At 59.3% G+C, this 115343-nt stretch carries 105 protein-coding genes and 2 tRNA genes (1 of these 107 running past the window's edge); 70 read left to right on the top strand and 37 right to left on the bottom strand.

Annotated elements, in window-relative coordinates:
• Positions 1 to 22, bottom strand: partial view of a hypothetical protein gene (locus tag KDX39_RS06010; protein ID WP_231659705.1) — the 5' portion only. It extends 248 nt beyond the left edge of the window; 22 of the gene's 270 nt are visible here — the first part of the coding sequence; its start codon is at positions 20 to 22; its stop codon lies off the left edge, out of view.
• A gap of 42 nt (positions 23 to 64) precedes the next feature.
• Here KDX39_RS06010 and KDX39_RS06005 point away from each other — a divergent pair, with 42 nt between their 5' ends.
• The gene (locus KDX39_RS06005; RefSeq protein WP_099229656.1) at positions 65 to 361 is read left to right on the top strand and encodes a DUF3509 domain-containing protein; all 297 of its coding nucleotides are present in this window, start codon (positions 65 to 67) and stop codon (positions 359 to 361) included.
• Positions 362 to 468: 107 nt separating this feature from the next.
• Here KDX39_RS06005 and KDX39_RS06000 read toward each other — a convergent pair whose 3' ends face one another.
• On the bottom strand, positions 469 to 1320 hold the full coding sequence (locus KDX39_RS06000) for a TIGR02285 family protein (protein ID WP_442964529.1): 852 nt from the start codon (positions 1318 to 1320) through the stop codon (positions 469 to 471).
• 235 nt (positions 1321 to 1555) lie between these two features.
• Between KDX39_RS06000 and KDX39_RS05995 the strand changes: the two genes are divergently transcribed.
• The 3 genes from KDX39_RS05995 to KDX39_RS05985 all read left to right on the top strand — a co-directional run bounded on the left by KDX39_RS05995 (position 1556) and on the right by KDX39_RS05985 (position 5084).
• Positions 1556 to 2098: a YaeQ family protein gene (locus KDX39_RS05995; protein ID WP_003314240.1), complete on the top strand. Its 543-nt coding sequence runs from the start codon at positions 1556 to 1558 to the stop codon at positions 2096 to 2098.
• Between the two features lie 52 nt (positions 2099 to 2150).
• Complete coding sequence (gene recJ, locus KDX39_RS05990) at positions 2151 to 3866, top strand: single-stranded-DNA-specific exonuclease RecJ (protein WP_231659703.1); 1716 nt, start codon at positions 2151 to 2153, stop codon at positions 3864 to 3866.
• Between the two features lie 111 nt (positions 3867 to 3977).
• The gene (locus tag KDX39_RS05985; RefSeq protein ID WP_231659702.1) at positions 3978 to 5084 is read left to right on the top strand and encodes an NADH:flavin oxidoreductase/NADH oxidase; all 1107 of its coding nucleotides are present in this window, start codon (positions 3978 to 3980) and stop codon (positions 5082 to 5084) included.
• Between the two features lie 180 nt (positions 5085 to 5264).
• Here the strand turns inward: KDX39_RS05985 and KDX39_RS05980 are convergent, their stop codons facing one another.
• Positions 5265 to 7361, bottom strand: coding sequence for a response regulator (locus tag KDX39_RS05980; RefSeq protein ID WP_231659701.1), 2097 nt, complete (start codon positions 7359 to 7361; stop codon positions 5265 to 5267).
• A 293-nt stretch (positions 7362 to 7654) separates the two neighbouring features.
• Here KDX39_RS05980 and KDX39_RS05975 point away from each other — a divergent pair, with 293 nt between their 5' ends.
• The 15 genes from KDX39_RS05975 to KDX39_RS05905 all read left to right on the top strand — a co-directional run bounded on the left by KDX39_RS05975 (position 7655) and on the right by KDX39_RS05905 (position 24218).
• Positions 7655 to 8410, top strand: a complete 756-nt coding sequence (locus KDX39_RS05975) for a tellurite resistance TerB family protein (RefSeq protein ID WP_231659700.1) — start codon at positions 7655 to 7657, stop codon at positions 8408 to 8410.
• A 355-nt stretch (positions 8411 to 8765) separates the two neighbouring features.
• Complete coding sequence (locus KDX39_RS05970; RefSeq protein WP_231659936.1) at positions 8766 to 10388, top strand: methyl-accepting chemotaxis protein; 1623 nt, start codon at positions 8766 to 8768, stop codon at positions 10386 to 10388.
• Positions 10389 to 10397: 9 nt separating this feature from the next.
• The gene (locus tag KDX39_RS05965; RefSeq protein ID WP_231659699.1) at positions 10398 to 10934 is read left to right on the top strand and encodes a chemotaxis protein CheW; all 537 of its coding nucleotides are present in this window, start codon (positions 10398 to 10400) and stop codon (positions 10932 to 10934) included.
• Positions 10931 to 12211, top strand: coding sequence for a CheR family methyltransferase (locus tag KDX39_RS05960; protein ID WP_231659698.1), 1281 nt, complete (start codon positions 10931 to 10933; stop codon positions 12209 to 12211). Before KDX39_RS05965 ends, KDX39_RS05960 begins: the two co-directional genes overlap by 4 nt.
• Positions 12211 to 12900: a chemotaxis protein CheW gene (locus KDX39_RS05955; protein WP_231659697.1), complete on the top strand. Its 690-nt coding sequence runs from the start codon at positions 12211 to 12213 to the stop codon at positions 12898 to 12900. Before KDX39_RS05960 ends, KDX39_RS05955 begins: the two co-directional genes overlap by 1 nt.
• Positions 12897 to 15260, top strand: coding sequence for a hybrid sensor histidine kinase/response regulator (locus tag KDX39_RS05950; protein ID WP_231659696.1), 2364 nt, complete (start codon positions 12897 to 12899; stop codon positions 15258 to 15260). The genes KDX39_RS05955 and KDX39_RS05950 overlap by 4 nt, the downstream gene beginning before the upstream one ends.
• Positions 15257 to 16267 carry a chemotaxis response regulator protein-glutamate methylesterase gene (locus KDX39_RS05945; RefSeq protein WP_231659695.1) on the top strand — a complete coding sequence of 337 codons (1011 nt, stop codon included), beginning with the start codon at positions 15257 to 15259 and terminating at the stop codon, positions 16265 to 16267. Before KDX39_RS05950 ends, KDX39_RS05945 begins: the two co-directional genes overlap by 4 nt.
• A 45-nt stretch (positions 16268 to 16312) precedes the next feature.
• Complete coding sequence (locus KDX39_RS05940; RefSeq protein WP_231659694.1) at positions 16313 to 17317, top strand: response regulator; 1005 nt, start codon at positions 16313 to 16315, stop codon at positions 17315 to 17317.
• Positions 17318 to 17479: 162 nt separating this feature from the next.
• Positions 17480 to 18575 (top strand): peptide chain release factor 2 gene (prfB, locus tag KDX39_RS05935; RefSeq protein WP_099229667.1). Its coding sequence is split into 2 segments (ribosomal slippage): positions 17480 to 17551 and positions 17553 to 18575, totalling 1095 coding nucleotides; the frame shifts between segments, so codons are not numbered across the junction.
• Between the two features lie 123 nt (positions 18576 to 18698).
• The gene (gene lysS / locus KDX39_RS05930; RefSeq protein WP_025992984.1) at positions 18699 to 20201 is read left to right on the top strand and encodes a lysine--tRNA ligase; all 1503 of its coding nucleotides are present in this window, start codon (positions 18699 to 18701) and stop codon (positions 20199 to 20201) included.
• A 77-nt stretch (positions 20202 to 20278) separates the two neighbouring features.
• Positions 20279 to 21004, top strand: a complete 726-nt coding sequence (locus KDX39_RS05925; RefSeq protein ID WP_231659693.1) for a TetR/AcrR family transcriptional regulator — start codon at positions 20279 to 20281, stop codon at positions 21002 to 21004.
• A gap of 25 nt (positions 21005 to 21029) precedes the next feature.
• Positions 21030 to 21575, top strand: a complete 546-nt coding sequence (locus KDX39_RS05920) for a hypothetical protein (RefSeq protein ID WP_099229669.1) — start codon at positions 21030 to 21032, stop codon at positions 21573 to 21575.
• A gap of 33 nt (positions 21576 to 21608) precedes the next feature.
• Complete coding sequence (locus KDX39_RS05915) at positions 21609 to 22886, top strand: flavohemoglobin expression-modulating QEGLA motif protein (protein ID WP_029241803.1); 1278 nt, start codon at positions 21609 to 21611, stop codon at positions 22884 to 22886.
• Between the two features lie 106 nt (positions 22887 to 22992).
• Positions 22993 to 23895: an alpha/beta hydrolase gene (locus KDX39_RS05910; protein ID WP_231659692.1), complete on the top strand. Its 903-nt coding sequence runs from the start codon at positions 22993 to 22995 to the stop codon at positions 23893 to 23895.
• Complete coding sequence (locus KDX39_RS05905) at positions 23892 to 24218, top strand: hypothetical protein (protein WP_231659691.1); 327 nt, start codon at positions 23892 to 23894, stop codon at positions 24216 to 24218. The genes KDX39_RS05910 and KDX39_RS05905 overlap by 4 nt, the downstream gene beginning before the upstream one ends.
• A 63-nt stretch (positions 24219 to 24281) precedes the next feature.
• Here KDX39_RS05905 and KDX39_RS05900 read toward each other — a convergent pair whose 3' ends face one another.
• The 3 genes from KDX39_RS05900 to KDX39_RS05890 form a co-directional block, all read right to left on the bottom strand.
• Positions 24282 to 25064, bottom strand: a complete 783-nt coding sequence (locus KDX39_RS05900) for an OmpA family protein (RefSeq protein WP_099229673.1) — start codon at positions 25062 to 25064, stop codon at positions 24282 to 24284.
• A gap of 60 nt (positions 25065 to 25124) precedes the next feature.
• Positions 25125 to 25538, bottom strand: coding sequence for a DUF4398 domain-containing protein (locus KDX39_RS05895; RefSeq protein WP_099229674.1), 414 nt, complete (start codon positions 25536 to 25538; stop codon positions 25125 to 25127).
• A gap of 253 nt (positions 25539 to 25791) precedes the next feature.
• On the bottom strand, positions 25792 to 26151 hold the full coding sequence (locus tag KDX39_RS05890) for a pilin assembly protein (RefSeq protein ID WP_231659690.1): 360 nt from the start codon (positions 26149 to 26151) through the stop codon (positions 25792 to 25794).
• Between the two features lie 249 nt (positions 26152 to 26400).
• On the opposite strand from KDX39_RS05890, the gene ppc reads away from it, so the two are divergent.
• The 7 genes from ppc to KDX39_RS05855 all read left to right on the top strand — a co-directional run bounded on the left by ppc (position 26401) and on the right by KDX39_RS05855 (position 33677).
• On the top strand, positions 26401 to 29037 hold the full coding sequence (gene ppc / locus KDX39_RS05885) for a phosphoenolpyruvate carboxylase (RefSeq protein ID WP_231659689.1): 2637 nt from the start codon (positions 26401 to 26403) through the stop codon (positions 29035 to 29037).
• Between the two features lie 281 nt (positions 29038 to 29318).
• Positions 29319 to 29966, top strand: a complete 648-nt coding sequence (gene adk / locus KDX39_RS05880; RefSeq protein ID WP_057408672.1) for an adenylate kinase — start codon at positions 29319 to 29321, stop codon at positions 29964 to 29966.
• Positions 29967 to 30051: 85 nt separating this feature from the next.
• Positions 30052 to 30726: a tRNA (adenosine(37)-N6)-threonylcarbamoyltransferase complex dimerization subunit type 1 TsaB gene (gene tsaB / locus KDX39_RS05875; RefSeq protein WP_231659688.1), complete on the top strand. Its 675-nt coding sequence runs from the start codon at positions 30052 to 30054 to the stop codon at positions 30724 to 30726.
• Positions 30727 to 30925: 199 nt separating this feature from the next.
• A complete protein-coding gene (locus KDX39_RS05870; protein ID WP_231659687.1) occupies positions 30926 to 31237 on the top strand; it encodes a hypothetical protein in 312 nt (103 codons plus the stop codon).
• A 2-nt stretch (positions 31238 to 31239) separates the two neighbouring features.
• On the top strand, positions 31240 to 32103 hold the full coding sequence (locus KDX39_RS05865; protein WP_231659686.1) for a DUF72 domain-containing protein: 864 nt from the start codon (positions 31240 to 31242) through the stop codon (positions 32101 to 32103).
• Between the two features lie 48 nt (positions 32104 to 32151).
• Positions 32152 to 32985 (top strand): isocitrate lyase/PEP mutase family protein, encoded by an 834-nt coding sequence (locus tag KDX39_RS05860; protein WP_231659685.1) that lies wholly within the window; start codon positions 32152 to 32154, stop codon positions 32983 to 32985.
• 2 nt (positions 32986 to 32987) lie between these two features.
• Positions 32988 to 33677, top strand: coding sequence for an extensin-like domain-containing protein (locus tag KDX39_RS05855; protein WP_231659684.1), 690 nt, complete (start codon positions 32988 to 32990; stop codon positions 33675 to 33677).
• Here KDX39_RS05855 and KDX39_RS05850 read toward each other — a convergent pair whose 3' ends face one another.
• On the bottom strand, positions 33678 to 34298 hold the full coding sequence (locus KDX39_RS05850; protein WP_210040435.1) for an energy transducer TonB: 621 nt from the start codon (positions 34296 to 34298) through the stop codon (positions 33678 to 33680).
• A 96-nt stretch (positions 34299 to 34394) separates the two neighbouring features.
• On the opposite strand from KDX39_RS05850, the gene KDX39_RS05845 reads away from it, so the two are divergent.
• Positions 34395 to 35189, top strand: a complete 795-nt coding sequence (locus KDX39_RS05845) for a class I SAM-dependent methyltransferase (protein WP_231659683.1) — start codon at positions 34395 to 34397, stop codon at positions 35187 to 35189.
• An 18-nt stretch (positions 35190 to 35207) separates the two neighbouring features.
• Here KDX39_RS05845 and KDX39_RS05840 read toward each other — a convergent pair whose 3' ends face one another.
• The gene (locus KDX39_RS05840; protein ID WP_231659682.1) at positions 35208 to 35846 is read right to left on the bottom strand and encodes a TetR/AcrR family transcriptional regulator; all 639 of its coding nucleotides are present in this window, start codon (positions 35844 to 35846) and stop codon (positions 35208 to 35210) included.
• A 91-nt stretch (positions 35847 to 35937) separates the two neighbouring features.
• Between KDX39_RS05840 and KDX39_RS05835 the strand changes: the two genes are divergently transcribed.
• On the top strand, positions 35938 to 37038 hold the full coding sequence (locus KDX39_RS05835; protein WP_269439836.1) for an efflux RND transporter periplasmic adaptor subunit: 1101 nt from the start codon (positions 35938 to 35940) through the stop codon (positions 37036 to 37038).
• 5 nt (positions 37039 to 37043) lie between these two features.
• Positions 37044 to 40112: an efflux RND transporter permease subunit gene (locus KDX39_RS05830; RefSeq protein WP_231659681.1), complete on the top strand. Its 3069-nt coding sequence runs from the start codon at positions 37044 to 37046 to the stop codon at positions 40110 to 40112.
• A 74-nt stretch (positions 40113 to 40186) separates the two neighbouring features.
• Here KDX39_RS05830 and KDX39_RS05825 read toward each other — a convergent pair whose 3' ends face one another.
• From KDX39_RS05825 to dapE, 6 genes are all read right to left on the bottom strand, one after another.
• Positions 40187 to 40876, bottom strand: a complete 690-nt coding sequence (locus KDX39_RS05825; protein WP_099229688.1) for a DUF4197 domain-containing protein — start codon at positions 40874 to 40876, stop codon at positions 40187 to 40189.
• Between the two features lie 128 nt (positions 40877 to 41004).
• Complete coding sequence (locus KDX39_RS05820) at positions 41005 to 41241, bottom strand: YbaY family lipoprotein (protein WP_442964527.1); 237 nt, start codon at positions 41239 to 41241, stop codon at positions 41005 to 41007.
• Positions 41242 to 41320: 79 nt separating this feature from the next.
• On the bottom strand, positions 41321 to 43822 hold the full coding sequence (gene plsB / locus KDX39_RS05815) for a glycerol-3-phosphate 1-O-acyltransferase PlsB (RefSeq protein ID WP_231659680.1): 2502 nt from the start codon (positions 43820 to 43822) through the stop codon (positions 41321 to 41323).
• Positions 43823 to 44339: 517 nt separating this feature from the next.
• Positions 44340 to 44717, bottom strand: coding sequence for a hypothetical protein (locus tag KDX39_RS05810; RefSeq protein WP_210070117.1), 378 nt, complete (start codon positions 44715 to 44717; stop codon positions 44340 to 44342).
• A gap of 20 nt (positions 44718 to 44737) precedes the next feature.
• Positions 44738 to 45547, bottom strand: coding sequence for a putative RNA methyltransferase (locus KDX39_RS05805; RefSeq protein ID WP_231659679.1), 810 nt, complete (start codon positions 45545 to 45547; stop codon positions 44738 to 44740).
• Positions 45547 to 46698 (bottom strand): succinyl-diaminopimelate desuccinylase, encoded by a 1152-nt coding sequence (gene dapE, locus KDX39_RS05800; protein WP_231659678.1) that lies wholly within the window; start codon positions 46696 to 46698, stop codon positions 45547 to 45549. Before dapE ends, KDX39_RS05805 begins: the two co-directional genes overlap by 1 nt.
• 316 nt (positions 46699 to 47014) lie before the next feature.
• Between dapE and tcdA the strand changes: the two genes are divergently transcribed.
• Positions 47015 to 47845, top strand: a complete 831-nt coding sequence (tcdA, locus tag KDX39_RS05795; RefSeq protein ID WP_058431976.1) for a tRNA cyclic N6-threonylcarbamoyladenosine(37) synthase TcdA — start codon at positions 47015 to 47017, stop codon at positions 47843 to 47845.
• Here the strand turns inward: tcdA and KDX39_RS05790 are convergent.
• From KDX39_RS05790 to KDX39_RS05775, 4 genes are read right to left on the bottom strand one after another with little or no spacing between them, the layout of a single operon-like run.
• Positions 47836 to 48243 carry a SufE family protein gene (locus tag KDX39_RS05790; RefSeq protein WP_099229694.1) on the bottom strand — a complete coding sequence of 136 codons (408 nt, stop codon included), beginning with the start codon at positions 48241 to 48243 and terminating at the stop codon, positions 47836 to 47838. The genes tcdA and KDX39_RS05790 overlap by 10 nt on opposite strands.
• Entirely contained in the window at positions 48240 to 49445 is a 1206-nt protein-coding gene (locus KDX39_RS05785) for an aminotransferase class V-fold PLP-dependent enzyme (protein ID WP_184318942.1), read from the bottom strand. The genes KDX39_RS05790 and KDX39_RS05785 overlap by 4 nt, the downstream gene beginning before the upstream one ends.
• A gap of 59 nt (positions 49446 to 49504) precedes the next feature.
• On the bottom strand, positions 49505 to 50539 hold the full coding sequence (gene dapD / locus KDX39_RS05780; RefSeq protein ID WP_210040452.1) for a 2,3,4,5-tetrahydropyridine-2,6-dicarboxylate N-succinyltransferase: 1035 nt from the start codon (positions 50537 to 50539) through the stop codon (positions 49505 to 49507).
• Between the two features lie 46 nt (positions 50540 to 50585).
• The gene (locus KDX39_RS05775; RefSeq protein ID WP_004879002.1) at positions 50586 to 50933 is read right to left on the bottom strand and encodes an ArsC family reductase; all 348 of its coding nucleotides are present in this window, start codon (positions 50931 to 50933) and stop codon (positions 50586 to 50588) included.
• A gap of 213 nt (positions 50934 to 51146) precedes the next feature.
• Here KDX39_RS05775 and KDX39_RS05770 point away from each other — a divergent pair, with 213 nt between their 5' ends.
• A complete protein-coding gene (locus KDX39_RS05770; protein WP_004879005.1) occupies positions 51147 to 51377 on the top strand; it encodes a hypothetical protein in 231 nt (76 codons plus the stop codon).
• A gap of 74 nt (positions 51378 to 51451) precedes the next feature.
• Here KDX39_RS05770 and KDX39_RS05765 read toward each other — a convergent pair whose 3' ends face one another.
• The 4 genes from KDX39_RS05765 to map form a co-directional block, all read right to left on the bottom strand.
• A complete protein-coding gene (locus KDX39_RS05765) occupies positions 51452 to 52279 on the bottom strand; it encodes a matrixin family metalloprotease (RefSeq protein ID WP_099230067.1) in 828 nt (275 codons plus the stop codon).
• Between the two features lie 133 nt (positions 52280 to 52412).
• A complete protein-coding gene (dapC, locus tag KDX39_RS05760) occupies positions 52413 to 53606 on the bottom strand; it encodes a succinyldiaminopimelate transaminase (protein ID WP_231659677.1) in 1194 nt (397 codons plus the stop codon).
• Between the two features lie 32 nt (positions 53607 to 53638).
• Positions 53639 to 56338 carry a [protein-PII] uridylyltransferase gene (locus KDX39_RS05755; protein WP_231659676.1) on the bottom strand — a complete coding sequence of 900 codons (2700 nt, stop codon included), beginning with the start codon at positions 56336 to 56338 and terminating at the stop codon, positions 53639 to 53641.
• A gap of 47 nt (positions 56339 to 56385) precedes the next feature.
• A complete protein-coding gene (gene map, locus KDX39_RS05750) occupies positions 56386 to 57168 on the bottom strand; it encodes a type I methionyl aminopeptidase (RefSeq protein WP_099229699.1) in 783 nt (260 codons plus the stop codon).
• Between the two features lie 312 nt (positions 57169 to 57480).
• Here map and rpsB point away from each other — a divergent pair, with 312 nt between their 5' ends.
• The 23 genes from rpsB to ispD all read left to right on the top strand — a co-directional run bounded on the left by rpsB (position 57481) and on the right by ispD (position 83902).
• Positions 57481 to 58224 carry a 30S ribosomal protein S2 gene (rpsB, locus tag KDX39_RS05745; RefSeq protein WP_004879016.1) on the top strand — a complete coding sequence of 248 codons (744 nt, stop codon included), beginning with the start codon at positions 57481 to 57483 and terminating at the stop codon, positions 58222 to 58224.
• A 190-nt stretch (positions 58225 to 58414) separates the two neighbouring features.
• Entirely contained in the window at positions 58415 to 59284 is an 870-nt protein-coding gene (tsf, locus tag KDX39_RS05740) for a translation elongation factor Ts (RefSeq protein ID WP_099229700.1), read from the top strand.
• Between the two features lie 206 nt (positions 59285 to 59490).
• Positions 59491 to 60234 (top strand): UMP kinase, encoded by a 744-nt coding sequence (pyrH, locus tag KDX39_RS05735; protein WP_073164001.1) that lies wholly within the window; start codon positions 59491 to 59493, stop codon positions 60232 to 60234.
• Positions 60231 to 60788 carry a ribosome recycling factor gene (gene frr / locus KDX39_RS05730; protein ID WP_024686173.1) on the top strand — a complete coding sequence of 186 codons (558 nt, stop codon included), beginning with the start codon at positions 60231 to 60233 and terminating at the stop codon, positions 60786 to 60788. The genes pyrH and frr overlap by 4 nt, the downstream gene beginning before the upstream one ends.
• Before the next feature lie 16 nt (positions 60789 to 60804).
• On the top strand, positions 60805 to 61560 hold the full coding sequence (gene uppS / locus KDX39_RS05725) for a polyprenyl diphosphate synthase (protein ID WP_099229701.1): 756 nt from the start codon (positions 60805 to 60807) through the stop codon (positions 61558 to 61560).
• On the top strand, positions 61560 to 62375 hold the full coding sequence (locus KDX39_RS05720) for a phosphatidate cytidylyltransferase (protein ID WP_210072858.1): 816 nt from the start codon (positions 61560 to 61562) through the stop codon (positions 62373 to 62375). Before uppS ends, KDX39_RS05720 begins: the two co-directional genes overlap by 1 nt.
• Positions 62372 to 63562, top strand: coding sequence for a 1-deoxy-D-xylulose-5-phosphate reductoisomerase (gene ispC, locus KDX39_RS05715; protein ID WP_231659675.1), 1191 nt, complete (start codon positions 62372 to 62374; stop codon positions 63560 to 63562). Before KDX39_RS05720 ends, ispC begins: the two co-directional genes overlap by 4 nt.
• A gap of 106 nt (positions 63563 to 63668) precedes the next feature.
• Positions 63669 to 65021, top strand: coding sequence for a sigma E protease regulator RseP (gene rseP / locus KDX39_RS05710; protein WP_184318960.1), 1353 nt, complete (start codon positions 63669 to 63671; stop codon positions 65019 to 65021).
• A gap of 74 nt (positions 65022 to 65095) precedes the next feature.
• Positions 65096 to 67468, top strand: a complete 2373-nt coding sequence (gene bamA, locus KDX39_RS05705) for an outer membrane protein assembly factor BamA (protein ID WP_099229705.1) — start codon at positions 65096 to 65098, stop codon at positions 67466 to 67468.
• Positions 67469 to 67513: 45 nt separating this feature from the next.
• Positions 67514 to 68017 (top strand): OmpH family outer membrane protein, encoded by a 504-nt coding sequence (locus KDX39_RS05700; RefSeq protein ID WP_002554721.1) that lies wholly within the window; start codon positions 67514 to 67516, stop codon positions 68015 to 68017.
• Between the two features lies 1 nt (position 68018).
• On the top strand, positions 68019 to 69074 hold the full coding sequence (lpxD, locus tag KDX39_RS05695) for a UDP-3-O-(3-hydroxymyristoyl)glucosamine N-acyltransferase (RefSeq protein ID WP_231659674.1): 1056 nt from the start codon (positions 68019 to 68021) through the stop codon (positions 69072 to 69074).
• Between the two features lie 109 nt (positions 69075 to 69183).
• Entirely contained in the window at positions 69184 to 69624 is a 441-nt protein-coding gene (gene fabZ / locus KDX39_RS05690; protein ID WP_004879034.1) for a 3-hydroxyacyl-ACP dehydratase FabZ, read from the top strand.
• Positions 69621 to 70397 (top strand): acyl-ACP--UDP-N-acetylglucosamine O-acyltransferase, encoded by a 777-nt coding sequence (lpxA, locus tag KDX39_RS05685; protein ID WP_004879036.1) that lies wholly within the window; start codon positions 69621 to 69623, stop codon positions 70395 to 70397. The genes fabZ and lpxA overlap by 4 nt, the downstream gene beginning before the upstream one ends.
• A 2-nt stretch (positions 70398 to 70399) precedes the next feature.
• Entirely contained in the window at positions 70400 to 71542 is a 1143-nt protein-coding gene (gene lpxB, locus KDX39_RS05680) for a lipid-A-disaccharide synthase (protein ID WP_231659673.1), read from the top strand.
• An 11-nt stretch (positions 71543 to 71553) separates the two neighbouring features.
• Positions 71554 to 72204 (top strand): ribonuclease HII, encoded by a 651-nt coding sequence (gene rnhB / locus KDX39_RS05675; RefSeq protein WP_184320126.1) that lies wholly within the window; start codon positions 71554 to 71556, stop codon positions 72202 to 72204.
• 63 nt (positions 72205 to 72267) lie between these two features.
• Positions 72268 to 75789 carry a DNA polymerase III subunit alpha gene (gene dnaE / locus KDX39_RS05670; protein ID WP_184318969.1) on the top strand — a complete coding sequence of 1174 codons (3522 nt, stop codon included), beginning with the start codon at positions 72268 to 72270 and terminating at the stop codon, positions 75787 to 75789.
• A gap of 129 nt (positions 75790 to 75918) precedes the next feature.
• A complete protein-coding gene (locus KDX39_RS05665) occupies positions 75919 to 76866 on the top strand; it encodes an acetyl-CoA carboxylase carboxyltransferase subunit alpha (protein WP_099229711.1) in 948 nt (315 codons plus the stop codon).
• Positions 76867 to 77190: 324 nt separating this feature from the next.
• Positions 77191 to 78528 carry a tRNA lysidine(34) synthetase TilS gene (tilS, locus tag KDX39_RS05660; RefSeq protein ID WP_231659672.1) on the top strand — a complete coding sequence of 446 codons (1338 nt, stop codon included), beginning with the start codon at positions 77191 to 77193 and terminating at the stop codon, positions 78526 to 78528.
• Positions 78529 to 78792: 264 nt separating this feature from the next.
• Positions 78793 to 80424, top strand: a complete 1632-nt coding sequence (locus KDX39_RS05655; protein WP_184318976.1) for a CTP synthase — start codon at positions 78793 to 78795, stop codon at positions 80422 to 80424.
• Between the two features lie 15 nt (positions 80425 to 80439).
• The gene (gene kdsA / locus KDX39_RS05650; protein ID WP_231659671.1) at positions 80440 to 81285 is read left to right on the top strand and encodes a 3-deoxy-8-phosphooctulonate synthase; all 846 of its coding nucleotides are present in this window, start codon (positions 80440 to 80442) and stop codon (positions 81283 to 81285) included.
• Positions 81286 to 81423: 138 nt separating this feature from the next.
• Positions 81424 to 82710, top strand: coding sequence for a phosphopyruvate hydratase (gene eno, locus KDX39_RS05645; RefSeq protein ID WP_231659670.1), 1287 nt, complete (start codon positions 81424 to 81426; stop codon positions 82708 to 82710).
• Between the two features lie 188 nt (positions 82711 to 82898).
• On the top strand, positions 82899 to 83177 hold the full coding sequence (ftsB, locus tag KDX39_RS05640) for a cell division protein FtsB (RefSeq protein WP_004879054.1): 279 nt from the start codon (positions 82899 to 82901) through the stop codon (positions 83175 to 83177).
• A 14-nt stretch (positions 83178 to 83191) separates the two neighbouring features.
• Positions 83192 to 83902, top strand: a complete 711-nt coding sequence (ispD, locus tag KDX39_RS05635; RefSeq protein ID WP_099229717.1) for a 2-C-methyl-D-erythritol 4-phosphate cytidylyltransferase — start codon at positions 83192 to 83194, stop codon at positions 83900 to 83902.
• A 12-nt stretch (positions 83903 to 83914) separates the two neighbouring features.
• Here the strand turns inward: ispD and KDX39_RS05630 are convergent, their stop codons facing one another.
• The gene (locus tag KDX39_RS05630) at positions 83915 to 84811 is read right to left on the bottom strand and encodes a LysR family transcriptional regulator (RefSeq protein ID WP_099229719.1); all 897 of its coding nucleotides are present in this window, start codon (positions 84809 to 84811) and stop codon (positions 83915 to 83917) included.
• Positions 84812 to 84915: 104 nt separating this feature from the next.
• Here KDX39_RS05630 and KDX39_RS05625 point away from each other — a divergent pair, with 104 nt between their 5' ends.
• The 8 genes from KDX39_RS05625 (at position 84916) to rpoS (ending at position 92167) form a co-directional block, all read left to right on the top strand.
• The gene (locus KDX39_RS05625) at positions 84916 to 86028 is read left to right on the top strand and encodes an S-(hydroxymethyl)glutathione dehydrogenase/class III alcohol dehydrogenase (RefSeq protein WP_099229721.1); all 1113 of its coding nucleotides are present in this window, start codon (positions 84916 to 84918) and stop codon (positions 86026 to 86028) included.
• A 59-nt stretch (positions 86029 to 86087) separates the two neighbouring features.
• Positions 86088 to 86936 (top strand): S-formylglutathione hydrolase, encoded by an 849-nt coding sequence (fghA, locus tag KDX39_RS05620; RefSeq protein ID WP_231659669.1) that lies wholly within the window; start codon positions 86088 to 86090, stop codon positions 86934 to 86936.
• Between the two features lie 104 nt (positions 86937 to 87040).
• A complete protein-coding gene (gene ispF, locus KDX39_RS05615) occupies positions 87041 to 87514 on the top strand; it encodes a 2-C-methyl-D-erythritol 2,4-cyclodiphosphate synthase (protein ID WP_099229725.1) in 474 nt (157 codons plus the stop codon).
• Positions 87511 to 88569 carry a tRNA pseudouridine(13) synthase TruD gene (gene truD / locus KDX39_RS05610; protein WP_231659668.1) on the top strand — a complete coding sequence of 353 codons (1059 nt, stop codon included), beginning with the start codon at positions 87511 to 87513 and terminating at the stop codon, positions 88567 to 88569. Before ispF ends, truD begins: the two co-directional genes overlap by 4 nt.
• Positions 88557 to 89306: a 5'/3'-nucleotidase SurE gene (surE, locus tag KDX39_RS05605; RefSeq protein ID WP_231659667.1), complete on the top strand. Its 750-nt coding sequence runs from the start codon at positions 88557 to 88559 to the stop codon at positions 89304 to 89306. The genes truD and surE overlap by 13 nt, the downstream gene beginning before the upstream one ends.
• A 41-nt stretch (positions 89307 to 89347) precedes the next feature.
• A complete protein-coding gene (locus KDX39_RS05600; protein ID WP_004879071.1) occupies positions 89348 to 89983 on the top strand; it encodes a protein-L-isoaspartate(D-aspartate) O-methyltransferase in 636 nt (211 codons plus the stop codon).
• A gap of 204 nt (positions 89984 to 90187) precedes the next feature.
• Positions 90188 to 91054 (top strand): peptidoglycan DD-metalloendopeptidase family protein, encoded by an 867-nt coding sequence (locus KDX39_RS05595; protein ID WP_231659666.1) that lies wholly within the window; start codon positions 90188 to 90190, stop codon positions 91052 to 91054.
• A gap of 102 nt (positions 91055 to 91156) precedes the next feature.
• Positions 91157 to 92167, top strand: coding sequence for an RNA polymerase sigma factor RpoS (rpoS, locus tag KDX39_RS05590; RefSeq protein WP_099229733.1), 1011 nt, complete (start codon positions 91157 to 91159; stop codon positions 92165 to 92167).
• A gap of 534 nt (positions 92168 to 92701) precedes the next feature.
• Here rpoS and fdxA read toward each other — a convergent pair.
• Complete coding sequence (gene fdxA / locus KDX39_RS05585; RefSeq protein ID WP_043305397.1) at positions 92702 to 93025, bottom strand: ferredoxin FdxA; 324 nt, start codon at positions 93023 to 93025, stop codon at positions 92702 to 92704.
• A gap of 245 nt (positions 93026 to 93270) precedes the next feature.
• Entirely contained in the window at positions 93271 to 95838 is a 2568-nt protein-coding gene (gene mutS / locus KDX39_RS05580) for a DNA mismatch repair protein MutS (RefSeq protein WP_180274425.1), read from the bottom strand.
• A gap of 432 nt (positions 95839 to 96270) precedes the next feature.
• Here mutS and KDX39_RS05575 point away from each other — a divergent pair, with 432 nt between their 5' ends.
• From KDX39_RS05575 to recX, 3 genes are all read left to right on the top strand, one after another.
• Positions 96271 to 96819: a CinA family protein gene (locus KDX39_RS05575; RefSeq protein ID WP_184320129.1), complete on the top strand. Its 549-nt coding sequence runs from the start codon at positions 96271 to 96273 to the stop codon at positions 96817 to 96819.
• 93 nt (positions 96820 to 96912) lie between these two features.
• Positions 96913 to 97977: a recombinase RecA gene (recA, locus tag KDX39_RS05570; protein WP_043305400.1), complete on the top strand. Its 1065-nt coding sequence runs from the start codon at positions 96913 to 96915 to the stop codon at positions 97975 to 97977.
• A 5-nt stretch (positions 97978 to 97982) separates the two neighbouring features.
• Positions 97983 to 98450, top strand: coding sequence for a recombination regulator RecX (gene recX / locus KDX39_RS05565; protein ID WP_043305401.1), 468 nt, complete (start codon positions 97983 to 97985; stop codon positions 98448 to 98450).
• 2 nt (positions 98451 to 98452) lie between these two features.
• Here recX and KDX39_RS05560 read toward each other — a convergent pair whose 3' ends face one another.
• Positions 98453 to 99571, bottom strand: a complete 1119-nt coding sequence (locus KDX39_RS05560) for a TIGR00730 family Rossman fold protein (RefSeq protein WP_231659665.1) — start codon at positions 99569 to 99571, stop codon at positions 98453 to 98455.
• Positions 99572 to 99919: 348 nt separating this feature from the next.
• Positions 99920 to 100336 carry a quorum-sensing-regulated virulence factor family protein gene (locus KDX39_RS05555; protein ID WP_231659664.1) on the bottom strand — a complete coding sequence of 139 codons (417 nt, stop codon included), beginning with the start codon at positions 100334 to 100336 and terminating at the stop codon, positions 99920 to 99922.
• A 218-nt stretch (positions 100337 to 100554) separates the two neighbouring features.
• Here KDX39_RS05555 and KDX39_RS05550 point away from each other — a divergent pair, with 218 nt between their 5' ends.
• The 3 genes from KDX39_RS05550 (at position 100555) to KDX39_RS05540 (ending at position 102601) form a co-directional block, all read left to right on the top strand.
• Complete coding sequence (locus KDX39_RS05550; RefSeq protein ID WP_210040482.1) at positions 100555 to 101268, top strand: tRNA-uridine aminocarboxypropyltransferase; 714 nt, start codon at positions 100555 to 100557, stop codon at positions 101266 to 101268.
• 237 nt (positions 101269 to 101505) lie between these two features.
• A complete protein-coding gene (erdR, locus tag KDX39_RS05545) occupies positions 101506 to 102153 on the top strand; it encodes a response regulator transcription factor ErdR (RefSeq protein ID WP_004879097.1) in 648 nt (215 codons plus the stop codon).
• 82 nt (positions 102154 to 102235) lie between these two features.
• Positions 102236 to 102601: a diacylglycerol kinase gene (locus tag KDX39_RS05540; protein WP_004879098.1), complete on the top strand. Its 366-nt coding sequence runs from the start codon at positions 102236 to 102238 to the stop codon at positions 102599 to 102601.
• Positions 102602 to 102615: 14 nt separating this feature from the next.
• Here the strand turns inward: KDX39_RS05540 and KDX39_RS05535 are convergent, their stop codons facing one another.
• Entirely contained in the window at positions 102616 to 103542 is a 927-nt protein-coding gene (locus KDX39_RS05535) for a LysR family transcriptional regulator (protein ID WP_210040484.1), read from the bottom strand.
• A gap of 123 nt (positions 103543 to 103665) precedes the next feature.
• On the opposite strand from KDX39_RS05535, the gene fpr reads away from it, so the two are divergent.
• Positions 103666 to 104445 (top strand): ferredoxin-NADP reductase, encoded by a 780-nt coding sequence (gene fpr, locus KDX39_RS05530; RefSeq protein WP_002554680.1) that lies wholly within the window; start codon positions 103666 to 103668, stop codon positions 104443 to 104445.
• Between the two features lie 49 nt (positions 104446 to 104494).
• Here the strand turns inward: fpr and tsaA are convergent, their stop codons facing one another.
• From tsaA to rimO, 5 genes are all read right to left on the bottom strand, one after another.
• Positions 104495 to 105202 (bottom strand): tRNA (N6-threonylcarbamoyladenosine(37)-N6)-methyltransferase TrmO, encoded by a 708-nt coding sequence (gene tsaA / locus KDX39_RS05525; protein WP_231659663.1) that lies wholly within the window; start codon positions 105200 to 105202, stop codon positions 104495 to 104497.
• Between the two features lie 10 nt (positions 105203 to 105212).
• Entirely contained in the window at positions 105213 to 105674 is a 462-nt protein-coding gene (locus KDX39_RS05520; RefSeq protein WP_210040489.1) for a DUF1456 family protein, read from the bottom strand.
• Between the two features lie 69 nt (positions 105675 to 105743).
• A complete protein-coding gene (locus KDX39_RS05515; RefSeq protein WP_210072846.1) occupies positions 105744 to 106454 on the bottom strand; it encodes an rRNA pseudouridine synthase in 711 nt (236 codons plus the stop codon).
• A 91-nt stretch (positions 106455 to 106545) separates the two neighbouring features.
• On the bottom strand, positions 106546 to 106989 hold the full coding sequence (locus KDX39_RS05510) for a GNAT family N-acetyltransferase (RefSeq protein ID WP_231659662.1): 444 nt from the start codon (positions 106987 to 106989) through the stop codon (positions 106546 to 106548).
• Positions 106990 to 107095: 106 nt separating this feature from the next.
• On the bottom strand, positions 107096 to 108439 hold the full coding sequence (gene rimO, locus KDX39_RS05505; protein ID WP_231659661.1) for a 30S ribosomal protein S12 methylthiotransferase RimO: 1344 nt from the start codon (positions 108437 to 108439) through the stop codon (positions 107096 to 107098).
• 260 nt (positions 108440 to 108699) lie between these two features.
• Between rimO and KDX39_RS05500 the strand changes: the two genes are divergently transcribed.
• Positions 108700 to 110595, top strand: a complete 1896-nt coding sequence (locus KDX39_RS05500; RefSeq protein ID WP_231659660.1) for a potassium transporter Kup — start codon at positions 108700 to 108702, stop codon at positions 110593 to 110595.
• An 80-nt stretch (positions 110596 to 110675) separates the two neighbouring features.
• Here the strand turns inward: KDX39_RS05500 and KDX39_RS05495 are convergent, their stop codons facing one another.
• The 4 genes from KDX39_RS05495 to KDX39_RS05480 all read right to left on the bottom strand — a co-directional run bounded on the left by KDX39_RS05495 (position 110676) and on the right by KDX39_RS05480 (position 115337).
• Positions 110676 to 112007, bottom strand: coding sequence for a virulence factor family protein (locus KDX39_RS05495; RefSeq protein WP_184318997.1), 1332 nt, complete (start codon positions 112005 to 112007; stop codon positions 110676 to 110678).
• Complete coding sequence (mprF, locus tag KDX39_RS05490) at positions 112007 to 114649, bottom strand: bifunctional lysylphosphatidylglycerol flippase/synthetase MprF (protein ID WP_231659659.1); 2643 nt, start codon at positions 114647 to 114649, stop codon at positions 112007 to 112009. Before mprF ends, KDX39_RS05495 begins: the two co-directional genes overlap by 1 nt.
• Positions 114650 to 115001: 352 nt before the next feature.
• Positions 115002 to 115078, bottom strand: a tRNA-Met gene (locus KDX39_RS05485).
• Between the two features lie 182 nt (positions 115079 to 115260).
• Positions 115261 to 115337 (bottom strand) — tRNA-Met (locus tag KDX39_RS05480).
• Positions 115338 to 115343 lie beyond the last annotated feature (6 nt).

Raw genomic sequence — 115343 nt, 5'->3', positions numbered from 1 at the left:
TTCTGCCGTCGCCGACGGTCATTGATTGGCACCTTTGCATTCAAACAGTTGAGTGGTGGTTCATATGGAAAATATCAGCTTACTGCTAAGCGAAGCGCTGGCTCCCTACAAGGCCTGCATCGGCCCGGCCGGCGCACGTGGCGAGCGTCTTGTGACGCTGAGAGATGCATCGGGTGCCTGTGTGATCGAGCGTACGTTCACTGCCGATCAATTAGGTGACAAGCGTCAACTGACGGATGTGGTCGACGGTCTTCATCGTGATCTGATGGTTGCCGAAGGCAGGATCGAGCCCTGTGTGATCGCTGCCATGCGCAACGCAGCGATGAGCCGTGCATTTGTCGGTGCCCCGACATTCGCCTGATGGCAATGGAGCTCAGGGGATGCTCGCCGCTCCCTTGATCAGCGCTGACGAAGCATCTGATTACCCCGTGCAGAATCACTTTGCCCGGGGTTTGTCTTTTCCAGCGATCAGTGTTTTTCGAAGATGGCCTTCACATCACGCAGGTAGTCGCCTCGCTGTTCAGGGGCCAGCCACTGCGCGTAAAGCCCCATCAGGCTGCTTTCGCGCAACGTGCGCATCTCCCGATTGATGAGTTGCATGGCTTGTCTGCCTTCAGGCGTATTGCTGCAGCCGATGTAGGCCAGTTGGTACACGGGATTTTCGGCGATGGGCAGAAAGGTCAACTCCTGTGGACTGATGCCCTGTTGAAGCGCCTGATAGCGCGCCTCGAACCAGAAACCCAGCAAGCCTTGCAGACGTCCCGCCCGCGCCATCTGCAACAGGCTGCCGACCGCGTCGCTGCCGTAGTGCAGGCTCAGCGTCTGTTCATGGCTGTCCTGGAGCGTCTTGTCGATCACGCCACCGTAACTGCGTTCTGCAACTGCACCGAGCTTGATCGTATTGCTGGCCATCAGGGCGTCGAGGTCGACTTTGCCGTCCGAGACAAAGGGTTCGAACCTCGCCATGTCGGCCTTGAACACGACAAGTCCACTGCTGTACAGAACAAAGGCCGGAATGGAAAAGACGATGGTTCTGGCGCGCTCGGGTGTCCAGAGCATGGTCGGGTCGCAGCTCAGGGTCGTGCCGTCGTTGAGCGTTTGCATGGCCCTGGCCCTGTTGACGTGCATCACCACGTGCTTGTATTCGGGCATTCCGGCGGTCAGCAGGGGCATGAGTTGATCGATGGCGCCCTGGCCCAGCATGGTCCCTGAAAAGATCGTCGAGGGTGGCAGGTCACGCAACAACCAGGTCAGTGTTTCCCTCGCCTGGCTCGTACCGGGCATGGCAAGCCATAACAGCGTCAGCAGCAGGCGAATCATTGCGCAGTGCGAGGCACGAAGAATCATCCGTCTGTCTCATCCTCGAAAATGGAGTGTCGAGTAACAGGCTTTTGAGTCGCGCCGCGCCGCTGACGTCACATATCGCGGTGGTTGCGCGTCTATGAGGCTATCTCATTTTCCCTGTCCGGCAAGCCGATCCATGCGCCGATTCGTTTGCGGGGCCCTGCATCGGTTAGACTTGTCGTCTTTCCTCCAGACTCTAGAAGCCCCGTTCATGGCCCAGCCGTCCACGACCTACAAATTCGAACTGAACCTGACCGACCTCGATCGGGGCGTTTATGAAAGCGTCAAACAGACCATTGCCCGTCACCCCTCGGAAACCGAAGAGCGCATGACCGTGCGTCTCCTGGCCTACGCCTTCTGGTACAACGAGCAGCTTTCCTTCGGCCGCGGTCTGTCTGACGTGGACGAGCCGGCGTTGTGGGAGAAAAGCCTGGATGACCGGGTTCTGCACTGGATCGAAGTGGGCCAGCCCGATGCCGACCGTCTGACCTGGTGTTCGCGTCGTACCGAACGCACCAGTCTGCTGGCCTACGGCAGCCTGCGGGTCTGGGAAGGCAAGGTCATTCCGGCGATCAAGAACCTGAAGAACGTGAATATCGCTGCCGTGCCGCAGGAAGTCCTCGAAGTGCTGGCCAAAGACATGCCCCGTGTCATCAAGTGGGACGTGATGATCAGCGAAGGCACTGTGTTCGTTACCGATGATCGTGGTCAGCACGAAGTGCAGTTGCAGTGGCTCGCTGGCGAACGCGGCTGATACCACACCATTTACCCTGTACCGACACATCAAAGAGAATCAGCTGACCCGCATGCGCATTGAACCTCGTCTGTTGCCCGACACTCTGCCTTTTCTTGGCGATCTGCCTCCGCTGCTCACCCGCCTTTACGCGGCAAGGGGGGTGGCGTGTGAGACCGAGCTGGACAAGAGCCTGGCGCGACTGATTCCGTATCAACAGCTCAAAGGGATTGATGCTGCTGTCGATTTGCTCGTGACCGCGCTGGATGAACGTCAGCGCATTCTGATCGTCGGAGACTTCGATGCTGACGGTGCCACGGCCAGTACCGTCGGTGTGCTGGGACTGCGCCTGCTGGGTGCCGAGCATGTCGACTATCTGGTGCCGAATCGTTTCGAATACGGCTACGGCCTGACCCCGGAAATTGTCGAGGTGGCGCTGCAGCGCAAGCCGCAACTGCTGATCACCGTGGACAACGGCATCTCCAGCGTCGAGGGCGTTGCAGCGGCCAAGGCGGCCGGTTTGCAGGTGTTGGTTACTGATCACCACTTGCCGGGTCACGAACTCCCGGCAGCTGATGCCATCGTCAATCCCAATCAGCCCGGCTGTACGTTCCCCAGCAAATCGCTGGCGGGTGTTGGCGTGATCTTTTATGTGCTGATGGCGTTGCGCGCACGCCTGCGTGACAGCGGCTGGTTCGAACGCAATCAGCGCGCCCAGCCCAATCTGGGCGAACTTCTGGATCTGGTAGCGCTGGGCAGTGTGGCGGACGTCGTGCCGCTGGACGCCAACAATCGCATTCTCGTGCATCAGGGCCTCATGCGCATACGCGCCGGTCGTGCTCGTCCCGGGTTACGCGCGATTCTGGAAGTGGCACGCCGCGAGCCGTCGCGTATTACTTCCACCGACCTGGGCTTTATCCTCGGTCCTCGTCTGAACGCGGCGGGGCGTCTGGATGACATGAGCCTGGGGATCGAATGCCTGCTCTGCGATGATCCGACCCTCGCGCGTGAAATGGCCGTCCAACTGGATGAGCTGAATCAGGACCGCAAATCCATCGAGCAGGGCATGCAGCGTGAGGCGCTGGCCCAGCTCAAGGATCTGCCGGTGGAGTCCATGCCGTTTGGTCTGTGCCTGTTCGAGCCGGACTGGCATCAGGGTGTGATCGGCATCCTGGCCTCGCGCATGAAAGAGCGTTACCACCGTCCGACCATCGCTTTTGCCGGCGCCGGGGAGGGCGTGCTCAAGGGCTCGGCCCGTTCGGTGCCGGGATTTCACATACGCGACGCGCTGGACGCGGTGGCTGCGGCGCATCCGCACCTGATCAGCAAGTTCGGCGGGCACGCGATGGCAGCGGGTCTGTCCTTGCCGGAAGAGAACTTTCCGGCCTTCGCCGAGGCGTTCGATCAGGAAGTGCGTCGGCAGCTTGATGAGCAGGATCTGACTGGACGTTTGCTGTCGGACGGCTCGTTGGCCGTCGAAGAGTTTCATCTGGAACTGGCCCGCGCATTGCGCAACGCGGGTCCCTGGGGGCAGCACTTCCCCGAGCCGTTGTTTCATGGCGTGTTCCAGTTGGTGGAGCAGCGCGTGGTGGGCGAGCGGCATTTGAAAATGGTGCTCAAGACCGAGTGCGGCAGCGTGAAGCTGGACGGCATTGCGTTCGGCGTGGATCGCGATATCTGGCCCAACCCCAACATCCGCTGGGTTGAATTGGCCTATAAGCTGGATCTCAACGAGTTTCGTGGCAACGAAACCGTGCAACTGATGGTGGTGCACATCGCGCCACGCTGAGAATAAGCAGGAACCCGTCAGGCTCATGGGTTGTCGACTAGGCTCTGTCCTCTGAAAGATGCTCGCGAAACACGAGCCGGGACACTCGAATTTTCATTATGAGAGGTTTCCATGAGCCTGCTGCTTGAGCCCTATACCCTGCGCCAATTGACGTTGCGTAATCGCATTGCTGTGTCGCCCATGTGCCAGTATTCCAGTGTCGATGGCCTGGCCAATGACTGGCATCTGGTGCATCTGGGCAGTCGTGCCGTCGGTGGCGCGGGGCTGGTCATCACTGAAGCCATGGCGGTGACGCCGGACGGTCGTATTACCCCGGAAGACCTCGGCCTGTGGAACGAAGAGCAGATCGAGCCCCTGCAGCGCATCACGCGCTTCATTACTGCTCAGGGCGCCGTTGCAGGTGTCCAGTTGGCACATGCCGGACGCAAGGCGAGCACCTGGCGTCCCTGGCTGGGCAAGCATGGCAGCATCCCTGAAAGTGAAGGCGGCTGGACCCCGGTTGGCCCGTCGGCGATTGCCTTCGATCCACAGCACACCGCCCCCGTGAAACTGAGCGACATCCAGATCCAAGAGCTGATCAAGGCTTTCGTGGACGCAGCACGCCGTTCGCTGACGGCCGGTTTCAAAGTCGTTGAAATCCACGCGGCGCATGGTTACCTGCTGCATCAGTTCCTGTCACCGCTGAGCAATCAGCGTACGGACGAATACGGCGGTTCCTTCGAAAACCGCATCCGCCTTACCCTGCAGGTGACCGAGGCCGTTCGCTCGATCTGGCCGGAAGAATTGCCTCTGTTCGTGCGCGTATCGGCGACCGACTGGGTGGAGGATGGCTGGAACCCGGACGAGACCGTGGAGTTGGCACGCCGTCTCAAGGCGCTGGGCGCAGACCTCATCGACGTGTCTTCGGGCGGCACTGCTGCGAACGCCGAAATCCCGGTCGGTCCGGGCTACCAGACCCGTTTCGCCGAGCGCGTGCGCAAGGAGTCCGGTATCGCTACCGGTACCGTCGGCATGATTACCGAGCCTGCTCAGGCAGAGCACATCCTGCGTACCGGTCAGGCCGATATTATCCTGCTGGCTCGAGAGTTGTTGCGTGATCCGTATTGGCCGCTGCATGCCGACGACGACCTCGGCGGACGACTGGCTACCTGGCCCGCGCAATATCAGCGCGCAACCCATCGTGATCAGCCGATTCACGAGTCTGATCTGCGAGACTGACGGTTTGGCAATAGCCGGGTTCGAGGGCTGTCTGCTGACGAGGGCGAGCAGTTGAAGGCTCGCTGAATCTGCTTCTGCCCACAGGGCGTGGGGGCTCCCGAAGTTGATGACGGCAGCCATGGGCCGCTTGGCGGCCCTTGAGTGCGTCCTATGCCGCGCCGCGCTTATTGCGCGGCAGCGCTACAACCGCTCATTCGCGCTGTCCAGCAGCTCGGTCACGCGTCCGGTCAGGGCTGCGATGGAGAAGGGCTTGGGCAGCACGTACATGCCAGGTTCCAGCGTGTCGTGCGCAAGCGCGGCATTTTCTGCGTAGCCGGTCACGAAGAGGATTTTCAGATCGGGTCGCACCGCTCTGGCCGCGTCCGCGACCTGACGGCCATTCATGCCGCCGGGCAGGCCTACATCGGTCACCAGCAGATCGATCGCTGCCTTCGATTGCAGGATTTCCAGCGCAGCAGCGCCTCGGTCGGCCTGCAACACCAGGTAGCCCAGCTCTTCAAGCACTTCGGTGATCAACAGGCGTACCGTCGGCTCGTCATCGACAACCAGAATGGTTTCACCGCCAGCGTTCTGTGAGGGCACGGGGGCGGCGCATTCAAACTCGACGGGCTCGGCCTCACCTTCGAACATCGGCAGGAGGATGCTGAGTTGCGCGCCTTTCCCGACCTCGGAAAGAATACCGACGCCCCCGCCGGATTGCCGGGCAAACCCGTAAATCATCGACAGCCCGAGCCCCGTGCCCATGCCTATGGGTTTGGTGGTGAAAAACGGATCGAAGGCCCGCCCCATGACTTCCTTGGCCATTCCCGTACCGGTGTCGCTGACCGTCAGTTCTACATAGCGGCCCGCAGTCAGCTCGTATTTCGCCGCAGTCGGGCTGTCCAGGTATCGGTTTCCGGTCTCGATCAGCAACTGGCCACCGTCCGGCATGGCGTCCTTGGCATTGATACACAGGTTCAGCAGTGAGTTTTCCAGCTGATGCGGATCGACCATGATCGACCACAACCCCTGAGTAGCGTGCACCTGCATGTCGATGGCAGGCCCTACGGTACGCCTGATGAGTTCATCCATGCCTGCGATCAGTTGATCGACGTCGGTGGCCTTGGGGGCAAGCGTCTGGCGGCGTGAAAAGGCCAACAATCGGTGTGTCAGCGAAGCAGCCCGCCTGGAACCCTCGAGCGCCGAGCCAATGTATCGATCCAGTTCTGCGAAGCGGCCCTGTTTCACTCTCGATTGCAGCAACTCCATATTGCCGGTGACGCCCATCAGCAGGTTGTTGAAGTCATGCGCAAGGCCGCCGGTGAGCTGTCCGACCGCTTCCATCTTCTGCGACTGACGCAGTGCTTCTTCGGTAATGCGCAACGCTTCGATGCGCTGCTTTTCATGGGTCAAATGTTTGCCCAACGCGAAGATGACGCCATTGCCCGGCGCGGCCGTCCAGCCGAACCAGTGGTACGTGCCATCAATATGTTGATAACGATTTTCAAACAGCGGCAGGACGTGATGGATGGTGTGCTTCAGGGCATTTTGCGTGTTGAGAACATCGTCCGGGTGGAGCAGGTCCATGATCGAGGTGCCGACCATCTCCCGCTCGGTTCGGCCGAGAAGGGCGTTCCACGCCGGGTTGACGCTCAGGAAAATACCGTTGAAATCGAGTATCGCCAACGGATCGGGCGAGATCTTCCAGAAGGTGTCCAGCTCCTGCGTGCGTTGCTCAAGCTTGGCGGTCTGCTGTTTTTCATGTTCGATCAATTCCTCGATCAGCTCGCGGCGTCTGCTTTCGCTGGCTTGAAGTGCCTGTTGATCGAGCACATGCCGGGTGGTCTCGTTGGTAGTGCAGAACATGCCGACGGTGGTGCCGTGTTCATCGATCAAGGGTGAGAAGGAGAACGACCACCAGGTTTGCTCGATTTCACCGAAGCGGGCCATGGTCAACGGCATGTCCTGCCATCGGCCGGATTGCCCGTTCAACGCTTGCTCGACCAACGGAAGTACCTGATCCCAGACATCAGCCCACAGCTCGTGCATCAAAGCGCCGATCGCCCGATCCTTGCGCGGCCCGAGGATCGGCGCATAAGCATCGTTGTGGAAGAAGAACAGCTCCGGGCCCCACAGCAGGTACATGGATTCAGGGCAGTTGAGGATCAGATTCAGTGCATTCTTCAATGCCACAGGCCATTGGTCCACAGGACCGAGCGAGGTCTGGCTCCAGTCTTTGGTTCTGATTGTCTCGGCTGCTTCGCTGCTGCCTGCAGGGAACCCGACTCGTGATATCACTTCAGCAAGCTCCCGATGGACGGCTGGACAGTAATGGAAGAGTGATGAGCGCCGATTATGTCGACGCCCGACTCGAATGACAGACGCATTGTCCTCTTTTTTGGCACCTGTATGAGTCGACTATTTCAACTTTTAACGGTTGCGTCTTTCTGATGCAGGGTAGGCCTGGTACCGACCTTCGACCCTTCTACGAGCGACCGCAACATCTGGAAGCACACCCGTTGGCTGTGTTTTGTCACTTCTGTTTACCCTGCTGGTCAATGATTCATCTGACAAACCTGTGGAGGTTCCCTGTGAATACGCGTGGCTTACTCGATCAGTTGCTCAAGTCTGGTCAGAACATGTTGCAGGACAAGGTCAATGGCAAATCCAGGTCCGGCAAGCCGTCTTCAGGGAGCGATTCATTGATGGACGGGCTGGGCAGCCTTCTGGGCGGCAATAAAAGCGGCGGCCAGAACAGCAGTCAGGGCGGTCTGGGCGGCCTGTTGTCCGGTGCTGGCGGTGGCGCGCTGGCGGCCGGTGCCATGAGCCTGCTCAGGGGCAAGGGCTCTCGAGGCATGGGGGGCAAGGCGCTGAAATATGGTGGTCTCGCGGCGTTGGGTGTATTGGCCTACAAGGCCTATAACAACTGGCAGGCTAGCCAAGGCATGACCGGCCAGCGCGAGCCGCAGACTATTGACCGTCTTCCGGATTCGGAAGCCGAGTTGCACAGCCAGGCGATCCTGCGGGCGCTGGTGGCTGCTGCCAAGGCCGACGGCCATGTCGACGAGCGTGAGCGCCAACTGATCGAAGGCGAATTCAACAAACTGAGCATCGATCAGACCTTGCAAAGCTGGTTGCATGCGGAGCTGAACAAGCCTCTGGACCCGGCCGAGGTCGCACGGGCAGCCACCACGCCGGAAATGGCGGCAGAAATGTATATCGCCAGCGTGATGCTGGTGGATCAGGAACATTTCATGGAGCGCGCTTATCTGGACGAACTGGCCCGCGCGCTGAAACTGGACCCGGGTCTCAAGACCGAACTGGAGGGGCAGGTCAGGGACGCGTAAGTGCGTCGCCAGTGCCGGTGTTGCCGAGCCGGGTGTCAGTGAAGTCACCCGGCTTGTTCAACCAAGGCTTGTGCTGTCCTGTATGTCGGCAGGCACCACACATCAATCGCCCTCTGTTCCGACATTCGCCAGGTCGACAGACAGTTCGCAACAGTCCACATTTTCAGGCTGTCGCGCAGCGTTTCGGCCGGTGTTTCAGTCCTGAATACGGGCACATGCCTGTCGACCGTCATTTCATTTTCATATCACCCGCAAATGGCTGAAACGCTGGGCTATACTCACGCGGCTTGGACCGTCTGTCGGTCCGCTTCTTGAACACGGCCGGATGCCGTCGTTGAACTCTCGAGGGCTGACTGTGAAGAACTGGACGTTGCGCCAACGCATTTTGGCGAGTTTTGCCGTCATTATTGCAATCATGCTGTTGATGGTCGTTGTGTCTTACTCACGCCTTTTGTCGATCGAGTCCAGCGAAGAGCAAGTGCGTCTCGATGCATTGCCGGGTGTGTACTACAGCACTCTGGTGCGTAGCGCCTGGGGTGAGAGCTATATCCGCACACTTGAGTTGATCGGCGAAGGTCAGGGGCGTGCCTTGACCAAGCAGGAAAAGGATCAGTTTCAGGGCTTCGATGACGCACTGCAGACCCAGATGGACGGTTACAAGAAGTCCATTTTCGATGACGCCGACAGAGCCAGCTTCGCCGTTTTCGAGAAACGTCGCGAAACCTATTCCCGGCTGCTCGCCGAGGTGCATGCCAAGTTCGAGCGTGGCGACTATGCGGGTGCTCGTGCGGAGTTCTACGGCGAGGCCAATCCTGTCTGGACTGACGGTCGCAAACAGCTCAATGAACTGATCGTAGCCAATAAACAACTGGCGGATCGCGCCACCGACAACATCGTCAATGCCGTGCTGGGCGCCAAGGTCAGCATGGTCTTCTCCCTGTTGATCGCCGTCATGGCTGCCGCTGCGTGCGGGCTGCTGTTGATGCGCTCGATCATCGCGCCGATGCAACTCATCGTCCGGATTCTGGAAACCATGCGCACAGGCGACTTGAGTTCGCGCCTGAACCTGGCGCGCAAGGACGAGTTCAATGTCGTCGAAACCGGTTTCAACGACATGATGGCCGAATTGACTGCCCTGGTTGCCCAGGCCCAGCGCTCGTCGGTGCAGGTCACTACCTCGGTGACCGAAATTGCCGCCACGTCGCGTCAGCAACAGGCGACCGCTACGGAAACCGCTGCAACCACCACCGAAATCGGCGCGACGTCGCGTGAAATCGCCGCGACGTCCCGCGATCTTGTGCGGACCATGACCGAAGTGACTTCGGCTGCGGATCAGGCCTCGATTCTTGCCGGCTCGGGCCAGCAGGGCCTCGCACGCATGGAAGACACCATGCATCAGGTCATGGGCGCGGCCAATCTGGTCAACGCCAAGCTGGCGATCCTCAACGAGAAGGCTGGCAACATCAATCAGGTGGTGGTGACCATCGTCAAAGTTGCCGATCAGACCAACCTGTTGTCGCTCAACGCGGCCATCGAAGCCGAGAAGGCGGGCGAGTACGGCCGCGGTTTTGCCGTCGTCGCTACCGAAGTGCGTCGTCTTGCCGACCAGACTGCCGTGGCCACCTACGACATTGAGCAGATGGTGCGGGAAATCCAGTCTGCGGTCTCCGCAGGTGTCATGGGCATGGACAAGTTTTCCGAGGAAGTTCGGCGCGGCATGTACGAAGTCACACAGGTCGGGGAGCAGCTGTCGCAGATCATTCATCAGGTTCAGGCGCTGGCTCCGCGCGTGCTCATGGTCAATGAAGGCATGCAGGCACAGGCCACTGGTGCCGAGCAGATCAATCAGGCGCTGGTACAACTGGCTGACGCCAGCAGCCAGACCGTCGATTCATTGCGTCAAGCCAGTTTCGCCATCGACGAGTTGAGTCAGGTGGCGGTCGGGCTGCGCAGTGGCGTATCGCGATTCAAGGTCTGAGCATCGCTGATGATGGATCAATCGCCCAGGCGTAACGCCGCGTTGCCCGCGTCGAACAAATTGTTTCTGCTGTTCTGCATCGGAGAGGACCGCTACGCGCTGGAGGCGACTGAAATCGCCGAGATTCTGCCGCGCGTGAAGCTCAAGGCGATTGCTCGAGCGCCGCATTGGGTTGCAGGCATTTTCGCCCATCGAGGCGAAATCGTACCGGTGATCGATATCAGCGCGTTGAACTGCGGCCAGCCGGCCAAGGCGCGCACCAGCACGCGCATGGTGCTGGTGCATTATCGGCACGACGACGAGCATCCGGCGCAATTGCTCGGGCTTATTCTGGAGCAGGCCACTGAAACCCTGCGATGCCCGGTGTCGCAGTTCAAGGAGTACGGGCTGGACAATCGCCTGTCGCCTTATCTGGGTCCGGTCCGCGAGGATGAACAGGGCCTGCTGCAATGGATTGATGTTCAGGAACTGCTGAGCGAGCCGGTGCGCGAGTTACTGTATCCGGTGCCCCCGCTAGATCTGGAATCGCTTGAGGATGCGCCATGAGTGATGATTCGCGCTTTTACAGTTTCCTCAAGGAACGCATCGGACTGGACGTAACCTCCGTTGGCGAGGCCATCATCGAGCGTGCCTTGCGCCAGCGCGCAGCCTCGGCGAAATGCCCGGACAGCGATGCCTACTGGCACTTGCTGGTGACTTCACCGCAGGAACAGCAGGCGCTGATTGAGGCCGTCATCGTCCCGGAAACCTGGTTTTTCAGGTATCCGGAATCTTTCGTGACGCTGGGCAAACTGGCCCGAGAGCGCCTGACGACGCTGGACGGCGCAAGACCGTTGCGCATTCTCAGCCTGCCGTGCTCGACCGGTGAAGAGCCTTACTCGATAGCCATGGCATTGATCGATGCCGGCATTGGCGTGCGGCAGTTCAAGATCGATGCCATTGATATCAGCCCTGTTTCGATTGCACGCGCCAAGCACGGTGTTTACGGCAAGAACTCGTTTCGTGGCAGCGATCTGAGTTTTCGCGAGCGTTTTTTTACCCCTGCAGGCGAAAGTTTCGAGATTTCCGACCTGGTTCGTGGCTGCATCGATTTTCAGCCCGGCAACCTGCTCGATCCCAAACTGTCGAGTCAGGTGGCCTACGACATTGTCTTCTGCCGCAATCTGGTGATCTATTTCGACCGGCCGACGCAGCAACACGTCTTTCAGGTCCTCAAGCAACTGACCCGGGAAGACGGTGTGCTGTTCATCGGTCCTGCCGAAGGCAACCTGCTGTCAGCCATTGGCATGCGCTCGCTGGGCATTGCCCAGTCCTTCGTTTTTCGCCATGCGCCTCGGGACACGGCCGTAACGCTCACTGCGCCTGTGTCTGCTCCCGTCAGCGCCGCGACGCCGCGGCCGGTCCCCGATGCGCCTGTGTGCGCGCCAGTTGCCAGGCCTGTTTCGCGCAACTCGGCTGCATTCGCGCCGGGTATCAAACCTGCGGTGGCAGCCGGCACCGCCGAGAGTGCTGCGTTACTGGGCACGATCGCCAGTCTGGCCAACGAGGGCAAGACGGTCGAGGCACGTGCCGCCTGCGAACGTTATCTGCAACAGCATGAACCGGTGGCACAGGTGTTCTACTGGTTGGGGTTGCTCTGCGAAGTGGAAGGCCGTGCTGCCGAGGCTCAGGGTTTTTACCGCAAGGCGCTTTACCTTCAGCCACAGCATCCGGAATCATTGGCGCAGATGGCCGCGTTGCTGGCCGCCAGGGGCGACAGTGCCGGCGCTCGCAGATTGCAGGACCGCGCTGTGCGCGGTGCCAATAAACAAGGAAATCACTGATGACGGGGCCGTCTGGTTTTTCAAGCCTTACCCATGACCAGGCCCAGGACATCGACGACTGCTGGAATAGAATCGGCGTTCACGGTGACCGCTCCTGTCCGTTGCTGGAAGACCATATCCACTGCCGCAATTGTGCTGTCTATTCGGCGGCGGCCACGCGTCTGCTCGACCGCTATTCCCATGTTCAGGAACATCACGAGCAGTTTCAGGGTTCTGTCCTGCAGCGCGATATCAAGACGCGCTCGATTCTGGTCTTTCGTCTGGGCGAAGAATGGCTGGGTCTGGCATCGCGCTGCCTGTCGGAAGTTGCACCCGCGCAGACCATCCATTCCCTGCCGCATCAGCGCTCGCGCGCGTTGTTGGGTGTCGCCAACGTGCGAGGCGCGCTAGTGGCCTGTATCTCACTGGTCGAATTGTTGGGGCTGGACAGCAATCCGGTGATTGCCCAGTCCGCACGAACGGTGCCACGCATGCTGATCGTTGCAGCGGAGGGCGGTCCTGTCGTGGTGCCGGTGGATGAGGTCGAAGGTATTCATGCTATTGACGAACGTGAACTGGACGCTGCTTCGGCTTCCGGTACACACGCCAATGCGCGTTTTACCCGAGGGGTCCTGCAGTGGAAAGACCGAAGCCTGCGTTGGCTCGATGAAGATCAGTTGCTGTCGGCGGTGCACCGGAGCCTTACATGACGCCAGATCAAATGCGCGACGCCTCGCTGTTCGAACTGTTCACGCTGGAAGCCGACGCGCAGACTCAGGTCCTGAGTGCAGGCCTGCTGGCGCTGGAGCGCAACCCGACTCAGGCCGACCAGCTCGAAGCCTGTATGCGCGCCGCCCACTCGCTCAAGGGCGCAGCAAAGATTGTCGGCGTCGAGTTCGGTGTCAGCGTTGCGCATGTGATGGAAGATTGTCTGGTCAGTGCTCAGGAAGGGCGACTGCTGCTCCAGCCTGATCACATCGACGCCCTGTTGTCCGGAACCGATCTGCTGATGCGTATCGCGACGCCGGGCGGAAACAGCGTCGGCCAGCCCGATATCGACGCTTACGTCGAGAGGGTGAACACATTGCTGGCTTCAGGTGCCGGAGCGGCGCGAACAGTCAGCGTGCCCATGACGGATCCGCTGCTGAGCAGCGCTCTGCAACAGCTCGAAGCGTCGGCCACGCCGGCACCGTTGAGCGAGTCGCCGTTCGATCCACTGGCGGCCGATCTGCGTCTGGAACCGGCCAGCGCTCCGGCCTCAATGACCGAACCTGAGACGCCACCGGCTACGCCTTTCAAGGAGCGCCGGGTTGTTGAAGGCGGCGAGCGTGTGCTGCGGGTCACTGCCGAACGCCTCAACGGTCTGCTGGACATGTCGAGCAAATCCTTGGTCGAGACCCAGCGTCTCAAACCTTTGCTGGCCGGTATGCAGCGCCTCAAGCGTTTACAGAGCAGCAGCGACCGTGCGCTTGAAGTGCTGGGTGCCAGTTTCGGCGAAGGTGGTTTGAACGCCGACGCACAGAAAGCGCTTGAAGACGCCCGCAACCTGTTGTCTCAGGCACAGCAGATGCTGGCTCAGCAGACCGCTGAGCTTGACGAGTTCGGCTGGCAGTCGGGGCAGCGCGCGCAGCTGTTATATGACACCGCACTGGCCTGCCGCATGCGGCCGTTCGCCGACGTGCTGGTCGGTCAGGCGCGTATGGTGCGTGATCTGGGGCGCGAGCTGGGCAAGCAGGTCCGTTTGCAGATTGAGGGAGACAAGACTCAGGTCGATCGGGACGTGCTGGAAAAACTCGAGGCTCCGCTGACGCACCTGCTGCGCAATGCGGTCGATCATGGCATCGAGTCACCTGAAAAACGGGCCGCCCACGGCAAGGAGCCGGAAGGGCTGATTCGTCTGCAGGCTTCGCATCAGGCCGGTCTTCTGGTGGTGGAACTGAGTGATGATGGCGGCGGCGTGGACCTTGAGCGTCTGCGTCAGAACATTGTGCAGCGCAACCTGTCGCCTGCCGTTACCGCCGCCCAATTGAGCGAAGAGGAACTGCTGAGCTTTCTGTTTCTGCCCGGTTTCAGCCTGCGCGACAAGGTCACGCAAGTGTCCGGTCGAGGGGTCGGGCTCGATGCCGTACAGCACATGGTTCGACAGATGCACGGCAGTGTCGAACTGCAGCAATGGGCGGGTGAGGGCAGTCGTTTCAGAATCGAGTTGCCGCTGACCCTGTCTGTCGTGCGCAGCCTGGTGGTCGAGGTCGGCGGCGAAGCCTATGCCTTCCCACTGGCGCACATTGAACGCATGCGCGATCTGCAGCCCGATGACATCGTGCAACTCGAAGGACGCCAGCATTTCTGGGACGAAGAACGCCATGTCGGCCTGGTGTCGGCCAGCCAGTTGTTGCACCGTCCCTCCACACAGGACGCTGGCGAAGCGCTCAAGGTTGTGGTGATTCGCGAGCGCGACGCGGTCTACGGGGTTGCGGTCGAGCGCTTCATCGGTGAGCGCACGCTGGTGGTGATGCCGCTGGATGCGCGGCTGGGCAAGGTTCAGGATGTTTCGGCGGGTGCGCTGCTTGACGATGGCTCGGTGGTGCTGATCATCGACGTCGAAGACATGCTGCGCTCCGTCGAGAAGCTGCTCAATACCGGACGTCTGGAGCGTATTGACCGTCGGAACCGTCAGATCGACAGCGCGTCGCGCAAGCGTGTACTGGTGGTAGATGACTCGTTGACGGTGCGTGAGCTGGAACGCAAGCTGCTGGTCGGTCGTGGCTACGAAGTGTCGGTTGCCGTGGATGGCATGGACGGCTGGAACGCGTTGCGTGCCGAAGATTTTGACTTGCTGATTACCGACATCGACATGCCACGCATGGACGGTATCGAGCTGGTTACCCTGTTGCGTCGGGATACCCGACTGCAATCACTGCCTGTAATGGTGGTTTCCTACAAGGATCGTGAGGAAGATCGACGCCGCGGACTGGATGCGGGCGCCGATTATTATCTGGCCAAGGCCAGTTTCCATGATGATGCCTTGCTCGATGCAGTCGTCGAGCTGATAGGGGATGCGCAGGCATGAAGATCGCTATAGTCAATGACATGCCCATGGCTGTCGAAGCGCTGCGCCGGGCGCTGGCGTTCGAGCCATTGCATCAGGTGATATGGGTGGCCGGCAACGGCGCCGAAGCGGTGCGCTGCTGTGCTGAACAGACGCCTGATCTGATCCTGATGGATCTGATCATGCCGGTCATGGATGGCGTCGAAGCCACTCGCCGGATCATGGCCAGCACACCGTGCGCTATCGTCATAGTGACAGTGGATCGCGAACAGAACGTGCACCGTGTATTCGAGGCCATGGGGCATGGTGCGCTGGACGTGGTGGACACGCCAGCCATTGGCGCTGGCAACCCCAGAGGGGCGGCGGCACCGCTGTTGCGCAAGATTCTGAATATCGAATGGCTCATGGGCCAGCGCAACACCCATGAGCGGACCGTCGCCACGCCTTTGCGTGAGGCCGTTCGGCGTGACCGTCTGGTTGCCATCGGCTCTTCGGCGGGCGGGCCGGCAGCTCTGGAAATTCTGCTCAAGGCACTGCCTTCGAGCTTTCCGGCGGCAGTCGTGCTGGTGCAGCATGTGGATCAGGTCTTCGCCGCAGGCATGGCCGAGTGGCTGTCCACAGCCTCGGGGTTGCCTGTGCAACTGGCCCTCGAAGGTCAGGTACCTCAGAGCGGCAAGGTTCTGCTGGCAGGCACCAACCACCACATTCGTCTGTTGAAAGGCGGCACGCTGGCCTATACGGCAGAGCCGGTGAACGAAATCTACAGGCCCTCGATCGACGTGTTTTTCGAAAGTGTGGCTCGTTATTGGAATGGAGATGCTGTGGGCGTTTTATTGACCGGCATGGGGCGCGACGGCGCAATGGGGCTCAAGACCATGCGTGAGCGCGGATTCCTGACCATCGCTCAGGATCAGGCGAGTTCTGCGGTGTATGGCATGCCCAAGGCTGCGGCTGCCATTGATGCGGCGGTCGAGATCCGGCCGTTGACTTCCATCGCGCCGCGGCTTGTGGAGGTATTCGCCCAATGACTGCCCAGGTGAACTCACCGGTGCTTGGTGACCAGGAGAAACTTCATGCATGATGTGCAGATGGACGACATCAAAACACCGGATGAAAACTCTGCAATGGTACTGCTGGTCGACGATCAGGCAATGATCGGCGAAGCGGTCAGGCGTGGTCTGGCCAACGAAAGCTCTATCGATTTCCACTTCTGCGCCGATCCGCATCAAGCCATATCCCAGGCCGTGCAGATCAAGCCGACGGTCATTCTTCAGGACCTGGTCATGCCCGGCCTGGATGGTCTGACGCTAGTGCGTGAGTACCGCAGCAACCCGCTGACCCGCGATATTCCGATCATCGTGTTGTCCACCAAGGAAGATCCGCTGATCAAAAGCGCTGCGTTTGCCGCCGGTGCCAACGATTACCTGGTCAAGCTGCCGGACAACATCGAACTGGTCGCCCGGATTCTTTACCACTCGCGCTCCTACCTGACCCTGCTGCAACGTGACGAGGCCTATCGCGCCCTGCGCGTCAGCCAGCAGCAGTTGCTCGACACCAATCTGGTTCTGCAGCGCCTGATGAACTCCGATGGCCTGACCGGTCTGTCGAACCGGCGTCATTTCGATGAATACCTGGAACTGGAATGGCGTCGCGCGACCCGCGACCAGACTCAGCTGTCGCTGCTGATGATCGACGTCGACTTCTTCAAAGTCTACAACGACAGTTTCGGGCATTTGGAAGGCGACGAAGCCCTGCGGCAAGTGGCCAAGGCGATTCGTAACAGCTGCAGTCGGCCGTCCGATCTACCCGCCCGTTACGGCGGCGAAGAGTTTGCGATGGTGCTGCCTAACACGTCGCCGGGTGGTGCGCGGCTGATCGCGGAAAAGCTGCGCCAGAGCGTGGTGGGCATGAACATTCCTCACGTTGCACCTGCCGAAGGCTCGCATCTTACCGTCAGCATCGGCGTGGCCACAGTTTCTCCAGAGATCGGTGGGCATAGCCGCCAGTTGATTCTGGATGCCGACAAGGGCCTGTACGTGGCCAAGCACAACGGTCGCAATCAGGTCTCGGTGGGTTGAGTCGGAGGGTTTGCTGCCGGTTTCCGGCAGGTCTCCTCCCTTGAGAAACGCGCCCAATCGATAAAATTGACTGCACAAGGCCCGCTCGACGGGCTGCTTTCGTGGCATTGCCTGGGGTATACTCGTCGGCTTTGAAAATTTCGCCTGCGAGTGCTGCCCACCATGGAAATCAACCCGATCCTAAACAGCATCAAGGATTTGTCCGAGCGCTCCGAAACCATTCGGGGGTATCTTTGACTACGATCACAAACATGATCGTCTGACCGAAGTCAATCGCGAGCTCGAAGATCCAAACGTCTGGAACAACCCCGAATACGCACAGAACCTGGGCCGCGAGCGTGCCTTGCTGGCACAGATCGTCGACACGCTGGACGAAATGACGTCCGGTCTGGCCGATGCCAAGGACCTGCTGCTGATGTCGGCCGAAGAAGAAGACCAGGCTGCCGTCGATGACGTCGCGGCCGAAGTCGAGCGCCTTCGCGAGTCACTGGAGAAGCTGGAATTCCGTCGCATGTTCAGCGGCGAGATGGACCAGAACAATGCCTACCTGGACATCCAGGCCGGCTCCGGTGGCACCGAAGCGCAGGACTGGGCCAACATTCTGCTGCGCATGTACCTGCGCTGGGCTGACAAGCGCGGCTTCGACGCCACCATCATGGAACTGTCCGCTGGCGAAGTCGCCGGCATCAAGGGTGCGACCGTGCACATCAAGGGCGAATACGCCTTTGGCTGGCTGCGTACCGAGATCGGCGTGCACCGTCTGGTGCGCAAGAGCCCGTTCGACTCCGGCAACCGCCGTCACACCTCGTTCTCGGCCGTGTTCGTGTCGCCTGAAATCGATGACAACATCGAAATCGACATCAACCCGTCGGACCTGCGGATCGACACCTACCGCTCTTCCGGTGCCGGTGGTCAGCACGTAAACACCACCGACTCGGCGGTACGTATCACCCACGTTCCGACCAACACCGTGGTCAGTTGCCAGAACGAACGCTCCCAGCATGCGAACAAGGACACCGCCATGAAAATGCTGCGGGCCCGTTTGTATGAGCAGGAAGTTCAGAAGCGCAATGCCGCGTCCCAGGCGCTGGAAGACACCAAGTCCGATATCGGCTGGGGTCATCAGATTCGCTCCTACGTGCTGGATGCCTCTCGCATCAAGGACCTGCGGACCAACATCGAGCGCAGCGACTGCGACAAGGTGCTCGACGGTGATCTGGACGAGTACCTGATCGCAAGCCTCAAACAAGGGCTGTAATTCACGCTTCGCAGGATTCGCGCCGTGAGCGCGATCCTGTGCAAGCGTCCGGGACGGCTATCCGCCTCGCCCGCGAACCCGGATGAACCGGGTCAACGAACCTGTGATGGAATGACTGAAGACATGAGCGACCAACAACTCGACCCGCAAGCCCTGCAACAGGAAGAAAACACCCTGATCGCCCTGCGCAAGGAAAAGCTTGCTGCCGGCCGCGCCAAGGGTCAGGCCTTCCCGAATGACTTCCGCCGCGACAGCTACTGCAACGACCTGCAGAAACAGTATGTCGACAAGACCAAGGAAGATCTGGCTGCAGCAGCGATTCCGGTCAAGGTTGCCGGTCGCATCATGCTCAACCGTGGTTCGTTCATGGTGATCCAGGACATGACCGGTCGCATCCAGGTCTATGTCAACCGCAAGACGCTGCCTGAAGAAACCCTGGCCGAAGTCAAGACCTGGGACCTGGGCGACATCATTGCCGCCGAAGGCACTCTGGCCCGTTCCGGCAAGGGCGACCTGTACGTCGAAATGACGTCCGTGCGCCTGCTGACCAAATCGCTGCGTCCGCTGCCGGACAAGCACCATGGCCTGACCGACACCGAACAGCGCTATCGCCAGCGTTACGTTGACCTGATCGTCAACGAAGACGTGCGTGAGACCTTCCGCGTGCGCTCGCAGGTGATCGCCCACATCCGCAGCTTCCTGATGAAGCGCGACTTCCTTGAAGTCGAAACGCCGATGCTGCAGACCATTCCCGGCGGCGCGGCAGCCAAGCCGTTCGAAACCCACCACAATGCGCTGGACATGGAAATGTTCCTGCGTATCGCGCCTGAGCTGTACCTCAAGCGTCTGGTTGTCGGCGGCTTCGAGAAGGTCTTCGAGATCAACCGCAACTTCCGTAACGAAGGCGTTTCGACCCGGCACAACCCCGAGTTCACCATGCTCGAGTTCTACCAGGCCTATGCCGACTACGAAGACAACATGGACCTGACCGAGGAGCTGTTCCGCGAGCTGGCTCAACTGGTTCTGGGCACTACCGACGTACCGTATGGCGACAAGGTGTTTCACTTCGGCGAACCCTTCGTTCGCCTGTCGGTGTTCGACTCGATCCTCAAGTACAACCCTGAACTGACCGCAGCCGATCTGCAGGACATCGACAAGGCACGTGCCATCGCCAGGAAGGCCGGTGCCAAGGTGCTGGGTTTCGAAGGTCTGGGCAAGCTGCAGGTGATGATTTTCGAAGAGCTGGTCGAGCACAAGCTGGAGCAGCCGCACTTCATCACCCAGTACCCGTTTGAAGTCTCGCCGCTGGCACGTCGCAACGACGACAACCCGAGCGTCACCGACCGCTTCGAACTGTTCATCGGTGGCCGCGAAATCGCCAACGCCTACTCCGAGCTCAATGACGCCGAAGATCAGGCCGAGCGCTTCCAGGCGCAGGTGGCCGACAAGGACGCCGGTGACGACGAAGCCATGCACTACGACGCCGATTTCGTGCGCGCGCTGGAGTACGGCATGCCGCCGACAGCCGGTGAGGGGATCGGTATCGACCGCCTGGTGATGCTGCTCACCAACTCGCCGTCGATCCGGGATGTGATCCTGTTCCCGCACATGCGCCCGCAGGCGTAACGAAAAAAAAAGAAAGCCGCCTCGAATGGGCGGCTTTTTTTTGGGTCTTTTCAGGACGAATTCATAAGGACTGCAGTGTGAAGATTGCCAGAGAAGGGGCTGCCGGAGTAGCGAGTGCGGTGGCCAGAAGTGTCAAGTATCAGGGCCGCAAGGCCAGTCGAGAGGGGAGCGAGCAGCGCAGGCAGGTCATTCTCGATGCGGCCATGCGCATTGTCGTGCGTGACGGCGTGCGTGCCGTGCGCCATCGGGCCGTGGCTGCCGAGGCGGGCGTACCCTTGTCGGCGACGACGTATTACTTCAAGGACATTGACGATCTGCTGACCGATGCCTTCGCCCAATACGTGCAGCGCAGCGCGGACTATCTGGCCAGGTTGTGGCAGAACACCGAAGTCATCTTGCGCGATATGATGACCCGCAGTTCCGGCAGTCCCAGTGATCGTTTCAAGCTGGCCGATGACATTGCAAAAATGGTGATGGAACATATTCGTCACCAGTTGCTGACCCGGCGCGACTATCTGATTGCCGAACATGCGTTCTATCACGAGGCGCTGATCAACCCGCGTCTGACCCCGCTGGTCATGGCGCACCAGGAAATTCTGTTGCAGGGCAGTTGTCAGTTTTTTCAGGTGATTGGCTCTCTGCAGCCTTATCAGGACGCGCAAGTGTTGACGGGGCTCATCCGCCGGATGGAATATCAGGGTCTGCTTCATGGCCCGTTGCGTCAGGCGGACGAAGAAATCCTCTGTATGCTCACCCGCCAGATGCGTCTGGTGCTGGGAACCCCTCAACCGGTTCGAGGGTGACGCTGCCTCTGTTCAGGAGAACCCCATGAAGACCTGGCGCGTGTTGATTGCGTTGTCGTTTCTGTTGTTGAGCGGCTGTCTGGTGATCTTCAAGGACCCGATACCCGCCCATGATGCCGCGCCCTCGGGATTGCTGGGCCAGTGGACCAGCAAGAACGCGTGGGGCGAGCCGCTGGAGCTGGACGTTTCGCGCGCTGGGGTCAACCGCTACAAGGCCGTGAGCTACCGCAAGGGCGATCGTCGTCACGGCGATGAGTACTCCGTGACGGTGACGCACCACGGCAGTCGCTGGTACCTCTCGGCGAAGCTCCCGTCCAGATATGGCGGTCACTATGGCATGGGCGGTTTCGAGCTGACCCGCAGTGGCGAGCTGGTTGTCTATAGTCTGGATATGGATCGCGTCGGCCAGTGGGTCGAGCAAGGCAGTCTGGCCGGTCAGCCGGTCGAAAATGAAACCGGCAAGGGCCTCTTGATTACCAGCCCTCTGGAGCAGGTATTCGGGTACCTTGACGATCCTGCCAACTCAGATGTTTTTCAGGAAGTCGCGCGTTACAGGCGCGTTGCCAAGTAGCAGGGCAATAGCCCGCCAGCCAAGGAGTACCGGGTGGACGAGTACCAGCAGACTATTCGTGTTTTATCGGATCGGATTGTTGCCGCGCAGACACCGATTCGCGTGCTGGATGCAGTGAAGTGGGACGACACGGTGCGCCGGGATTTCCTGGCCGCCAAGGGCAAGGCCCTGCCGGCCGTGGATCGCGCGTATTACGAAAATCGCCCGCTGGGCTTCGACTCCAGCGCCCTCAAGCAGGAATTCCAGAACATCGAGCGCGACGTCACGCGCCAGCTGGGTCAGTTCAATCCGGTCGGGCAGATCATGCGCCGGATGTGCCGGGAATACCGCATGGTAATCCGCATGCTTGAAGCGCGTGGCACACCCGACTTCGGGCTGATCTCTCAGGAATTGTACGGCGCAGCCTCCGATGCGTTTCACGCGGGCGATCCCACATTGGCCGATCTGGGGCTGATGCTTTCCGACTACCTGAACAACATCGCCGGACGTGGCGATCTGAAGGACGAGCCGAAAACCCTGACGGCCAAGGATGCCGTGGCCTTGTTGCAATCGCGCCTGAACCGGGTGTTCGGCGAGGCCGAGGAAACCATTCGCGTCTTCGAGTCCGACGGCATCGTGGCCGATGCGGCGGCGGGTGCGGACTACATCAAGATCCGCAGTGATGCGATGTTCAATGAGCGCGATGTGCGGGCGCTGGAAGTCCACGAAGGCCTCGTGCATGTCGGTACTACGCTCAACGGGCAGAACCAGCCGATCTGCACCTTTCTGTCCAAAGGCCCGCCCTCGTCAACCGTGACACAGGAGGGGCTGGCGATTCTTATGGAGGTCATCGCCTTTGCATCCTATCCCAGCCGTCTGCGCAAACTGACCAACCGCACACGAGCCATTCACATGGCCGAAGAGGGCGCGGATTTTCTGCAGGTGTTCGAGTTCTATCGTGAGCAGGGCTTTGGCATGCCGGAAAGCTATGGCAACGCCAGCCGGGTCTTCCGCGGTTCGGTGCCCAACGGGCTGCCGTTCACCAAGGACTTGTCTTACCTGAAGGGTTTCATCATGGTGTACAACTACATTCAGTTGGCCGTGCGCAAAGGCAAGCTGGAACAGGTGCCTCTGTTGTTCTGCGGCAAGACCACACTGGAAGACATGCGCACCCTTCGCCAGCTGGTCGATGAAGGCCTGGTGGTCGCACCCAAATATCTGCCCGAGCAGTTCCGCGATATGAACGCCCTGTCAGCCTGGATGTGCTTCTCCAACTTCCTCAACCACCTGAGCCTGGATCGCATCGAGGCGGATTACTCGAATATCCTCTGATGGCGCTGAACGCTCCGCGTCCGCTCTCGCCTGTGACGCAGAGCGTCACGGGCTGCATGCCCACGCACAGCGATGGGCACGACTTGAATCTCAAGGAATTCCTTATTTGAAACTGATCAGCATCCTTGCCTTGCTCCTCAGTCTTGCCGGCTGCAGTTCGATGCTGTTCTACCCTGAGCCGGGTCTGCCCTTCACGCCCGACAAGGCACGTCTGGAGTACCGCGACGTCAATCTGACCGCAGCAGACGGCACGCGCCTGCACGGTTGGTGGCTTCCGGCGAAGGCGGACGTGCCGGTCAAGGGCACGGTGCTTCATCTGCACGGCAACGGCGGCAATCTGTCCTGGCATCTGGGTGGAAGCTGGTGGCTGCCCGAGCAGGGTTATCAAGTGCTGATGCTCGACTACCGCGGCTACGGCCAGTCGCAGGGCGAGCCGAGCCTGCCGGCGATCTATCAGGATGTTCAGGCCGCATTCGACTGGTTGCAAGCGGCGCCCGAGGTACAGGACAGACCGCTGGTGGTACTGGGTCAGAGCATCGGCGGTGCGCTGGCCGTGCATTACCTGTCACAGCACCCGCAGGAGAAGGCTCGCGTCAAGGCGCTGATCCTCGACGGCACGCCTGCCAGTTACCGCGATGTCACCCGTTACACGCTGAGCACTTCGTGGCTGACCTGGCCTTTGAAGACGCCCCTTTCCTGGCTGATGCCTGACGCCGACAGTGCTATCAACGGCCTGCCGAAGCTGACCGGTACGCCCATGCTGATCTTCCAGAGCATGGACGACACGCTGGTGCCGCTCGCCAACGGCATCAGCCTCTACAAGGCCGCGCCCCCGCCGCGAGTGCTGCAACTGACCCGCGGCGGACATGTGCAGACGTTCGCCGATCCGCTGTGGCGACAGGTCATGGTCCGTTATCTGGAAGATCCACAGCATTTCGATGGTTTGCGTCGCCTCGCCGAAGTGCCCAATTACCCGGCGACTTCAAAGCAACCCGAGCCGCAGCAATGAGCGGGGAGCGCAACGTCAGAGGCATGATTCTGACCGGTATCGCGAGCATCATCGGTACGGTCGGCTGCTTGTGGTACTACGGCTACCTGCATTTCGCCCGACCGGAAGACGCGCTGCTGTTGAGCGAGTTCACGCTGCTCAAGACCGTGCCCGGAGAGGACTACAGAATCGCCGCCACGCCTGCGGCCGAAGTGGCGCAGTGCATCGATGGTGTGCTGGTGCTGTTCGACACTTCACGCACCGGGCTGTCCGGGGTGCTGATCGATGATCACAGGCAGGCCGTGCGCTGCATCAATCAGCAGGCACCTGCGGCAATTCAGTGAAACGCCCATGAAAAAGCCCCGCCTGTATGCGCAGGCGGGGCTTCGGTGCAGCAGCTCGGTCGATTACTTCATCGAGGAGCGTGGAGCAACCGGCTGGTTGTCGTTGGAAATGGTCACTTCCACACGACGGTTCATGGCGCGGCCCGAGTTGCTGGTGTTGTCAGCGACCGGGTATTCCTTGCCATAACCCATGGCAACGATGCGAGTCGGGTCTACACCCATGCGGGTCAGAGCCATGCGAACCGAATTGGCGCGACGCTCGGACAGCGACTGGTTGTAGGAAGCCGAACCGGTGCTGTCGGTATAACCTTCAACGATCACTTTGCGATCAGGGTTTTCCTGAAGGAAAGCCGCCAGCTTGCCGATATCGCCTTGGGCGCCTGGCTTCAGCTCGGCCTTGTTGTAGTCGAACAGCACGTCACCGAAAGTGACCAAGGTACCGCGTTCGGTCTGCTTGGCGTTCAGGCTGTTCTTCAGCGCAGCGATCTGAGCGTCACGCGCTTCCAGACGGGCTTTGGCGCGGTCGGCAGAGGCGTTCTGCAGTGCGGCTTCGGAGTTGCGCAGGGCGATGGTCTGCTTGGCCAGTTCAACGCGCTGGTTGGTCAGGTAAGACAGTTGGTCGACTTTCTTGACGTCGGCATCATCACGGAAAGCTTGCTCAGCCTTGGCAAGCCATTCGCTCGCATCCTTGGTTTCCAGCGCGGCAACCTTGGTGGCGTCCGGGTTGGTCTGCAGGGAAGTGAAGTTGGTACGCGCCTGCTCCAGGTTAGGGTTCGGCTTGGTAGCACAGGCGGCCAGTGCAACACTCATGGCCAGCAGGGCAGGGATCATCAATTGTTTACGCATAATTAGGGTCGTCCTTTAATCGATTACGAATGCATGAAAACCAAAGGTTGATGGCGGTGCTCACTGCACCTGGCGCATGCCTTCGTCACGTAGTTCGTTGACGCCCTGACGAGCATCCTGCACGGCTTTGGCCGCTTTGGCAGCCTGAGACTTACGCTCTGCCACTCGGGCATCCCACTCAGCCTGTTCGGCCAGCTTGCGCGCTTCGTCGTACTTTTTTTCCTGCATGGCGAGGTCGGCTTCTTTGAGCTTGTCCTGAGCCGACTTCATTTCCACCGCTGCGAACTCAGTACCGCCGGCGCTGACTGCGCTGTTGACGGCAGACTGAGAGACCGCGTACTGCTCAGACGGCGGGTTGCCTGCACAGCCAGCGAGGATAAAGGTGCTACCCAGCGCCAGCGCAGCGAGTTTCAGCCCGCGCAGGCCTTTGAACTTTGTATTGGCAGTAGGGGTGTTCATGGTGATCAACTCCATTGTCTGACTCCGAACGTGGTTATCCATGACAGTTTTTATTCAGGCCGGGCATCAGGTCATGCAACCACCTGCTGCTCTTCGGGCTTTCCTGTAATGGTTAATGGCTCGGACCTGCGGGGTTTTTGAATAGTTCACATAAATATTTCGCGGACGGACGGGAACGTTTGATATGTCGTGCTCAATATGTTGCCCATGCCAGGCAAGCGTCAGGCCCGGCCCTTTGCGGGCATGGGCCCTGGCAGTCTTAGCGGTGTTACGCCTGACCGGATTCATCGACCGGCGTGTCCAGCTTCTCGGACAGTTCATGCAGGTAACGTTTGGACAGTGCCAGGAAGCGGGGCGTGGCGCCGATGTCTTCGTACAGCGGATCACCTTCTTCATCCGTGGCCACGACATGCGGCCCTTTCACATAAGGAAAGCTGGCTTCCAGTTCTTCCATGGCTGCGCCGATCAGCTCGCCCAGCAACTCTTCCGGGTGATGTTTGGGGTACATCTCGCACAAGGCGGCGAGTCGCGCCGCGGATTCGATATCCAGATGAATCGCATAGCGGGTCTTGGTCAGGCGACCCTTGGCATTGTTTTCCCAGTGGCTGGCCAGCTCGCGGATTTTCATGGTGACTTCTCCTGACTGTCTTCTTGATGTGCTCGCTTGCGGCGAGTGTGTTCCGTAATAGGTCGTCGTGTGGTTCATGCATGAGATTAGCCGGTATGGCATTCGCGGCACGGCCAGATAATTTCATGCACAAGGATTTGTCGGCGAACGCGCTTTTGATGCACTGTTGGCAAAGCGGATTTCAACACCCGTTCAGTTCGGGTAAGCGATCAAGCAAAAAGCCCCTATAAAAAACCGGGAGAGGGAACGATGGCCGATATCGATGCGCGATTGCGCGAAGACGTTCACCTGCTGGGTGAGCTGCTGGGCAACACGATTCGCGAACAGCGTGGGGCTGATTTTCTCGACAAGATCGAGCGCATTCGCAAGAGCGCCAAGGCGGGCAGGCGCGGTTCCGCTGAAGGTGCAGAAGCCCTCAGCTCCAGCGTCGATGGTCTGGAGGACGATGAACTGCTGCCAGTGGCGCGCGCGTTCAACCAGTTCCTCAATCTTGCGAACATCGCCGAGCAATACCAGCTCATGCATCGTCGCGACGATTCGCAGCCGCAACCGTTCGAATCCCGGGTGCTGCCCGAACTGCTGGAGCGCCTGAAGACCGAAGGTCATGCACCTGATGCGCTGGCCAGACAGCTGGGCAAGCTTGAGATCGAGCTGGTGCTCACCGCGCACCCGACCGAAGTGGCCCGGCGCACGCTGATTCAGAAGTACGACGCCATCGCCGCGCAACTGGCCGCGCTGGATCACCGCGACCTGAACAGCCTGGAACGTGAGCAGATCACCTCGCGTCTGCAGCGGCTGATTGCCGAAGCCTGGCACACCGAAGAAATCCGTCGCATCCGCCCGACCCCGGTCGATGAGGCCAAATGGGGCTTTGCCGTCATTGAGCATTCGCTGTGGCACGCCATCCCCAATTACCTGCGCAAGGCCGATCTGGCGCTGCAGGCGGCGACCGGCCTGCACTTGCCGCTCGAAGCGGCACCCATACGTTTTGCCTCGTGGATGGGCGGCGACCGGGACGGCAATCCGAATGTCACGGCTGCGGTCACCCGTGAAGTCTTGCTGCTGGCGCGCTGGATGGCGGCCGATCTCTATTTGCGCGATGTGGACAGCCTGGCCGCCGACCTGTCGATGCAGCAGGCCAGCGAGGCACTGCGCGCCCGTGTCGGCGACAGCGCCGAGCCTTATCGCACCGAACTCAAGCGCCTGCGCGAACGCCTGCGGGCTACCCGCAACTGGGCCAATGCTTCGCTGACCGTCACTCAGCCTGCGCCTGAAGCCGTGCTGCATGACAACCGCGAGCTGATCGAACCCTTGATGCTCTGCTTCCAGTCGCTGCACGAGTGCGGCATGGGCGTGATTGCTGACGGTCCACTGTTGGATTGCCTGCGCCGTGCCGTGACCTTCGGCCTGTTTCTGGTGCGTCTGGATGTGCGTCAGGATTCCAGCCGCCATTGTGCGGCGATGACTGAAATCACCGACTACCTGGGGCTGGGCCGTTACGAGGAATGGGACGAGCAGACCCGCATCGAGTTTCTGTTGCGCGAGCTGAACAACCGTCGTCCGCTGTTGCCGGGTTATTTCAAGCCTGCTGCGGACACGGCCGAGGTACTGGCAACCTGCCGGGAAGTGGCTGCGGCACCCGCAGCGTCGTTGGGTTCTTACGTCATCTCGATGGCGGGCGCTGCGTCGGACGTGCTCGCGGTGCAGTTGCTGCTCAAGGAAGCCGGTCTGCAACGGCCCATGCGCGTCGTGCCTCTGTTCGAGACGCTGGCGGACCTGGACAACGCCGGGCCGGTCATTGAAACCCTGCTGGGTTTGCCGGGTTATCGTTCGCGTTTGCACGGTCCTCAGGAAGTGATGATCGGTTATTCCGACTCGGCCAAGGACGCTGGCACGACAGCTGCGGCCTGGGCGCAGTACCGGGCTCAGGAAAAACTGGTGCAGATCTGTCGCGATCAGCAGGTCGAACTGCTGCTGTTCCACGGCCGTGGCGGTACGGTTGGGCGCGGTGGTGGTCCGGCGCACGCGGCCATTCTGTCGCAGCCACCCGGTTCCGTGGCCGGCCGTTTCCGCACCACCGAGCAGGGCGAAATGATCCGCTTCAAGTTCGGTCTGCCGGACATCGCCGAACAGAACCTCAATCTGTATCTGGCCGCTGTACTGGAAGCGACCCTTTTGCCGCCACCGCTGCCCGAGCCTGCCTGGCGCACGATGATGGATCAGTTGGCCAGTGATGGCGTCAGCGCCTATCGGGCAGTGGTCAGGGAAAATCCTGAGTTCGTCGAGTATTTCCGGCAGGCCACGCCCGAGCAGGAGTTGGGTCGCCTGCCGTTGGGCAGCCGACCGGCCAAACGCCGCGAGGGTGGGGTGGAGAGCCTGCGTGCCATCCCCTGGATCTTCGCCTGGACCCAGACCCGCCTGATGCTGCCCGCCTGGCTGGGCTGGGAAGCGGCACTGACCAAGGCACTGGAGCGGGGCGAGGGCGACGTGCTGGCGCAGATGCGCGAGCGCTGGCCGTTCTTCAGAACCCGTATCGACATGCTGGAAATGGTGCTTGCCAAAGCCGATGCAGACATCGCCAGGCTGTACGACGAACGTCTGGTCAGCGAAGAGCTGCAACATTTAGGCTCACATTTGCGCGACCTATTGTCGCAGGCGTGCGACGTGGTGCTGGGGCTGACCGGGCAGACGCAATTGCTGGCACACAGCCCGGAAACCCTCGAGTTCATCAGTCTGCGCAATACCTATCTGGATCCGCTGCATCTGCTCCAGGCTGAACTGCTGTCACGCTCGCGCCACCGTGAGGCGCACCTGGACAGCCCTCTGGAACTGGCGTTGCTGGTGTCTGTGGCGGGAATTGCCGCCGGGCTGCGCAACACCGGCTGAGGCGCCTGCCCGGTCGGCGGGCGTTGTGTTTGATCAGGATCACGGCGGGTGAAGTGTTTACGGGCTAACCTGCCGAAAGGGTCAAGGCAGGTCGTACCGTTAAACGACCTCGCCCTGCACGCCAGCGGCCCTGCGGTTACTGCGACTTTTGGCGGCTTGTGCGGCTACGGTCTGCTGTGTATCTTGATCAGCCTTTTGGCCTATTGGCCTGATTCATTTTTTAGATTGGCCCCTGAGGCGAATCCGATGATTTCCATATAAAAAATTTGAGGAGCATGACGATGCGCGTGATTCTGCTGGGAGCTCCCGGGGCCGGTAAAGGTACTCAGGCAAAATTCATCACTGAAAAGTTCGGCATCCCGCAAATTTCGACAGGCGACATGCTGCGCGCAGCGGTCAAGGCCGGTACAGAACTGGGCATCAAGGCCAAGAGCGTCATGGATTCGGGTGGTCTGGTTTCCGATGACCTGATCATTGGCCTGATCAAGGACCGTCTGGCTGAGCCGGACTGCCAGAACGGCGTGCTGTTCGATGGCTTCCCGCGCACCATTCCACAGGCCGAGGCACTGCTTAAAGCCGGTCTGGAAATCGACCACGTGCTGGAAATCGCGGTGGATGACGAAGAAATCGTCCAGCGCATGTCCGGCCGTCGCGTTCACCCGGCATCCGGCCGCACCTATCATCTGGTCTACAATCCGCCCAAGGTTGAAGGCAAGGACGATGTGACGGGCGAAGATCTTGTTCAGCGCCCCGACGACGTGGCAGAAACCGTGCGTCATCGCCTCGCTGTGTATCACGAGCAGACCAAGCCGCTGGTGGAGTTCTACAGCAAACTGAGCGCTCAGAACGGCAAGCCAAAGTGCAGCCACATTCCTGGCGTCGGTTCTGTCGAAGAGATCACCGCCAAAGTGCTGAAAGCACTGAGCTGAGTCGACACCGCTTCTCGACAATGGCCCGCTTGCGGGCCATTTGTCATTTATACTGCGCCACTTTTCCATGACGACGGATACACCGATGACCACCTTGCTGGCCCTGGACACCGCCACTGAAGCCTGCTCGGTCGCTTTGCTGCATGACGGCAAGGTACTGAGCCACTACGAGGTGATTCCGCGCCTGCACGCCCAGCGCCTGTTGCCGATGATCAAGGATCTGCTGGCCGAGGCGGGCCTTGCCATGTCGGCACTGGATGCCATCGCGTTTGGTCGGGGTCCGGGTGCGTTCACCGGCGTGCGGATCGCAATCGGTGTGGTCCAGGGGCTGGCGTTCGCGCTGGAACGCCCGGTATTGCCGGTCTCCAATCTGGCAGTGCTGGCACAGCGTGCCTTTCGCGAACGGGGCGTCTCACAGGTGGCAGCGGCCATCGACGCGCGGATGGATGAGGTCTATTGGGGTTGCTATCGCGAGGCGGCAGGCGAGATGCGCCTGGTGGGTCAGGAAGCGGTAATGGCGCCAGAACGGGCCACATTGCCTGAAGACGTCACAGGCCAATGGTTTGGCGCCGGTACAGGATGGGGCTACGGCGAGCGCATTCCGGTCGCCTTGGCGGGGCATGATGCAAGCCTGTTGCCTCACGCTCAGGACCTGCTGACACTGGCCACCTTTGCCTGGCATCGCGGCGAAGCCGTTCAGGCTGACGAGGCGCAACCGGTGTATTTGCGCGACAAGGTTGCCACGCCCAAGGCGCGTTGATACGCGCAGCGGCAACTCGCAAGTTGTGATGATTGCAATAGGTATATCAATTCGCCATCTACCGTTTATCGTTTTAGTGTGACTTAAAGCGCTCGGGCTCAAACAATTTGCAATATGTGTGGTCTAGTTAACGTTAGGGAATTTGCCAGTATCCGGACTGTAACGTTAAATTGCCACTACAGAAGCCGAGTAACTATCGATGCGCATTGACGGACCATTACAACGTTCCTACCCCATCAAGCGAAAGCAGCAGAAGCAGCCTTCGACCGTTGAGGGTTCTTTCGAAGAAGTCACCACCGACGTTGACCTTCCGGTGCCTGCGCGCGCGTCCCGCCGCGAAGCTGATCAGGGTCCGATCGGCAGTACTGGTAACGTACCTGCGCGTCCTCAGGACATCATCTTTCCCCGCTCCATGAGCTCTCGTGTCGCCAACGCCCTGGCCAGTTACCTGACCACGGCCAGCTTTGTGGATTGGGACCTTGAAGTATCGGGGCTCGATCTTCACGTCTGATTGTGTCCGGCCTGCCTTATTACCTCGGCTGCCCATCCTGGAGCGAGAACGCCTGGCGCGATTCGCTGTATCCCGATGACGCCCGGCCGACCGATTTTCTGAGCCTGTACTCACAGGTTTTCAATGTTGTCGAAGGCAACACTACCTTCTATGCCCGTCCCGCGGCTTCCACCGTGCAGCGTTGGGCTGAAGTGATGCCTGAAGATTTCCGCTTCACTGCCAAATTCCCCCGCGACATCAGCCACGACGGCGATCTGCGCGCACAAGTGACCGCTGCTGAAACATTCATTCAATTGATGGCTCCGCTGGGTCAGCGTGTTGCGCCGTTCTGGTTGCAACTGTCGGCCAGTTTCACGCCGCAACGCCTGGCAGAGCTGGTCGGTTTCATTGATGAGCTGAATGTGCCACTGGCTGTAGAAGTCCGCAATATGGCGTTCTTCATGAAGGGCGATGAGGAGCGCATGCTCAATCGGCTGCTACTGGATCGTGGCGTCGAGCGTATCTGTCTGGATTCGCGTGCCTTGTTCAGTTGCGTATCCAGCGACCCCGCCGTCCTTCATGCGCAGTCCAAGAAGCCCAAGGTGCCTGCGCGTCCGGCGGCGTTGACCCAGCATCCTCAAGTGAGATTCATTGGCCGCCCTGAACTTGAGGCCAACGACCCGTTTCTGGTGCAGTGGGTGGAGAAGGTCGCCGTCTGGATCGAAGAGGGGCGGATGCCTTACGTGTTCCTGCACACACCGGACAACCTGCGTGCGCCCGAGCTTGCGCGACGTTTTCATGAGCAGTTGAGGGTGCGTCTGCCGGGGCTGTCGCCGCTGCCCGAACTGGATCGTGGTCCACAGGTGGAGCAGTTGGGCTTGCTCTGAGGTCGATAGGTGTGGGTTTATTGAGACCTGTCACCGGAGAGCACGCACATGGACTCGCAACAACTTCTCAAAGCGCAGGCATTCAAGGCCTTGCACGAGCGCGACGGCGCCTTCGTAATGCCCAATCCGTGGGATGCCGGTTCGGCAAAACTGCTGGCCTCGATGGGTTTCGAAGCGCTGGCGACGACCAGCGCGGGCCTCGCATTTACTCTGGGTCGTCCAGACGCCGAGGGTGCGATCAGTCGCAACGACACGCTCGCCAACGTGGCGGATATCGTGGCGGCCACACCGCTTCCGGTCGCTGCCGATCTGGAAAACGGTTTCGCCGACAGCCCCGAAGCCTGTGCTGAAACGCTGCTCATGGCTGCGGCGGCAGGTATCGTGGGCGGTTCCATCGAAGATGCCACCGGGCAGGCAGACAATCCGATTTATGACTTCGATCTGGCTGTGGCGCGCGTCCGGGCGTCGGCCGCCGCCGTTCGCAGCCTGCCGTTCCCTTTCATGCTCACGGCGCGGGCCGAAAACCTGCTGAACGGACGGATGGATTTCGCTGACACCCTGCGCAGGCTTGAGGCCTATGCCGACGCGGGCGCGGATGTGCTTTACGCCCCCGGCCTGCGTACGCGGGAAGAGGTGATCGCAGTGGTGCGTGCCGTGGCGCCCAGGCCGGTCAATATCCTCATGGGGCTGGGCGGCGTGACACTGTCTGTGGCCGATCTGAGCGAGTGTGGCGTCAAGCGTATCAGCGTCGGCTCCTCGCTGGCGCGGGCAGCCTTTGGTGGTCTTTATCGCGCTGCGGAGGAAATTCGCAACTACGGCACCTTCAACTACGCCGGACAGGCGCTGCCTTTTGATCAACTGAACGGTTTGTTCAAGGGCTGAGCATGCGTGTGTTCCTGTTGTTGCTGGTCCTGTGTGCGGTCGGAGTGGTTGCGGTGTGGCGCGGCTGGGTCGACGTGCCGCCGAAGTGGAACCCTTGGGCTGCGCTGGATGTGCGCGCCGAACCGAATCTGTTGACGCCGTTCAAACTGTCGCGCCTGCGGGATGATCCGGCGCTGTGCGATCAGGTATTAAGTGCGTCGGGTCTGCGCTTCAGCCGTCAGGCCGACAGCCCGGCGTCGGCACGATGTCCGCTGGAGAACACCTTGCGTGTGCAGGGCGGTGATGTGGCACTGAGCAGCAGCTTTCTGGCCAGTTGCCCGCTTGCGGTGGCGTACGTGCTGTTCGATATCCATACGCTGCAGCCAGCGGCCGAGGCGGTGTTCGGTCAGCGCGTTGCGCGCATCGATCATCTGGGCAGTTTTGCCTGCCGCAATATCTATAACCGCGCCAACAGCCGGCTCAGCCAGCACGCGACAGCCAATGCGCTGGACATCGCGGGTTTTCGTCTGGCAGACGGTCAGCGCATCAATCTGCTCAAGGACTGGAACGACGCGGGGGACAAGGGGCGTTTTCTGAGGCTTGTCCGCGACGGGGCCTGCAAGAATTTCAGCACGGTGCTGGGGCCGGAGTACAACGCGGCACATCGTGATCATTTTCATGTGGACATGGGGCGTTGGCAGGTGTGTCGCTGATCAGGCTGCCATTCGCAGATTTTGCAGAATCAGCGGACGGGCCCAGACGTTCTCGTAGTCGAACTGGCGCTGTTGGGTGGCGATGGTCTTTTCGTCGAGGGGCAGGGCAGGCTTGTCAGCCAGGTCCCATTCCAGTTCCGCAATAGGCAGATGCAGCGGGCGGGTCTGTGGTGCCGGGCCAGGCGTCACGTCGCTGTGAGCATTGAGGACGGTCGGGCGCACCCAGTTGCTTTCGAATTCCAGATGACGCTGCTGCTCGATCAGGTCGGCGATGCTGAACGGCTCGGCTGGCGGTGGCAGCAGGTCGAGCTCGAATTCGGCGATTGGCAGAAACAGCGGCTCTGGCGGCTTGACCTCGGTGTCGGCGACCGGGCAGGCGCGCTGTTCGACGATCTTGCTCAGGGTCTTGGCGCCAGCGACGGGTTCGCCGGTCTCGACATCCACTTCCACACTGCTTGGGTGCACGGGAATCGGCGTGCTGTCGGCGACCTGATCAGCCATTGCGCGTGCAAATGCATCCGACCACAACTGCGTGACACCACCGAGGGTGCGGCTGTTGCGGACGCTAAAGTCGCCTGAGTGCGACAAATAGCCAATGGATGTTTGAACAATGTCTGACATAGCGATCAGTACTGGCCTTGGGTCTGGCAAAATGCCGGATACTTGGTTATCGGCAGATTTTGCTGATCATTAACATTTTTTGAGTGTGTGGACGTAATGAGTGAACAGCAGGCAGGCAGTCGTATCCGGGTCGAAGCCCTGACCGCGGACGGGCAGGATCAGGCGGCCGTGTGGGCCGAGCGTCTGGGTCTGCCATTGCAGGATGAACAGGCCGATTTTGCCCTGCAGGTGACCGGCGATGGGCTCCAATTGCAGCAGTTGGGTGACGATGCACCCGGCGCCGTTCGTGTCGATTTTGTCGAAGGCGCAGTAGCCCATCGCAGGCTGTTCGGCGGCGGCACCGGGCAGATGATCGCCAAGGCCGTCGGCATTCAGCCGGGTATCCGCCCCAGCGTGCTGGATGCCACCGCAGGGTTGGGCAAGGATGCGTTTGTGCTGGCGAGCCTGGGCTGCGAGATGAGTCTGGTCGAGCGTCAACCGATCATCGCTGCGTTGCTGGAAGACGGGCTGTCACGCGGGCGCCATGACCGCGATGTGGGTTCGATCATCGGTCAGATGCGTTTGCTGACCGGCAACTCGATTGAGCTGATTCGCGACTGGCAAGGCGAGCCGCCACAGGTCATTTACCTCGACCCAATGTTCCCGCATCGGGAAAAAACCGCACTGGTCAAAAAGGAGATGCGCCTGTTCCGCCCTCTGGTGGGCGACGACATGGACGCACCTGCATTGCTGGAAGCCGCGCTGGTCCTGGCCACGCACCGTGTGGTGGTCAAGCGCCCGCGCAAGGCCCCTTGCATCGACGGCCCCAGGCCGGGTTATGCGCTGGATGGCAAATCCAGCCGCTACGACATCTACCCGAAGAAGGCCCTCAAACCCAAGACCGTCGATTAAACCCCACTTACCTGCCGGTCAGCGTTCATGCTGATAGGCCCGCATGAATAGCTTCACGACTTCCTGCACATGCCGCTCGGCGGTATCCGCGTCCGGTGGCGTGCTGCATCCCACCAGCAGCCGGAAGTTGTGAATGCCCTTGACCATATTCAGAAAGTGCTCGGCAGCCCGGCGCGGGCTTTCGATGTGCAGGCTGCCGGTAGCGTCGATTTCCACCAGCACGCGCTCCATCTCGCTGACGAGCTTTTGCGGACCGGCCTCAAAAAAGATCATCGACAGCTGCGGGTCCTGAGTGCCCAGTGTCACCATCAAGCGATGAAGGTCGAGGGATTCCGGACTGTTGACCAGGCATTGAAAGGCGCGGGCAATATTCAGTAGCGCTGTCTCGACGGTCGCGCCTTCTGCCAGGTGAAACAGCGCGGCAGGCATCTGCTCTTCGCAACGCGCCACCACGGCGGCTGAAAACAGCGTCTCCTTGTCAGTGAAATGGCTGTAGACGGTGAGCTTGGAGACGCCGGCTTCGCTGGCGATCGCATCCATGCTGGTGTTCACGTAGCCGTTGCTGACGAAAAGATTCTTTGCAGACTCAAGAATCGCCTTGCGCTTCTCAAGGTCTTTGGGGCGGCCGGGGCCGCTGTTGGATAGGGTGTCAGGCATAAGGTTCAAATAATGTACTGGTGAGTTTGATAATTTTTAATATACTCGCCAGTACAATTATTCCAAGCCTGTTTTGATGAAGGTTTACATCATGCTCCGCGATGTCATGCCGCTTCTCGTGCCGCTGTGTCTGGTCTCGCTGCTGACCGCCTGTGGCCAGGAAACCACCGCCCCGGTTTTCGTCCGCCCCGCGATGGTGGTGCAGCCGCTGCCTTCCGCTCAGTCCATGGACAGTTACCCCGGCGAAGTGCGTGCCCGTTTCGAGCCTGAACTGGCGTTCCGTATTGCCGGCAAGGTCAGTAAACGGCTGGTCGAGGAGGGGCAGCGGGTCAAGGCCAACCAGCCGCTTGCCGAACTGGATGCGCAGGACGTACGCCTGCAACTGGACGCCACCCGTGCACAGGTCACTGCCGCTGAAGCCAATCTGCAATTGGTGCGCTCCGAACGGGATCGCTACAAGACCCTGCAGGATCGGCAGATGGTCAGCCGCTCGCAATACGACAACGCGGAAAACCTCTACCGCGCCGGCGAAGCCCGACTCAAGCAGATCAAGGCCGAGCTGACGGTAGCTGACAATCAGGCCAGCTACGCGGTACTGCGGGCGTCCCAGGATGGGGTGATCGCCAAGCGTTCGGTCGAGGTCGGGCAGGTGGTTGCAGCAGGCCAGACGGTCTTTACTCTGGCGGCAGACGGTGAGCGAGAAGTGCTGATCAGCCTCCCGGAACAGAATTTTGCCCGCTTCAAGGTCGGTCAACCGGTCTCTGTCGAGCTTTGGACAGTGCGCGATCAGCGCTTCCCTGGTCGTATCCGTGAGCTGTCACCTTCCGCCGATCCCCGTTCGCGTACCTTTGCGGCGCGCGTGGCGTTTGCCAGTGGGCAGGTTCCGGCAGAGCTTGGCCAGAGCGCGCGAGTGTTCATTGCGTCCGAGCATACGGTGCCGCTGGCGGTGCCACTCTCGGCGGTGACGGCTGAAAACGGAGTTACTTACGTCTGGCGTGTCAGCCCCGATAGCACCGTGACACGAGTGCCTGTGCAGGTCGGTCCGTATGGTCAGGAGTCCGTGCCGGTCGTTCAGGGGGTGCAGGAAACCGACTGGATCGTGGCCGCAGGTGGACACGTATTGCGTGAGGGCGAGCGGATTCGTCCGGTGGACCGCAGCAATCGGGCCGTGAAACTGGCTGCCAAGGAGTAGGCCCGATGCACTTCAATCTTTCCGAATGGGCGCTGCGTCACCGCCAGGTTGTGCTGTATCTGATGATCGTTCTGGCCATTGTCGGTGCGCTGTCCTACACCAAACTGGGGCAGAGCGAAGATCCGCCCTTCACCTTCAAGGCCATGGTGATCCGCACGTTGTGGCCGGGTGCCAGCGCCGAAGAAGTGGCTCGACAGGTCACGGATCGCATCGAAAAAAAGCTGATGGAAACCGGTGAGTACGAGCGCATTGCGTCGTTCTCGCGGCCTGGGGAGTCCACCGTCACCTTCGTTGCGCGTGACTCGATCTTTTCCGCGTACCTGCCTGATCTCTGGTACCAGATCCGCAAGAAGATCGGCGACATTCGCCAGAACCTGCCCCCCGACGTGCAAGGACCGTTTTTCAACGATGAGTTCGGCACCACCTTCGGCAATATCTACGCGCTCACCGGCCAGGGGTTTGATTATGCGGTGCTCAAGGATTACGCCGACCGGATTCAGATTCAGCTGCAACGGGTCAAGGATGTCGGCAAGGTCGAACTGATCGGCCTGCAGGACGAGAAAATCTGGATCGAGCTGTCCAACGTCAAGCTCGCCACGCTGGGCTTGCCGTTGCAGCAGGTTCAGCAGGCACTCCAGGCGCAGAACGCCGTGTCCTCGGCGAGCTTCTTCGAGACGTCCAGCGAGCGAATCCAGCTGCGGGTCAGCGGGCAGTTCCAGAGCGTGGACGAGATCCGCAACTTTCCGATTCGCGTTGGCGATCGCGCGTTTCGAATCAGCGATCTGGCGCAGGTGCATCGCGGCTTCAACGACCCGCCCGCGCCGCGCATGCGCTTCATGGACGAGGATGCGATTGGTCTGGCGGTGGCCATGAAGGACGGCGGCGACATTCTGGTACTGGGACGGGCGCTGGAAACCGAGTTCGCCCGGTTACAGAAAAACCTTCCCGCCGGCATGCAGTTGCGCAAGGTGTCCGATCAGCCTGCAGCGGTCAAGACAGGCGTCGGTGAGTTCGTTCAGGTACTGGCCGAAGCGCTGATCATAGTATTGCTGGTGAGCTTCTTCTCGCTGGGCGTGCGCACCGGCATGGTGGTCGCGCTGGCCATTCCGCTGGTGCTGGCGATGACCTTTGCGGCCATGTATTACCTGGGCATTGGCCTGCACAAGATTTCACTTGGAGCGCTGGTGCTTGCCCTGGGTCTGCTGGTGGATGACGCGATCATTGCCGTGGAAATGATGGCGATCAAGATGGAGCAGGGCTACGACCGGCTCAAGGCCGCCAGCTTTGCCTGGACCAGCACAGCGTTCCCGATGCTGACCGGTACGCTGATCACGGCAGCGGGCTTCCTGCCGATTGCCACCGCGCAATCGAGTACCGGTGAATACACCCGCTCGATCTTCCAGGTGGTGACTATCGCGCTCATTGCCTCCTGGATTGCAGCGGTGATGTTCGTGCCTTATCTGGGCGATCGCCTGTTGCCGGACCTCGCCAAGCGGCACGCTGCCAAACACGGCAGTCATGCACCTGATCCGTATGCGACGCCATTCTATAAACGCGTTCGAGCGGTGGTGGGCTGGTGCGTGCGGCGCCGCAAGACAGTGATCGTTGCCACGGTCGGCCTGTTTGTCCTGTCGGTGGTGATGTTCAAGTTCGTCCCGCAGCAGTTCTTCCCGGCTTCCGGACGTCTGGAACTGATGGTAGACCTGAAGCTGGCCGAAGGTTCGTCGCTGGTCAACACGGCCGAGCAGGTCAAGCGTCTGGAGCAGATGCTCAAGGGGCACGAAGGTATCGACAATTACGTCGCCTACGTGGGCACCGGCTCGCCGCGTTTCTATCTGCCGCTGGATCAGCAACTGCCCGCGCCCAGTTTCGCCCAGTTTGTGGTGCTCACTCGCAGCATCGAAGACCGCGAGGCGCTGCGCAGCTGGCTGATCACTCATCTCAATGAACAGTTCCCGACCCTGCGTTCCAGGGTGACGCGTCTGGAAAACGGTCCGCCTGTGGGCTATCCGGTGCAGTTCCGCGTCACTGGCGAGCACATCGAAGTGGTCAGGGCGCTGGCGCGCAAGGTGCAGGACAAGGTTCGCGAGAATTCCCATGTGTCCAATGTTCATCTGGACTGGGAAGAGCCGAGCAAGGTGGTGCACCTGAACATCGATCAGGATCGCGCACGGGCGCTGGGCGTGACCACCGCTGACTTGTCAGCCTTCCTGCGCAATTCGCTCACGGGTTCCACTGTCAGCCAGTATCGCGAAGACGACGAACTGGTGGACATCATGGTGCGCGGCACACGCAATGAACGTGAACAACTGGAGGCGCTGTCCAGCCTGGCTGTTCCAACACAAAACGGCACAAGCGTAGCGCTGTCTCAGGTGGCGACGCTGGAATACGGGTTTGAAGAGGGTGTGATCTGGCATCGCAACCGCCTGCCCAGTGTGACCGTACGTGCAGATATCTATGGCAAGGAACAACCGGCAACGCTGGTGAAACAGATCATGCCGACTTTGGATGCAGTGCGCGCCGAGTTGCCGGACGGTTATCTGCTGGAGGTTGGCGGTACGGTGGAGGATTCGGCACGCGGACAGAACTCCGTAAACGCCGGCGTTCCGCTGTTCATCGTGGTCGTGCTGACCCTGCTGATGATCCAGTTGCGCAGCTTCTCGCGCATGCTCATGGTGTTCGTGACCGCGCCGCTGGGCCTGATCGGGGTGACGCTGTTTCTGCTGATCTTCAACCAGCCGTTCGGCTTCGTGGCCATGTTGGGTACCATCGCGCTCTCGGGAATGATCATGCGCAACTCGGTGATTCTGGTGGATCAGATCGAGCAGGACATTGCCGCAGGGCTGGATCAGTGGCACGCGATCATCGAAGCCACGGTGCGTCGCTTCCGACCTATCGTATTGACCGCACTGGCGGCCGTGCTGGCGATGATTCCGCTGTCGCGCAGTCTGTTCTTCGGCCCGATGGCGGTGGCGATCATGGGTGGCCTGATCGTGGCCACCGCGCTGACGTTGCTGTTTCTGCCTGCGCTGTATGCGGCGTGGTTCAGGGTGAAGAAAGTCGAGGGTGTCTAGGCCTCCCATCGGGACGCGGGGCGTCCCGGGCTGCATGCCCACGCTGAGCCATGGGCACGATCAATATGCAGCGTTTACAACGCGCCAAACACTTTCTTCGCCAGCCCTGTCGCCGCAGCGGCCGGGTTGGCGCGGATGCTTTCTTCCTGTTTGGCGATCATCTCGAACAGGCCATTGAGCGCCTGCTCGGTCACGTAGCTTTCGATGTTCGCGCTTTTGGTGTCCAGCAGGCCCAGTGAAGAAGCCTTGCCTGCGAAAGCGTTGTATTTCTGGGCCAGGCCGACCTGATCGGTGGCTTTCTTGACGACGGGCAGGAACTTGGTGCGGATCTGCTCGCGACTGCTGCTGCTCAAGTATTGCGTCGCCGAATCCTTGCCACCGCTGAGAATCGCCTTGGCGTCGGTCACGCTCATTTTCTTGACCGCATCCACCAACAGCGCCTGAGCTTGTGGCACCGCCGCTTCGGCGGCCTGGTTCATGCTGGCTTCCAGTTGGTCGACCTGAGTGCCCATGCCGAGCATTTTCATTTTCTTGGCGACCTGACCGAGTTTTCCGGGCAGTTCAATACGCACTTCTTCGTTCTTGCTGAAACCGCCCGGCACGCCCAGTTGCTTGACCGCAACCTGTGCGCCCTGTGTCAGGGCATCCTTGAGACCGCCCGTAGCATCGGATTGCGACAGGTCACCCAGCGACAGGGCGAAGACGTTGGCCGACAACAGCAGGCCTGCACAGAGGCCGGCAAAGGTGAACGTGGGGCGAAGCATGGCAGCATCCTTTTGGTGAGGTCTTGAAAGCAGCATCGAGGCAGATATCGGCGCTGTATGCATTGAGCGTATCAGGAAGTCAGCGCAGGTGTCTGACACCGGGAAGTCGAAGGGGGCTCAGACGATCGTCAGGCGGGTACTGCGTAGCTCAGCTCGAACGGCAGCGGCACCTGATGGGTGATTTCCCGCTCGCTGACCGCAATGACGTCAGCCGCGGCATCAGCCCGGCTGATGTCTTCGAATTTGACGATCAGGGTGCAGCCTGCCGGCAGTGCGATGCGTGGCAGGTAACGAACTTCGCCTTGAGGGCGTAGACGAGGTTCGCTGGACAGTTCAATCTTCCTTGGGTGGTTGGCATCAGTCATGGATGCAAAACAAACCCTGACAGCCTCAGAAGCGTAAAAAATACCTGTCCAGTTTTGCCGGCTAGCTTCGGGATAAGGCCTACGCTGCTCCTTCCTCGGTGCTGACACTTTGCTCATCTTCACCGCTGTGCAACGCCACCTGACGGATAGATAACCTGATTTCGGCCGGCAATACGCGTTTTGCTGCGCCTTCTGCCAGTTCACCCAGCAGCGGGTGATAACTCAGCTTGCCAGCGGCATCCTTGCGTAGCACACCCAGGTCAAGCAGGGTCTGGATGAAGTGGCGGAACAGGCTCTTGTCGAAGAATTCCGGCGCGTTGAGGCCGTGCAGAATCGACAGCCGCTGGGCCATGACCGTACACAGGTCTTCCAGCTCTTCGGGGGTCAGGCTTTTCTGCCCGCTGTTGAGCAGCAGGGCGATGGCCATGTAGAAGCGCTGAAGGGTCTGGGCGATGGCGCGGGACAGCAGGGTCAGCAGCACGAACTCGCGGGAACTGGGTTCCGGACGGATGTACACGTCATCCTTGCGACGCAGCAGGCCCTGCTCGACAAACGCAGTCAGCCACTGATCCACCACTTCATCCAGCTCGTTCAGCGGCCAGCGGATGAACAGCTCGGATTGCAGGTATGGATACAGCGCGCGGGTGTAGCGCAGAATCAGCTCGCGGCTCATGCGCGAAGAGCTCTGGAAGAAACTCGCCAGCAGCGACGGCAGCGCAAAAATGTGCAGCACGTTGTTGCGGTAATAGGTCATCAGCACTGCGTTCTGTTCGTTCAGGTACAGAATCTTGCCCAGCGCATCTTTTTGCTCCGCCAGCAGATCCATCCCCTTTACGTGCTCGATCAACGCACGGCCGTCGCCTTCCGGCAGCGTGGTGTGAGGCGAATACGGTACTGCACGCAGCAGCGTCAGGTACAGGTCAAGCACCCGTTCCATGGCCTGGTCATCCAGCGCCAGCCGATGTGTCGACAACAACGCCACAGCCACCAGATTCATCGGGTTCACGGCTGCCGCTTCGTTCAAGTGCTGAGCCACCCGCTCGCCCAGACGATGGGTGGTGTCGCTGAGCCAGTCCGGTTTGAACTGCGGAGCCAGTTCCTGTTCACGCCAGTCCGGTTGTTCGGCGTCGAGAAACTCGGCCAGCTTGATCGGCTCACCGAAGTTCACCGACACCTGACCGAAGCGCTGCTTGAGCGCGCCGATCACTTTGAAGATGTCGAAGATCGATTCTTTCTTCTTGGTCGCACCGCGCAGTTCGCCCAGGTACGTACGGCCTTCAAGGACGCGCTCGTAACCGATGTACACCGGGATGAACACGATTGGCATGCGCGAGTTGCGCAGGAAGCTGCGCATGGTGATGGCCAGCATGCCGGTCTTGGGTTGCAGCATGCGCCCGGTGCGCGAGCGGCCGCCTTCGACGAAATACTCGACCGGGAAACCCTTGGTAAACAGGGTGTGCAGGTATTCGTTGAACACGGCGGTGTACAGCGGGTTGCCCTTGAAGGTACGACGCATGAAAAACGCGCCCCCGCGCCGCAACAGGCTGCCGATGACCGGCATATTGAGGTTGATGCCCGCCGCGATGTGGGGCGGGGTCAGGCCGTTGCGAAACAGCAGGTAGGAGAGCAGCAGGTAGTCGATATGGCTGCGGTGGCAGGGTACATAAATGACTTCGTGGCCCGGCGCGACTTCCTGCACGCCCTCGATATGGCTGACTCTGATGCCGTCGTAGATCTTGTTCCAGAACCAGCTCAGCACCACTTCCAGAAAACGGATCGCCGAGTAGGTGTAGTCCGAGGCAATTTCGTTGCCATAACGCAGTGCCAGCTCGCGGGCCTTGTCTTCGGAGATCTTTTCGCGCTGCGCCTCTTCAAGAATCGCCTGCTTGACCAGCGGCTCGTCCAGGAGACCCTTGACCAGATTGCGTCGGTGCGACACGTCGGGGCCGATGACAGCGCTCTTCAGGTTGCGAAAGTGTACGCGCAGCAGACGTTGGGTCATGCGCAGGGTCAGCTCGTAGCCCTTGTTCTCGTCGACCAGTTCACGCAAGTGAATCGGCGCGGAAAACTGCACACGCGTCTTGCGGCCCAGAATCAATATGCTGACCAGACGACGCAGGCGTCCTGTTACCGCCCAGCTGTCGGCGAACAGCAGCTTCCAGGCGCTTGACTCGCGATCGGGCGACTGGCCCCAGAACACACTGACCGGAATGATCTGGGCATCCTCGGCCGGGTTCTGACTGACCGCAGCCACCAGCCGCTCCAGCGTCGGTGGAGCACCGCGTTTGTCGTGACGACCCAGCCAGTCGGGGGAGGGCGTCAGATAGAAGAACGCGGCAGGCTCCATGAGATCGCCGACCGACACTGACAACACGGGACGAGGCAGACCGGCCTTGCGGCATTCTGTGTCGAGCACCGCCAGATCGCTGATTGACGGCGATTGCAGGGCATAGAACACCGGCCGGCTGCGATCCAGATTGAGCGTGAAAGACGATTGATTGATGGTTTCCGAGCGAACCCAGAGGTACAGCAAACGGCGCAGCGTGCCGAATACAAGACGGCGGAACGGAGAGCGGGTCATACGGCTTCTGCTGAATAAAGGGCGGCTGCCCGAGATGGTGCCAGTGTGACGCATCCCGAGGCGATGGGCAAAAGCGGTGATGTAAGCCGAGTGCCCGGATTCATGATCTGCAATTTGTGCCAGTGTGACGCGCAGCGTCACAGGCTGCATGCCCAGGCGGAGCACTCATCGTTGTACACAAGTCCGGAAGACGGAAAACCTGGGCCAAAACGAACGTGTCTGACCGAATGCGTGCGTGTGGGAGAAGGCTTGCCGGCGACGGCGTCAGTTCAGTCGTCAAGAAAAAGCATCGCCGGCAAGCCGCCGCCTACAGTCCTTGGTTGCAGCAGGACGTGTGTGTAACGATGGGCGCGGAGCATTGGCAGAATCAAAGCTGTGTAGCCAGCTCGTTCCCACGCTCTGCGTGGTAACGACTCTCAGGACGCTCGCGTCCGGCTGCAGGTCAACGCTATGCGTCGGAATGACCCGCTCGGAAGAGTTTGTGATCGCGCTTGAGTCCGCGCCCGGACCCTGTCGCTTACGAAGTCCGCCAGGTGATTTCTTCTTCACCGTCGGCACTGATGCGCATCCAGCGGTCGGCGGCTTCATCGCTCTCTTCTTCCACCCAGGTGCCCGGTGCACAGCGAACTTCCACGTTCAGGGCGGCAAACGCTGCGCGGGCACAGGCGATATCGTCGTCCCACGGCGTCTGGTCGCTTTCCAGGTACAGGCTGTTCCACTTGCCCACGGCCTTGGGCAGCCAGGTCACGGGTACATTGCCTGCCTTGCATTTCCAGGTCTGGCCTTTCTGCGCCCACTCGCTGCAGGGGCCAATGGCTTCGCCGAGCCACTGGGCGATGGCCTTGTGGTCGACGTCTTCGTCTTTCAGGTAGATCTCGATATCAGGTTGGCGCATGGGTGCCTCTTTTTGAATGCTTATTGCAGCACGAAATAATCGTAGCGCATGGAAACGGTAACCTTGAACGGTCCGGGCTGTTCGATCACGGCCGTGCGACGTTCGGCGCTGGCACGCCAGCCATGCGGCGTCATGGCCAGCAGGTCGGCGCGTGACTGACCGTCGATCAGCTTCAAGGTATAGCGCAGCGTTTCGCTGTGCTGGAGTTGCATGCCTTCCGGGACCAGCGCCAAATGCTTGTCGTCGGCGTAGTCACGCACTTCGTCATAAAGACGCTGGCGCAACTCCATCAGGTGGTCGTTGGTCGGCCCGACGCGCATCAGCCCGCCACCGCGTGTCAACAGGCGCTTGGCTTCGACCCAGTCCAGCGGGCTGAAGACGCTGGCCAGAAACTGACAGCTGGCATCCGGCAACGGCACGCGGGCCATACTGGCCACCATCCACGTCACTTTCGGATCACGACGGCAGGCGCGCTTGACGGCTTCGCGGGAGATATCCAGCGCATACCCGTCGGACCTTGGCAGCGCTTCGGCAATTTGCGCCGTGTAATAACCCTCGCCACAGCCAATGTCCAGCCAGTGAGCGGGCATGCGTTCAGCCGCGAGCTCGGCCAGGCGCTGGGCAACCGGTGCGTAATGGCCTGCGTTGAGAAAATCACGCCGCGCCTCGACCATCGCCTGATTATCGCCAGGGTCGCGGCTGTTCTTGTGCTGCACCGGCAGCAGGTTCAAATAACCCTGCCGTGCGCGGTCGAAGCGATGATTGGCGGGGCAGACCACGCCATTGTCGGCCGCACTCAGCGGCCCGGAGCAGATAGGGCAGGTCAGCATCAGGCGAGCAACTTGACCAGTGTCTGGTAGTAGATCTCGGTCAGTACATCGAGATCGCTGGCCAGAATGCGCTCATTGACCTGATGGATCGTCGCATTGACCGGGCCCAGTTCAACGACCTGAGTGCCCAGCGTCGCGATGAAGCGCCCGTCGGATGTACCGCCGCTGGTCGAAGCCTTGGTGTCGCGGCCGGTTACGCTCTTGATGCTCGCGGAGACCGCGTCCAGCAGGGCACCCGGCTCGGTCAGGAACGGCAGGCCGGACAGCGCCCAGTCGATGTGCCAGTCCAGTTCATGCTTGTCGAGAATGCTGGCTACGCGCTGCTGCAGACCTTCGACGGTCGATTCGGTGGAGAAACGGAAATTGAACACCGCCACCAGGTCGCCCGGAATCACGTTGGTCGCGCCGGTGCCGGAATTGAGGTTGGAAATCTGGAAGCTGGTCGGCGGGAAGAAGTCGTTGCCGTTGTCCCAGTGCTCGGCAGCCAGCTCGGCCAGCGCGCCCGCAGCGAGATGAATCGGGTTCTTCGCCAGATGTGGATAAGCCACATGACCCTGCTTGCCAAGCACGGTAAGTTTGGCGCCCAGCGAGCCGCGACGACCGTTCTTGACCACATCGCCCACCAGCGTGGTGCTCGACGGTTCGCCGACGATGCACCAGTCCAGACGCTCCTTGCGCGCTGCCAGACGCTCGACAACGGCCTTGGTGCCGTGATGCGCCGGGCCTTCTTCATCGCTGGTGATCAGAAATGCAACCGAACCGCGGTGATCGGGATGGTCAGCCACGAAACGCTCGGCCGCCACCAGCATCGCCGCCAGACTGCCCTTCATGTCTGCTGCGCCACGTCCGCACAGCATGCCGTGCTCGTCGATCAGCGCATCGAACGGGTCGTTCTGCCAGGCCGTGACCGGGCCGGTCGGCACCACATCGGTGTGACCGGCGAAACACAGCACCGGACCGTCGTGGTTGCCATGGGTTGCCCAGAAATTGTCCACGTCTTCGATACGCATCGGCTCAAGTTTGAAACCGGCATCGCCCAGACGCTGCATCATCACGGTCTGGCAATCGGCATCGACTGGCGTGACCGACGGTCGACGGATCAGGTCGCAGGCAAGCTGCAGGGTAGGCGAAAGATCGGAAGGGGCCGTCATGTACAGAACTCCGGTAGCAAGACTGGGGGGCGCGAAAGGGCCGTTATCTTATATCAAAACGACGGCCTGAGGCTGTCGTTCATTAGAGGTTTCATGGTGCGTTCCATCTTGAGGCTTCCTCCCTGATACATGCTTATTCACTGATTTAGTCAATTAGGAGGCAGACGATTCTCCGGGGTAATCCTTCGCAACTGAGGCTCGACCCGCCGGGATGGTTGGCAGGCTGTATGTCTACTTGCAGAGGTCGGGTCAATGTCGCAGGTGCCGCGAAGCCCGCAAACCCCTATAATGCGCGCCGGTTTTTGAGGTATTGATCATGAGCGCAGAAGATCCACGTTTCGCAGGCATTGCCCGTTTGTACGGCATCGAGGGGCTGGAGCGTCTGCGTGCTGCGCATGTGGCGGTGGTCGGTATCGGCGGCGTGGGATCCTGGGCGGCGGAGGCGCTGGCGCGCAGCGGCGTGGGTGAAATTTCGCTGTTCGACATGGACGACGTCTGCGTGAGCAATACCAATCGTCAGTTACATGCGCTGGACAGCACGGTGGGTCGTGCGAAGGTCGAGGTGATGGCGGAGCGTATTCGCTCCATCAACCCGGACTGCGTGGTGCATGCGGTGGCAGACTTCGTGACCCGCGACACGATGGCCGAGTGCATCACGCCGGAGCTGGATTTCGTCATCGATTGCATCGACAGCGTCAACGCCAAGGCAGCGCTGATCTCCTGGTGCAAACGGCGCAAGATCCAGATGGTCACAACGGGTGGCGCAGGCGGGCAGATCGATCCGACGCTGATCCAGATCGCCGATCTGAACCGTACCTTCAACGACCCGCTGGCCTCCAAGGTGCGCTCGACCCTGCGCCGTGATTACGGTTTTTCGCGGACCCCGAACCGCCACTACAGCGTTCCATGCGTGTTCTCCACCGAGCAACTGCGTTACCCGAAGCCGGATGGCAGCATCTGCCTGGAGAAAAAGTTTGTCGGCGAAGGGGTCAAGCTCGACTGCGCGGGCGGATTTGGTGCGGTGATGATGGTTACTGCATCGTTCGGCATGATCGCCGCCACTCGCGCAGTGGACAAGCTGGTAGCGGGTACACGACGTCCTTCGGAGCGGGTCAAACCTGCTGCTGCGGTCTCGGATCAGGCCTGAGTGAGCGTTTGCATCTTCTGCAGCACAGCGTTCAGGCCGTTGCTGCGCGAGGGTGACAACTGGCGACTCAAGCCCAGTTGACTGAACCAGTCCGGCAAATCCACAGCCTGCAGTTCTTCCGCCGAAAGCCCGTTTACCCGTGCAAGTAGCAGAGCAACCAGACCGCGTATCAGACGCGCATCGCTGCTGGCGCGAAACTGCCAGTGCCCGGCGCTGACCTCGCCTGTCAGCCACACCTTGCTCTCACAGCCATGCACCAGATGTTCATCCGACTTTTCGTCATCGCTCAATGGCGGGAGCCGATCACCCCATTGCATCAGCAGGCGTGCACGCTGCTCCCAGCCTTGTTGCTGGCTGAAAATGTCGAGTGCTGTCCGGGCAAGCGAGGGAAGACTCATCTGAGTAACTCCAGCGCCTGATCCAGTGCATTGAAAAAATGAAGAAGGTCGTCCGAGTCGTTGTACAGCGCCAGCGAAGCCCGGATCGCGCCCGGCAGCCCCAGGCTCTTGAGCAACGGCATGGCGCAGTGATGACCGGCGCGCACGGCAATGCCTTGTTCGGTGAGCAGGTGCGCCAGATCGGCATTGTGCACGCCTTCGACCACGAAGCTGACCAGTGCCAGGTCCGGTGAGCCGAGCACTTGAATGCCGTCACGCTGCTGCAGCCCTTCGAGCAGGCGTCGATGCAGCTTGAGTTCATGTTCCGCGACCGCCTGAGGGTCCAGGCTGTCCAGATAGTCCAGCGTCGCGCCCAGGCCGATCACGCTGGCGATGGGCGGCGTACCGGCCTCGAAGCCCAGCGGTGCTGGGCGAAACTTCGAGTGGTGATAGTCGGCGGTCAACACCATCTCGCCGCCGTACTGCCAGTGCGCAAGACTGGGCAACGCGTCGTTGCGGCCGAAGAGCACGCCGAGCCCTTCCGGGCCATACAGCTTGTGGCTTGAAAACACATAAAAGTCGCAGCCCAGTGCCTGGACATCATGACGGCCATGAACCACGCCTTGCGAACCGTCCACCACCGTCAGCGCGCCCTGTGCCTTGGCCAGGGCGATGAGCCGCTGCAGTGGCTGCCAGGTGCCGAGCACATTGGAAAGCTGACTGATGGCCAATAGTCGCGTACGGGACCCGATCAGGTGAGCGGCCGCCACGCAGTCGATGATGCCGTTGGTGTCCAGAGGCAGAACCACCAGCTTGAGATCGAGACGTTGCGTCAGTTGCTGCCAGGGCAGCAGATTGGCGTGATGCTCCAGCGCGCTGATGACGATTTCGTCGCCCGCCGTGAATTCGTGCGCCAGGCCGTAGGCGAGCAGGTTCAGTGCCGAGGTCGCGCCGTGGGTAAAGATGATCTGTCCCGAATCGCCCGCATTCAGCCAGTGTGCAGTCTTGCTGCGGCTGTCTTCGAATGCCTGGGTGGCGTGTGCACCGGGCAGATGCTGCGCACGATGCACGTTGGCGGCACCGTTGGTGTAGTAATGAGTCAGGGCATCGATCAATGCCTGAGGTTTTTGCGTAGTGGCGGCATTGTCCAGATAGGTCTGGCCTTGCCGTTGCAGGGCGGCGATGGCAGGAAAGTCAGCGCGCCAGGGAGAAAGGAGGGGCATGATTCATCCGGCTGGGTGAAGCGGGTTCGGGACGCGGTGTTCCGAACCCGCACACGGCATCAGTTGTGAGCGTGCAGGGCTTCGTTCAGCTCGATGGCCGACTTGTGGGTCTTGCATTCCACAGCGCCGGTCTGCGAGTTGCGACGGAACAGCAGGTCGTTCTGACCGGCCAGATCACGTGCCTTGACGATCTTGACCAGCTCGTTGTTCTCGTCGAGCAGGGCAACCTTGGTACCGGCCGTCACATACAGACCCGATTCCACAGTGTTGCGATCACCCAATGGAATGCCGATACCGGCATTGGCGCCGATCAGACAGCCTTCGCCAACCTTGATGACAATGTTGCCACCACCGGACAGGGTGCCCATGGTGGAGCAGCCGCCGCCCAGGTCGGAACCCTTGCCGACGAAGACGCCAGCCGACACACGGCCTTCGATCATCCCCGGACCTTCGGTGCCGGCGTTGAAGTTGACGAAACCTTCGTGCATCACGGTAGTGCCTTCACCGACGTAGGCACCAAGGCGCACGCGCGCGCTGTCAGCGATACGAACGCCGCTCGGCACGACGTAGTCGGTCATTTTCGGGAACTTGTCCACGGAGAACACTTCCAGCAGTTCGCCTTTGAGGCGCGCTTCCAGTTGACGCTCGGCCAGTTCGCTCAGGTCCACAGCGCCCTGGCTGGTCCAGGCCACGTTTGGCAGCAACGGGAAAATACCGGTCAGGTTCAGACCATGCGGCTTGACCAGACGATGAGACAGCAGGTGCAGCTTGAGGTACGCCTCAGGGGTCGACGTCAGCGGTGCATCTTCAGCCAGCAGCGTGGCAACGAGCGGCTTGTGGCTCTCGGCCAGACGGTTGAGCAATGCGGCCTGCGTCGCGTCGATCGATTTGACGGCATCGGCCAGCTTGTAGGACTGATCAACATTGAACGTGATCGCCTGGTTGCCGCCGGTATAGCCCAGCGCCGGCGCGATGGCTGCAATCAGTTCGGCCGAAGGGTTGATCACAGGCTGTGCGTAAAACACTTCCAGCCACGCGCCTTCACGGTTTTGAGTGCCAACGCCGAAGGCCAGGCTGAACAGGGTAGTGGACATGCGAATACCTCGTAACTTATCTAAGGGCTATCAGTAGCGTCCCGGCTTACTGAACGGCCGCTGCATACAAATCGGGTTTGAAACCAATCAGGGTCTTGTCGCCCAGATCAAGCACAGGGCGCTTGATCATGGACGGCTGCGCGAGCATCAATTCAATGGCCCTGGGCTGATCGATATCGGCCTTCTGAGCATCGTCGAGCTTGCGGAAGGTCGTGCCCGCCCGGTTCAGCACCACTTGCCAGCCGTGCTCGTTGCACCACTGGGTCAGGTGCTCACGGTCGATACCTTGCGTCTTGTAGTCATGAAAATCGTAGCTGACGGAATGCTCGTCGAGCCAGGTCCGTGCTTTTTTCATGGTGTCGCAGGCTTTGATGCCGAACAGGGTGTAAGTCATTGAATTGTGCAGGGAGACGGGCGTTGCCGGATGTTCCCTGTTGCCTCCCGTTAAATTTGGCCGGTGATTATGCCACGTCAGCGCACTGGGCGCTTTGGCTGTCTGGAACCGGTGCCCGACCACTTTAGGTGAAGAACATTTCACCCGTCTTACTCTTGAGCGATGAGCGGTGAAGAGCAATGATGATGTACCACATGTAAGATCGGGTGCGTTATGTCTGAACAGGAAAAGAAGAGGGAAGCGGCACTGATCCGACAACGTTATTACAGGGAACGTCAACGCGCGGAAGGCTTCAAGCAGAACACAATCTGGATTCACAGCCAGGCTGAGATAGAAGGGCGGATGGCGGCGCGGGAAGGAAAACCGCTGTTGCCCATGCGATCCCATGATCCTGTCAGTTGGGCTGTCGGGTGGATTGCTGAAACGTTGAGGGTTCGGGATTAGGCGTTCTCTGACAGGCGCGTCACGTAAGCCTTGGGACAACTCGTGGCGCGCCAGTCATACACGTTCAAACTGCGTTACGGTTCTTCAAATTTCGAGTTGCTGCGGTCAGGGTAGATCGACTGCATGAGTTCGATGTCTTTGGCGCTCAGTGTCTTTCCGGTGTTGATGATTTCAAAATCGCCCAGCGTCAGGGCATTCGGAATATCGAAGTGCATGATCGAGTCCCGGTCATAAGCTGAGTAGTGAAAGTCGGCCGCTTCGTATTGGTCGAGGAAGTTCCTGGCCACCAGTTCATCGCTGTAGCCTGCCAGGGCCAGCAGGCGACGCAAGACCGGCTCGTTCCACGGAATTTTTGCATCCGGATGTTGATGCTCATGGACGGCGCCCAGTGCATGTCCGAATTCGTGCAGGACAATGCGTTCAAGTTCGGCCTTGGGCCGCAGATCGGCCTCGAATATCTCCCCGAAATTGAATTCCATGGTGGCCTTGTCCTGCGCCACCAGCAGAGCGTCAGTACCCAGCTCGCTCCAGTTCAAGTGGGTATTGAGGCCGATACGAATGTCGCTGGGGCCGCTGGTCACGAATTCGAACTTCAGGTTCACGTGCGGCAGCCACTTGCGGGCGGCATCGATGATCGGCTGAGTGAGCGGGGCGGGCGGGTTCTTGAGGAATTCGATTTTCAAGGTCCGGCCACGAGCCCAGTACTTGTTGAAAGCCACCAGGATGCGTGGCTCGCGCCCGCTGGTTTCCGAGGCATAGCCTGGGTCCGATTCGTAGGTCGGTGTAATGGCTGCGTTGGCCGGGTTTTCGCGAATGGCGGTCTCGTAGGACGCCTGATAGTCCTGCGCGTCTCGCATCGAACAGAGCAGCGGCAGATTTTCTCGGGGTTGTAATTCGGGCATGAGGATCATCTTCGTGTGGGGCGCTTCCTTGTCGGAATGCGCGATAAATGGACCGCGAAGATAAGCCGTTGAAAGAGTGGGCAGGTGTTAACTAAATACTGAGCCGCACATTGCGTGCGGCGCAGTGGCGGACTTATTTACGCACAAAATCACGAATGCGTTCGGCAGCCTCGATGCATTCTGCAAGCGGCGCAACCAGCGCGAGGCGAACCCTGCCGGCGCCCGGATTGACGCCATCGACTTCCCGCGACAGGTACGAGCCGGGAACCACGGTCACATGCTGGTCGACGAACAGATCGCGGCAGAAGGCAGCGTCGTCGGTGCCGACATTCGGCCACAGATAGAAGCCGCCGTCCGGGCGCTGCACGTCCAGCACAGGCGCGAGGATGTCCAGCACGGCATCGAACTTCTCACGGTACAGATCGCGGTTCGCACGAACATGCTCTTCGTCGTTCCAGGCTGCAATGCTGGCCAGTTGAGTTTGAACCGGCATGGCGCAGCCGTGGTAGGTGCGGTACAGCAGGAACGCTTTGAGAATGTCCGCATCTCCTGCCACGAAGCCCGAGCGCAGGCCGGGCAGGTTGGAGCGCTTGGACAGGCTGTGGAAGACCACGCAGCGTTTGAAATCCTTGCGGCCCAGTTCCGCGCAGGCACTGAGCAGGCCCGGCGGTGGCGTCTGCTCGTCAAAGTACAGCTCGCTGTAGCACTCGTCGGCGGCGATCACAAAGTCGTGTTCGTCAGCCAGGGCGATCAGCTTCTTCAGGGTGTCTACCGGAATCAGTGCGCCGGTCGGGTTGCCCGGCGAGCACAGGAACAGGATCTGGCATCGTTTCCAGATATCCGGCGTTACCGCATCGAAATCCGGGTTGAAGCCGTTTTCGCTCAGGCACGGCAGGTAGTAGGGCTGTGCACCTGCAAGAAAGGCTGCGCCCTCGTAGATTTGATAGAACGGGTTGGGGCTGATGACCAGTCCGTCATCGCTCCGGTTGACCACGGTCTGAGTGAAGGCAAACAGCGCCTCGCGGGTTCCGTTGACCGGCAGAACGTTGCGCGCCGGGTCCATCCAGCCCTCTGGCAGGTCGAACCTGCGTGTGCACCAGCCTGCAATCGCTTCGCGCAGTGCCGCAATGCCCAGTGTGGTCGGATAAACCGCCATCTGGTCCAGGTTGTCGGCCAAGGCCTTGGCGACAAAGTCGGGAGAGCGATGCTTGGGCTCACCAATGGACAGCGCAACTGGACGTTTTTCCGGGTTGGGCGTCACGCCGCTGAGCAGGGCACGGAGCTTCTCGAACGGATAAGGCTGAAGCAGTTGCATGGCGTTGTTCATGAGGTAAAGGCTCTCAAGGACTGCGTCGAAGGTTAAATACTGAGTCGCATCTCGCCGCTTGGCTGCGAGTTGACACTCAGTTGCTTGATGATCGCCTCCTGCAATCGGCTGCAGAGTTGCGGATCGGACAACGGGTGATTATCAGCATCGGTAATAAAGAACACGTCCTCCACTCGCTCCCCCAGTGTCGCAATCTTGGCATTCTGCAGCGACAGGTCGAACTCCAGAAAAATCTTGCCGATGCGCGCCAGCAGGCCCGGGCGATCCGGTGCCAGCAGTTCGAGCACCGTGACCGGGCGCTGTGCATCGTTGTGAATCGTGACTTGCGGTGCAAAGGCGAAATGCTTGAGCTGCCTTGGCACACGCCGTTTGATGATGGTCGGGTAGTCATCCGGGTTGCGCAGGGCTTCGGTCAGGCCCTCACGGATTTCCTGAACGCGTACCGGGTTGTCGCCGATCGAACCGCCTTCGTTGTCCAGCACGATATAGGTGTCGAGTGTGAACTTGCTGCTGGAAGTAATGATGCGTGCGTCATGAATGTTCAGGTTCAACTGGTCCATCGCCGCCACAGTCACGGCGAAGAAGTCATGCTGGTCCGGCGCATAAATGAAGATCTGCGTGCCGCCTTCGAACTCCCGTTGCGTGGTTTCCTTGATCAGCACCAGCGGCCCGCCATCGGCAGGCTGTTGCAGGATGGCATCGCTGTGCCAGGCCACATCGCCGGCCGTGTGGCGCAGGAAGTAATCATCGCCCAGAGCCGACCAGAGCTGTTCGACATCATCAGGGTCAGTGCCATTGCGCACCAGAATGTCCAGTGCCGCGATCTGAGTACGGCGGATCTGCTCTTCGCGATCAACCGGGTTCTCAAGGCCACGGCGCAACGCACGCTTGGTCTCGGTGTACAGCTGGCGCAGCAGGCTGGCGCGCCACGAGTTCCAGAGCGTGGGGTTGGTCGCATTGATGTCGGCGACGGTCAGCACGTACAGGTAATCCAGATGAACCTCATCGCCCACGAATTGGGCGAAATCGTGGATGACCTGCGGGTCGGACAGGTCCTTGCGCTGCGCGGTGGTCGACATCACCAGGTGATGGCTCACCAGCCAGACGATCAGACGGGTGTCCCAGCTCGGCAAGTGGTGACGCACGCCAAAGGCTTGGGCATCCATCGCGCCCAGTTCGGAGTGATCACCGCCACGGCCCTTGCCAATGTCATGGTATAGCCCGGCCAGATAGATCAGTTCCGGCTTTGGCAGCCTGCCCATGATCTTGCTGGCCAACGGAAATTTCTCCGACACCTCGGTGTATTGCAGTTTGCGCAGATGCTTGATCAGGTTCAGGGTGTGCGCATCGACGGTATAAATGTGGAACAGGTCGTGCTGCATCTGACCGACGATGTGGCCGAACTCCGGCAGGTACAGACCGAGAATGCCGTAGCGGTTCATCCGGCGCAGGTTGCGGTGGATACCGATTTCGCACTTGAACAGCTCGATGAACAGGCTGGTGTTGCGAATATCGTTACGGAAGTCGTCGTTGATCAGGTGTCGATGTTCGCGCAGCAGGCGAATGGTGTCGGCACGCACGCCTTTGATTTCCGGATGCTGGGCCATCAGCACGAAAATTTCGATCATGGCGAACGGGGTGCGCTTGAACACGTTCGGGTGTGTCGCTTCTATATAACCATCATGCAGCTGGAAGCGGGAATTGAGTGGCTGCGGCGTACCGCTGTCGTCGTCCGACAGAATGACTTCTTCGAAGTGCTGGATGATCAGATCGCTCAGCTCGGCGATGCTCATGACCACACGGTAGTACTTCTGCATGAAGCGTTCGATGGCAAGTTTGGCATCGCTGTCTTCATAACCCAGAAGACTGGCAATACCGCGCTGATAGTCGAACAGCAGACGGTCTTCGGAACGTCCGGCCAGCATGTGCAGCGCATAGCGGACCTTCCACAGGAATTCCTGAGAAGACGCCAGCAGGTTGTTCTCGCTTTCCAGGAGGAAGCCTTCACCGGCCAGAGCATGCAGGTTCAGGGTGCCGTATTGGCGCCGCGCCACCCAGAGGATGGTCTGGATATCGCGCAGGCCTCCGGGCGAGCCTTTCACATTCGGCTCAAGGTTGTACTCGGTGTCGTTGTACTTGTGATGACGGCTCTTCTGTTCTGCCCGTTTGGCCAGGAAGAAGTCCTTGCTGGGCCACATGTGGCGCGGGCTGGTGACTTCCAGCATGCGCTGACGCAGGCGCTCGGGACCGGCGATGGTCCGGCTCTCCATGAGGTTGGTGATGACGGTCAGGTCGGCCAGGCCTTCCTGCGCGCATTCGTCAACCGACCGAACGCTCTGTCCGACTTCCAGGCCAATGTCCCACAGCAGGGTCAGAAACCGTTCGATAGGCTCGCGAAAGATTTCGTGGTCTGCACTGTCCAGCAGGATCAGCAGGTCGATGTCGGAATAGGGGTGCAGTTCGCCCCGCCCATAGCCGCCGACCGCCAGGAGCGCGATATCGGCGTCTTCGCTCCAGTCGAACTGATCCCATGCCTGACACAGGATGTTATACACGAACCAGGCGCGATCCTCGATCAGGCGACGAATGTCCCGTCCCGACCGGAAGCGTGCGTCCAGCACATCGCGCGCGTTGCGGATGGCTTTCTTGAAAGCAGCGATAGGGCTGGCCTTCAGTGCCAGTTCGGCCTGGAACTGGCCGCGGTCGAACAAATCAGGATCTACCTGCGGCATTGAGCGGTTTTCCTCGTGTCGGACGGTTGGAAGGCGCTATCGATCATTCATGGCGATTTGTGCGCGATGGTGTCATCGCTGCGCAGGGTGAAAATCTCGTATCCATCGGCAGTCACCAGAATCGTGTGCTCCCACTGGGCAGAGAGCTTGCGGTCCTTGGTGATTGCCGTCCAGCCATCGCCGAGAATTTTTGTGTCAGCCTTGCCCTGATTGATCATCGGCTCAATGGTGAAGGTCATGCCTTCGAGCAGTTCGATGCCGGTGCCCGCCTCGCCGAAGTGCATGACCTGCGGCTCTTCATGAAACACTTTGCCGATGCCGTGACCGCAGAACTCGCGAACCACCGAAAAACCGTTCTTTTCCGCGTGTTTCTGAATGACTGCGCCAATGTCACCCAGTCTGGTGCCCGGGCGAACAATCTCGATGGCCTTGTACAGGCACTCCTGGGTGACCTGCGACAGGCGTTCGGCCCATACCGGTACGGTGCCCACGTGAAACATTCTGCTGGTATCGCCGTGGTAGCCGTCCTTGATGACCGTGACGTCGATGTTCAATGTGTCGCCGTTCTTGAGCTGCTTTTCGCCTGGAATGCCGTGGCACACCACCTGATTGATCGAGGTGCAGATCGACTTGGGAAAGCCTTTGTAGTTGAGTGGCGCGGGGATGGCCTGCTGCTCGTTGACGATATAGTCATGGCAGATGCGGTCCAGCTCTTCAGTGGTTACACCGGGCTTGACGTGAGGGGCGATCATTTCCAGGACTTCGGCTGCCAGACGGCCCGCAATGCGCATCTTTTCGATGTCTTCCGGGGTTTTCAGGGTGATAGTCATACAGGGTCTCTCGGCATGTCGTGTGCGCGTTCTGTGCGCAGAGGCGCGATTCTACCAGACCGCCGCGCAGCGAGTGATCATCGCTTCCTTTATATGCACGCAAGACAGCGGCAAAGCCTTGGCGAAACAAGCACTTGATTGGAGTTCCGTTCTCTTTCCTTTTGTGATATAAAATGCGCCGCTTTCCAAGGTCCGTCCTGAAAGCTTAAACCCACACACGTGTCGACACGATGACCTGGGTGCCTTTGGCTCATGCCACTGGTTGGTCATTGGGATACGTGGAGGCCTAACCCGACTTATCAAGGAACTATCATGTCCCAAGTCACCATGCGCGATATGCTGAAGTGCGGCGTCCACTTCGGTCACCAAACCCGTTACTGGAACCCGAAAATGGGTAAATACATTTTCGGCGCGCGTAACAAGATTCACATCATCAACCTTGAAAAAACCCTGCCGATGTTCAACGAAGCCCTGACTTTCGTTGAGCGCCTGGCCTCGGGCAAAAACAAGATTCTGTTCGTCGGCACCAAGCGTTCCGCTGGCAAGATCGTTGCCGAAGAAGCAGCACGTTGCGGTTCGCCGTACGTCGACCATCGCTGGTTGGGCGGCATGCTGACCAACTTCAAGACCATTCGTCAGTCGATCAAACGTCTGCGTGAGCTGGAAGTACAGGCAGAAGACGGTACTTTCGCCAAGCTGACCAAGAAAGAAGCCCTGATGCGCACCCGTGATCTGGAAAAACTGGATCGCAGCCTGGGTGGTATCAAGGACATGGGCGGTCTGCCAGACGCTCTGTTCGTTATCGACGTTGATCACGAGCGCATCGCGATCACCGAAGCCAACAAGCTGGGCATCCCGGTCATCGGCGTTGTCGATACCAACAGCAGCCCGGAAGGCGTTGACTACATCATCCCGGGCAACGATGACGCAATCCGCGCCATTCAGCTGTACATGGGTTCGATGGCTGACGCTGTAATCCGTGGTCGTAACAATGTTGCTGGCGGCACCGACGTATTCGTCGAAGAAGCTCCAGCTGCAGCAGCTGTAGAAGGCTGAGTAAAAACGCCTGGCGTTTACTCAGTACGCGAAAAGGGGGCTTAGCCCCCTTTTTGCCACCTAGGAAATGATTTGTTGGTGGGCGAGCATGGATTTAGTGTCATGTGCCGCTGCCACCCTGAATTTTCAAGAATTGCACGCCCGTTCAGTCGGGTGGAATGGTTGAAGACCTATCCAAGAGGATTTTGAAATGGCAGAGATTACTGCAGCGTTGGTCAAAGAACTGCGCGAGCGTACCGGCGAAGGCATGATGGATTGCAAAAAGGCCTTGACCAAGGCTGGCGGCGACATCGAAAAGGCAATCGACGACATGCGTGCTTCCGGCGCCATCAAGGCCGCCAAGAAAGCAGGCAACGTTGCTGCTGAAGGCGCCATTGCTGTAAAGGTTGCTGAAGACAACAAGTCCGCTGTCATCATCGAAGTGAACTCGCAGACCGACTTCCTGGCTCTGCAGGACGACTTCAAGAACTTCGTCACCAGCAGCATCGAAAAAGCTTTCGCTGACAAACTGACCGACGCAGCTCCGCTGATCGAAGCTCAGGAAGTCGAGCGTACCGCTCTGGTTGCAAAGGTTGGTGAGAACGTCAACATCCGCCGTCTGGCTCGTATCGAAGGCGACGTGGTCAATGCTTACCTGCACGGTAACAAGATCGGTGTTGTGGTTGTCCTGAAAGGCGGCGACGCTGAACTGGCCAAAGACATCGCGATGCACGTTGCTGCCAGCAACCCCGAGTTCCTGCTGCCTTCCGACGTTTCGCCAGAAGCGATCGAGCGCGAGAAGAACGTCTTCCTGCAACTGAACGAAGACAAGCTGAAAGGCAAGCCTGCCGACATCGCCGAGAAGATGGTAAGCGGCCGTATCAGCAAGTTCCTGGCCGAAGCCAGCCTGGTCGAGCAAGCGTTCGTCAAGAATCCGGAAATCAAGGTCGGCGAACTGGCCAAGAAAGCCGGTGCTGAAATCGTATCGTTCACCTACTACAAAGTAGGCGAAGGCATCGAGAAGCCAGTCGACAACTTCGCTGAAGAAGTAGCTGCCCAGGTAGCTGCCAGCAAGAAGTAAGACGGTTTTCCATACGTCGCCCCAAAGAGGCTGCCCGCTCACGCGTGCGGCCTCTTTGTCGAAAGAGAAAAGGAATAATTTCCTTTGAGAATCGGCTCACAAGGCTGCATTCTCCGGACGCTCACGGAGCGTCAAGCTAGAGTAAGCGCAGGCTCCATATAGCCCGCACAGATTTTTTTCAGAAAACGCCGCAGGAGAGATTCGCAATGGCTCAGCAGGGCAGTGGTTATCAGGCTCGCTATAAACGCATTCTACTCAAGCTCAGCGGCGAGGCCCTGATGGGCTCGGAAGAGTTCGGCATCGACCCCAAGGTGCTGGACCGCATGGCGCTGGAGGTCGGCCAACTGGTCGGCATTGGTGTTCAGGTCGGGCTGGTCATTGGCGGGGGTAACCTGTTCCGTGGTGCAGCACTGAGTGCAGCAGGCATGGACCGGGTCACCGGTGATCACATGGGCATGCTGGCCACTGTGATGAACGCGCTGGCCATGCGCGACGCGCTGGAGCGGGCTAACATTACCGCTATCGTGATGTCCGCGATCTCGATGGTAGGTGTGACGGATCATTACGATCGCCGCAAGGCCATGCGTCACCTGAGCTCCAAGGAAGTGGTGATCTTCGCTGCCGGTACGGGTAATCCGTTCTTCACGACAGATTCGGCTGCTTGTCTGCGTGCTATCGAAATCGACGCTGACGTGGTGCTAAAGGCGACCAAGGTTGATGGTGTTTATACCGCAGATCCGTTCAAAGACCCCAATGCCGAGAAGTTCGATCATCTCTCTTATGATGAAGTGCTGGATCGCAAGCTGGGCGTCATGGATCTCACCGCAATCTGCCTGTGCCGCGACCACAAGATGCCGTTGCGTGTCTTCAACATGAACAAACCCGGCGCCCTCCTGAATATTGTCCACGGTGGCGCCGAAGGAACCCTGATCGAGGAAGTTCAACAATGATCAACGAAATCAAGAAAGATGCTCAGGCGCGCATGCAGAAATCGCTCGAATCCCTGAGCCATGCGTTCGGCCAGATTCGTACCGGCAAGGCTCACCCAAGTATTCTGGGTAGCGTGATGGTGCCTTACTACGGTGCTGACACTCCGTTGAGCGGTGTCGCCAACGTCACCGTGAAAGACTCTCGTACCCTGCAGGTCGTGGCGTTCGAGCGCAACATGCTGGCCGCCGTCGACAAGGCGATCCAGAGCGCGGGTCTGAACCTCAATCCGACCAACCTCGGTGAAATGTTGCTGATCTCCATGCCGGCGCTGACCGAGGAGACCCGCAAGGGCTTCACCAAGCAGGCGCGCAGTGCTGCTGAAGATGCTCGCGTTGCCGTGCGTAACATTCGCCGCGATGCGTTGGGTGACCTGAAAAAACTGGTCAAGGATAAGGAAATCAGCGAAGACGAAGAGCGTCGTGCCGCTGCCGATATCCAGAAGCTGACTGACAAGGCTGAAGCGGATATCGATGCCGCGACCAAGACAAAAGAAGCAGATCTGATGGCTGTATAAGGTTTCGGACGCTTTCATGGAAAAGATAAAACCGGCTGCATCGCCCTCGGTGCCGCGCCACGTTGCGATCATCATGGATGGCAACAATCGCTGGGCAAGGAAGCGCCTGTTGCCAGGTGTTGCCGGTCACAAGGCGGGCGTTGACGCCGTGCGTGCCGTTATCGAGGTCTGCGCAGAAGCCAAGGTCGAAGTGCTGACACTGTTCGCGTTCTCCAGTGAAAACTGGCAGCGCCCGGCTGACGAGGTCGGTGCACTGATGGAACTGTTCTTCACAGCACTGCGTCGTGAGACCAAGCGCCTGAACGAAAACGACATCAGCCTGCGAATCATCGGCGATCGCTCACGCTTTCATCCCGAACTTCAGGCCGCGATGCGTGAGGCCGAGCAGCGCACGGCCGGTAATAACCGCTTTGTTCTTCAGATCGCTGCCAACTATGGTGGGCAGTGGGATATCGCCCAGGCCGCCCAGCGCCTGGCGCGTGAAGTTCAGGCCGGTCATCTGCAGCCGGAAGACATCACGCCGGAATTGTTGCAGACCTGCCTGGCGACGGGCGATCTGCCACTGCCGGACCTGTGCATTCGCACAGGCGGCGAACACCGTATCAGCAACTTTCTGCTTTGGCAGCTGGCGTATGCCGAGCTGTACTTCTCCGACCTGTTCTGGCCGGACTTCAAACACGATGCCATGCGCGCTGCGCTGGCTGATTTCGCTTCCCGCCAACGTCGTTTCGGTAAAACGAGCGAGCAGGTAGAAGCTGGAGCCCGGGCTTAATGCTGAAACAACGGATCATCACGGCACTCATTCTGTTGCCGATCGCCCTTTGCGGCTTCTTTCTGCTGACCGGCGCGTACTTTGCGCTGTTCATCGGTTTCGTGGTCGTGCTGGGTGCATGGGAATGGGCTCGACTTGCAGGCTTTGCCGCGCAGTCGATGCGCATCGGCTATGCCGCCGTGGTGGCTGTGCTGCTTTTCCTCATGTACCTGCTGCCCGGGCTTGAGCCCTGGGTTCTGGTTGCAGCCGTCATCTGGTGGGCGGTAGCCACCTTCCTGGTGCTGACCTACCCAGACTCCAGTGAGCATTGGGCCAGTGCCGCCTGCAAGCTGGTGATCGGTCTTCTCATCCTGCTGCCTGCCTGGCAAGGGCTGGTGCTGATCAAGCAGTGGCCACTGGGCAACTGGTTGATCCTTGCAGTAATGGTTCTGGTATGGGCAGCCGATATTGGTGCCTATTTCTCGGGCAAGGCATTCGGCAAGCGCAAGCTGGCACCCAAGGTCAGCCCGGGTAAAAGCTGGGAAGGCGTTTACGGTGGTCTGGCGGTCAGCCTGGGTATCACGGCAGCAGTGGGTATTTCCCGCGACTGGACTGCCGCCCAGTTCATTGGCGGTCTGCTGGGTGCTGCTGTCGTGGTGTTCATTTCGGTGATCGGTGACCTGACCGAGAGCATGTTCAAGCGTCAGTCGGGCGTCAAGGACAGCAGCAATCTGCTTCCAGGTCACGGTGGCGTGCTGGACCGTATCGACAGTCTGACCGCGGCCATCCCAGTGTTTGCAGTGCTGCTCTGGGCTGCCGACTGGGGTGTCATGTGAGTCGTGTTCAACAAATTACCGTTCTGGGTGCGACCGGTTCAATCGGTTTGAGCACGCTGGATGTAATTGCGCGTCATCCGTCGCTATACCAAGTGTTTGCGCTGACGGGTTTCACTCGTACCAGTGAACTGCTGGCGTTGTGCGTCAGGCACACGCCGCAGTTTGCCGTGGTGCCCGAGCAGGCAGTTGCACGCAAGTTGCAGGATGATCTCGCCGCTGCCGGGCTCGATACCCGTGTGCTTGTCGGTGAGGAGGGGCTTTGCCAGGTTTCGGCTCATCCTCAGGTCGATGCGGTCATGGCGGCCATCGTCGGCGCAGCAGGTCTTCGCCCGACACTGGCGGCCGTCGAGGCTGGCAAAAAGGTACTGCTGGCCAACAAGGAAGCGCTGGTCATGTCCGGCGCGCTGTTCATGCAGGCGGTTCGTCACAGCGGCGCGGTCCTGCTGCCCATCGACAGCGAACACAATGCGATCTTTCAGTGCCTGCCTGCGGACTTTGCCCGAGGTCTGGGTGCGGTCGGCGTCAGGCGCATCATGCTGACGGCCTCGGGCGGCCCATTCCGTCAGACGCCCCTCGATCAACTGCACCATGTGACACCTGACCAGGCCTGTGCCCACCCGGTATGGTCCATGGGGCGCAAGATTTCCGTCGACTCCGCCACCATGATGAACAAAGGCCTTGAACTCATAGAGGCTTGCTGGCTGTTCGATGCTCGTCCTTCCCAGGTGGAGGTGGTGATTCATCCTCAGAGCGTGATCCACTCACTGGTGGACTATGTGGATGGCTCGGTGCTCGCCCAGCTTGGCAATCCGGATATGCGTACGCCAATCGCCAATGCGCTGGCCTGGCCTGCGCGTGTAGAATCGGGCGTCGCACCGCTGGATCTGTTTCGCATCGGCCAGCTGGACTTTCAGGCGCCCGATGAAGAACGTTTTCCGTGCCTGCGACTGGCTCGTCAGGCTGCGGAGGCTGGCGGCAGTGCTCCCGCGATGCTCAATGCGGCTAATGAAATTGCGGTGGCTGCGTTTCTGGACGGGCGTATTCGGTACCTGGAGATCGCCGCTATCATCGAGGATGTGCTGAATCTCGAGCCGGCCATTGAGGTCGAAGACCTCGAAGCGGTATTCGCAGCAGATGGCCGGGCTCGAATGCTTGCCACCCAGTGGCTGGAACGACACGGTCGCTGATGTTGCCAAAAATCAGTGAAGGGATTGATGTGGTGCGTCACGTGCAGGTTCGAAGGTCTGCGATGATAAACACACTTGCCGCTGAGTCGGTACCCGGAGAAAGTCGATGAGTGCGTTATACATGATTGTCGGCACCCTGGTTGCGCTGGGTGTGCTGGTCACTTTTCACGAGTTTGGTCACTTCTGGGTGGCTCGGCGCTGTGGCGTCAAGGTCCTGCGGTTTTCCGTAGGTTTCGGCACGCCACTGGTGCGCTGGCACGACCGTCAGGGCACCGAATACGTCGTCGCGGCCATTCCTCTGGGCGGCTATGTGAAGATGCTCGACGAGCGCGAAGGCAATGTACCGCCCGAGCTTGCCGATCAGTCATTCAATCGCAAGACGGTGTATCAGCGTTTCGCCATCGTCGCGGCAGGTCCGACTGCCAATTTCCTTCTGGCCATCGCCTTTTTCTGGGTTCTGGCCATGCTGGGTACACAGCAGGTTCGTCCTGTCATCGGTGCGGTGGAGGCCGGGAGTATCGCCCAGCGCGCAGGCCTGGCAGCGGGGCAGGAAATCACTTCCATTGACGGTGAGCCTGTGTCGGGCTGGTCAGCCGTCAATCTGCAGCTGGTCCGTCGTCTGGGTGAAAGTGGCACTGTTGCCGTCATGCTTCGCGAGCCCGGTTCCACGGCCGATACTCCACGCGAACTGGTTCTGAACAACTGGCTGAAAGGCGCAGAGGAACCCGATCCAATCAAATCCCTTGGTATTCGTCCGTGGCGACCTGCGTTGCCGCCTGTGCTGGAAGAGCTTGATCCGAAGGGGCCTGCCCAGGCAGCAGGTCTGAGGATGGGCGATCGGCTGGTTTCGGTGGACGGGCAGCCGCTCAACGAGTGGCAGCAGGTTGTCGACTGGGTGCGTGAGCGTCCGGGTGCAAAGGTTTCGTTGCGTATCGAGCGTGATGGTGCACAGCTCGATGTTCCTGTCACCCTGGCAGCGCGTGGCGAAGGTCAGGCTGCAGCGGGTTACCTGGGTGCAGGCGTCAAAGGTGTAGACTGGCCGGCCGAAATGGTCCGCGAGGTCAGCTACGGTCCGTTCGCCGCCATGGGGGAGGGCGTGAAGCGTACCTGGACCATGAGCGTGCTGACGCTGGATTCACTCAAGAAAATGTTGTTCGGTGAGCTCTCGGTAAAAAACTTGAGTGGACCGATAACCATTGCTAAAGTGGCGGGCGCTTCGGCCCAGTCGGGTATCGGAGACTTTCTGAACTTCCTCGCTTATCTGAGCATAAGCCTCGGGGTTCTGAATTTGCTGCCCATTCCCGTTCTGGACGGGGGGCATTTGCTGTTTTATCTGATCGAGTGGGCGCGTGGTCGCCCCCTTTCGGAAAAGGTTCAAGGTTGGGGGGCGCAGATCGGTATCAGTCTGGTTGTGGGCGTTATGTTGCTCGCGCTGGTCAACGATCTGGGTCGACTGTAAAGCGTTGCCGAGTTGCGAATCTGCCGCATTTTGCGGCAGTTTGTTTATTGCCAGTTGGAATAAGAAAGGACTTCATGAAACGTCTGCTGCTAACTGCGGTTCTTGCCGCACTGATGATCGCTGAAGTTCACGCCGAGTCCTTCACCATCTCCGATATCCGTGTCAACGGCCTGCAGCGGGTTTCCGCCGGCAGTGTCTTTGGCGCACTGCCGCTCAACGTGGGCGAGCAGGCGGATGACGGTCGTCTGGTCGATGCCACTCGTGCGTTGTTCAAGACCGGCTTCTTTCAAGATATCCAGCTGGGTCGCGATGGCAACGTGCTCGTCATCTCCGTTGTCGAGCGTCCTTCTGTTGCCAGCATCGAGATCGAAGGCAACAAGGCGATCTCCACCGAAGACCTCATGAAAGGCCTCAAACAATCGGGTCTGGCTGAAGGCGAAATTTTCCAGCGTGCCACGCTCGAGGGCGTGCGTAACGAACTGCAGCGCCAATATGTGGCCCAGGGTCGCTACTCTGCCGAGGTTGCCGCCGAAGTCGTGCCGCAGCCGCGCAACCGAGTCGGCCTCAAGATCAATATCAATGAAGGCACCGTTGCCTCCATTCAGCACATCAACGTCGTGGGCAATACTGTGTTCCCCGACGAGGACCTGATCGACCTGTTCGAACTCAAGACGTCCAACTGGCTGTCCTTCTTCAAGAACGACGACAAGTACGCTCGCGAAAAGCTGTCCGGCGACCTGGAACGTCTGCGTTCCTACTACCTCGACCGCGGCTATATCAACATGGATATCGCCTCGACTCAGGTCTCGATCACGCCTGACAAGAAAAACGTCTACATCACTGTGAACGTCAACGAAGGCGAGAAGTACAGCGTCAAGTCGGTCAAGCTCAGCGGTGATCTGAAAGTGCCTGAAGATCAGGTCAAGTCCCTGATGCTGGTTCAGCCTGGTCAGGTCTTCTCGCGCAAGGTCATGACTACGACCTCCGAGCTGATCACCCGTCGTCTGGGTAACGAAGGCTATACCTTCGCCAACGTGAACGGTGTTCCGACGCCGAACAACGAAGATCACACGGTCGATATCACCTTCGTGGTCGACCCAGGCAAGCGTGCCTATGTGAACCGTATCAACTTCCGTGGCAACACCAAGTCTGCGGACGAAGTGCTGCGCCGTGAAATGCGTCAGATGGAAGGCGGTTGGGCTTCCACCTACCTGATCGACCAGTCCAAGACCCGTCTTGATCGGCTGGGCTTCTTCAAGGAGGTCAACGTCGAGACGCCGGCCGTACCGGGCACCGATGATCAGGTGGACGTTAACTACGCGGTCGAGGAGCAGGCTTCCGGTTCGATTACTGCCAGCGTCGGCTTTGCACAGAGTGCCGGTCTGATTCTGGGTGGTTCGATCAGCCAGAACAACTTCCTGGGTACGGGTAACAAGGTCAGCATCGGTCTGACCCGTTCCGAGTACCAGAGCCGTTACAACTTCAGTTATGTTGACCCGTACTACACGCCGGACGGCGTCAGCCTGGGTTACAACGCCTTCTATCGCACTACCGACTACGACGATCTCGACGTGGATGTGGCCAGCTATGCGGTCGACAGCCTTGGCGCCGGTGTGAGCCTGGGTTATCCGATCAGCGAGACGTCCCGCCTGACTTATGGCCTGACCGTACAGCAGGACGAGATCAAGACCGGCACGTACACTGTTGATGAAATCTTCGATTTCACCAACCGCGAAGGCGACAAGTTCCTGAACTTCAAGGCGTCTGCCGGCTGGTCCGAATCGACCCTGAACAAGGGTGTACTGCCAACCCGCGGCCATTCCCAGAGCCTGGTCTTCGAAACCACGCTGCCGGGCAGTGATCTGTCGTTCTACAAACTTGACTACCGGGCCCAGTACTTCCACCCGATCACCGACAACTACACGCTGCGCCTGCACACCGAGCTGGGTTATGGCGACGGCTATGGTTCGACGTCGGGTCTGCCGTTCTATGAAAACTACTATGCCGGTGGCTTCAACTCGGTCCGTGGTTTCAAGGACAGCACCCTGGGTCCTCGCAGCACGCCGAGTTCGGGTCGCAACCCTGGCACCCAACCTGACCCGGATCAGGATCCACTGCCATTCGGCGGTAACGTACTGGTTCAGGGCGGCGTTGAAGTCATGTTCCCTCTGCCGTTCATCAAGGATCAGCGCTCGCTGCGCACCTCCGTTTTCTGGGATGTGGGTAACGTCTTCGACAGCAATTGCGACTCCAGCAGAACGCGCAACGGTCAGCGTGTCGAGTGCAACAATGTCGACCTGTCCGGCATGGCCAGCTCTGTCGGTGTCGGCGTGACCTGGATCACAGCGCTCGGTCCTCTGAGCTTCGCATTGGCAATGCCGATCAAGAAACCGGACGACGATTCCGAAACACAGGTTTTCCAATTCTCCCTGGGTCAGACCTTCTAAGCGTCTGATCTTTGATAACGCAACGAATTCTGTAGGAGTTGTATTGTGCGTAAGTTGACTCAATTGGTACTGCTGGCCACCGTTCTGGTTGCAAGCCCTGCTTTTGCCGACATGAAAATTGCTGTGCTGAACTATCAGATGGCTCTGCTGGAATCTGACGCTGCCAAGAAATATGCCGTTGATGCCGAGAAGAAATTCGGTCCGCAACTGACCAAGCTGAAAAGCTTGGAAAGCAGCGCCAAGGGCATTCAGGATCGTCTGGTCAGCGGTGGCGACAAGATGGCTCAGCCTGAGCGCGAGCGTCTTGAGCTCGAGTTCAAGCAAAAAGCCCGTGATTTCCAGTTCCAGTCCAAGGAGCTGAACGAAGCCAAGGCCGTTGCTGACCGTGAAATGCTCAAGCAGCTCAAGCCGAAGCTGGATCAGGCTGTTGAAGAAGTCATCAAGAAAGGTGGCTTCGACCTGGTGTTCGAGCGCGGTGCGGTGATTGACGTCAAACCTCAGTATGACGTTACTCGCCAGGTCATCGAGCGCATGAATCAGCTGAAGTAATATGAGCGCGACCATCAAGCTCGGCCAGTTGGCCGAGTTCCTGGGCGCCACGTTACGTGGCGACAAGGACAACGACATCAATGGGCTGGCCACTTTACAAGAGGCCGGCCCTGATCAGATCAGCTTCCTGGCAAATCCCCAATACCGTAGATTCCTGTCCGATACCCAAGCCGCTGCCGTGCTGCTCAAGCCCGCTGATGCCGAAAGTTTCACCGGGAATGCGCTGTTGGTGCCCGATCCGTATCTGGCCTATGCCCGGATCTCCCATCTGTTCGATCCCAAGCCCAAGGCCGCTGCCGGTATTCATCCGACAGCAGTGATCTCCGACGACGCTATCGTCGACCCTGCGGCCAGTATCGGTGCTTTCGCGGTTGTCGAAAGCGGCGCACGGATCGCAGCTCAGGTCACGATTGGCGCGCACTGCTTCATCGGTGCGCGTTGCGAGATCGGTGAGGGCGGCTGGCTGGCTCCTCGTGTGACGCTTTACCACGACGTTCGCATTGGCAAGCGCGTGGTGATCCAGTCCGGGGCTGTGCTGGGCGGAGAAGGTTTCGGCTTTGCCAATGAAAAAGGTGTCTGGCAGAAGATCGCCCAGATCGGTGGTGTTTCCATTGGCGACGACGTGGAGATCGGTGTGAATACCGCCATCGACCGTGGGGCGCTGGCGGATACCCGGATCGGTAATGGGGTCAAGCTGGATAACCAGATTCAGATCGCTCACAACGTTCAGATCGGTGATCACACGGCCATGGCGGCCTGCGTCGGGATCTCCGGAAGCACGAAGATCGGCAAGCATTGCATGCTGGCCGGTGGCGTGGGACTGGTAGGTCATATCGAGATATGTGATGGTGTTTTCATCACGGGCATGACCATGGTGACCCATTCCATCACCGAGCCAGGTTCCTATTCTTCGGGCACTGCAATGCAGCCAGCCGCTGAATGGCGAAAGAGTGCGGCTCGTCTGCGCAAGATCGATGATATGGCCCGGCGTCTGCAAAAACTGGAAAAGATGGTCGAGACCGTGACCAGCGCCGGTAATCCTCCATCTGATGGCTGATACCTTTTTAATATCAAGCGTGCACAGTCGATAAACTGCCTCCTTGATGTAGAGGGGTGCTGCGCCATCGCGAAGCACCCCTAATCTTTACTACAGGCTTCCCCTCGAAATGATGGACATCAAAGAAATTCGCGAATACCTGCCTCATCGTTATCCGTTCCTGTTGGTGGATCGCGTCACGGAACTGGATATCGAGAACAAGACTATTCGCGCTTACAAGAATGTCAGCGTCAACGAGCCTTTTTTCAATGGCCACTTCCCCCAGCATCCGATCATGCCGGGCGTACTGATCATTGAGGCCATGGCACAGGCGGCGGGGATTCTGGCGTTCAAAATGTTGAACGCGAAGCCTTCCGACGGCACCCTCTATTATTTTGTGGGTTCGGACAAGCTGCGCTTCCGTCAGCCGGTTCTGCCGGGTGACAAGCTGGTTCTGGAAGCCAACTTCCTGAGCTCCAAGCGCCAGATCTGGAAGTTCGAGTGCAAGGCCACCGTCGACGGTAAAGCGGTATGCTCCGCTGAAATCATCTGTGCGGAACGCAAGCTATGAGTTTGATTGACCCTCGCGCAATCATCGATCCGACGGCCGTACTGGCCGACAATGTGGAGGTCGGCCCCTGGTCGATCATCGGACCCGGTGTGGAAATTGGCGAGGGTACAGTGGTCGGTCCTCATGTCGTCCTCAAGGGACCGACCCGAATCGGCAAGCACAATCGCATCTACCAGTTCTCATCGGTAGGCGAAGATACACCCGACCTCAAGTACAAGGGCGAGGAGACTCGCCTTGTGATCGGTGATCACAACGTGATCCGTGAAGGCGTCACCATTCATCGCGGGACTGTCCAGGATCGCGCCGAGACCACGCTGGGTGATCACAACCTGATCATGGCTTACGCGCACATCGGTCACGACAGTGTGATTGGCAATCATGTGATTCTGGTCAACAACACGGCGCTGGCAGGTCATGTGCACGTTGATGACTGGGCGATCCTTTCGGGATTCACCCTCGTGCATCAGTTCTGCCACATCGGCGCGCACAGTTTCTCCGGCATGGGCACCGCCATCGGCAAGGACGTTCCGGCGTTCGTGACCGTGTTTGGCAACCCTGCCGAAGCGCGGAGCATGAACTTCGAGGGCATGCGCCGTCGGGGTTTCTCCGAAGAGGCGATTCACGCCCTGCGCAGGGCCTACAAGACTGTCTATCGCCAAGGCCTGACCATTGATCAGGCTGTCGCTGATCTTGCCGAGCCTGCCGCGTTATTCCCCGAGGTGGCGGTGTTCCTCGAGTCGATCCAGGCTTCGACCCGCGGCATTACCCGCTAACCATGGCTCGCCCATTGCGTATCGCGCTGGTGGCCGGTGAGGCTTCCGGCGATATTCTCGGCTCCGGTCTGATGCGTGCCATCAAGGCGCGACATCCCGATGCCGAGTTCATCGGTGTCGGTGGTCCGCTCATGGAAGCACAGGGCATGCAGTCCTACTTCCCCATGGAACGCCTGTCGGTCATGGGGCTCGTCGAAGTGCTGGGTCGATTGCGCGAGCTGCTTGCCAGACGCAAGCTGCTGGTCCAGACCCTGATTGATGAAAAGCCCGATGTTTTCATCGGTATCGACGCCCCGGACTTCACCCTCAATATCGAACTTCAACTGCGTCGTGCAGGCATCAAGACTGTCCATTACGTCAGTCCTTCGGTGTGGGCATGGCGTCAGAAGCGTGTGCTCAATATCCGCGAAGGCTGCGATCTGATGCTGACCCTTCTGCCGTTCGAAGCACGGTTCTATGAAGAAAAAGGCGTCCCGGTCCGGTTTGTCGGGCATCCGCTTGCCGACACCATACCGCTGGAGTCCGACCGTGCAGCTGCTCGTACCGAGCTGGGGCTGATGGGTGACGGGCCTGTCGTCGCCTTGATGCCGGGCAGTCGCGGTGGTGAAGTGGGTCGTCTGGGCGCGTTGTTTTTCGATGCCGCCGAGCGCCTTCTGATCCAGCGTCCGACAATGCGTTTCGTGCTCCCCTGTGCCAGTCCCCAGCGGCGGACTCAGATCGAAGAGCTGCTGCAAGGGCGCGACCTGCCGATCACCTTGCTCGACGGCCGGTCGCATGTCGCGCTCGCCGCCTGCGATGCGGTCTTGATCGCTTCCGGTACGGCGACGCTTGAGGCGCTGCTTTACAAGCGACCGATGGTGGTTGCCTATCGTATGGCGCCGGTTACTTTCTGGGTTCTGAAGCGACTGGTCAAAAGCCCCTACGTGTCGCTGCCCAACCTGCTGGCTCAGCGCCTTCTGGTGCCGGAACTGCTGCAGGACGCGGCCACGCCCGAAGCGTTGGCAGAGACGCTGCTGCCGCTGATCGATGAAGGTCAGGCACAGACTCAGGGCTTCGACGAGATTCACCGGACGTTGCGCCGCGATGCCTCCAATCAGGCTGCCGAGGCGGTGCTGGGTCTGCTTGGGCAAACGTCTTCACTGTGAGTAAGCCAATGATACAGACAGGTCTGGATTTCACGCTGGTCGAGGACCTTGTCGCGGGCGTCGATGAAGTGGGGCGCGGCCCGCTGTGCGGCGCAGTCGTCACCGCTGCCGTGATTCTTGACCCGACGAGGCCTATCCTGGGCCTCAATGACTCCAAGAAACTGACCGAGGCCCGCCGGGAAAAGCTGTTCGACGAGATTCAGGAAAAAGCCCTGTGCTGGTTCATCGCCCGGGCTGAAGTCGAAGAAATCGACGAACTGAACATTCTGCATGCCACGATGCTGGCCATGAAGCGTGCAGTCGAAGGCTTGAGCATCACTCCCAGGCTTGCCTTGATTGACGGCAATCGTTGCCCGCAGTTGTCTGTGCCCTCGGCTCCCGTGGTGCAGGGCGATGCCAAGGTGCCTGCCATTGCTGCGGCCTCGATTCTCGCCAAGGTCAGTCGTGACCGGGAAATGGCCGCGTTCGAGCTCATTTATCCGGGTTATGGCATGGGCGGCCACAAGGGGTATCCGACGCCGGTACACCTGGAAGCCTTGGCTCGTCTGGGGCCGACACCCATTCATAGGCGCTCCTTCGCGCCGGTCCGCGCCGCCCATGAGGCGCGAGCGGCCATGATGATGGCGCAGGTTTCATCGTCGATCGGGTTGTTGCAGGACTGACGTTTCAGTCAGGTCTCGCTACAATCGCGCCCTCGTTTTCAGTTTTTGCGCTATAGGATCACCATGCCGGCTTCTTTCGTTCATCTACGCCTGCACACCGAATACTCTCTGGTCGACGGTCTGGTCCGGGTCAAACCGCTGATCAAGGCGCTGACCGGTATGAACATGCCTGCCGTCGCGGTGACCGATCAAAACAACATGTGCTCGCTGGTCAAGTTCTATAAAGCAGCGCAGGGCGCGGGCATCAAGCCGATCTGTGGTGCCGATCTGTGGCTCGCCGGCCGTGATCAGGACGCTGCGCTCAGCCGTATCAGTCTGCTGGTCATGAACGCTCAGGGCTATCGCAACCTGACAGAGTTGATCTCGCGCGGGTTCATTGAAGGGCAGCGCAACGGCCAGATCGTGATTCAGCGTGAGTGGGTCGCTCAGGCCAGTGATGGTCTGATCGCATTGTCGGCGGCGAAGGAAGGCGAGATTGGCATGGCATTGCTCGGCGGTAATCCGGGCGAGGCAGACGAACTGTTGCGTGAATGGATGTCGGTCTTTCCGGATCGCTTCTACATTGAAGTGCAGCGCACCAACCGCGCCAACGATGAAGAACACCTGCACGCCGCCGTTGCCCTGGCTGACCGCCACGGCGCTCCACTGGTCGCGACCAACGACGTGCGCTTCATCAAGCAGACCGATTTCGAGGCTCACGAAACCCGTGTCTGCATCGGCGAAGGTCGCGCACTGGATGACCCTCGGCGTTCGCACAACTACAGTGATCAGCAATACCTGAAAAGCCCGGAAGAAATGGCCGAGCTGTTCAGCGACCTGCCAGAGGCGCTGACCAACAGTGTCGAAATCGCCAAGCGCTGCAATATCGACGTGAAGCTGGGTACGCACTTTCTGCCCAACTTCCCGATTCCCGATGGCATGACCATCGATGAATATTTCCGCAAAGTGTCGTTCGACGGTCTGGAGGAGCGCCTCGCGGTCCTGCTGCCCAAGGACACCACTGAAGATTACGAAGCCAAGCGCCAGGTCTATGTCGACCGGCTGAATTTCGAGCTGGATATCATTATCCAGATGGGGTTCCCCGGTTACTTCCTGATCGTGATGGACTTCATTCAGTGGGCCAAGAGCAATGGCGTGCCGGTAGGTCCTGGCCGTGGATCGGGTGCCGGTTCGCTGGTGGCTTACGTGCAGAAGATTACGGACCTCGATCCGCTGGAATACGACCTGCTGTTCGAACGCTTCCTGAACCCGGAGCGGGTTTCGATGCCCGACTTCGACGTCGATTTCTGCATGGACGGTCGCGACCGGGTTATTGACTATGTGGCCGAGAAATACGGCCGCAATGCCGTGAGCCAGATCATCACCTTCGGTTCCATGGCCGCCAAGGCTGTGGTGCGTGACGTGGCGCGGGTGCAGGGCAAGTCCTACGGGCTGGCTGATCGCCTGTCGAAAATGATCCCGTTCGAAGTCGGCATGACCCTTGAGAAGGCCTATGAGCAGGAAGAGATCCTGCGTGACTTTCTCAAGGTCGATGAAGAGGCGGCTGAAATCTGGGAAATGGCCCTCAAGCTCGAGGGTGTCGTGCGTAACGTGGGCAAGCACGCCGGGGGCGTGGTGATCGCGCCCACCAAGCTGACGGATTTCTCGCCGATCTATTGCGACGAAGCCGGCGACGGTCTGGTAACCCAGTTCGACAAGGATGACGTCGAGGCGGCCGGTCTGGTGAAATTCGACTTCCTCGGTCTGCGGACCCTGACCATCATCGACTGGGCGCTGAAGACCATCAACCGCGACCGCGCCAAGGTCAACGAAGCGCCGCTGGACATCGCGTTCATCCCGCTGGATGACATGCCGACCTATCAGTTGTTGCAGCGCGCCGAGACAACGGCCGTGTTCCAGCTCGAGTCGCGGGGCATGAAAGAGCTGATCAAAAAGCTCAAGCCCGACTGTCTGGAAGACCTCATCGCACTGGTGGCCCTGTTCCGTCCGGGGCCGCTGCAGTCGGGCATGGTGGACGACTTCATCAACCGTAAGCACGGTCGCGCCGAGCTGTCCTATCCACACGTCGACTATCAGTACGAAGGCCTGAAGCCTGTATTGGCGCCGACCTACGGCATCATCCTGTATCAGGAGCAGGTGATGCAGATTGCGCAGGTCATGGCGGGCTATACCCTCGGCGGTGCAGACATGCTGCGTCGTGCGATGGGTAAGAAAAAGCCCGAGGAAATGGCCAAGCAGCGCGGCGGTTTCATCGAAGGCTGCAAGACCAACAATATCGACCCGGACCTGGCGGGTAACATTTTCGATCTGGTGGAAAAATTCGCCGGTTACGGTTTCAACAAGTCCCACTCAGCCGCGTACGGTCTGGTGTCATATCAGACCGCCTGGCTGAAGACCCACTACCCGGCGCCGTTCATGGCCGCCGTGTTGTCGGCGGACATGCACAACACCGACAAGGTCGTGACCTTGATCGAAGAAGTGCGCACCATGAAACTGCGCCTCGATGCGCCGGACGTGAACACTTCCGAGTTCAAGTTCACCGTCAGTGACGATGGCCGGATTCTGTATGGTCTGGGCGCGATCAAAGGGGTGGGCGAGGGGCCGGTCGAGGCGATCACCGAAGCCCGTCTGCAAGGGCCGTTCAAGGATCTGTTCGATTTCTGCGCCCGTGTCGATCTCAAACGCGTGAACAAACGCACCCTGGATGGCCTGATCCGCAGTGGCGCACTGGATCGTCTCGGTCCTTATTTCGAGCTGGAACCCAAGGCCTATCAGGCCAATATCGACCGTAACCGCTCGGTGTTGCTCGCGGCCCTCGAAGAAGCCATTCAGGCCGCCGAGCAGACTGCCCGAAGCCGTGATAGCGGTCACTCGGACCTGTTTGGTGGCCTGTTCGTCGAAGAAGATGCGGACGTCTACGCCAATCACCGCAAGACCCGTGAGCTGAGCCTGAAGGATCGCTTGCGTGGCGAGAAGGAAACCCTTGGTCTCTATCTGACCGGGCACCCGATCGATGAATATGAAGGCGAGATTCGTCGCTTCGCCCGCCAGCGCATCATCGACCTGAAACCGGCGAGAGATACTCAGACCGTGGCAGGCCTGATCATTGCCTTGCGAGTGATGAAGAACAAGAAGGGCGACAAGATGGGGTTCATCACCCTGGACGACCGCTCGGCGCGTATCGAAGCATCGCTGTTTGCCGAAGCCTTCCATTCGGCTCAGTCACTGTTGCAGACCGATGCTATGGTGGTGGTTGAGGGCGAAGTAAGTAATGATGACTTCTCCGGCGGCTTGAGACTACGTGCCAAGCGCGTCATGAGTATCGAGGATGCACGGACCAATCTGGCCGAAAGCCTGCGAGTGACGGTGCATGCCGACGCACTCAAGGGCGACCGGCTGCGCTGGCTCGGTGATCTTTGCAAGCGCCATCGTGGTGCCTGTCCGATCACGGTGGATTACACCGGTAAGGATGCCAAAGCGTTGCTGCAGTTTGGAGAAGCATGGCGAATCGATCCTGCAGACAGCTTGATTCAGGCTCTGCGTGACCAGTTCGGACGTGAGAACGTCTTTCTCCAGTATCGCTGAAGGCCGCAGGCTATATCTGCGCCCAGCCCTGAATTTTAATTTCGACCTGACCGCGTCTGTTCCCTCTAGGGAAAGGCGCAGACGGATCAACCGGCCGGCCTCTTGGCCGTCGACCCAAGACGGATGCCTATGAACCCGAATTTTCTGGATTTCGAACAGCCTATCGCTGACTTGCAAGCCAAGATCGAAGAACTGCGCCTGGTGGGTAACGATAACTCGCTGAACATCGGCGACGAAATTTCCCGGTTGCAGGACAAGAGCAGGACTCTGACCGAAAGTATCTTCGGCAACCTGACCAGCTGGCAGATTGCACGCATGGCGCGTCATCCCCGTCGCCCTTACACACTGGATTACATCCAGAATATTTTCACCGAATTCGATGAGCTGCACGGTGATCGTCACTTCTCCGACGACGCGGCCATTGTGGGCGGCGTTGCGCGTCTGGAAGGTCAGCCTGTGATGGTTATCGGTCATCAGAAAGGCCGTGAAGTTCGCGAAAAGGTGCGTCGCAATTTCGGCATGCCGCGGCCTGAAGGCTATCGCAAGGCCTGCCGTCTGATGGAAATGGCCGAGCGTTTCAAGATGCCGATCCTGACGTTCATCGACACACCGGGCGCTTACCCTGGTATTGACGCTGAAGAGCGCAACCAGAGCGAAGCGATCGCCTGGAACCTGCGTGTCATGGCGCGGCTGAAAACCCCGATCATCGCCACGGTCATCGGCGAAGGCGGTTCGGGTGGTGCATTGGCCATCGGCGTGTGCGACCAATTGAACATGCTGCAATATTCGACTTACGCGGTTATTTCGCCGGAAGGCTGCGCATCGATTCTGTGGAAGACGGCCGAGAAAGCGCCGGACGCTGCCGAAGCCATGGGCATCACCGCCGAGCGCCTGAAGGGCTTGGGCATCGTCGACAAGGTCATCACCGAGCCATTGGGCGGCGCTCACCGTGATCCGGTTGCCGCCTCGGCTTTGATCCGTGAGGAGCTGAGCAGCCAGTTGGCAATGCTCAAGAAGTTCGACAACGACGCGCTGCTGGCCCGCCGTTATGATCGTCTGATGAGCTACGGCTTGTAAGATGATGTGGGAGGTGTCGCGGTGTTTCCTAACGCGGCACCTCTCAGGGCCAACACAAAACTGTGGAAGGCTCTCTCACGTTTTCGACGTAGCGCTGTCGCACATCAAACGCCCATACCCTCGTGTTTCTTCAGTGGCTTACAGGTTGTTTGATAGAGGGGCTTGCCCGCGATGCGGTTGTTCAGGCGATGTGTCAGTGAATGATCCTTCGCCATCGACGGCAAGCCGCCTCCTACAGGATTTGGCGCTTCAGTGGGGTTGCGTAAGCTCTGCGAGCGCTGGCTGTCTGCTGCCTATGACGGCACTTGCCGAGTGGCCTTATCAATGACCCGGTCAAGCCCTGGCGGTCATGATCTCCCCAACAGGTTTCTTGAAGCCCTGGTGCCCTGGCGCAATGCGCCTGTCTGGCATGTCGGCTTCTCCGGCGGTCTCGATTCCACGGTTCTGTTGCATCTTCTGGCTGAACTGGCCAGACGCGAACGCCTGCCCGATCTGAAAGCGATTCATGTTCATCACGGCCTGCAGGCAGTTGCCGAGGAATGGCCCGAGCATTGTCGGCAGGTCTGTCAGGCGCTCGGTGTGCCGTTGCAGATGATCAAAGTGAGTGTGGAGCCAGGCGCCAGCATCGAGCAGGCAGCCCGCGAGGCTCGTTATGCGGCCTTTTCCGGGCAGTTGGGGGTGGATGAGGTGTTGCTGACGGGGCAGCATCGCGACGATCAGGCTGAAACGATGCTGTTCCGTCTGATGCGTGGGGCCGGCGTTCGAGGGCTTGCTGCGATGCCTGAGTCTCGGGTTCTGGGGAAGGGTCATCTGGTCAGGCCGCTGTTTGACTGTGCACGAGCGGAGCTTGAGGAGTATGCCCGCGAACACTGCCTGAACTGGATCGAAGACCCCAGCAATAACGACGTCCGGTTTTCACGTAACTTCCTGCGCGCTCAGGTCATGCCGTTGCTGACCTCAAGATGGCCGCAGGCGGTTTCCGCGATGGCGCGTACGGCCCGTCATCTCGGCGAAGCCCAAGTGCTTCTGGGGGAGCTTGCCGAGCAGGATCTGGCCGACGCTCAGGCCACCACGCCGTTTGCCTGGCTCGGCCTGCCAGTGCTGGCTGTCCAGCCACTCACTGGGTTGTCCGCGACTCGGCAACGCAACGCGCTGCGTCACTGGCTCGCGCCACTGACCCGTTTGCCTGATACCGATCATTGGGCGGGCTGGGACTCCTTGCGAGATGCAGGGCAGGGCGCGCAGCCGCTGTGGCGATTGGCCGATGGAGAGTTGCATCGCGCCCAAGGGCATGTCTGGTGGCTGGCTGGGCCCTGGCTTCGCACCGTCGAAGGCGAAGTCGCCTGGCCTGACCCTCGTCAGCCATTGATCCTTCCCGGTAACGGGCGAATCTGGATACAGGGCGACGCGCCGCAAGGGCCGCTTGAGGTGCGTTATCGGCAAGGCTCCGAAGTCGTGCAGGTGACAGGGCGTGGTCATCGTGATCTCAAGCGTCTGTTCAATGAGTACGGTGTGCCCGGATTCGTCCGCGGCAGATTGCCGCTGCTGTACTGCAATGACCAGTTGCTGGCAGTGGCAGGACTGGCTGGACTGGACGCTTCGCCCAATGGAAGCTGGCGATTGCGCTGGGAAGCACCGACCAGCGACCAAAGTTTGAGCTGAATGGGCCTTTCAGGTAGACTACGCTCCCTTCTTGATACAGCTTCTGTTGGTTCTTTTGAAACAACACAAGTTGCCGGTTACCAACCAGTATTTACTGGGCGATTTCTTAAATGTGGCGCGCAATAGGCAGGCTTTCGGCCGGTCGGTTTCAACGCAGCAGTTTCGGGAGTGCACCGTGAATTTTGTCGGTAATCGGGGGCTTCGGCCTTCCTTCGCTTTCCCCGGCGGCTCTGACCGCTTTAACGCAGACTTCTAGGGTTTTTCATGACGCGCTACATCTTCGTCACGGGCGGTGTTGTTTCTTCATTGGGGAAAGGCATTGCCTCGGCTTCATTGGCGGCCATCCTGGAGGCGAGGGGGCTTAAGGTCACCATGCTCAAACTGGACCCCTACATCAACGTGGACCCAGGCACCATGAGCCCGTTCCAGCACGGTGAGGTGTTTGTCACTCATGACGGCGCTGAAACCGACCTGGACCTTGGTCACTACGAGCGGTTCATCCGCACCACCATGACCCAGAACAACAACTTCACCACTGGCCGTGTGTACGAACACGTCCTGCGCAAAGAGCGCCGTGGTGATTATCTGGGCGCGACCATCCAGGTCATTCCGCACATTACCGACGAGATCAAGCGCCGCATCATCAAGGGTGCAGGCGATGCCGACGTGGCATTGGTCGAAATCGGCGGCACGGTCGGCGACATCGAGTCGCAGCCGTTCCTTGAAGCCATTCGCCAGCTGCGTTTCGAAGTCGGCGCACGCCGCGCGATGCTGATGCACCTGACGCTGGTGCCGTATATCGCCACCGCTGGTGAAACCAAGACCAAGCCGACCCAGCACTCCGTCAAGGAGCTGCGTTCCATCGGCCTGCAGCCTGACGTTCTGGTCTGCCGCTCCGATCATCCGATCGACACGTCGTCGCGTCGCAAGATCGCCCAGTTCACCAACGTTGAAGAGCGTGCGGTCATTGCGCTGGAAGACGCCGACACCATTTACAAGATCCCTGGCATCCTGCATTCGCAGGGTCTGGACGATTTCGTCGTCGAGCGTTTCGGTCTTCAGTGTGGTGGTGCCGACCTGTCCGAGTGGGACAAGGTCGTCGATGCCAAACTCAACCCCGAACATGAAGTCACCATTGCGATGGTCGGCAAGTACATGGAACTGCTCGACGCCTACAAGTCGTTGATCGAAGCCATGAGCCACGCCGGTATCACCAACCGCACCAAGGTCAACTTGCGCTACATCGATTCCGAAGACATCGAGAATCAGGGCACCGGTCTGCTCGAAGGCGTTGACGCGATCCTGGTTCCGGGCGGTTTTGGTCTGCGTGGCGTCGAAGGCAAGATCACAGCTGTTCAGTTCGCTCGCGAAAACAAGGTTCCGTATCTGGGTATCTGCCTGGGCATGCAAGTGGCGGTCATCGAGTTTGCCCGTAACGTGCTGGGCTGGAAAGACGCCAACTCAACCGAGTTCGACCGCACCAGCGCACACGCCGTCGTGGGTCTGATCACTGAGTGGGAAGATGCCACCGGCGCCGTGGAAACCCGCACCGAAAGCTCCGATCTGGGCGGCACCATGCGCCTGGGTGCCCAGGAATGCCAACTCGAGTCGGGCTCCCTGGTTCACGACTGCTACAAGAACGATGTGATTGTCGAGCGTCATCGCCATCGCTATGAAGTGAACAACAACCTGCTGCCGCAACTGATGGAAGCAGGGCTGAAAATTTCCGGCCGCTCCGGTGATGGAGCGCTGGTCGAAGTGGTCGAGGCGCCTGATCATCCGTGGTTCGTGGCTTGCCAGTTCCACCCGGAGTTCACCTCGACACCGCGCGACGGTCACCCGTTGTTCAGCGGTTTCGTCAAGGCCGCACTGGCTCAACGTCAAAAGAACGTCTGAAAGGAATATCAGTAGATGGCTCAGAAAATCATCCGCGTAGGCTCCATCGAGATTGCCAACGACAAACCAATGGTTCTGTTTGGTGGCATGAACGTGCTCGAGTCTCGTGACATGGCCATGCAGATTTGCGAAGAATATGTGCGTGTTACCGAAAAGCTCGGTATCCCTTACGTGTTCAAGGCCAGCTTCGACAAGGCCAACCGGTCATCGGTCACGTCCTATCGTGGTCCGGGCCTGGAAGAAGGCATGCGCATATTCGAAGAGATAAAGCGCACCTTCAACGTGCCGTTGATCACGGATGTGCATGAGCCTGAGCAGGCGGCTGTCGTTGCCGAAGTGTGCGATATCATCCAGTTGCCGGCTTTTCTGTCGCGCCAGACCGACCTGGTGGTTGCAATGGCGAAGACAGGTGCAGTCATCAACATCAAGAAAGCCCAGTTTCTTGCGCCTCAGGAAATGAAACACATCCTGACCAAGTGCGAAGAGGCCGGTAACGATCAGTTGATCCTGTGCGAGCGCGGTTCCAGCTTCGGTTACAACAACCTGGTGGTGGACATGCTCGGCTTCGGCATCATGAAGCAGTTCGAGTACCCGATTCTTTTCGACGTGACCCACGCCCTGCAAATGCCGGGTGGTCGCTCCGATTCCGCTGGCGGTCGCCGCGCTCAGGTGCTGGAACTGGCCAAGGCCGGTATCAGTCAGAATCTGGCCGGTCTCTTCCTGGAAGCTCACCCTGATCCTGATAACGCCAAATGCGATGGCCCTTGTGCATTGCGCCTGGACAAGCTGGAGCCTTTCCTGACGCAACTCAAGTCGCTGGATGAACTTGTGAAAAGTTTTCCGATCGTAGAGACCGCTTGAGCAGGGTTCTCCGGTAAAGTGCCGTTCCCCGTCATTCGTGACGGGGTTGTCGCATTCAGGCCTGCCGTTTTCTGCGTCTGATCGCGAATATCGTTTTCCAGCTGCGTCGTTTTCGTCAATCTTGGAGTGTTTACAACAATGGCAAAAATCGTCGACATCAAAGGTCGTGAAGTTCTCGACTCCCGTGGCAATCCCACCGTGGAAGCAGATGTGCTCCTCGATAACGGCATCATTGGCAGCGCCTGTGCGCCGTCCGGTGCTTCAACCGGCTCGCGCGAAGCGCTGGAGCTGCGTGATGGCGACAAGAGCCGTTACATGGGCAAGGGCGTTCTGAAAGCTGTCGCCAACATCAACGGCCCGATCCGCGACCTGCTGCTGGGTAAGGATCCGGTAGATCAGAAGGCGCTGGACCACGCAATGATCGCGCTGGACGCGACCGAGAACAAGGCAAGCCTGGGTGCCAACGCAATCCTCGCTGTATCCCTGGCTGCCGCAAAGGCCGCCGCCCAGGATCAGGATCTGCCGCTGTACGCGCACATCGCCAATCTGAACGGCACGCCGGGCGTCTACTCGATGCCGGTGCCAATGATGAACATCATCAACGGTGGCGAGCACGCCGATAACAACATCGACATTCAGGAATTCATGGTTCAGCCGGTTGGCGCCAAGACGTTCGCTGAAGGTCTGCGCTGGGGCACCGAAATTTTTCATCACCTCAAGGCTGTTCTCAAGGCTCGCGGCCTGAACACTGCCGTCGGTGATGAAGGTGGTTTCGCGCCTAACCTGGCGTCCAACGAAGAGGCGCTCAGCGCCATCGCCGAAGCCGTTTCCAACGCTGGCTATACGCTGGGCACCGATGTGACCCTGGCGCTGGACTGCGCGGCCAGCGAGTTCTACAAGAATGGCAAGTACAAGCTCAGTGAAGAAGGCGAATACGACTCCGCCGGTTTCGCCGACTATCTGGCTGATCTGGTCAGCAAGCACCCGATCATCTCCATCGAAGACGGTCTGGACGAGTCCGACTGGGCTGGCTGGAAAATCCTCACCGACAAGATCGGCGACAAGATCCAGCTGGTGGGCGACGACCTGTTCGTGACCAACACCAAGATCCTGAAAGAAGGCATCGACAAGAAGATCGCCAACTCGATCCTGATCAAGTTCAACCAGATCGGTACACTGACCGAAACGCTGGAAGCCATTCAGATGGCCAAGGCTGCCGGTTACACCGCTGTGATCTCGCACCGTTCCGGTGAAACCGAAGATTCGACCATTGCCGATCTGGCTGTGGGCACGTCAGCCGGCCAGATCAAGACGGGTTCGCTGTGCCGTTCCGATCGCGTATCCAAGTACAACCAGCTGCTGCGTATCGAAGAGCAACTGGGCAACAAAGCCGTTTATAACGGCCGCGCCGAGTTTCGCGGTTGATCCATAGATGGTAAAAGACGCAGGGCGCTACGGGAAAAACGGTTCATCCGGTTTCGCCCGTACTGCCGATGCTGACGCTCCTCTGTAACCTGGAGTGATTGAGCCTGGCTTATGTCAGGCTCAATGCCCTCAGTCATTTGTTAGTTGTGTGGCTCTGCCGTCTTTTCTACTGGGTACCTGATATTTCAATGCGCAGTCCTAACTGGTTGTTCCTCATCCTGCTGCTGTTGCTTGCCGGTTTGCAATATCGCCTCTGGGTGGGTAATGGCAGCCTGGCGCAAGTGGCCAGCCTGAACCAGCAGATCGCGGATCAGCATGCCGAAAACCAGGTCTTGCTGGAGCGCAATCGTGTGCTCGATGCCGAAGTCATGGAATTGAAAAAGGGACTGGAGACCGTCGAGGAGCGTGCCCGTCATGAGTTGGGCATGGTCAAGGACGGCGAAACCCTCTATCAGTTGGCCCAATAATAAAAGTAGGCGTCATGAAAGATTTCCTTCCTGCCTTCTGGGCAGTGATTCCTGCAGCGGGCATTGGTGCCCGCATGGCAGCAGACCGGCCCAAGCAATACCTGCAGCTGGGCAGTCTGACCATTCTCGAACACAGCCTGTTGAGTTTTCTGGATCACCCCCGTCTCAAGGGTCTGGTGATCAGCCTTGCCGTGGACGACCCTTACTGGCCCGCGTTGCCCTGTGCGCTGGATTCCCGAATCCAGCGGGTGGATGGTGGCAAAGAGCGTTCAGGTTCGGTACTTAACGCCTTGCTGCATCTGCATGCGCAAGGTGCCAGCGACGATGACTGGGTGCTGGTTCATGACGCTGCACGTCCGAATCTGGCCCGTAGCGATCTGGACAACCTGCTCAGCGAGCTGGCGGACGACCCGGTCGGTGGCCTGCTGGCTGTTCCCGCGCGCGACACGCTCAAGCGTGCCGATAGCACGGGTCGCGTGGCTGAAACGGTTGATCGCAGCATGATATGGCAAGCCTATACGCCACAGATGTTCCGCCTTGGAGCGCTCCATCGAGCATTGGCGGACAGTCTGGTATCTGATGTCAGCATCACGGATGAGGCTTCGGCCATCGAGTGGGCCGGACAGGCGCCACGTCTGATCGAAGGTCGATCCGACAACATCAAGGTTACCCGACCCGAAGACCTCGAATGGCTGCGTTTGCGTCGGAGCGATTTCGGCCGCTGAGAGGTTCGCCAGCTACTGCCGGTATTCGTCTCGCATCAACAGACCTTCCTTCAGATAGTCCACCAGTTTGCGCACCTTCGGCGAAAGGTGCCTTTGCTGTGGGTACAACGCCCAGACAGCCGTGTTGGGCGGCTGATGCATGTCCAGCAACGAAATCAGCGCGCCGCTTTTGAGGTGTTTTTGCACGTAATAATCGGGTAGCTGGCACAGACCGACGCCGTGCAATGCAGCGTCGAGTACGGCCTGACCGCTGTTGCAGCGCCAGTTGCCCTGCACACGCTGAGAGAATTCCCGTCCGTTCTGTTGCAGCAACCAGGTATCGCTGCCGCCTATCAGGCAGTTATGGCGACTCAGTTCCGACAGGCTATGAGGGCGGCCATAGCGTGCGATGTAGGAAGGTGCCGCGCACAGATACATCTGGCGCGGAGCCAGACGCGTGGCGACCATACGTGAATCCTGCAGACGCCCCAGCCGGATCGCCAGGTCCATGCCTTCGTGAACCAGGTCGAGTGTTTCGTTGCTCAGCTCGATGTCGACCCGCAGGTGCGGGTAAACGTCCATGAAGCGGGTCACCAGCGGCGTGATGAAACGCTCGCCGTACGCCACTGCGCAGGTCATGCGCAACAACCCTTTGGGTTCACTGGTCAGGTCGCCTACCGCGCGCAACGCTTCTTCGCGTCCATCCTGCAGGCGCTGGCAATGGTGCAGGAACGTCTGACCGGCTTCGGTCAACGCCACCTTGCGTGTGCTGCGGTACAGCAGGCGCGTCTGCAGTCGTTCTTCAAGCCGGACGATCTGACGGCTGACATGAGAAGACGAGACCCCCAAGCGTTGCGCAGCGGCAGTGAACTGGCCGCATTCTGCCACCGCTACGAACTCGTCGAGGCCTTCCCAGCGATTGGTGTACATCGATTATCCCTGCACAGCATTAATGTTTTGCTTTTGGCTCTATTACTCGCCAATTGGCACTGTACTACACTGCACATCTTGTTTTAGTTCGCCGGAGAAGATTGATGATCAAGTCACGTGCTGCTGTCGCCTTTGAGGCCAAGAAGCCACTGGAAATCGTGGAAGTCGATGTCGCCATGCCCAAGGCGGGCGAGGTGCTGCTGCGGGTCGTGGCGTCCGGCGTTTGTCACACTGATGCCTACACGCTTTCCGGTGCCGATCCTGAAGGGATTTTCCCTTCAATTCTGGGTCACGAAGGCGGGGCTATTGTTGAAGCGGTGGGTGAGGGCGTTACCTCTGTTGTGGTCGGTGATCACGTCATCCCGCTTTACACGCCTGAATGCCGTCAGTGCAAATTCTGTCGCTCGGGCAAAACCAACCTGTGCCAGGCGATCCGTTCCACTCAGGGCAAGGGTCTGATGCCGGATGGCACATCGCGCTTCTCCTACAAGGGTGAGCCGATTTTTCATTACATGGGCACCTCGACCTTCTCGGAATACACCGTATTGCCGGAAATTTCGGTCGCCAAAATCGACAAACAGGCACCGCTGGAAAAGGTCTGCCTGCTGGGTTGTGGCGTGACCACCGGTATCGGTGCCGTACTCAACACTGCCAAGGTCAAGCCGGGCGACACCGTGGCCATTTTCGGTCTGGGCGGCATCGGTCTGTCGGCTGTGATCGGTGCGGTGAAAGCCAAGGCTTCGCGGATCATCGCCATCGACATCAATCCGGCCAAGTTCGAGATCGCCAAACAGTTGGGTGCGACCGAATGTGTCAACCCGAAGGACTTTGATCGCCCGATTCAGGAAGTCATCGTCGACATGACTGACGGCGGCGTGGATTTCTCCTTCGAGTGCATCGGCAATGTGCAGTTGATGCGTGCAGCCCTCGAGTGCTGCCACAAGGGTTGGGGCGAGTCGGTCGTCATCGGCGTGGCCGGTGCCGGTCAGGAAATCTCCACTCGTCCGTTCCAGCTGGTGACCGGGCGCGTCTGGCGCGGTTCGGCGTTCGGTGGCGTGCGAGGTCGTACCGAGTTGCCGAGCTATGTCGACATGGCACAGACCGGTGAGATTCCGCTGGATACCTTCATCACCCACACCATGGGTCTGGAAGATATCAACAAAGCGTTTGACCTGATGCACGAAGGCAAAAGCATTCGTACTGTCATCCACTTCTAAAACAGCGATGATGGGCAGCAGGCTCTCATCACGCTGCTGCCCATCGTTGGGAGTCGACCATGACCCTGGAAAATATTTCCTGTCAGAAAAGCTTCGGCGGCTGGCACAAGCGATACAGGCACCACTCTCAGGTGCTGGGCTGCGACATGGTGTTTGCGGTCTACCTTCCGCCTCAGGCAGAACAGGGTGGCAAGCTGCCGGTGCTGTACTGGTTGTCGGGCCTGACCTGCACTGACGAGAACTTCATGCAGAAAGCAGCGGCCCAGCGGGTAGCGGCCGAGCTGGGGATCATCATCGTGGCGCCGGACACCAGTCCACGCGGCCCTGATGTGCCTGGCGATCCGGATGGCGCCTGGGATTTCGGTCTGGGCGCAGGCTTCTACCTCAACGCAACCGAACAGCCCTACGCCCGTCATTACCAGATGCATGATTACGTGGTCACGGAGCTGCCTGCCCTGATCGAAGCGCATTTTCCGGCTTCGCAGGCGCGCAGTATCAGCGGTCATTCGATGGGTGGGCACGGCGCACTGGTGTGTGCCCTGCGCAATCCGGGTCGCTACAAGTCGATCTCGGCGTTTTCACCGATCAGTAATCCGATGGACTGTCCCTGGGGGCAGAAGGCCTTTTCCCGTTATCTGGGCGAAGACCGCTCTCGCTGGCGCGAGTGGGACGCCAGTGTATTGATGGCCGATGCAACGGAAAAATTGCCGATTCTGGTGGATCAGGGTGATCGGGATGATTTTCTGGTCAATCAGCTCAAGCCCGAGACGCTGGTCCAGGCTGCCAAATCGGCACAGCAGCCTCTGACACTGCGGATGCAGCCCGGTTATGACCACAGCTATTTCTTCATCGCCAGCTTCATTGAAGATCACCTGCGCCATCACGCCAGCGCGTTGTTCGACAACTGATCGGGTTGAACGCACGGTGAGGTGGATGTGCAGCCTCGCTGACAAACCCAAGCCGTGCCAAAGCAGGTAGAATCACGCCCTGACATTTTTCAGGGCGTTTTTTTATGCGTATTGGCCACGGCTATGATGTGCACCGTTTCGCTGAAGGCGACTTCATCACCTTGGGCGGCGTGCGGATTGCGCACGGTTTCGGTCTTCTGGCCCACTCCGATGGCGACGTTTTGCTGCACGCTCTGAGCGATGCGCTGCTGGGCGCTGCGGCGCTGGGCGACATCGGCAAGCATTTTCCGGACACAGATCCGCAATTCAAGGGCGCGGACAGTCGCGTACTGCTGCGTCACGTGCTCAAGCAGGTGCAGAACAAGGGCTGGAAGGTCGGTAACGTCGATGCCACCATCGTCGCTCAGGCGCCCAAAATGGCACCCCACATCGATGCCATGCGCGCACTGATTGCCGAGGACCTCCAGGTCGAACTGGATCAGGTCAACGTCAAAGCCACCACCACTGAAAAGCTCGGCTTTACCGGCCGTGAAGAAGGCATCGCTGTGCATGCCGTCGCGTTGTTGCTGCGCGCATGACCGAACTTGAACTGCTGGGCCCGACGGCCTGGGGCGAGTCGCTGGGAAGTGCGGTTCTCAAAGCGACAGCGGAAGATTTCCAGGTCGATGAAGTGCTTGATATTCCGCTCTCGGGCGATGGCGAGCACCTGTGGCTGTGGGTCGAGAAGCGTGGCCTCAACACCGAAGAAGCCGCCCGACGTCTGGCCCGGGCTGCCGGCGTTCAGTTGCGTACGGTCAGCTATGCAGGCCTGAAGGATCGTCAGGCACTCACTCGGCAATGGTTCAGTATTCAGTTGCCCGGCAAGGCCGACCCCGATCTGTCCGTGGCGCAGGACGAGACGCTGAAGATTCTCTCTACGAGCCGCCACAAACGCAAACTTCAGCGTGGCGCGCACGCAGCCAATGGCTTTACCTTGCGCCTGACGCAATTGGCGGCTGACAAGGACGCGTTGACTCAGCGGCTCGAGTCGATTGCCCGACTCGGGATTCCCAATTACTTCGGCGCTCAACGCTTCGGCTATCAGGGCGGTAACCTGGGCGAGGCTCGCGATTACGCGTCCCGTCAGGCCTTGCCCGAGCAGCGCGCGGTCCGCTCGCGCCTGCTGTCAACGGCGCGCAGCTACCTGTTCAATCAGGTGCTCGCCGTACGTGTTGCAGACGGCAGCTGGCAGCATGCTCAAGTCGGTGATCTTCTGGCGTTCACCGACAGCCGGAGCTTTTTCCCGGCGGGTGTCGAGGAATGCAGCGATCCGCGGCTGGCCATTCTGGACGTGCACCCGACCGGTCCGCAGTGGGGTGCAGGCCCTTCTCCGGCACAGGGCAGAACCGCAGAGCTTGAAAACGCTGTCGCCGCGGAGCATCCGGCCTTGCGTGACTGGCTGATCAGGGCGGGAATGGAACACGAACGTCGCATCCTGCGGCTGCCCATTGGGCGGCTGACGTGGCATTATCCCGAGCCTGACATTCTGCAACTGGAATTCGTCCTTCCGCCTGGATGCTTCGCCACCGTTTTGGTGCGCGAGCTTGTCGATCTGGTGCCGGTTGGGCAGACGGACAGCCCATGCGTATTCTGATTTCAAACGATGACGGGGTCAGCGCGCCCGGTCTTGCGGCGCTCTATGCGGCACTGGCGGACTATACTGAATGCGTAGTGATTGCCCCCGATCAAGACAAGAGTGGCGCCAGCAGTTCGCTGACGCTCGACCGGCCCCTGCATCCGCAGACGCTGGCCAATGGTTTTATCAGTCTGAACGGTACACCGACAGATTGCGTGCATCTGGGGCTTAACGGTCTGCTGGAGCGTGAACCGGACATGGTGGTTTCAGGCATCAATCTGGGCGCTAACCTGGGCGACGATGTGCTGTACTCAGGTACGGTCGCCGCAGCGCTGGAAGGCCGTTTTCTGCAACGACCGTCGTTCGCGTTTTCGTTTCTGTCGCGCCAGCCTGACAACCTCGCCACGGCTGCTCATTACGCACGCCTGCTGGTCGAGGCACACGAGCAACTCGATCTTCCACCGCGTACCGTATTGAACGTGAACATACCGAACCTGCCTCTGGAGCACATCCGCGGCATTCAATTGACCCGGCTTGGTCATCGCGCCAGAGCCGCAGCGCCGATCAGGGTCGTCGATCCCCGCGGACGTGCCGGCTACTGGATAGCGGCTGCGGGAGATGCCGAGGATGGCGGTGCCGGAACCGACTTTCATGCGGTCATGCAGGGCTATGTATCAATTACGCCGCTGCAACTGGACCGTACCTGTCAGGATGGTTTCAGCAGCCTGAACACTTGGCTGGAGGGACTGCACTGATGTCACGCGAGCAAGATGATCTGTTACGTCGCGGGATCGGGATGACTTCGCAACGTACTCGCGAGCGGTTGATTCAACGCCTGTACGAAGAAGGTGTGTCGAACAATCATGTGCTGGATGTCATTCGCAAGACGCCACGTCATCTGTTCGTTGACGAGGCGCTGGCGCATCGGGCCTACGAAGACACTGCATTGCCCATCGGGCATAACCAGACCATTTCCCAGCCTTACATGGTTGCCCGCATGAGCGAGCTGCTGCTGGCGGCGGGGCCGCTGGACAAGGTGATGGAGATCGGCACCGGTTCAGGCTATCAGACTGCAGTGTTGGCGCAGTTGGTGGAACGGGTGTTCTCGGTTGAGCGCATCAAGGTTCTGCAGGACAGGGCCAAGGAGCGTCTGGTTGAACTGAATCTGCGCAATGTGGTTTTTCGCTGGGGTGATGGCTGGGAGGGATGGCCAGCCCTGGCGCCTTACAACGGCATCATCGTCACGGCAGTGGCGACCGACGTGCCGCAGGCGCTGCTTGATCAACTGGCACCCGGTGGACGACTGGTCATTCCGGTCGGCGCAGGTGAAGTCCAGCAATTGATGCTGATCATTCGAGAGGAAAACGGTTTTTCCCGACATGTATTGGGAGCCGTGCGGTTCGTGCCGCTGTTGAACGGTCCTCTTGCCTGAAAAACGCCAGAGATCACGAGTGAATTCTGGCGCCTGTCATCGGTCTACAACCGTCTGTTCATGAGAACGATGGCAAAATTGCATCGAATCACGAGGCGGATCTTCCATTACACCGTTTTTGATGCGTTTTAAGCACTGGCTGCCCGCCGTTCTTGCGGCACAATAGGCATCTTTGAATTCAGTCACCAGTAAAGGGAGTGGCGGGTGAGTCACACAGTCATTCAGCAGCTCAGGTCTTCGAGAAGTTATCAGCGTCTGTTGATTGGCATTGCGCTCAGTGTCCTCTTGGTCGGCTGTTCAAGTTCACCTTCGGGTGGCGTTCGTGTGGTCGACCGAAACGGCAATGCCGTTGCCCAGCGTCCTACCGTCACGACCGGTCAGTACGTCGTCAAGCGCGGCGATACGCTGTTTTCCATCGCATTCCGCTACGGCTGGGACTGGAAAGCTCTGGCCGCCCGCAACCAGATACCCGAGCCATTCACCATCAAACCGGGTCAGACGATTCGCTTTGACGGGCGCTCTTCTTCAACGCAGAGCGTGGCGTCGGCACCTTCAGCAGGTCGTCCGGTCACCAGTACGTCGACCACCACCAGCAATTCGGGATCGGTGAAAACGACTGTAATGTCCAAGCCCGTTGCGGTTGTGCCGGTGGTCATACCGCCTTCTGCGACCACTGCGACGGGTCCTGCAGGCAAGTCTCCCAGCGGTTGGACCTGGCCTTCGAGTGGCGTATTGATAGGAAAATTTTCTTCAAACGGTAGTTTGAATAAAGGAATTGATATCGCCGGTGATTTGGGACAGCCTGTTTTGGCAGCGTCTGATGGTTCAGTTGTTTACGCCGGAAGTGGATTACGGGGCTACGGCGAATTGATCATCATCAAACACAGCGATACCTACGTCAGTGCCTACGGTCACAACCGCAGGCTTTTGGTACGGGAAGGACAGCAGGTCAAGGCTGGGCAGACGATTGCCGAAATGGGGTCAACAGGAACTGACCGGGTGAAACTGCATTTTGAGATTCGCCGACAAGGTAAACCTGTAGACCCACTGGAATTCTTGCCACGTCGTTGATTGTTGCCGCCTGTTCCTGACGCAGAAGGAACAGGCTCAAGCGTTGCCATGGATATAGGCGCCGCTGGAGCTTGAGGTCGAACTCACCAAAGGACTATAACAATGGCTCTTAGCAACGAAGCGCCGGAGTTTGACATCGATGATGACGTGCTCCTCATGGAAGCCGGCATTGTCCTGGAGCAATCGCCGAGCGAGAAGCAGCCGTCTACTGCCGCCTCGGGTCGCGCGAAGGCCAAGCCGTCGTCATCGCTCAAACAACACAAATATATTGATTACACTCGGGCGCTCGACGCTACCCAGTTGTATCTCAATGAAATAGGGTTCTCTCCGCTGTTGTCTCCGGAAGAAGAAGTACACTTTGCGCGCTTGTCGCAGAGTGGAGATCCGGCTGGGCGCAAACGCATGATTGAAAGCAATCTGCGGCTGGTGGTGAAAATTGCCAGGCGTTATGTCAATCGTGGACTGTCATTGCTTGATCTGATCGAAGAAGGCAATCTTGGCTTGATCCGGGCTGTCGAAAAATTCGATCCTGAACGCGGTTTTCGTTTTTCTACCTATGCCACGTGGTGGATTCGTCAGACTATTGAACGAGCCATCATGAATCAGACCCGGACCATCCGGTTGCCGATTCATGTCGTCAAGGAACTGAACGTCTACCTGCGTGCGGCAAGGGAGCTGACTCAGAAGCTTGATCACGAACCATCTCCTGAAGAAATCGCCAATCTGTTGGAAAAACCGGTAGGCGAGGTCAAGCGCATGCTTGGGCTCAATGAGCGAGTGTCTTCGGTTGACGTATCGCTTGGGCCGGATTCGGACAAGACGTTGCTGGATACTCTTACCGACGACCGTCCTACAGACCCTTGCGAGCTTCTGCAGGATGATGATCTTTCGCAGAGTATTGATCAGTGGCTGTGCGAACTGACCGAAAAGCAGCGTGAGGTGGTCATACGCCGTTTCGGGCTACGGGGGCACGAAAGCAGCACGCTTGAAGATGTAGGGCTGGAAATCGGGCTCACGCGCGAGCGTGTGCGACAGATTCAGGTCGAGGGCTTAAAGCGTCTTCGTGAAATACTCGAGAAAAACGGTCTTTCGAGCGAGTCGCTCTTCCAGTAAAAAACTTCAACCGCGTTACAAGAGCCGACCTGAACAGACTGTTCATGTCGGCTTTTTATATGGCTTTCATCATTCAAAGAAGTCCTGATGGCCTGGCGCCCGATCGCCAGAGGCGGCCTCCCAAGACACGCGTCATGTACGTCATTGCGTACGTGATCTGTAAGTCATCAAGGGGTTGTAAGTGAGATTTACCGGATATTCGGGTTTTCTATCTTTTAACCCATTGATCCCTAAGGTTTTACAAAGTCTTCAAGGCAAGAGCGGAAATATTTTGGCGTGCTTGTCGGGTTGCCCTGCTGCGCCAGATCTTTACTATCGGGGCTGTACCGACGGATCGGTACAGACTCTCAAGGATGAGGGGCAAGGACATCGCACGAAGCGATTCATCAGGACGATGAAAAGGGATTACAGGGATCAGGAAAAAATGTGGGCGGGTAATACCGCCCCTTTTTTTATGTGCAATCAGCTTGGTTGTTTCATTGAATTCAACATGAAAAAAGGCCCTCAAAAGGGCCTTTTTTTGAAGTCCGGACTCTAGCGTTCCAGATCTGCAATCTTGTCTTTCTTGCCGTCCCACTCTGCTGCATCCGGCAGTGCATCTTTCTTCTCTGTGATATTCGGCCATACCTCGGCAAGCTCGGCATTGAGCTCGATAAAGTTTTCCATGCCGGCCGGAATCTCGTCTTCGGAGAAAATGGCCTGAGCAGGGCATTCAGGCTCACACAGTGCGCAGTCGATGCACTCGTCCGGGTGAATCACCAGGAAGTTCGGGCCCTCGTAGAAGCAGTCCACCGGACAGACTTCCACACAGTCGGTGTACTTGCACTTGATGCAGTTGTCGGTGACGACGAAGGTCATTTCTAATTCTCTCCTCAGGCGGCTGCGGCAGAGCCCTTCCAGACAGGGTTGCCAGGTTCGGGACGGTTCCCGACCCTATGAAAACACGTGCTTTTGATGAAGGCCTTGAAGCAGTTTGACTGCATCGCCTGCCATTCACCTTCGGTTCGCTGCGTCTTCACGCGGCTCGAACGGCTGCTCAGCCAGGCTAAAAGCTGAGCGCATCCCAGACCGCGCGGGATTCTAACAGCATGTAACGGTTCACGTCACAGTCGAGTTTGCAATGTGTATAGCAAATCCAGCGCCTGACGCGGTGTGAGATCGTCGACCTTGACCTTCGACAGTTCATCGAGCACCGGATGCGGCAGACTGGCGAACAGATCGCTCTGCATGGGCGCTGCCTGCTTTCCCGGTTTGGCGCGCGGCTGCTCGTGGGGCAGGCTGGTGGTCTCAAGGCGCTGCAAATGCTCTTTGGCGCGGGTGATGACCTTGCCTGGAACCCCGGCCAACTGTGCGACTGCCAGGCCGTAGCTTTGACTGGCAGGTCCTGGGAGAACCCGGTGCAGGAATACGATTCGCTCGTTGTGTTCGGTAGCATTCAGATGCACGTTGCTGACCAGTGGTTCGCTTTCCGGCAGAACGGTCAACTCGAAATAGTGAGTGGCGAACAGGGTGTAGGCGCGCAACTGGGCGAGGCATTCTGCCGCAGCCCAGGCGAGGGAGAGGCCATCGAAGGTGCTGGTCCCGCGGCCGACTTCGTCCATCAGTACCAGGCTGCGGTCGGTCGCGTTGTGCAGGATGTTGGCTGTCTCGCTCATTTCCACCATGAACGTCGAGCGCCCGCCCGCCAAATCGTCGCTGGAGCCGATCCGCGTGAATATCCGGTCGACCAGTGACAGCTCGCATTGAGCTGCAGGTACGAAACTGCCGATATGGGCGAGCAAGACAATCAAGGCCGTCTGACGCATGTAGGTCGATTTACCGCCCATGTTCGGACCGGTGATGACCAGCATGCGTGTGCTGTCGTCCAGTGCCAGGTCATTGGCCACGAACGGTGTCGACAACACCTGCTCGACCACCGGGTGACGACCTTGCTCGATGCGCATGCAGGGCTCGGCCACAAATCTCGGGCAGTTGAGGTCGAGATTCAGTGCGCGTTCGGCGAGGTTGCTCAGCACGTCCAGCTCGGCCAACGCTGCCGCGGTGTCCTGCAGCGGCGCGAGATGGCCGATCAGGTCCTCGAGCAAGGCTTCGTAAAGCATTTTCTCTCGAGCCAGCGCGCGACTTTTGGCCGACAGCGCCTTGTCTTCGAACGCTTTGAGTTCCGGCGTGATGAAGCGCTCGGCACCCTTCAGGGTCTGTCGGCGGATGTAATCGGCGGGCGCCTGTTCAGCCTGCTTGCTGGGCAGCTCGATGAAGTAACCATGAACGCGGTTGTAGCCTACTTTCAGATTGGCCAGGCCGGTTCGGGACTTTTCGCGCGCTTCCAGATCGATCAGGAACTGGCCTGCGTTCTCGCTCAGTGATTGCAGCTCGTCCAGTTCAGCGTCGTAACCGGTCTTGAGCACGCCACCGTCGCGAATCACAGCTGGCGGGTTGTCGATGATTGCCCGTTGCAACAGGTTGGCCAGCTCAGGGTAAGTGCTGGCGGTGCGGGCCAGTTGTTGAAGGTGCGGCGCTTCCAGCTCGCTCATCGCCTGCTGTAATTCGGGCAGGGCGCTCAAAGCATCGCGCAGGCGGGCAAGGTCGCGGGGGCGAGCGTTGCGTAGACCGATACGCGCCAGAATCCGCTCGATGTCGCCGATTTCTTTCAATTGGGGCTGCAGGTTCTCGAAGCGGTAGCGCTCGAGAAAGCAGGTAATCGAAGTCTGACGCGCCTGAAGGATGGTCAGATCGCGCAACGGACGATTCAGCCATCGCGTCAGCAGGCGTGTGCCCATGGCAGTCTGGCAGCGGTCCATGACCGATTGCAGCGTGTTGTCCCGACCGCCCGACAGGTTGGTATCCAGTTCAAGGTTGCGGCGGCTGGCACCGTCCAGAATCACGGTATCGTCCAGGCGCTCGTGACGCAGGCTGCGCAGGTGCGGCAAGGCGGTGCGCTGGGTTTCCTTGGCATAGCTCAACAGGCAGCCTGCCGCGCCAATCGCCAGCGTTAGCATTTCACAGCCAAAGCCCTTGAGGTCCTGAGTCGCGAACTGCTGACAAAGGCTTTTGTGCGCCGAGTCGCGTTCGAAATCCCATGGCGCGCGACGACGTGAGCCACGACGTTTTTCAGCAGGCAGACCCTGAGGCCAGTCATCCGGGATCAGCAGTTCGACCGGGTTGATGCGTTCGAGCTCGGCCAGCAGGTTCTCCCAGCCCTTGATCTCCAGCACGCTGAAATTGCCGCTGGTGATGTCCAGCACAGCGAGGCCGAAAAGGCGCTCGTCGCCGAGCACGGCAGCGATCAGGTTGTCCCGACGCTCGTCGAGCAGCGCTTCATCGCTGATGGTGCCCGGCGTGATGATACGCACGACCTGACGATCGACCGGCCCTTTGCTGGTTGCCGGATCGCCGATCTGCTCACAGATCACTACCGACTCGCCCAGCTTGACCAGCTTCGCCAGGTAGCCTTCCGCTGCGTGGTAGGGGATGCCACACATGGGGATGCTCTGGCCGGCCGACTGACCGCGTGCCGTCAGCGTAATATCCAGCAACTTGGCGGCCTTTTTGGCGTCTTCATAGAAGATTTCGTAAAAGTCACCCATGCGATAGAACATCAGCTGATCCAGGTGCTGATTCTTCAGCTTCCAGTACTGCTGCATCATGGGGGTGTGCGAAGAGAGGTCGGAAATTGCTTTATTCATCAGTGGCTTGGGCAAGTTCTTGAGAAGAGTGGGTAAACCTCGGGGTGCGACGTGTAATCCCTCCGTTTACCGAGGGATGTCTGCCGAGTGTTTGCGATGGGCGCAAGGTTATCACGCACGTTGCGCGGGTGCAGTCCCGGTTTGGTGAACGCTCAATCGTGACCTTGGGTTTCCGCAAGCCCACAGCTTCCTGATTGCTGTATAGACTTCACGAACCACCACCGTCTGTGAGTGGTGGCCTATGAAAAAGGACTTTTATATGGCAGTTAGACGAGCAAGGGATTCGGTCACTGGACGCTTCATTCCTCTGGATGAGGCAAAGCGCAGGCCGAGGGAAACAACGGTCGAAACGGTCAAAAAGCCTGTTTCTAAAGAGAAGCAGTGAACATGAGCGGACAAGCGGCTTCTTATGCAGCCGCGATGTTCAAAGATCGGATTTCAGATCAGCGGTTGGAACGGGAACGTACTGTGGATGACATAACCCTGCTTGCCGCCTCGCTTGGCAGGCTTCTGAAAGCGACTGATGCCCAGGTGACGACCGCCGAGTCCTGTACGGGAGGCGGCATCGCCGAAGCGATTACACGTGTCGACGGCAGTTCCGGCTGGTTCGAGGCCGGCTACGTCACTTATTCCAACCATCAGAAAACGCGACAGCTCGATGTTCCGCAAAGCCTGTTCGACAGTGTCGGCGCGGTCAGTCAGCCTGTCGTTGAAGCGATGACCCGCGGCGCTCAGCGCAACAGCGGTGCCAGATTCGGCGTCGCGGTCAGCGGCGTGGCGGGGCCAGGTGGTGGCTCGGTCGAAAAGCCGGTCGGTACGGTCTGGATCTGCTGGGGTGACGGTGAAAGGCTCATCGCGCAGCGCCGGTGGTTCGCCGGTGACCGTGAGCAGGTGCGCCGACAAACGGTAAAAGCCGCGCTGGAGGGGCTCATCGCGCTTGCATCCGGAGAAATGCCAAAACAGGGGTAGGCGAGCGTCGATCCCTGTGGAATAATACTGTCTACTTATACAGGTGTTGTGGCCATCAAGGCCCTAATTGAATTTGATTACGTGAGGACTTCAATGGACGACAACAAGAAGAAAGCCTTGGCTGCGGCCTTGGGTCAGATCGAGCGTCAGTTCGGTAAAGGTGCCGTGATGCGCATGGGCGACCATGACCGTCAGGCGATTCCTGCCATTTCCACCGGCTCGCTCGGTCTGGATATCGCACTTGGTATTGGTGGTCTGCCAAAAGGCCGGATCGTTGAAATCTACGGTCCGGAGTCTTCCGGTAAAACCACGCTGACACTGTCTGTCATCGCTCAGGCTCAGAAAATGGGCGCGACCTGTGCATTCGTCGATGCCGAACACGCACTCGACCCTGAATACGCAGGCAAGCTGGGCGTCAACGTCGATGACCTGCTTGTCTCGCAGCCGGACACCGGTGAACAGGCGCTGGAAATCACCGACATGCTCGTACGTTCCAACGCCATCGACGTGATCGTGGTCGACTCCGTTGCCGCGCTGGTTCCGAAGGCCGAGATCGAAGGCGAGATGGGTGATATGCACGTGGGTCTGCAGGCACGTCTGATGTCGCAGGCGCTGCGCAAGATCACCGGTAATATCAAGAACGCCAATTGCCTGGTGATCTTCATCAACCAGATCCGCATGAAGATCGGTGTGATGTTCGGTAGCCCGGAAACCACCACCGGTGGTAACGCACTGAAATTCTACGCCTCGGTTCGTCTGGACATCCGTCGCACCGGCGCCGTGAAGGAAGGTGACGAAGTGGTCGGCAGCGAGACCCGCGTCAAGGTCGTCAAGAACAAGGTAGCTCCGCCGTTCCGTCAGGCCGAGTTCCAGATTCTTTACGGCAAGGGTATCTACCTCAACGGCGAAATCATCGATCTGGCCGTACTGCACGGATTTCTCGAGAAGTCCGGTGCCTGGTACAGCTACCAGGGCAGCAAGATCGGTCAGGGCAAGGCCAACTCGGCCAAGTTCCTGGCAGATAACCCGGAAATCGGTAATGCCCTCGAGAAGCAGATTCGCGACAAGCTGCTGACGCCGGGCGTTGATACCAAGGCGGTTGGTTCCCGCGAGCCTGCAGTGGCTGACGATATGGCTGAAGCAGACGCCGATATCTGATATCCATGTCTGCCGTGCTTGATACACCTGTCGCCGTCAGGCGAACTGCAATGGACCTGCTCGCGCGACGCGAGCACGGTCGAGTCGAGCTGACGCGTAAACTGCGTCAGCGCGGCGCCTCCCCTGAGCACATTGAGGCCGCTCTTGATCGTCTGGTCGAGGAAGGTCTGCTCTCTGAATCCCGTTATCTTGAAAGTTTTGTCTCGTATCGATCTCGTTCGGGCTATGGGCCTGTGCGCATCCGTGAAGAGCTGAGCCAGCGGGGCTTGCAGCGGGCTGATATCGAGCAGGCACTGAGAGAGTGCGGCGTTGACTGGCAGGAAAAACTTCAGGAAACCTGGCAGCGCAAGTTTGCCGGACGCATGCCTGCTGACGCGCGTGAGCGTGCTCAACAAGGACGATTTCTCAGTTACCGAGGCTATCCGCTGGACATGATCGGCCGCCTGCTGAGCGGCCGTGGCATGGATGATTGAGATCAGGCGTTCAAAGGCTCACGTTGGTGCGCCGACTGTTGTTCGCCTGAAGGTTTCAACCAGTTCTCCGGCAAGTTGATGTAGTCCAGCAGCTCTCGAAGCCGACCCTGATTACGCCCGGTGAAGGTGAAGGCCAGCCGCGTCAGGTGGCTGAACTGAGCCTCGTCATGTTCTTCCCCCTGATAACCATGCTGGTGAAAACCCTCGCCGAGACACAAGTCGGCAAAGGCCTCGTGCATGTGCGCAAGAGCCTGCTTGCTGAGTGCATGATGCATGCGGATCACGAACTTGCTCTTCAGCCAGCGACTGGAGTGGTAGTTGGTGTAGAAACGATTGATTTCATCCACCGCCTCGTCGGCGCTGTAGACCAGTCGCATCAACTTCATGTCCGCCGGAAGGATGTAGTGATTGTCTTCCAGTTGGGTCTTGATGAAGTCCAGCGCGCTTTGCCAGAAACTGCCGCCCGGCGTATCCAGTAGCACGATGGGCACCAGCGGGCTTTTACCGGTTTGAACCAGCGTCAGCACTTCCAGCGCTTCATCCAGCGTGCCGAAACCGCCTGGGCACAGCACCAGTGCGTCGGCTTCCTTGACGAAGAACAGCTTGCGGGTAAAGAAGAAGTGGAAGGGCAGCAGGTTTTCCGTACCTTCTACCGTCGCGTTGGCATGTTGCTCGAAAGGCAGGGTGATATTGAAGCCCAGGCTGTGCTTTAGGCCTGCACCCGCATGAGCTGCTGCCATGATGCCGCCGCCCGCTCCGGTGATCACCATCATGTCGGACTGAGCCAGTTTTGCACCCAGCTCTGTGGCCTGCGCATAAAGAGGGTGTTCCATTGGCGTTCGGGCCGAGCCGAACACTGTCACCTTGCGCCGACCCTTGAATCGCTCCAGCACTCGGAAGGCGTTTTCCAGCTCGCGCAGGGTCTGCAGGGTTATCTTGGCGTTCCAGCGATTGCGGTCATCCTGAGCCATGCGCAGGACGGTCAGCACCATGTCTCGATACAGCGCCAGATTGGGGCTGCCCGGGGCGACCTGATGAATATGTTCTTCAATCTTGCCAGTCAGGTCCAGGCCATTGCTTTGAAAGTGTCTGGACAGAAGATCGTTAGGTACATACGGCATTCAAGATGTCTCCTCCTGCAGAATCGTCGACCCGCTCCAGCTTGATCGGCCAAAAAGGGTGAGTTGACCGATACCGGGTCGTATTAATTCTGTCTGTTTCTCTGGTTCACAAGAAACGATGGGCGCACATGAGCGTGTCACGCTTGTCGGCCATGTGCCTGAAAAGTACAGATTGGCTGTCAGAAGGTTATAGCGCCAGTCTGGCGTGAATGTCGAATCGATGATGTGCCGGCTCCTTCGGAAAGGCCATCGGTTCTCGGTCCGTATTCAGGGAAGAGGCTTGCTGGATGTCTCGTAACGAGAACAGCGTGCGCCTGAGGGGCAGGCGCACGGGAAGGGCAGAGCGGCTTATTTCTTGGGTTTTACCGTGCAGTCCGAGGCCTGGAAGGTCTGGGTCGCGACCGGGCGATTGGTCTTGTACTCGGTGAACTGATATTTGAGTACGGCACCTTTGGTCATCAACTGACGAAAGCCATTGTTATGACAGACGCTGTTGCCCAACTGGTTGCGCGTCGCATCCGGATTGGCGCGCATTTGCTGCGCCTGGCCTTCACGTACGCTCAGATGGTTGATCAGCTCCTTGCCATTGACGGTATAGCCCTGATCCAGAATATCTTCGTTGATCGCTCGAGGCGTACCGACGCTGCTTTCCTTCGCGACTTTTTCCAGCATCTTGCTGAGCTCGAACTCCTGCTTCGACGCCGCCTGGGCGCACAGCGGAGCAACGAACAAAAGCGTAAGGGTAGGGGCGATGAGGCGCAGCATTAAACTCTCCTGATTAAGTAGCTGGCCGTTGGACCAGCGACTTCAAAGTGCGTTCCGGGATAACCTGCCGACTGCGGGTCTGGATGGCGAAGCAGTATAAGACAGGAGTCTTCGCGCAGCCTAGGGTTGAACGGTCGGCGCTCTGATAAACTGCGCGCACTTTATTCCTGCCGAGTTCTCGTGGTGTCGATGTATTCCCTCAGTACGCGTGTGCCTCAATGAGCCACGCTGTCTCCCGCCTGCGCGATGAGCGGCTGGCGCGAAGTACCAAACCCTTTATCGCCCGGGGTTCGCGCGCGCCACGTTGCCCGGATTGCCGGGTCATCTTCAGCTACTGTTTATGTGCATGGCGGCCCAGGGTCGCCGCCGAATCCGGTATGTGCCTGTTGATGTACGACACCGAGCCTTTGAAGCCGACCAACACCGGCTGGCTTATTGCTGATGTCATCGATGAGACGCACGCGTTCGGCTGGTCGCGCATCGACGTCGATGAGCAGTTGCTGGCCTTGCTGGATGATCCGCAATGGCAGCCTTATATCGTGTTTCCGGGCGAGTTCGTTGCCAGGGAGCGGGTGGTGACTCAGGTATCACGTGAAAAAGATGGCAAGCGGCCTTTGTTCATTCTGCTGGACGCCACCTGGACTGAGGCGCGCAAGATGTTCCGCAAAAGTCCCTATCTGGAGAAGTTTCCGGTGTTGAGCCTGGAGCCCGAGCAGATATCGCGCTACCGCTTGCGTCGCTCCAGGCGCGATGATCATTTCTGTACGGCAGAAGTGGCTGCGCTGTGCCTGGAATTGGCCGGCGATGTCAGCGCGAGTGGTGTGCTGGACGCTTATCTGGATGTGTTCAGTGCTCACTATCTGGGCGCCAAGTACCAGCGACCCGTCGATACGGATGACCCGGCCCACACTCATTTGAAGGCTTTTATATAGTGCGCAGGACGTGTGCCCCTTTGGCTATTGGCTGATTGCCATCTCGTTGTGGGGGCCAGGGCGTGTCATGCTTGACCGTCATGGTGTTGCTGGGCATGCTTGGCGCCGCTTGGACGCCGATTCACCGGGCTTGATGCTGCACTTGCCTGATCGGGCAACGTGAATTTGCCGGCATTTTCGGATGCCCTGCTGAGCGGCCCGCGTTGCTGGCCCTCACTATGAAAACAGGATCAACACATGACCTACGACATCCTGATCGCCGACGATCATCCCCTGTTTCGCAGCGCGCTGCGGCAGGCGCTGAGCATCGGCCTGGGACCAGATGCACGGCTGGTCGAGGCAGAAAGCATCGCGCAACTGGAGTCGCATCTGGAGCAGAAGACGGACTGGGATCTGGTGTTGCTTGATCTGAACATGCCCGGTGCCTACGGCTTTTCCGGCCTCGTTCTGTTACGGGGCCAATACCCGCAGATCCCTGTTGTCATGGTGTCGGCGCAGGAAGAAGCGTCCATTGTCGTTCGCTCCAGGGAATTCGGCGCCAGTGGTTTCATTCCCAAGTCCAGTTCGCTTGAGGCCATTCAGCATGCGGTGCGTACGGTTCTGGAGGGCGATGTCTGGTGGCCGCCGCAGGTCAACGAAACCATCAGCGTTTCAGATGAGGCCAAAGCCGCCAGTGCCGGGCTTGCCAGTTTGACGCCGCAGCAGTTCAGAGTGTTGACCATGGTCTGTGAAGGCCTTCTGAACAAGCAGATCGCGTTTGAACTGAGTGTCTCTGAGGCCACCATCAAGGCCCACGTGACGGCGATCTTTCGCAAGCTGGGCGTGCGCACCCGGACCCAGGCCGCGTTGCTGCTGCAACAACTTGAATCCATCTCAGCCAGCTAAACGGCAGTCAAAGAAAATGTTCACGCTTTTTTGACCTGAGTTCCCTTAGCTTTCCTCATCCTTACTGTACAGCAGCCTCTCTATGTCGCCCTTCAAAGGCCAAACCGGTCTGAAACGAATCCTCAACGCCGCAGGTTATTCCCTGGACGGCCTGACCGCCGCTTTCAAGGGCGAAGCCGCTTTTCGTCAATTGGTGCTGCTCAATGTGGTGCTGATTCCTCTGTCGTTTTTTCTGACGGTCAGTAAAGGCGAGCACGCATTGCTGGTAGCGGTATGCCTGTTGGCGTTGATCGTCGAGCTGCTCAACTCCGCAGTCGAGGCGGCCATCGACCGGATCTCTCTGGACCTGCATCCGCTGTCCAAGAATGCCAAGGACATGGGCAGCGCTGCGCAGTTCATTGCCCTGACCATGATCGGTCTGGTGTGGGGCATCGTCCTGTTGGGCTGAGTCTGACCGATTTATCAGTACAGACTGGGCAGCACGATTTCGTCGCTGCGCTGCACGCCGGCCGTGAATGCCCGGCAGAGGTCGAGAAATTCGCGCATGGCGGACGTCTGATACTTCTGTTTATGCCAGATGAAGTAGAACTGCCGGGAAAGGTCCAGATCCGGGGTGGTGAGTTCGACCAGATTGCCGCGACGAAACGCATCGCGCAGCGCCAGTCTGGAAATGCATCCGATGCCCAGCCCGGACTCCACTGCCCGCTTTATCGCTTCCGTGTGCTCCAGTTCCAGCTTCACGTTCAGACCGTTGCGGTGATGACGCATTGCCTGATCGAACGTCAGCCGGGTGCCTGAACCCTGTTCGCGCAGAATCCATGCCTCGCGTGTCAGTTCGTCCAGTGTGGCCTGGCCACGCTTGGCCAGCGGATGTTGCGGTGCACAGAACACCACCAGCTCATCTTCGACCCAGGACTGAACTTCGATGTCGGGGTGGCTGCAATCGCCCTCGATCAAGCCAAGGTCGATCTCGTAGTGCGCCACCTGTTGCACGATGTGCGCCGTGTTCTGAACATGCAGTTTTACCTGGCTTTCCGGGTGGCGCTGCATGTATCCACCGATCAACAGCGTTGCCAGGTAGTTGCCGATGGTCAGCGTCGCACCAACAGCCAGCGAGCCGAAGCCTGACTTGCCGTTGAGCAGGTCTTCGATTTCCTTGGCCTGATCGAGCAAGGCAACGGCCTGAGGCAGCAACTGGCGACCCGTCGCATTGAGGCTCAGTCGCTTGCCGGCGCGGTCGAACAGCTGGCAACTGGACTGGCGCTCCAGTTCTGTGATGGACGTGCTGGCGGCCGACTGGGAGAGTGAAAGCAGCACGGCAGCGCGCGAGACGCTTTCCTGCTGGGCGACGGCGACAAAAACCTGAAGTTGACGAAGAGTGAATCGCATATCTATATAACCGATAACCTATATCTTGATAATTCATTTAACAGATATTGTGTCTGCCACTAGAATGTCGCGCAATAGCGCAATGCCCATGCGCGCACGAAATTTTCAGGAGTTCCCACGTACATGAGCAACATGAACCACGAGCGTGTCCTCAGCGTCCATCACTGGAACGACACCCTCTTCAGTTTCAAGTGCACCCGCGACCCTGGTCTGCGTTTCGAGAACGGTCAGTTCGTCATGATCGGCCTGCAGCAGCCAAATGGTCGTCCGCTCATGCGTGCGTATTCGATTGCCAGCCCCAACTGGGAAGAGCATCTGGAGTTCTTCAGCATCAAGGTGCCGGACGGTCCGCTGACCTCCCAGTTGCAACACCTCAAGGAAGGCGACGAGATCATCATCAGCAAAAAGCCTACGGGCACGCTGGTGCTGGATGACCTCAAACCGGGCAAACATCTTTATCTGCTCAGCACCGGGACCGGCCTGGCGCCGTTCATGAGCGTCATTCAGGACCCTGAAACCTATGAGCGTTTCGAAAAGGTCATCCTGTGCCACGGCGTGCGTTACGTTAACGAAGTCGCTTATCGTGAGTTCATCACTGAGCACCTGCCGCAGAACGAGTTCTTCGGTGAAGCGCTGCGTGACAAGCTGATCTATTACCCGACCGTGACACGCGAGCCGTTCGAGAACGAAGGCCGCCTGACTGACCTGATGCGCAGCGGCAAGCTGTTCAGCGACATCGGTCTGCCGCCGATCAATCCTCAGGACGACCGTGCCATGCTGTGCGGTAGTCCAAGCATGCTCGACGAGACCAGCGAAGTGCTCAACAGCTTCGGCCTGACCGTTTCGCCACGCATGCGTGAGCCTGGCGACTACCTGATCGAGCGTGCATTCGTCGAGAAGTAAGCCGGGTTGAAAAAAACCGCCTCACCCTTGGGCAGGATGAGGCGGTTTTTTATTGGCCGGAGTCTTGTGCCGGGATCACTTCCAGCACGCAGATGACACCTGCCTGGGGGTAATGCCAGCGAACATCCAGATCCCAGAACTGCGCACCATAGCGACGCTCGGATGTGGGCGTCTGATAAGCCGGCCGTGGATCCTGAGCCAGGCACTGCTCAATCAGTTCCATCAGTGGCTCCCCCAGCCTCAAGGCATGCTCGTGCGCCTGAACCAGCGCAGCCTCCTGCCAGTGCACCGGAATCAACTCGGGTGCAGCACTGGCCATGGAGTTGGTCGCGCTTTCGACAGCGTCGGCATAGGGTACATAAGGCTTGATGTCCAGCACCGGCGTCCCGTCCAGCAGGTCAATACCTGACAGCCACAGACGCCCGGCTTCAACCTTGTCCAGCCTGACCACTGACTGACCGATGCCATTTGGGCGATGAGTGGCGCGGGTAGCGAATACGCCCATCGACTGATTGCCGCCCAGACGAGGCGGGCGCACTTTCAGACGTGGCTTGTCTTCCAGCGCCAGATGAAACAGGAACAGCAACCAGACATGGCTGACCTGCTCAAGACCCTGCACCGCATCACCCTGATCGAAGGGGGCGACCAGTTCCAGCACGCCGCGCGCCGCCGGTGCCAGGTGTGGCTGGCGCGGAATGGCGAACTTCTCCTTGAAGCAGGAGCGCATGTAGCCGACAGGTGAAACGGTGTGGGTCATGCCTGCGGACTCAGCCGCGAACGCGCAGGGTCAGACCCTTGAGGAAGTTGCGCAGCAACTGGTCGCCGCATTCGCGGTAGTTGGTATGACCTACCTTGCGAAACAGAGCGCTCAGCTCCGGCTTGGAGACCGGGAAGTCGACGGACTTGAGGATCGCGTGCATGTCGTCCTCTTTCAGTTCGAAGGCCACGCGCAGCTTTTTCAGCACGATGTTATTGGTGATCGGCAGGTCGATAGGCTGAGGTGGACGGCTCTCGTCCTTGCCGCGCTTGAAGTAGACCAGGCCGTCCAGAAAGTGCGCCATGACCTCGTCGCTGCAATCCAGGTAGCCTTCTTCTTCCTCTTTCTTCATGAACGCAATGACGTCGCTCCTGGAGACCTCAAAACCAGTCAGTCCGGTGATTTCGACAATTTTGCTGTCGCTGATATCGAGCATGTAGCGCACGCTGCGCAATACATCGTTGTTCATCATGAGCGGTGAGTCCTGTAAGTCTTTTGACGGCGCACGAACAAGCGCGTGCGCCCGGTAATGAGAGAGGCGTTAGAACTTTTCCTTGGTCGTCATGTAACGCCATTGCCCCTCGGGCAGCTTGCCCATGGACACACCGCCAATGCGGATGCGGCGAATGGAGACGATTTTCAGGCCGACAGCCTCGCAGAGCTGAGCGATGACCCCGGGCTGCGGATTTTTCATGGCGAAACGCAGTCGGTTCTCGTTCTGCCAACTGGCTTTGACCTTCGGCAGCTCCTTGCCCTTGTAGGTCAGGCCGTGGTTCAAGCGATTCAGTCCATGAGGGACCATCTCGCCGGAGATCTCCACGACGTACTCTTGCTCGATCTTGCTGCGGTCGTCGGTGAGTTTGCGCAGGATTTTCCAGTCCTGGCTGAATACCATCAGGCCGCTGGCGTTGGTCTGCAGGCTGGAGATCGCTTCAAGCCGCAAAAAGTGGCCCTTGAGGGGGCGTTTGCCGTAGCTGTGTTCTTCGCAAAGCGTGCCGGGCGTGATCATCTGCAGCGCACTTTCGGCAGTGGCCGAGGCAGGCGTGTGGAAGATGATAGTGACCGGCTCCGGTGCGTCGGCCTTGGCATCAGGGCTCAGCTCTACCTTCTGGGTATCGACCTTGAATTGCGGCTCTTCGACCACCACGCCATCCACGGTGACCCAACCTCCCTCAATGAATAGTTCAGCCTCCCGGCGGGAGCAGCCGACCAGATCAATGAGGCGTTTGGAGAGGCGGATGGGGTCTGTCATGAAAGAAGCCGTTTACTGATGAGAAAGGCGCCATTGTAACCGCCTGCGCCGGGTTATTCGCGGCAACATTGCAATTGCGCCTTCAGGCACGTCAATTGCGGCGGCTCAACTGCATTCTGAGCATCGGATAAGGGTTGCCCAGGCCATCGACCTCAGAACGGCTGACCACTTCAAAGCCGTGCTTGAGATAGAACCCCAGTGCTTGCGGATTCTGTTCGTTCACATCCAGCTCGTAGATTCTGAACTGTGAGATTGCATGGGTCAGCAACTGTGAGCCCAGCCCTTCTGCGCGGTGCTCAGGGTCGATGAACAACATGTCGAGCTTGCTTCGATTGACACCCGCAAAGCCGGTGATGTTCATCTGTGCGTCACGGGTACAAAACAGCGTCACGCTGTCCAGATACTGCCTGAGCAGCAGATCCTTCAGCAGCGTGATATAGGCGTCCGGCAGAAAATCGTGAGTGGCGCGTACCGAGCGTTCCCACAGGTCTACCAAAGCCGGGTAGTCGTTCTTGTCTGGAATGTAGAATTCCATCGGGCCAGGGCTCCCAGTGTCCGGTCTGTGCATAGACCGCAAAACTCAACGAAAAAGCCCTGCCGTTTTGAAGGGCAGGGCTTTTTTCCGGCAAATGGAGCCCGCGTCAGATGATTTCGGCCCACAGGTCGTATTCATCGGCATCGGTCACGCGACACATGATCTTGTCACCTGGCTTGACGGTGCTGTTATCTTCCAGGCCGATGAACACGTTACCGTCGATTTCAGGGGCGTCGAAGAAACAGCGACCGACCGCGCCACGCTCATCGACTTCGTCGATCAGCACTTCGATCTCGCGGCCGATTTTCATCTGCAGGCGAGCGGCACTGATGGCCTGCTGATGCGCCATGAAGCGGTCCCAACGGTCCTGTTTGACGTCATCCGGCACAACGGCGGCGTCCAGCAGATTGGCAGGCGCGCCTTCGACGGGTGAGTACTGGAAGCAGCCGACGCGGTCCAGTTGGGCCTCGGTCAGCCAGTCCAGCAGGTACTGGAAGTCTTCTTCGGTTTCGCCGGGGAAGCCGACGATAAAGGTCGAACGGATGATCAGGTCCGGGCACTGCTCGCGCCAGTTCTTGATGCGGGCAAGGGTCTTGTCCTCGAAGGCCGGACGCTTCATCAGCTTGAGGACCTTGGGGCTGGCGTGCTGAAACGGGATATCCAGATACGGCAGGATCTTGCCCGCGGCCATCAACGGGATCAGCTCATCAACGTGCGGGTACGGATAAACGTAATGCAGTCGTACCCAGACACCCATGGAACCCAGCGCCTGACACAGCTCGGTCATGCGGGTCTTGACCGGCTGGCCGTCCCAGAAACCGGTGCGGTACTTGACGTCGACGCCGTAGGCGCTGGTGTCCTGGGAAATGACCAGCAATTCCTTCACGCCGGATTTGACCAGACGCTTGGCTTCGTCAAGCACATCGCCGACCGGGCGGCTGACCAGCTTGCCGCGCATCGACGGAATAATGCAAAAGCTGCAGCTGTGGTTGCAGCCTTCTGAAATCTTCAGGTACGCGTAATGGCGCGGCGTCAGCTTGATGCCTTGCGGCGGCACCAGATCGATCAGCGGGTTGTGATCGTGGCGCGGCGGCACGACTTCGTGCACGGCATTGACGACCTGCTCGTATTGCTGAGGACCGGTCACCGACAACACGCTCGGGTGGACGTTGCGAATGACGCTTTCATCCACGCCCATACAGCCGGTCACGATCACTTTACCGTTTTCCGCCAGCGCCTCACCGATCACTTCCAGCGATTCAGCCTTGGCCGTGTCGATGAAACCGCAGGTGTTGACGACAACCACGTCGGCATCTTCGTACGTCGGGACGACTTCGTAACCTTCCATGCGCAATTGAGTCAGGATGCGTTCGGAATCGACCAAAGCCTTCGGGCAACCCAGAGAAACGAACCCGACCTTGGGGGCGGATGGCGTGGTGACGGTGGACATGGCGAACCTCGGCGTGAAGGGGCCTGGACACTACGTGCAGGCACCGGTTGGGCGCTTGGTTGCGCCTCTGATCAAAAAGTGCGCAATTCTAGCGGTGACCGCGCACGATGACCAGTCTTTGGAAGAGAATTACGACGAGTGCTGCGTTATGCTTCGCGCCATTGCGTCGAGGCATGTCAATGTCTGGGCGGTTCTGAATTGTTACGCGTTGTGAAGTTCATAGTGCTTTGAGCCTCATGTCTGGTTTCCGGGAGTAGTGGATGAGTCAAACAAACAGTCATGAAGGTTCTGGAAAGGCTGCCAGGCCTGTGGGACTTCTGATCGCGGCGGTGGGTGTTGTGTATGGCGATATCGGCACCAGCCCGCTGTATACGCTCAAGGAGGTGTTTCTGGGCGGATACGGGGTCGAGGTCACGCATGACGCGATTCTGGGCGTACTGTCGCTGATTTTCTGGTCGCTGATCTGGGTGGTGTCCTTCAAGTACATGGTCTTCATCCTGCGCGCCGACAACCAGGGCGAGGGCGGCATTATGGCCCTGACTGCGCTGGCGCGGCGGGCTACGGCCAGATTCCCCAAATTGCAGATGATGATGGTGGTGTTCGGCCTGTTCGGTGCGGCCCTGTTCTATGGCGACAGCATGATTACGCCTGCCGTCTCGGTGCTGTCTGCAATGGAAGGTCTGGAGCTGGCGTTCGACGGACTGGAACACTGGATCGTGCCGATGGCGCTAGTGGTGTTGATCGGGCTGTTCCTGATTCAGAGGCACGGTACGGCGCGCATCGGTGTGCTGTTCGGGCCGGTAATGGTCACCTGGTTCGTCGTGTTGGGCGCACTGGGTGTCTACGGCATCATGCAGTCGCCGGAAGTGCTCAAGGCGGTGAACCCTGTCTGGGGTGTGCGCTTCTTCATTATTCATCCAGGCATCGGTGTCGCCATTCTGGGCGCGGTAGTGCTGGCGTTGACCGGCGCCGAAGCCTTGTATGCCGACATGGGCCACTTCGGTCGCAAGCCCATCTCGCGGGCGTGGTTCATCCTCGTGCTGCCGGCGTTGTTGCTCAACTATTTCGGTCAGGGTGCGCTGGTGCTGGGCAACCCCGAGACCGTTCGCAATCCGTTCTATCTGCTGGCGCCGGGTTGGGCGCTGCTGCCGCTGATCGGCCTGTCGACCATGGCGACGATCATTGCCTCCCAGGCGGTGATTTCCGGTGCGTTTTCCATGACGCTGCAAGCCATCCAGCTTGGCTATATTCCGCGCATGTACATTCAGCACACCTCCAGCGATGCGCAGGGCCAGATCTACATCGGCGCTGTGAACTGGGCACTGATGGCGGGCGTGATCATGCTGGTGATTGGCTTCGAGTCTTCCGGCGCGCTGGCTTCTGCCTACGGTGTGGCAGTAACCGGGACCATGCTCTGCACCACCATTCTGGTGTCTTCGGTGATGCTGCTGCTGTGGAAATGGCCGCCATTGCTGGCCGTTCCGCTGCTGGTGGGGCTGTTGCTGGTTGACGGTCTGTTTTTCGCCGCGAACGTGCCGAAGATCTTCCAGGGTGGTGCCTTTCCGGTGTTGGCGGGGGCTGTGCTGTTCATCCTCATGACCACCTGGAAGCGTGGCAAACAGTTGCTCGCCGAACGCATCGACGAGGGCGGTCTGCCGCTCCCGATCTTCATTGGCAGCATCCGTGTGCAGCCGCCGCATCGCGTGCAAGGCACGGCGGTGTTCCTGACGGCGCGTTCGGATGCCGTGCCGCATGCGTTGCTGCACAACATGCTGCACAACCAGGTACTGCATGAGCAGGTCGTGCTGTTGACGGTTGTCTACGAGGATTCGCCTAGGGTCCCGGCTCAGCAGCGTTTCGAGGTCGAGTCGTACGGTGAGGGGTTTTATCGCGTGATCCTGCACTTCGGGTTCATCGACGAGCCGGACGTGCCCGCTGCGCTTGCTCTGTGTCACCTGGCTGAGCTGGACTTCAGCCCGATGCGTACCACCTATTTCCTGAGTCGCGAGACGGTTATCCCGTCGAAGATGGTAGGCATGGCTCGCTGGCGCGAAGCACTGTTCGCTTTCATGCTCAAGAACGCCAACGGCAACCTGCGCTTCTTCAAACTGCCGTTCAACCGCGTGATCGAGCTGGGTACGCAAGTCGAGATGTAAGCTGCCGGATATACCCGGCCCATAAAAATCCCGGCGACCTTACGGTGCCGGGATTTTTTTGGTCTCGGATAACTGACCGGTTATTGAGCGCCAGTCTTGCCCTGACGCTTGTTGATGGCGTCGATCAGGCGTTTGGCCAGGGCAGGGTAGTCCTCATCGAAGTGATGACCACCGGGCAGCTGGACCGCTTCACCCACCGCTGTGGTATCGGTGCAACCGCTGTCCTTCTTCTCTTCAATGCCGTAGACGCAGAGCACTTTGGCAGCAGGCAGCTTGGCCATCTCAGGTCCTGTGGTCGCCTCTTTGCCCGCGTTGCCCAGCCAGCCATCCACGTGAATCTCGAAACTGCCGGAGCGAGCGAATGCCAGCAGGATGATTGCGTCCACACGGTTCTGATCGTCCGTCGCGAGACGGTTGTAGATCGCAGGCATGACGTCGGCGCCGAACGAGTAACCGGCAAGGATGAAGCGTTTGGTGCCCCATTTCTGACGGTAGTGGTTCATCAGGTCGGTGAGGTCGATGGCGGTCTGCTCAGGTGTCTTGTGTTCCCAGTAGTAACGCAGCACATCGATGCCGACCACGGGATAGCCCATCTTCGCCATGTCGCCCGCCACGACCTTGTCCAGATCGCGCCAGCCGCCGTCACCGGACATGAACAGCGTGACGGTGTCGGATGGTTGGCTGGCCGGTACTTCAACGACAGGAATGCCCAGACCGCCTGCATCGTTTTCGCCCAGCAGCAGGTGGCGCAGTTCGGTGTTCAAAACCTGCGGCAAGGGAATATCGTAATCGCTGATGCTGGTGTCGGCGTTCGTCTGATCCCGTACGAATGCTGCGCTCGGATCATCCGGCGCGTCATTCCAGGCCGCCAGCCAGTGCCCGTGCGGCGCCTTCTGAGGCAGCGGCACGTCACAGATGAGTGGCGGCGTGTCCCCTTCATCCACCACCGGTGGCGGATTGGACACGTGCTCCAGAGCGAAGCCTACCGAGATCGCCTGAGCCTTGTCGTCAGTCTGCCCGGCCAGCCAGCGCCATGCCAGGGTCGCGCCCGGGCCTATCCCGCCTACCACCAGCGCAGGGCCGTCAAGTTTTTCGAGGGCACTCTGAAAGGTTTTCTGCTGCATGACGCAATCGTCTTTAGGCAGAACAACCTGAACGATGCGCGCCGAAGCATCTTTGCTGATGGCCAGCAGTTGCTTGTCGGTGAGCATCTCCTCGGCGGTGACAGCCAGCGCGATACGGGTCTTGATGCGGGTGGCCGGTGTAACGCTGGTCAACGCGGCCCCGTCATTCAGATTCAAGTGCTCAAGTGTGGCGGGTGGAGCGGGGCGGCTCCATATCCAGACTCCCAGTGCGACCAAAAGAAGAATTACCAGAGCTGCAAGCAAAAGGCGCCAGGAGCGTCGAATCATCAGCGTTTCACCAATCCAGTCAGGCCGCCCGCAATCAGGGCGGCAGTGTCAGCCAGTGCCACGAGCGGATCGAGTCCGGCAGGCACGGCCATATAACGAGGTTCCCAATCGGGCTGGAACTTGTCCTTGAAGCGGCGCAGCCCCTGGAAGTTGTAGAGCTGTTCTCCACGACGGAAGATCATCGAGCCCAGACGCTGGGTCAGGGGTGCTCCGCGACGCGGCTGCAGGCCGGACAGGGGCACCATACCCAGGCTGAAGCGGGAATAGCCCTGCGCCTTGTAGTGCAGAATCAACCCGACCATCATGAATTCCATGGTCAGTTTTGGCGCATCCGGGTGCGAGCGCATCAGGTCCAGGCTGGCCAGTTCATGGCTGGTGGTTTCCAGCAGGTTGGAAAACGCCACTGGCTTGCCCTGGAAGTGAACGATCGCAATGCGGAAGTATTTGAGGTACTCGGGGTTGAAGCGTCCCAGCGAAAAGCCTTTCTCGCGCACGTTCTTGCCGGTCAGCCATGCGTCGGAGATCGCTTTGAGCTCATCGATCGGCGCTTCGCCCTGCTCGTAGATTTCCAGCGAAAGACCATCACGACCACCACGGTTCCAGGTGTAGCGCAGGTCCTTCATCTCCTTGCCTTTGGCGTCGATATCGAATTTCAGCAAGTTGACTCTGGCTTCCTCGCCCAGCTTGATAGCGGTCAGCCCGATGTCCATGTAGAACGGCAGGTTTTCCGCGCGCACCTGATAGAACACGGGGCGTGCATGGTGAACGTCGCACAGGTCGCGGAATTGCCAGATCAGCTCGGCACGCTGTTGTGTCGGACCGATAGGGTCATACAGCGCCACCAGACTGCGACCGCGGTGCGAGTACATCAGAAAAGCGTTGCCGGCCGGGTGAAACAGGATGGCCTTGTCACCGGTCAGTACCAGCCCTCCGTCAGGCTGGCTGGAGGCTTTGAGAATCTCGGCTGCCTTGTCCAGATCGGCTGCATCGGGCAGCTTGATGACCGGGCGGGCGGTACGCAGCAACCAGGTCAGGGAGACGACCACCAGCAGAACCGCGCTGCCCAGCGCCGAGCGCAGGCCGCGAGGGGCGTCGGCATCCAGCGTGAACTGCCACCACAATTGATGACTGTAAGGCACGTCCTGATAAGCAAACAACAGCAGCCAGATCGACGCACCGACCACGCAGACACTGGCGATCAGATAGAGCGGCGAGAAGGGCACTTCGAACAGGCGGCTCGGGCGATAGAACGAGCGGCGGAAGGTCATCAGCAAGACGGCGGTGAGCAGCAGAAGGCTGGCTTCCTCCCAGTCAAAGCCTTTCAGCATCGACAGCACGGCTCCCACCACCAGTAGAACCACGGTCAGGATCCACGCAGCGGACAACCGCCGACGCAGGCCCTGAGCAAGCAGCAGGCACAGGACGCCCACCAGACTTGCGCCAAAGTGCGACGCGTCGATCAGGCGATGGGGAATCATGAAGCCGACGTTTTCCAGTCGGGTATCGATTTCAGGGGTGGCACCAGAGAAGAGCAGCACCACCCCCGACAAGAAAACCAGCAGTGCCAGGATCGGTGCCGCCAGGCCTGAAGCGACGCGCATCGCCTGCCGCGTCGGAAATAATCGCTGAGCTTCGGTGAACAGCAGTGTCAGGCATGCCAGCAGCAGTGGCAGCACAACGTAGATCAGGCGATACAACAACAGGGCGGCTGCCAGGGGCGCTGCTCCCAGCTCGTTGGCAAACGCAGCCAGCAGGATCGCTTCAAAGACGCCGACGCCACCGGGAACATGGCTGAGTACGCCAGCCGCCAGTGCCAGCAGATAGATCAGCATGAACGCGCCCAGCGGTGGTGCCTGGGGCAGCAGCAGGTAAAGCACCAGAGCGGCAGCCGCCACGTCGAGTGCAGTGATCACCAATTGGATAAGGGTCAGGCGCAGATCTGGAAGGCGCAGGGTGCGACGACCAAGGCGCACAAGAATGTTGTGGGGGATGTCCTGTTCTGGCATGCGGCGGCGATAGATGGCGACCGCCAGTAGAATGCTGCCGACCAACACTGCGGTTGCGATGACCGCGAGCACTTCCACAGGAAGCTTCAAGGCCAGTGAGGCACCGGACAGATTGCTCAGGGTTGCCAGCGCGGCGAGCGGCGGCAGCGCGCAGCCCAGCGATAGACTGGCGAACACGGTCATACGGGCGATTTCAATCGCGCCGATCCCATGTCGCGAATACAGGCGATAGCGGACCGAACCACCCGACAGCATCGACAGGCCCACCGCGTTGCCGATCGCAAACGACGTGAAGCCACCGAGGATCAGTGTTTTGGTCGGCAGGTCGACGTTGGCATAGCGACTGGCCGACAACTCGTAACCCATCAGGATGACATAGCCGATTATCGCAGCCAGCAAAGCACCGCCCAGAGAGGGCAGGGGCACCGCGAACAGGGAGTCATGCAGCGCGTACCAGTCCATTTCGATGAGCATGTGCCGGCAGGCGATCAGTGCCAGGCCGAACAGCAACAGCATCACAGCCAGCCCGATAGGCTGGCGATACTTGCTCAGCAACTCTCGCCAGCTCAGGCGTGCGGGTTTGCCAGGTTGATCGGCATTTACTGCTTCATTGGAATCTGACGTGTTGTCGCGCATCAATCACTCCTTGGATCGTGCGCGACAGGATGGAGGTATACAGCCAAGTTACCAATCCCTACGCAAAAAATATTTCAGGATGTTAGCGCGTCAACGCCTAACGAGCGAATAGCGAATAAACCGGGTCGCCGCTGTTCAGCCGTGATTCAGGTCTGATTCAGCTTAGCTATAAGCCTATCGGCAGGATGTGAAAAAACTGTCGCAAATGGAAACATTGCGTGACGGCAGTGATGATAGGGCTTCAGCGCCTGGACCAAATAGTCTTTTTTTGTCAGACAGTTACGGGTGATGCGAGAGGATTTTCTATCAAGCACAAAAAAGGCCGCTCTTTCGAGCAGCCTTTCTTGATGTTTGGTTGCGGGAGCCGGATTTGAACCGACGACCTTCGGGTTATGAGCCCGACGAGCTACCAGACTGCTCCATCCCGCGTCTGTGTGGCGGCATTCTACAGCCGAACGCAAAAGTGTCAACCCTTAAAGCTGGAAAGCTGAAAATAACCTCGCGTCATGCTTCTACTCAGTTGGCATGGTCCTTCTATATAGAAGCAAGAGTCGATGCTTTATGAGTGCGCACAAAAAAGGCCACTCTTTCGAGTAGCCTTTCTTGATGTTTGGTTGCGGGAGCCGGATTTGAACCGACGACCTTCGGGTTATGAGCCCGACGAGCTACCAGACTGCTCCATCCCGCGTCTGTG

The sequence above is a fragment of the Pseudomonas sp. CDFA 610 genome, assembly GCF_021147865.1.
GTDB lineage: Bacteria > Pseudomonadota > Gammaproteobacteria > Pseudomonadales > Pseudomonadaceae > Aquipseudomonas > Aquipseudomonas alliivorans.
The sequence above is the reverse complement of the archived record's forward strand: the minus strand, read 5'-3'. Positions and strand labels throughout refer to the sequence as shown.

Coding starts and splice junctions, on each gene's coding strand:
- KDX39_RS05830 (WP_231659681.1), top strand. CDS start 37,044: ATGCACTTCAATCTTTCCGAATGGGCGCTGCGTCACCGCCAGGTTGTG.
- KDX39_RS05900 (WP_099229673.1), bottom strand. CDS start 25,064: ATGCGTAAACAATTGATGATCCCTGCCCTGCTGGCCATGAGTGTTGCA.
- fabZ (WP_004879034.1), top strand. CDS start 69,184: ATGATGGACATCAAAGAAATTCGCGAATACCTGCCTCATCGTTATCCG.
- dapC (WP_231659677.1), bottom strand. CDS start 53,606: ATGAACAACGCCATGCAACTGCTTCAGCCTTATCCGTTCGAGAAGCTC.
- KDX39_RS05920 (WP_099229669.1), top strand. CDS start 21,030: ATGAAGACCTGGCGCGTGTTGATTGCGTTGTCGTTTCTGTTGTTGAGC.
- KDX39_RS05940 (WP_231659694.1), top strand. CDS start 16,313: ATGCATGATGTGCAGATGGACGACATCAAAACACCGGATGAAAACTCT.
- KDX39_RS05855 (WP_231659684.1), top strand. CDS start 32,988: ATGCGTGTGTTCCTGTTGTTGCTGGTCCTGTGTGCGGTCGGAGTGGTT.
- tilS (WP_231659672.1), top strand. CDS start 77,191: ATGACCCGGTCAAGCCCTGGCGGTCATGATCTCCCCAACAGGTTTCTT.
- KDX39_RS05655 (WP_184318976.1), top strand. CDS start 78,793: ATGACGCGCTACATCTTCGTCACGGGCGGTGTTGTTTCTTCATTGGGG.
- dnaE (WP_184318969.1), top strand. CDS start 72,268: ATGCCGGCTTCTTTCGTTCATCTACGCCTGCACACCGAATACTCTCTG.
- KDX39_RS05495 (WP_184318997.1), bottom strand. CDS start 112,007: ATGATTCGACGCTCCTGGCGCCTTTTGCTTGCAGCTCTGGTAATTCTT.
- KDX39_RS05625 (WP_099229721.1), top strand. CDS start 84,916: ATGATCAAGTCACGTGCTGCTGTCGCCTTTGAGGCCAAGAAGCCACTG.
- dapD (WP_210040452.1), bottom strand. CDS start 50,539: ATGTCCACTACCCTGTTCAGCCTGGCCTTCGGCGTTGGCACTCAAAAC.
- tsaA (WP_231659663.1), bottom strand. CDS start 105,202: ATGACCCACACCGTTTCACCTGTCGGCTACATGCGCTCCTGCTTCAAG.
- tcdA (WP_058431976.1), top strand. CDS start 47,015: ATGAGCGCAGAAGATCCACGTTTCGCAGGCATTGCCCGTTTGTACGGC.
- KDX39_RS05960 (WP_231659698.1), top strand. CDS start 10,931: ATGAGTGATGATTCGCGCTTTTACAGTTTCCTCAAGGAACGCATCGGA.
- rpsB (WP_004879016.1), top strand. CDS start 57,481: ATGTCCCAAGTCACCATGCGCGATATGCTGAAGTGCGGCGTCCACTTC.
- KDX39_RS05550 (WP_210040482.1), top strand. CDS start 100,555: ATGAGCCACGCTGTCTCCCGCCTGCGCGATGAGCGGCTGGCGCGAAGT.
- recX (WP_043305401.1), top strand. CDS start 97,983: ATGTCTGCCGTGCTTGATACACCTGTCGCCGTCAGGCGAACTGCAATG.
- KDX39_RS05755 (WP_231659676.1), bottom strand. CDS start 56,338: ATGCCGCAGGTAGATCCTGATTTGTTCGACCGCGGCCAGTTCCAGGCC.
- KDX39_RS05905 (WP_231659691.1), top strand. CDS start 23,892: ATGAGCGGGGAGCGCAACGTCAGAGGCATGATTCTGACCGGTATCGCG.
- KDX39_RS05850 (WP_210040435.1), bottom strand. CDS start 34,298: ATGTCAGACATTGTTCAAACATCCATTGGCTATTTGTCGCACTCAGGC.
- recA (WP_043305400.1), top strand. CDS start 96,913: ATGGACGACAACAAGAAGAAAGCCTTGGCTGCGGCCTTGGGTCAGATC.
- pyrH (WP_073164001.1), top strand. CDS start 59,491: ATGGCTCAGCAGGGCAGTGGTTATCAGGCTCGCTATAAACGCATTCTA.
- KDX39_RS05665 (WP_099229711.1), top strand. CDS start 75,919: ATGAACCCGAATTTTCTGGATTTCGAACAGCCTATCGCTGACTTGCAA.
- uppS (WP_099229701.1), top strand. CDS start 60,805: ATGGAAAAGATAAAACCGGCTGCATCGCCCTCGGTGCCGCGCCACGTT.
- lpxA (WP_004879036.1), top strand. CDS start 69,621: ATGAGTTTGATTGACCCTCGCGCAATCATCGATCCGACGGCCGTACTG.
- KDX39_RS05820 (WP_442964527.1), bottom strand. CDS start 41,241: ATGACTGATGCCAACCACCCAAGGAAGATTGAACTGTCCAGCGAACCT.
- KDX39_RS05775 (WP_004879002.1), bottom strand. CDS start 50,933: ATGACTTACACCCTGTTCGGCATCAAAGCCTGCGACACCATGAAAAAA.
- KDX39_RS05515 (WP_210072846.1), bottom strand. CDS start 106,454: ATGACAGACCCCATCCGCCTCTCCAAACGCCTCATTGATCTGGTCGGC.
- KDX39_RS05895 (WP_099229674.1), bottom strand. CDS start 25,538: ATGGAGTTGATCACCATGAACACCCCTACTGCCAATACAAAGTTCAAA.
- recJ (WP_231659703.1), top strand. CDS start 2,151: ATGCGCATTGAACCTCGTCTGTTGCCCGACACTCTGCCTTTTCTTGGC.
- fdxA (WP_043305397.1), bottom strand. CDS start 93,025: ATGACCTTCGTCGTCACCGACAACTGCATCAAGTGCAAGTACACCGAC.
- eno (WP_231659670.1), top strand. CDS start 81,424: ATGGCAAAAATCGTCGACATCAAAGGTCGTGAAGTTCTCGACTCCCGT.
- KDX39_RS05790 (WP_099229694.1), bottom strand. CDS start 48,243: ATGAGTCTTCCCTCGCTTGCCCGGACAGCACTCGACATTTTCAGCCAG.
- KDX39_RS05985 (WP_231659702.1), top strand. CDS start 3,978: ATGAGCCTGCTGCTTGAGCCCTATACCCTGCGCCAATTGACGTTGCGT.
- KDX39_RS05575 (WP_184320129.1), top strand. CDS start 96,271: ATGTTCAAAGATCGGATTTCAGATCAGCGGTTGGAACGGGAACGTACT.
- KDX39_RS05535 (WP_210040484.1), bottom strand. CDS start 103,542: ATGCGATTCACTCTTCGTCAACTTCAGGTTTTTGTCGCCGTCGCCCAG.
- KDX39_RS05555 (WP_231659664.1), bottom strand. CDS start 100,336: ATGCTGCGCCTCATCGCCCCTACCCTTACGCTTTTGTTCGTTGCTCCG.
- KDX39_RS05965 (WP_231659699.1), top strand. CDS start 10,398: ATGATGGATCAATCGCCCAGGCGTAACGCCGCGTTGCCCGCGTCGAAC.
- KDX39_RS05945 (WP_231659695.1), top strand. CDS start 15,257: ATGAAGATCGCTATAGTCAATGACATGCCCATGGCTGTCGAAGCGCTG.
- KDX39_RS05860 (WP_231659685.1), top strand. CDS start 32,152: ATGGACTCGCAACAACTTCTCAAAGCGCAGGCATTCAAGGCCTTGCAC.
- mprF (WP_231659659.1), bottom strand. CDS start 114,649: ATGCGCGACAACACGTCAGATTCCAATGAAGCAGTAAATGCCGATCAA.
- KDX39_RS05955 (WP_231659697.1), top strand. CDS start 12,211: ATGACGGGGCCGTCTGGTTTTTCAAGCCTTACCCATGACCAGGCCCAG.
- plsB (WP_231659680.1), bottom strand. CDS start 43,822: ATGACCCGCTCTCCGTTCCGCCGTCTTGTATTCGGCACGCTGCGCCGT.
- rpoS (WP_099229733.1), top strand. CDS start 91,157: ATGGCTCTTAGCAACGAAGCGCCGGAGTTTGACATCGATGATGACGTG.
- KDX39_RS05835 (WP_269439836.1), top strand. CDS start 35,938: ATGCTCCGCGATGTCATGCCGCTTCTCGTGCCGCTGTGTCTGGTCTCG.
- KDX39_RS05500 (WP_231659660.1), top strand. CDS start 108,700: ATGAGTCAAACAAACAGTCATGAAGGTTCTGGAAAGGCTGCCAGGCCT.
- KDX39_RS05870 (WP_231659687.1), top strand. CDS start 30,926: ATGCGCATTGACGGACCATTACAACGTTCCTACCCCATCAAGCGAAAG.
- KDX39_RS05765 (WP_099230067.1), bottom strand. CDS start 52,279: ATGCCCGAATTACAACCCCGAGAAAATCTGCCGCTGCTCTGTTCGATG.
- KDX39_RS05890 (WP_231659690.1), bottom strand. CDS start 26,151: ATGAAAATCCGCGAGCTGGCCAGCCACTGGGAAAACAATGCCAAGGGT.
- KDX39_RS05510 (WP_231659662.1), bottom strand. CDS start 106,989: ATGGAATTCTACATTCCAGACAAGAACGACTACCCGGCTTTGGTAGAC.
- frr (WP_024686173.1), top strand. CDS start 60,231: ATGATCAACGAAATCAAGAAAGATGCTCAGGCGCGCATGCAGAAATCG.
- KDX39_RS05520 (WP_210040489.1), bottom strand. CDS start 105,674: ATGATGAACAACGATGTATTGCGCAGCGTGCGCTACATGCTCGATATC.
- erdR (WP_004879097.1), top strand. CDS start 101,506: ATGACCTACGACATCCTGATCGCCGACGATCATCCCCTGTTTCGCAGC.
- ispF (WP_099229725.1), top strand. CDS start 87,041: ATGCGTATTGGCCACGGCTATGATGTGCACCGTTTCGCTGAAGGCGAC.
- rimO (WP_231659661.1), bottom strand. CDS start 108,439: ATGTCCACCGTCACCACGCCATCCGCCCCCAAGGTCGGGTTCGTTTCT.
- KDX39_RS05540 (WP_004879098.1), top strand. CDS start 102,236: ATGTCGCCCTTCAAAGGCCAAACCGGTCTGAAACGAATCCTCAACGCC.
- KDX39_RS06000 (WP_442964529.1), bottom strand. CDS start 1,320: ATGATTCGCCTGCTGCTGACGCTGTTATGGCTTGCCATGCCCGGTACG.
- KDX39_RS05845 (WP_231659683.1), top strand. CDS start 34,395: ATGAGTGAACAGCAGGCAGGCAGTCGTATCCGGGTCGAAGCCCTGACC.
- KDX39_RS05785 (WP_184318942.1), bottom strand. CDS start 49,445: ATGCCCCTCCTTTCTCCCTGGCGCGCTGACTTTCCTGCCATCGCCGCC.
- rseP (WP_184318960.1), top strand. CDS start 63,669: ATGAGTGCGTTATACATGATTGTCGGCACCCTGGTTGCGCTGGGTGTG.
- KDX39_RS05840 (WP_231659682.1), bottom strand. CDS start 35,846: ATGCCTGACACCCTATCCAACAGCGGCCCCGGCCGCCCCAAAGACCTT.
- map (WP_099229699.1), bottom strand. CDS start 57,168: ATGACTATCACCCTGAAAACCCCGGAAGACATCGAAAAGATGCGCATT.
- ftsB (WP_004879054.1), top strand. CDS start 82,899: ATGCGCAGTCCTAACTGGTTGTTCCTCATCCTGCTGCTGTTGCTTGCC.
- fghA (WP_231659669.1), top strand. CDS start 86,088: ATGACCCTGGAAAATATTTCCTGTCAGAAAAGCTTCGGCGGCTGGCAC.
- tsf (WP_099229700.1), top strand. CDS start 58,415: ATGGCAGAGATTACTGCAGCGTTGGTCAAAGAACTGCGCGAGCGTACC.
- lpxB (WP_231659673.1), top strand. CDS start 70,400: ATGGCTCGCCCATTGCGTATCGCGCTGGTGGCCGGTGAGGCTTCCGGC.
- ppc (WP_231659689.1), top strand. CDS start 26,401: ATGGCCGATATCGATGCGCGATTGCGCGAAGACGTTCACCTGCTGGGT.
- surE (WP_231659667.1), top strand. CDS start 88,557: ATGCGTATTCTGATTTCAAACGATGACGGGGTCAGCGCGCCCGGTCTT.
- adk (WP_057408672.1), top strand. CDS start 29,319: ATGCGCGTGATTCTGCTGGGAGCTCCCGGGGCCGGTAAAGGTACTCAG.
- lpxD (WP_231659674.1), top strand. CDS start 68,019: ATGAGCGCGACCATCAAGCTCGGCCAGTTGGCCGAGTTCCTGGGCGCC.
- KDX39_RS05825 (WP_099229688.1), bottom strand. CDS start 40,876: ATGCTTCGCCCCACGTTCACCTTTGCCGGCCTCTGTGCAGGCCTGCTG.
- KDX39_RS05950 (WP_231659696.1), top strand. CDS start 12,897: ATGACGCCAGATCAAATGCGCGACGCCTCGCTGTTCGAACTGTTCACG.
- ispD (WP_099229717.1), top strand. CDS start 83,192: ATGAAAGATTTCCTTCCTGCCTTCTGGGCAGTGATTCCTGCAGCGGGC.
- KDX39_RS05600 (WP_004879071.1), top strand. CDS start 89,348: ATGACTTCGCAACGTACTCGCGAGCGGTTGATTCAACGCCTGTACGAA.
- KDX39_RS05805 (WP_231659679.1), bottom strand. CDS start 45,547: ATGCTGACCTGCCCTATCTGCTCCGGGCCGCTGAGTGCGGCCGACAAT.
- fpr (WP_002554680.1), top strand. CDS start 103,666: ATGAGCAACATGAACCACGAGCGTGTCCTCAGCGTCCATCACTGGAAC.
- bamA (WP_099229705.1), top strand. CDS start 65,096: ATGAAACGTCTGCTGCTAACTGCGGTTCTTGCCGCACTGATGATCGCT.
- KDX39_RS06005 (WP_099229656.1), top strand. CDS start 65: ATGGAAAATATCAGCTTACTGCTAAGCGAAGCGCTGGCTCCCTACAAG.
- tsaB (WP_231659688.1), top strand. CDS start 30,052: ATGACCACCTTGCTGGCCCTGGACACCGCCACTGAAGCCTGCTCGGTC.
- KDX39_RS05720 (WP_210072858.1), top strand. CDS start 61,560: ATGCTGAAACAACGGATCATCACGGCACTCATTCTGTTGCCGATCGCC.
- kdsA (WP_231659671.1), top strand. CDS start 80,440: ATGGCTCAGAAAATCATCCGCGTAGGCTCCATCGAGATTGCCAACGAC.
- lysS (WP_025992984.1), top strand. CDS start 18,699: ATGAGCGACCAACAACTCGACCCGCAAGCCCTGCAACAGGAAGAAAAC.
- KDX39_RS05630 (WP_099229719.1), bottom strand. CDS start 84,811: ATGTACACCAATCGCTGGGAAGGCCTCGACGAGTTCGTAGCGGTGGCA.
- truD (WP_231659668.1), top strand. CDS start 87,511: ATGACCGAACTTGAACTGCTGGGCCCGACGGCCTGGGGCGAGTCGCTG.
- KDX39_RS05810 (WP_210070117.1), bottom strand. CDS start 44,717: ATGCGCCAACCTGATATCGAGATCTACCTGAAAGACGAAGACGTCGAC.
- KDX39_RS05560 (WP_231659665.1), bottom strand. CDS start 99,571: ATGCCGTATGTACCTAACGATCTTCTGTCCAGACACTTTCAAAGCAAT.
- dapE (WP_231659678.1), bottom strand. CDS start 46,698: ATGACGGCCCCTTCCGATCTTTCGCCTACCCTGCAGCTTGCCTGCGAC.
- KDX39_RS05995 (WP_003314240.1), top strand. CDS start 1,556: ATGGCCCAGCCGTCCACGACCTACAAATTCGAACTGAACCTGACCGAC.
- KDX39_RS05770 (WP_004879005.1), top strand. CDS start 51,147: ATGTCTGAACAGGAAAAGAAGAGGGAAGCGGCACTGATCCGACAACGT.